The following is a 113,574-nucleotide window of genomic DNA, read 5'->3' as shown; positions in this document are numbered from 1 at the left end:
TTGACCGGCGGAATCGTATAGGGACCGATCGCCGCCGGCGTGAGATCGATGACCTGCTTTCCGTGTCGACGCAAAATCTGGTCGTGCTTGACATGTGCCTTAGCCGACGTTGCGTCGAATACGATCGAGATGTCCGGGAAGTTCGGCATCTTCACCAAACCGTCGATGCCCTCGCTGGTCGTGGCAACGCCCATACGGCGCGCACGCGCCAAACCGTCGGACTTCGGATCTATCCCGACCATCGCAACCAGCTCGAGCCTTTTCGACAACCGCATGATCTTGATCATGAGATCGGTGCCGATGTTGCCGGAGCCGATGATGGCGCACTTGACCTTACCCACGGATCAGATCTCCTCTGCGAAGTCCGCGATGACCGAGCCAAGTCCTTCGATCGTCGCCTCGAAGCGGTCACCGGGCGCAACGGCCACCATGGGACCCAAGGCGCCGGACAGGACGACGTCACCCTTTCCCAGTGGACGGCCGCTCTTGGCCATGATCTTGGCGAGCCAGAGGGTGGACGTGAGAGGGCTGCCAAGACAGGCAGACCCCTGTCCGATCGACGCGATCTCCCTGCGGCCGTCTGCCGACTGCCTGACCATCGACATGCGGCAGCCGCGCAGGTCCAGCTGACCGAGCGTCCTCGGGCAGTCACCCAGGACAAACAAGCCGCTTGAGGCGTTGTCCGCCACCGTATCGACGATCCGGATATCCCAGTCCTTGATCCGGCTTCCAACGATCTCCAATGACGCGACGGCATAGTCGATCGCACTGAGCACATCCGCGCTGGTCAAGCGCGCGTCATCGAGAGCGTCCTTCATGATGAAGGCGATCTCCGCCTCAATACGCGGCTGCATGACGCATGACACCGGAATGGGAAGCCCCTGAGGCGCATCCATATCCGCGAACAGCATCCCGTAGTCGGGCTGATCGACGCCGAGCTGCGTCTGAACCGCCGCAGAGGTGAGGCCGATCTTTCGGCCAACAAGGCGCCGGCCCTGGCGCAAGCTCTCCTCCGTCAGCCGCTCCTGGACCCGATAGGCGGCCTCCAGATCATCCGCTTGAAGAATATCGCGAACGGGCGCACAGGGAACCCCGGTCTGCTGTGCTTCTGCCAATTGCCGAGCTACCTCGACAATCTCGCTATCATCGTTCGCCACCGGCTTCTCCCTAAAATGTCAGTCGGTTATCGGACTGATCGTTGGCAACACCTCGTCACCGAACTCTTCTTTCACGAGTGCAGTGCGAGTGTTGCTATAATTTATTTATTCGATTAAATAAATTGTGTCTAGCCCATTAACACGATGATCGGGCGAGGAGAGGTGCTGCCTTCACAGCGCATAAAAGCGCCCCCGGTTCAGGCTCATCCGCGAATTATGAAAAATATGCGATTGACTAGAAAGGTTAATATTATTTATTTAATCGAATAATTTCTATGACGATGCCCCTCTGCTCCTCGAGTCTCGTGGCATCCGAAAGCCGAGCCCACGCAAGATCGGTCGGCAAGAAGACAATCAATGGGAAAGGGAGACAAGCCCGTGAACAGCACAGGAAACCCGGTCGAAACGGATGTTCTCATTGTTGGTGCCGGACCGTCCGGGGCCGCGACCTCGGCGCTTCTAGCGACCTATGGCATCGACAACATCATGATCAATAAGTACGGCGGGACCGCGCCAACGCCCCGTGCGCACATCACCAACCAGCGTACAATGGAGGTTCTGCGCGACCTGGGGCTCGAACGGCGCGCTCTGGAGTTCGCCACGCCTCAAAGACAGATGGCCGAGCATGTCTATGCGAACACGCTTGTCAGCGAAGAGCTGGGGCGTCTGCTCACTTGGTACAATCATCCGAAGTGGAAGGCCGAGCACGATCTCGCCAGCCCCTGCTCCGTCTGCGACATCCCGCAAACTGAGATGGAGCCCCTGCTCGTCCATGAGGCGGCCAACCGGGGCGCCAAAGTGCTGCTCAACACGGAATACCTCAGTCAGGAGCAGGACGAGACCGGCGTCACCGTCACACTGCGCGATCATATCAAGGGACAGGACTTCAGTGTCCGCTGCAGATACCTGGTCGCCGCGGACGGTGGGAAGTCTCAGATCGTCAAGGACATAGATCTTCCGCTCGTTGGCCGAGGCGGGCTCGGCGGCTCGATCGGCGTGTACTTCAAGGGCGACCTGTCGCGCTATGTCGAGCATCGCCAAGGCGACATGTACTGGCTGGTTCAGCCAGGCGTCGGCATGGGTGGTTACTCCATCGGCGTGTTGCGCATGGTGAAACCCTGGGACTACTGGGTCGCCACATCGGGATTCGACATCAAGGCGGGGCCGCCGGATCTTACCGACGATCTCGCACGCGACATCGCCTACCGCCTGATCGGCGACAGAGACGTGGAGATCGAGATTCTGGAAATCTCGACCTGGACCGTCAACGACATCTGTGCCACCGAGAGCATCCGGGGCCGGATTGTAGCAATGGGCGATGCCGTTCATCGGCATCCGCCAATGAACGGTCTGGGGTCGAATACCTGCATTCAGGATGCCTACAACCTCGCCTGGAAATTGGCGATGATCCTCCGCGGTCAGGCCGGTCGCGGCTTGCTGCAGTCCTATGAGGACGAGCGGGTCCCGGTGGGAGAGTACATTGTCAAGCGCGCGAACAAGAGCATGGCCGTGGTGCCGAATCTGTTGCAGTCTCTCGGCCTCGGCGGTGCGGCGGACGTCGCCGGGCTGGAGGACTGCCTCGCGTCTCTCAAGGCCCCGACGCAAGAGGCTGCGAAGAAGCGCGCCAAGGTGCGCGACGCCATCGACACCTCCATCGTGGGCTTCAATACGCTGGGAGCCGAACTCAACCAGCGCTACGATTCAACCGCAATCGTAGCGGATGGCACACCGGACCCGGGCTACACCGAAGATCCCGATTTTCACTACGAGGCGAGCACGCGGCCGGGCTGTCACCTTCCGCATGTCTGGCTTCTGCAGGGCCGCAAGAAGGTGTCCAGCTTCGATCTCTGCGGCAAAGGGAGCTTCACGCTGCTCACGGGACTTAGCGGCCAGGCTTGGGGCCCGGCGGCCGAAGAGGTTTCGAACCGGCTCGGTATCCCCATCGCAGTTCACATTATCGGCCCTGGCAAAACCTACGACGATATCTATGGCGACTTCGCACGCATGCGAGAGGTGGAGGAAGACGGTGTGCTGCTCGTACGGCCCGATCTCTTCATCGGTTGGCGGGCCCAAACCGCGAGTCAGATAGATGAGTTGCTCGAGGTCATGGGCCAGATCTTGGACAGGCCTGGCGTTGCGACTCAGGCGTCTACGGATCGGTTATCACGATCTGGCTCTCTACGATTCGCAACGTAGGACGGCAACCACCATGCGGAATGGCTATAGATCTTTCGAGTGTCGCATACTCTGTCTGCGCGTGTTCAGAACCTAGAAAATCACCTGATGTATGGCTTCAGCAAAAATTTGGACTCGGCCGACTTCGGCTGATGCCCTCAGAGCATGCAGGAATTGCCGAACCCCAAAGGCGGTCTCGATTGGCTCCTGAACAACGGCGCCCGCCGCGGAGATCCGCGGCGGGCGTTTGTGTTTGATCTGGTTGCGAGGGCGCGCAGCCGACGTGAGCAGCAGGCGCTTTTCCAAGCTGCGGCATGAGCAGACAAGCCGGTCCAGGAGATCGCCGAAGCGGTCATTGGTGACAGGCGCTCCAAGGACCGCTTCGAGCCCTCATCTGCCACTTTCTGCGGTGTCGCGAACGGCTGCGTTGCCGCACAGCTCGACCCGATTATGACTGGAAAGCGCTTCCTTGCTTTCATTCATGTCAATACGACTGGCTGGGGCAAAAGCGAAGCGCTCATGCGGATCGAAGCCCTGCCTGAAGTGGAAGAAATTCACTCCGTCACCGGGGATACCTGTATGATCCTGAAGGTCCGGATGGAAAGCACGCAAGCGATGGAAGCTTTGCTGGCGCGGCTCTACGCACTGCCCGAAGTCGTTTCGACGAAGAGCTATGTGGCCCTCTCGACCTACCTCGAACGCCCCGTGCAGGCTGGGGTCTCGGAATCTTTCAATTGAAGACTAGCGGACATTGGGCGAACGGCAGGTTTGCAGCGAATGACCGGTATGAGCCCAAGATGTCAAATGCTGCAGAACTTAGCCTTCAACGCGCCGACACTGACAAAGGAACGCCGCCGCCGCCGCCCGCACTCTGAGGTTCGGTTGCCAGGATCGAACCAGCGACGGCCTCGATATCTTTTATCGGTGGCAGCCCGAACTGCCTGCGATATTCGCGGCTGAACTGCGACGGGCTCTCATAGCCGACGGAAAATGCCGCCTGGGCGGCCGATCGTTCCTCAAAGAGCATTAGACGTCGCGCTTCCTGAAGACGAAGTCGCTTGTGATACTGCAAGGGCGACATCAGGGTCACGGACTTAAAGTGATGATGTAGAGCAGACGGCTGCAAGCGCGTCTCGTCCGTCAGTCGCGACATTTCGAATGGCTCTCGGTAGCTTTTTTTGATCATCGCGATGGCGCGCGCGATTTGCCGTCCTTGCCCTGGACCGTACACACTTCGCAGGACAGCCTCTCCGCCCGGCGCTCTGATGACTCTATACAAAAGTTCGCGCTCGTAGAGCTTTGCCAATGCAGGAATGTCGTCGGGTTTATCCAACAGTTGCACAAGGCGCGTCGCAGCATCCACAATGTCCGGTGTCGTCTCTCCCAGAAAGAGCCCCGGACCCTTCGCTGGTGTCTCTTGGTTCCATGGCATATCGACAGCGAGATCTGACAAAACCGCAGCGTCAATGCCGAAGCGGATGCAAAGATATGGTTTCGCCGGATCGGCTTTCGTGATCTGCCCAATGATTGGAAGATCGAATGATACGACGAGGTATTTAGCCGCGTCATAATCATAGATGTGATCTGCGACCATGACCCGTTTCGCGCCCTGCACCACGATACAAAGCGCCGGTTCATGAACCGCATGTAAGTCCTGGGTTTGCTGCGTACTGCGGATAAGGTTCAGCCGGGGCACAGCCGTTGCGTGGATGCCGTCCTTTTCGGCAAATCGGGCAACTAGTTTCGCGAGGCTGTCAACTGAGCCTGTCATGTTGTGGCCTTCTACTCTTACGCATATCAGATCGCTTCGTTGAAGCATCATCTAGGAACAGGTCAACGATTTTCCCAGTTCCGTGGAGAATCAGGCAATGATCTCGTTGGATCGTTCTACCGCCCTAACGTCAACGTCCACATATCAGCTGCAGAAGGCGCCCCCGGGTTGGGGCCCTGCCAGATGTCAGGAGGTTGATCATGACGAACGATCGTAAAGTGTGGTTCATAACCGGCGCGTCACGCGGCCTTGGACTGGAGATCGCAAAGGCGGCGCTGGCTGGCGGCGACCGTGTCGTGGCCACGGGGCGCAATGCCGGAGCAATCAAAAGCGCCTTGCCGGACACGAGCGACGCTCTTGCTCTGCAATTGGATGTGACCGATCCCAAGCAAGCCAAGACAGCGGTTGCAAAGGCGGTCGAACAGCTCGGGCGTATCGATATCCTGGTAAACAATGCCGGGTATGGCCAGCTCGGGGTGTTCGAGGAGATTGAGCACGACGCAATTGTTCGACAGTTCGACACCAATGTGCACGGTACTTTTCACGTCACTCGCGCTGTGCTGCCAGTCATGCGCGCGCAGAAATCCGGTCATATCTTCAACCTCTCGTCAATCGGCGGTGCGCTTGGTTTCGACATCGCATCAGTCTATTGCGCGACCAAGTTCGCGGTCGAAGGCTTTTCGGAATGCCTCGCACTCGAAGTGAAACCGTTCAGTATCGGTGTCACGATCGTGGAGCCGGGCTTCTTCCGCACAGATTTTCTCGATGAAAGCTCAATCCGGTTCTCGGACATGCCGATTGCGGATTACGCCGACTACGCCAAGACGACACAGGGCTTCTATACCTCGCAGAACCACGCTCAGGCCGGAGACCCGGCAAAGCTTGGTGCCGCGCTTGTACGTCTCTCCCGCGAAGACAAGCCACCCCTGCGCTACGCCGCCGGGTCGGACGCCTTCGAGTACCTGGGCGGAGCTTATGACGCGCGAAAGGCTGAGCTGTCGCAATGGCAGCAGCTGTCCACGTCGACGGACGGGACGGCTGCGTCTGCCGCCTGATCGCGAAAATCACCACGCAGAGAATGCGCTGTAAACCCGGCGCATTTTCTCTGACCGAACTCAATAAGGACCGACCATGACCATTCAGAAAATCACGTTCTTGGCTGTCGCTCTCACGATCGGCATGACGATGTCCAACGCGACCGCGCAGACTGTCGAAGAAAGTACCATGGCTGGAACCACCGAAGAGCGCCTTCAGCAGGGTGCCGATGTCATCCTGAAGCTCAACAACGGCGTTCCTCAGACGACGCTGGAAAACATGCGTGAGGAGTTCCCCTTCCTGGCTGATGCAACCCAAGCCTACGCGCTTGGCGATGTCTGGACCCGGCCAGGGCTTGATGACCGCACAAGGCAGATCGCTGCTGTCGCCGCCTTCGCGGCGATGGGTGAACGGGGCCTCATGAAGATCCACGCCGGCTACGCCCTGAACGTCGGCGTGACCGAGGATGAGCTGAAAGAAGTGGTTTACATGATCACTGTGCCGGCCGGCTTTCCGAAAGCAATTCTAGCCTCCCAAACCATGGCAGAGCTGTTTGTGGAGCGCCGCACGGCCGATGGCGGGTCAGACCAGTGAGAAGGCTTGGACAAGGACTATACGCAAGAGGGCTTGCCGTTGCATTAGGCGTCGTGATGAGTAGCACAACCGCACAGGGACAACTCGTCACCACCGATTTTCCACGCTCTCCGCGTCCGGAAGCCCCGACCGAACCTCAAACCCATGAGTTTGTCGGTATGTGGGTGACCGAAGACGGGCATATTCGCCACGACCTTCTCCCGAATGGGCACTACGACGAAGCACGGGGCAACCGAGAAAGCGCCTATCAGGGTCGTTATCACGTCACTGGCGATATCATCCAGTACTGGGATGATACCGGGTTCTATGCCGACGGGCAGTTCCGCGACGGGATCCTCTACCACGGTGGATACATCTTCTACCGGGAGGAGTGATGGTTTGACCGAATTCACCACAACGTCATAGAAGCAATTTAAGGAGTGGAACATGCCCCCAAACGTGATCCGCGGTGTCACACTGAGCCTGGGCATCGCTGTTTGCCTGACAGCCGCGCCTGTTCGCCCAGCCAACGCCGCAGACCAAGCTTTGATCGAGGAGACAAACCGCCAGGTCGTCCGTGACGCCTTCGAAGGCTGGGAGGCGGGTACGTTCAACGTGTTCGACTTACTTGATGAGGACGTCGTATGGACCATCACCGGCTTTGATTCGGTCGTCTCGGGAACATATCGCGGGAAAAAAGAGCTTCTCTCCCGCACTGTCGAGCCTTTCAGCGAACGCATGAGTGAAAGACTAAGTCCCACTCTGCGCGAACTCTGGGCAGATGGAGACGAAGTCCTTATACACTTCGATGGCGAAGGGCGAACGGCAGCTGGCGATGTTTATAGAAACAGCTATCTGTGGATCTTCACAATGGAGGGGGACGCGGTCACCGAAGTAACTGCGTTTCTCGACACTGCCGCCTTTGCTGCGCTCCTCGCACGTGATCCGGTAAACGCGCCAGATGAAAGGACCGACTGATAGCGGACATCACGTCGGCTAGGATCGAGGATGCCGTGGCTAGGGTCGTTTACGGCTGAGGGCAGAATGACCCCCTTCCGCGAGCTGTGCGACGGTGATCCCGCCCAGCGATTGCTCGAATTGCCGTCGCGCCGCCGCCAACGCTTCGTTAGTGGCGGCATAGGCTGACTTCGCCAGTAGACAGCTTGGATCATTATCGTCGTTACCAATTGCGAATAGCTGCGGCGAGCCGAGTGCCTCATAGATGACCAGGAGGGTGATCTGGTCCAGCGGCTTCGCCAAAGACCAGCCTCCCCCGTGACCCTTAGTCGATGTGACTATCCCGGTTTCCCGCAAACCTGACATCGTGCGCCTCACTACGGCAGCATTCGTCTGAAGCATCTGGGCGATTTGCTGGGAGGTGGCAGGCCCGTCCATCTCATCGAGATGCAAGAGCGTGTGGAGCACGCGGGAGAGCCGATTGTCCTGTCTCATTTGGGGCCTTTTTTCTTTTCACGTAACATTTGAACGCACGAAAGATTGACATCCGCCGATTCATGATACATATGATGTTACATGACTATCGTATCAAAAGCCAGTCACGGGCCCGTCACCGCCGCCAACAACCGATGGGCAGCGCTGTCCGTTCTGTTCCTCGCCAGCTTCATGAACCTGATGGATGTCAGCATCGTGAACGTGGCTCTCCCGCAAATTCAGGCAGACACTGGGGCGACCTCGACGCAGCTTGAATGGGTTGCAGCAATCTACGTGCTGGCGCTTGCGGTCGGCCTTCTGCCGTGCGGACGCTTCGGTGATGTCTTCGGGCGGCGGCGGATGTTCATCTGGGGGCTGATCGGGTTCACCCTGTCTTCCGCCGTCTGTGGTTTCGCGCCGGATGTCGTCAGCCTGATTGTGGCCCGCGCGGTGAAAGGCATCGCAGCGGCCATGATGGTACCCCAGGTCCTCGCCATCGCGCATGTGATCTTCCTGCCGGAGGAAAAGTCCCGTGTCTTCGGTCTTTTCGGCACCGTGTCCAGTCTGGCCGTTGTGGCCGGTCCAATCATCGGTGGGGCGCTGATCTCTGCAGATATTGGCGATCTCGGCTGGCGCTTGGCGTTCCTGGTCAATGTTCCGTTTGGTATCGCGGCACTGGTCGGTGCGCAGGTATTTGTTCCGGCATTGGATGCCGACATCGAGACCCAGCCCGACTGGATCGGCACGGGCCTGTTCACCATCGCCGCGGTCCTGCTTGTCTTGCCGATGATTGAAGGCCGCGCCCTTGGGTGGCCGTGGTGGTGTTTTGCCGCGATTGCCGCATCGGTTCCCGTGGCGCTTGGCTTCTTGGCTTATGAAAGAAAGTGCGGCGCGGCGGGCCTGTCGGCTCTGATGCCGCCCGGTCTTCTTGCGAACGCGCCCTACCTGCAGCGGCTCGGTCTGGTGACGCTGTTCTTCAGCGGCGTACCGGGTCTTTTCCTCGTCCTGGCTGTTTTCCTGCAATCGGGATTCGGTCTGACGGCACTGCAGAGCGGCCTCGTGACCGCGCCCTTCCCGGTCGGCGTCATGCTCGCCTCGATGACGACAGAACGGTTCGGAAACCGCTATCTGTCTCTGCGCATCGCAACAGGCGCGGCGCTGCTGGTTTTCGGCATGATCGGCCTGCAACTTGCCATCAAGTCCACGGGCGTTGAGCTGAACCCCTACGCATTCATATCGCCCCTTCTGATCTGTGGCTTTGGCATGGGGACTGCGATCATGTCGCTGTTCCAGGTCACCATGTCGAGCGTCGCGTCGCAGGATGCCGGTGCAGGCTCAGGGGCCGTGCAAGCCTTCCAGCAGATCGGTGCGGCCCTTGGCATCGCCATTGCGGGGTCGATCTTCTTCGGGCTGCTCGGTGAAGGTGGGATGGACGCCGGAACCGACATTGCGCCGCGCTTCGTGGACGCCGCCGCAACAGCCACAACCTACTCCATCGCTGTCTTTACGATTTTGACCCTGCTCGTGGGCGTATCGGCATGGAAAGCAAGAAAGGCCACGACATGACAGTCCCCCGACAGCACGATGATCCGACCACCTTCTGGGAAAGTCACTACGCGAAGATGACTAAACCCTCAGGCGGTCGTCCTTCGGCCATCCTTGTCCGCTTTGCAAAGGGCCGCACGCCCGGACGCGCTTTGGAGCTTGGCTGTGCCCGGGGTGATGATGCGATCTGGCTCGCCAAACAGGGCTGGATCGTCACCGGCGTCGATGTGGCAGAGTCCGCCCTCGTTGCGGCAAGGCGAGCGGCACAAAAGGCCGACGTCGCCAAACGCACAGCCTTTGAGCGGCATGATCTGGCCGTGTCTATTCCGGATGGGAAATTCGACCTGGCGACGGCCATGTTCCTGCACTCGCCGGGGAAGTTTGATCGGGTGTCGGCACTGCGTCGCGCTGCAAACACTGTTGCACCGGGCGGCTTGCTTTTGATCGGAGCGCACGGCTCCCGCGCGCCCTGGTCATGGTCTGACCCGGATACGGCCTACCCCACCGCCGAAGACGAAATGGCCGCTCTCGATCTCAGCCCCTTGGAATGGCGCAACCTGTTCGTTGGCCCGGTCGAACGGGTCGCGAATGGACCGGACGGTCAGACCGCCACCGTCATCGACACTGTGATTGCCGTCGAGCGGCGGTAGGACTGCCCGGTTAACGCGCTGCGCACTTACCACGTTGATGTCGTAGAGTTCGGCAAACTGCTCGGGCGAGAACGCCTCGACCGGACCGAATGCCATGTGGCCAGCATTGTGCATAACGACGTCAATGCGACCTGCCTCTGCAATGACCTTGGCGATCGCTGTGTCGACGGACCCCTGCGACTGTACGTCCAAATCGACGGCGCGCAGATCGACACCGTTCGCCTTCGAGAAGGCTTTGATCTTGTCGACCTCGGCGGCGTTGCGGCTAGCGGTGTTGCGCATCGAGGCGTAGACGGTATGGCCGGCCCTGGCGAGGGCTTCGGCGGCAAGTCGACCGAAGCCGCGCGATGCGCCGGTAATCAGAACGATCTTGCTCATGATGGACTCTCTTTCAGATATGAATGTTGGACGGCCAGGCTCAGATGACCCCGCCATTGGCACGCAGCGTCTGACCGTTGATCCAGCCGCCGTCCGAACCGGCAAGGAAAGCGACCGTTGCCGCGATATCTGCGGGTTGGCCCAGACGTTCGAGCGGTGCCAATTTAGCGAGGCGGTCGACGACTTCTTCTGGTTTGCCGTTGAGGAACAGATCAGTCGCCGTCGGTCCGGGCGCGACCGTGTTTCACGGTCGTCTCCGGCTTCGCGCCAGGCGCCGATACGGCCGCGCATCGCGCCGCCATTGCACAGGGCGGCCGAACCATCGCTGCGATCGGGACGCACATCGGGCGAGCCTACCGCAGCGGGAACGCGAGGTTGCAGGACGAGATCGCCACCAAACACCTGGTCATTCCGCAAGTTCCGGTTCTGCGCTACAAGCGGGCAGGCGCAGGGCTGGTCGGAGATCATCGATCCAAAGGAGGTCGCCGCCGTTCTGCCGACGCTCGAGCGCATCCGCAAGCATCTCGACGCGGCGCGGGACAGATGAACTCAGATGTCGACCGTCCGATGATCAGAGGGTCGTAGAGCTACACCCTGTCGGAACCCTGTGGAGCCGTCCCATCTCGAGCGGTCTGGCGGTTCGATCCCCCAATCCGGAACGACCTGCGATCGTCTGGGATCGCCAAGCAAGTCCGCCGCTCGACCGTCTCAATCCCGTTGGCTTTACCATGTCGGCAATCGTCCAGGCCGTGCAAGACCACCCGCAGCCTTACTTCGACGAGGCTGGTGGAGTTCTGCCGATTGACCATGTCTTGCGGGCGCTCGCCCGGATATCGGGCTCGGCCGGCCGCACCGTGAAAGGCGGAGGCCCCGACCGGGTTCAAGCCGTTGCGGCCGAACGGGCCGGCCCGGCCGAGTAGCTGGTCGCGAAGATTACGCCCGGGACGCCGTCGCCGGAACGGCCCGCCCAACCCGAGGGTCTTGCGCAGCTCGACGTGAGCACTTTTACTGAGCCGGCACAGGATGCGCGATATCTCGACCGCCTGCACCCCGTCGACGACCGTCACCTCGCGCTCGGCGGTTTCGCGACGGCCCGCTTCGTCGTGGCATAGCACTGAACGCCTTGCCCCGATCGCCGGCGCTATTCAAGCTCTCGGTTTCGAGCCGTCGGGGAGATGGCCGCGACGGGAGACGCCTTCGACCTTGCTCCGCTCCGACTGACGCTTTCCAGGAGTCGAAAGACCCATGCATATGAAGGTCCTCATCATCGGCGCCGGCGGCATGATCGGGCGCAAACTGAGTGAGCGCCTGGTCCGGGAGGGAAGAGTCGCGGGGCGCAGCATCGATGAGATGACTCTGGTCGACGTCACGGAACCGACCGGCATGAAACCGACTCGGGTGGAACCGACCGGACGGGGCGGCCCAACTGTAAAGCTCGTCACCCGAGCGCTCGATTTTACCGCCAAGGGGGCCGCCGTCCGTCTGATCGACGATCGCCCCGACATCATCTTCCATCTCGCGGCGATCGTCTCCGGAGAAGCGGAAAGCGATTTCGAGAAGGGCTACCGGATCAATGTCGACGGCACGCGCGATCTCTTCGAGGCGATCCGCAAGGCACAGGCGGCCGATGGCTATCGCCCGCGCGTGATTTTCGCCTCCTCCATCGCAGTCTTCGGCGCGCCCTTTCCGAGCGTCATCCCCGACAGCTTCCATTCAACGCCCTTGACGAGCTACGGCACGCAGAAGGCCATCGGCGAGCTTTTGCTGACCGACTATACCCGGCGAGGCTTCATGGATGGCATCGGCATTCGGCTGCCGACCATCGTGATCAGGCCCGGCCGTCCCAACAAGGCGGCCTCCGGCTTCTTCTCCAACATTCTGCGCGAACCGATCAACGGACAGGAGGCCGTGTTGCCGGTCTCGGAAGACGTGCGGCACTGGTTCGCCAGTCCGCGGGCCGCTGTGGAGTTCTTCGTGCATGCGGCCGGCCTGGATCCGGATGCCGTCGGTCCCCATCGCAACCTGAACATGCCGGGTCTGTCGACAACGGTGGGCGAAGAGATCGAGGCCCTGGGGCGTGTCATGGGCGCCGACGTCCCCAAACTGATCCGTCGCGAACCCGATGAGGCGATCCGGCGGATCGTGCAAAACTGGGCCACGGGCTTCGAGCCGAGCCGGGCACGCACCCTCGGCTTTCGGGCCGAGACGTCGTTCGACGAGATCATCCGCGTCTATCTCGAGGACGAGTTGGGAACCGGCGCGTAACACGAGAGCGATCCCGCTCTCTCAAACCGACGTCAAGCCGCGGTCCACGTCGCGCTCACGCTCGTTGGAGCTCCGGCCCTGCGCGCTGCCGGTTCGGCCGCCCCACGGTTTTTCAAACAAACCTGTCGATAATTCGCTGCGTGACCTTCCCGGGGCAATCTGGTAGCCCCGGAAAAACAGCAACGGACAGACTCGAGATGCCCGCAAAACAGATCAAGAAGAAACCCGCCAAGCACGGGCGCAAGCGCGAGGATATTCTGCAAGGCGCCCTGGAGCATATCTCGCGCCACGGGCTTGAGGGAACCGGCCTGAAAGAGATCGCCGCCCATCTGGGCATTACCCATCCCGCCCTCTACTACTATTTCAAATCCAAGGACCAAATCGTGTTCGAGGCGGTCCGCAAGGCCATGAAGGGGCTGATCGCCGAGCTTGAAGAGAGCCAGGCCGGTCTGCCTGAAAATCCCGAATTGCGGCTTATGGCTCTGTGCCAGGCGCATGTTCAGCACGAACTCGCGCGGGGACAGGAGGTGTCTTTTGTCAACGCGTTCATCTACGGCCCGCTGCGGAACGCCTCCTCCCTTAGCGAGGAGGACCGCGCGGAGATCACCGATCTGCAGCGCCATGTGCTCGCGCTTTACCGCGAACGCATCCAGCAGGGTCAGCAGACTGGCGATTTCATCGACGGCGATCCCACTATCCTGGCCTTTGGCGTCCTCGGTCTGGTCTCCTATTCGGTCTCCTGGTACCGCCCCGGCGGCAAGCTGACCATCGGCGCCGCCGCACGCAGCATGGCAGTGCAGGCGGTGCGCTCGGTGAAAGCACGCTTCGGTCCTGAAATAATTTGACAAGAAAGTAAAATTTCTAAAAGCTGACGGCAGCCCGACCTGAGCCGGGTCCTTTGTCAATTTTGAAAGAGCCGCACCCGTGTCCGCATCCAGCCTTGCCGTCGATTTCTCGGATCTTGCCGCACTTGAGATCGTTATCGGCCAGCCCCTTGGCATATCGCGCTGGTTCGAGATACAGCAGGACGATATCGACGCCTTCGGCATCCTGACGGAGGACCGCGACGCGATGCACATGGATCCCGAGTGGGCCGCCGAGAACAGCCCCTTCGGCGGTACGATCGCTTACGGTTTTCAGACGCTGTCGATGATGACCGCGATGGTGAACGACATCCTGCCGCGCGGCTCGCGCGAGGCCTACAAGATCAACTACGGCTTCGACCGGATCCGTCTGATGGCACCGGTGCGGGCCGGCAAACGCATTCGCGGGGCAGCGCAACTGAAGTCCCTGCGCGCCCGCGAAGACGACAGCCACATCGTCACCATTACCCTCACGGTCGAAATCGAAGGAGAGACGCGCCCGGCCGCCATCTGCGACTGGCTTTTCATCGTGGCCAATTCCGATGCGCGAGCGCGTCGCCCCGACATGCCGGTGAAGGCCGTCTGAGCCGCGCGGTATGGCCAGTGGGCTGATCGGATACGCCAGCTCCTTCTCGGTGCGCGCGGGTGGGCAGATCGGGCTCAAACTGTCGTCCGCCAGCGCGCAAAGTTGCGAACTGACGCTGCAACGGGTCCGGGGCGCGGACTGGACGAAGGCCGGCGCGGTTCCTCGGCTGGAGACCTGCGCCCATCCCGCCAGCGGCCCCTATCCCTGCCGGCACCGGCCCATTCCCGCCGGGTCGTACGGCCTGGCACCCGCGCCGCCGGGCCTTGCGAACTGCCGGGTGTTGAGCCTGGGCGCCTGGGTCTATCCCACCGCGAAACCGCCCCGGCACGCGGCGATCCTGTCCTTGGAAGGCACGGGGGAAGGCACGGGGGAAGGCACGGCGGAAAGCCGGGGAGCACCGCTCGTTCTCGGGCTGGATGACCGCGGCCACCCGGCCCTCAGATTCGGCGAGCGGCTCTGCGCCGTGTTGGAATCGCCTCTGCCCAGGGCCGCCTGGTCGATCCTGGTCTGCACGCTTGAGGGCGGAACGGTCACCTTATCGGCCCTGCTGCCCGGCGCGCGCGAGGTGACGGCCAGCGGCAGGCTGGACGCCGTTCCGGAGATCGAGCAGGTGCGCATGGCCGCGGTTTCCCGTGCGGGCCGGATCACGGATTTCTTCGACGGCAGACTGGAGTCGCCCGCGCTGGCGCAGATCGGCGGCACCCACCTGAGCAGAGCCCTGCAGGCCGGTCGCGCCGGTCTGCTCCGGCTCGGTCCGGACCGGCTGGCGGACTGGAACTTCGCCAAGGGAATCGATAGCCAGCGAATTCACGACGACGGTCCGGCACGCTGCGACGGCCGGTTGGTCAACCGGCCCGCACGCGCCGTCACCGGCGCGTTCTGGGACGGGCGGCACTTCGATTGGCCGAGCGCGCCGGACCACTACGCCGCCGTTCATTTCCATTCCGACGACCTGGACGACTGCGACTGGCCGGACGATATCACGCTGCAAATCCCGCCCGATTGGCCGCCGGGCCTCTATGCCGCGCGGGTCGAAAACACCGACGGCGCCGATCTGATTCCCTTTGCCGTACGCGCCGCCGCCGTCGGCGTCCCGCCCCGACTGGCCGTGCTGCTGCCGACCTTCACCTATCTCAGCTACGGCAACGCCCGGAACGCGATGCGCGGGCCGGACTTCGGTGTGCGGAGCTACCCGGATGAAGAGACGCTGGCCGCCCATCCGGCCCTGGGTCGCTCGCAGTACGATCTGCATGACGACCGGTCACCGAGCCTGTTCTCCTCGCCCCGCCGCCCGCTTCTGACGATGCGGTTCGGCATCCGGCCCTGGGGCCTGCCCGTCGATGCCGCGCTGCTGGGCTTTCTGGAACATCTCGATACGCCATACGATATTCTGACCGACGGCGACCTGCACGGAGAAGGCATTGCGGCCCTGCAGAACTACGCCTGCGTCCTGACCGGCAATCACCCCGAATACTACAGCGCAGAGATGCTGGACGCGCTGGAGGCCTTTACCCATCGCGGCGGTCGGCTGATGTATCTGGGGGGCAATGGATTCTACTGGCGTATCAGCGCGTGCCCGGAGACGGGGACGATCGAGGTTCGCCGAGCCGAGGACGGAACCCGCGCCTGGATCGCGGCACCCGGCGAAGGATATCACGCAATGGACGGCCGGTATGGCGGGCTGTGGCGGAGGCTGGGCCGCCCACCGAACCGGCTGGTGGATGTCGGCTTTGCGGCGCAGGGCGATTTCGACGTCTCCGGCCACTACCTGCTGCGGGACGGTGTGCGCGAGAGCGCCGCCGCCTTTGTGCTGGACGGCGTTGAGGGTCCGGCCTTCGGTACACACGGCTGGCTTGGAGGCGGTGCGGCGGGACAGGAGATCGACCGCGCCGACCCGGCGCTCGGCACGTCGTCCGACACGATCGTCCTAGCCTCCTCGACCGGGCACACGCCCGCGATGATGCGCACGATCGAAGAGATGCTCTCGACCGTCCCGCCTTTCGCCGACCCCAAGGTGCGCGCCGACGTGACCTTGCGCGCGCTGCCCGCGGGCGGCGCGGTCTTCTCGGTGGGATCGATGACCTGGATCGCCGCGTTGGATCACGACGAATGGGACAACGATATCGCGCGGATCACCGACAACGTCCTCCGCCGGTTTCTCGACCCCGCTCCCCTGACGCTGAAGGGTGCGGATGACTGAGCTCCGGACGATGGACGACTATCTGGCACACCACGCCGCCCGGACCCCCGATGCGGAGGCCGCGGTGGAGGGCGCGGCGCGGTGCAGCTACGCCGCGCTCGACGAAAAGGCGACCGCCTTGGCGCGATGGCTACGCAGCGAAGGCGTGACGAAAGGCGAGAGGGTGGCCGTGGCAGCCGCCCCGGGGCTGATTTACTACACGGCTCTGATGGCGACATCGCGGCTGGGGGCCATCTACGTGGGCGTGAACCCGCGCTACACCGAAGCGGAGATTGCCCACGTTCTGCGCCTGACCGACCCGGTCCTCGCGCTTGTCGATACCCGCAGCGATGCCGGACTGGCCGCACGGGTTGAAGCGGTGGCACCCGCTCTGCCCTGCCATGGCATTGCCTCGCTATCAGCCCTGCCGGGCGCCGATGGCGGCGCGCTGCCGTCGGAAGGCTCCGCCGACGACGTGGCGGTGATCGTTTTCACCTCAGGCTCCACCGGCAAGCCAAAAGGGGCCGCGCTGCATCATGGCGGACTGATCGACGCCGCGATCGGACAGCATCGCCTGTCCGATCTCTGGCCGGACGGAGCGCAAGCGCGCTATCTGTCGAACCTGCCCGTGAATCACGTGGGCGGCATCATGAACCTGACCCTCGCCGGTCTGGTGAGTGGGGGCGCGCTGATGTTTCAGCCGAAGTTCGACCCCGCCGCCGTACTGGAGATCTTGGCGCGCGAGAAGATCACGACCTGGCTGCAAGTCCCCGCGATGTTCACCCTCTGCGTCCGACAGGCCGAGTTCGCGGGACTGGCCCTGCCCCACCTGCGCAGTATCGGGATCGGCGGCGGCCCGGTCTCCGCCAAGACGCTTGCGGCGCTGCGCGGCCTTCATGCGGATATCTTTGTCGAATACGGGCAGACCGAAACCATGAGCACGCTCACCTGGTCGGACAAAACCGATCCGGACGAGGTGCTTCTCAACACCGTGGGTCGGTTCGATCCGCGCTTCGAGACACGCATCGCGGATGGGTCGGGCCAGCCGGTAGCGCCCGGCGCGGTGGGCGAGGTGCAGGCGCGCGGAAGCTGTACGCTGCGCTGCTATTGGAACGACGCAAAGGCCACCGGCGAAGTCTTCACCCAAGACGGCTGGCTGCACACCGGCGATCTTGCGATGCAACGCCCCGATGGCCGCGTCGTCCTGATGGGGCGGGCGCGCGAGATGATCAAGAGCGGCGGCTACAACGTCTACCCGCGCGAGGTCGAAAAGGTCCTCGAACGACATCCCGCCGTGGCCGAAGTGGTTGTCTTCGGTGCACCGGACGAGGTCTATGGCGAAAGGGTCGAAGCGGCGATCGAGCTGCGCCAGACCAACGCCAGGCCCGATCCCGCCGAGTTGGAGACGCATTGCCGCGCCGTGCTGGCCGGCTACAAGCTGCCGCGTCGGTTCCATTTGCGCGATGGGCTGCCCCGCCTGCCCAATGGCAAGATCGACCGCAACGCCGTACGCAGGGCGCCGCGGTGAGTCGCCGTGTCCCGCCCGGCAGTGTCTTTCGCGACAAGCTTGCCTTTTCCCGCGCAATGCGCGTGGGCGACCTGGTGCAGGTCTCGGCCACGGGGCCAACCGATTCCGAGGGTGCGTTGGTGGCGTCCGGCGCCTACGCGCAGACACGGGACGTGTTCCGCCAGATCGAGGAGGCGTTGCAGGCGCTGGGCCTCGCGCTGAAGGATGTCACGCGCCTGCGTATCTATCTGCGCGACTACGGGCAACTGGACGAAATTCTGCGCGCGCAGCATCCGCTCTTCGATGCCCACCCTCCGGCTTGTTCGGTGATCTGCGTCGCCGGGTTTCACATCGAGGGGATGCATGTCTATATCGAGGCGGAAGCCGCTACCGCGAGGCGCGGCTCAGATGATCCAGCAGCAGAGCGGTGACCGCCTCGGCGGCCTCGACATTGGGTTGATGGCCCACGTTCCTCAGAATATGCAGTTCGGCGCCCGGAACGCCCTGGGCGATCACCTTGGCTTTCTCCGGCCCGTTCGCGCCATCCTCCTCGCCGACGAACACAGTGGTGGGGCAGCGCACATGTGCCAGCATATGCCGGATATCGACGCGCCTTAGGATCGGGGCGGCAGCGCGTTGCACCGCAGGACCGTCGTTCTCCACGATCAAGGACCGCTCACGCGCATAGGCTTCCGCGTGTTCGGGCGCCTCGCGAAACCGGCACCCGTAGAGTATCGGCGCAACCCGGTCCAGAACGCTGGCCGGATCGCGGGCGTAGTCGGCCAGCAGCGTTTCATAACGCCGCAGCTTTTCGAGCGGTTCGGCCTCCGCCGAGGCACCGCCCACCGCCAGCGACAAGATGCGATTGGGATTTTGCGCGGCGTTGCGCAACCCCGTCACCCCGCCCACCGACATGCCGACCCAGTGAAAACGGTCCAGATGCAGCGCGTCGGCCAGCGCCATCACATCGCGGGCCAGATTGTCCACATCGTAACCCCCGAGCGGTTTGGCGCTGCGTCCCATGCCGCGCCAATCCACCGTGATGCAGCGATAGCCGCCCTTCAATCCGGCAACCTGCGCAGCGTACATCCGGCCGGAGAAGAACAGCGCGTGCGTGAAAACAACGGGCGGGCCGTCGCCGCCACTGTCTTCGACAAAAAGCCGCGTCCCGTTGATCTCCATCAGACTCATCGCTGTCTTCCCCTGGCTCAGGCTTTAAACGCGCGAGAGACCAGACGCTTTTTGACATTACTGTTCATCTTTTCGCGCCGACCGCTGCGCACTCAGCGCGGCATGAGAACGGCTCCGGACATCCCCGGCATCGCTCCGCATTTTCTGGAAACAAGAATTTGACAAACTATTAAAATTATGTCCAGCTTTTCGACAGGAAACGCCAAACGTAATGGGGAGGGGGAAGATATGAGATCCGCTGGAATAGCCGCCGCACTCTGCGTCGCCGCCACAGCCGCCACCACAACCACTGTCGCCGCCGAAGTGCCCGAGATGACCTTCAATGTCGTCGGCACCTGGTCGACCGGCGCGATGTTCAAGGAACATGAGGAGCCGATGTTCGAGACGCTGCTGCCCGAAATGACGGGCGGCAAGCTGAATGGCGAAGTGACCGCCATGACGGAACTGGGGCTGAAGGGCTTTGAAACGGTCAAGCTGCTGCAAAGCAACGTCTATGACGCCGGGTTCATGGCGCTGGCCTATATCGCCTCGGGCGATCCCGTGTTCGAGGGCATCGACCTTGCCCTTGCCCCGGCCAACACGGACGAGGCACGCGCGCTGGTCACCGCCTACGAGCCGGTGGTCAGCCGGGCGATGGAGGACATCCACGGTGTCAAATACCTGATCAGCTACCCCTTCCCCGCGCAGGTTTTGGTCTGCACCGAGCCTTTCGAGACCCTGGCCGACCTCCAGGGACGCAAGATCCGCGTCTACTCGACCACACTGGGCGACCTGGCCGAGGGGTTGGGGGGCGTTTCGGTCTCGATCCCGCTCTCCGAAGTGCCCACCGCCCTTCAGCGCGGCGTCATCGACTGCGGCATCTCCAGCGGCGTGAGCATGTATGCGGCCAAGTGGCAGGATGTGGTGGGCTACCTTTACGAAACACCGGTCTCGGCCGGGATCGCCGCAGTCGGTATGAACATGGCCAAATGGGACGCCCTCGGCGAAGCGGGCCAAGCCGCGATGATGGAAACGGCAACGGCTTTCGCCGAAAAGGCCTGGGCGGCGCTTAAGGAAACCGAACAACAGGGGATCGCCTGTCTGACCGGCACCGTGATCGATGGCGGTCAACCCTGCCGCTATGGCGAGCCTGCGGATATGACGCTGGTGCGCGACAGCGCCGTTAACACCGAAATCCGCGAGGCGGTGCTGCGGGACTTCGTGCTCAAACGCTACGCCGAGCGCTGCGGGCCCGACTGCACGGCGCTGTGGAACGAGACGGCCGGTACCGTAATCGGGATCGAGGCGCAGCCGTGATTCTTGGCAGGTTTGCCGACCTGATCGAGTTGGGGTCGAGAAGTCTCGTCTGGCTGTCCGGCATCGCTCTGATCGCCATGGCCTTCTTGATCACGCTCGAAGCGCTGTTACGCAAATTCGCCGGAGTCTCTTTAGGCTCAGTCGACGAAATCGTCACCTATGTCTTTGCCGCCTCGGCCACCTGTTCGTTCGGCTATACGCTCTTTCAGCGCGCCCATATCCGGATCGAGATCATCCGCAATCTTCTGCCCGCACCGCTACGCACAGCCATGGATCTGCTGGCTTGGGCCGCCTTTACCGCAGTGTTCAGCGTCATCGCCTGGTACGCGGTCAATCTCGCCATCGCCTCCTATGCCAGCGGCGCTCGATCGGTCACCGTTCTGCGCGTGCCCATGGTCTGGCCGCAAGGCATCTGGGCGATCGGATTGACCTTCACGGCGGTCGCCGGACTGGCGGTGGGTCTGCGTGCCTATGCGCGCCGATCGATGCAGCCGCTGACTCCGGCCAACGATGTCGAGATCGAGCTGTCTTCCGTTGAAAAGCATCCATCATGATCGCCAGCACGATTCTTCTGCTGCTCGGCATTCTGGCGCTGTCGGTCTCGGTCACCGCTGGTTTGGCGCTTCTCGCCGCGCTGCTGACGACCTTTTATACCCCGGTCCCGCTGGAGCGCATGATCGGGGAAATCGCCTGGCAATCTATGGCCTCGGAATCGCTGGTGGCGATCCCCTTTTTCATTCTTCTGGGCGAGATCCTGTTGCGGTCCGGCATCGCGGAGCGAATGTACGCCGCCTTGGTCGAGTGGCTGTCCTGGCTGCCGGGCGGCACGATGCACGCCAACATCGGCTCTTGCTCGCTCTTTGCGGCCTCGTCCGGTTCCTCGGTGGCCACGGCGGCCACCATCGGCACCGTGGCGGTCCCCGAGATCGAGAGACGCGGCTACAGCGAGCGGCTGTTTCTGGGGACGCTGGCCGCCGGCGGGACGCTCGGCATTCTGATCCCGCCATCGGTGGCGTTGATCATCTATGGCGTACTGACCGAAACCTCGATCCCGCGGCTTTACCTGGCCGGCATGATCCCCGGCATCGTTCTGGCATTGCTTTTCATGGGCTTCATCGCCGCCTACACCCTGCTCGTCCCCGCCGCGGGCGGGCATAAGGTCAGCACCTCCTGGCAGCGGCGCTGGCGGGTGCTGCCCGACCTGGCGCCGCCACTCTTCATCTTCGCGGTCGTGGTGCTGACCATCTACGCGGGCATCGCCACACCGACCGAGGCGGCCGCTTTCGGCGTGGTAGCCGCGTTGGGACTGGCGCTGCTGCGCCGCAAACTGTCGATCACCATGCTCCGCGAAGCGATCGAAGGCACCATGCGCACCACCGCGATGGTGGTGGCGATCATCCTGACGGCCTTGCTCCTGAATTTCGTGCTGACCTTCCTGGGCATCTCCAAGGCGATCACCGACAGCGTGATCGACCTCGACATGGGGCCCGTCGCCTTCATGCTGATGATCGTGGCCTTCTATCTGGTACTGGGCTGTTTCATGGAGGGCTTCTCCATCGTGCTGATCACGGTGCCGATCATCGTGCCGCTGGTGGTGGCGATGGGCTACGACCCGATCTGGTTCGGCATCGTTCTGACGCTGCTGCTGGAGGCAGCCCTGATCACGCCGCCCATCGGCGTGAACCTCTATGTCGTTCAGGGAGTGCGCAAGGGTGGCAGCATCATGGACGTCATCGTCGGTGCCACACCGTTCGTCGCGATCATCTTCCTCATGATCCTGCTCCTGATGGCCTTCCCGCAGGTGGCACTGTGGCTGCCCGAAACCGTTTTCGCCAAATAGGGACCGCCATGAAACCCTTTGGATTTCTCGCTTATCCCGGCGTCGAAGAGCTGGACCTGGTCGGTCCCTGGGAAATGGCCACGATGTGGCGCGATTACGCGGACGGCCCCGATTGCGTCGTCGTGGCCGCCCAGCCGGGCGCGGTGCCCTGTGCCAAGGGGCTCAGCCTGGTCGCCCAGCATGGCTTCGACGATGCGCCCGCGCTCTCGGCGCTGTTGATCCCCGGTGGCTTTGCCGCCTTCGACGTAATGAAAGACGCCGCCACGCTCGACTATGTGCGACGGGTATCGGAACAGGCCGACCACATGCTCTCGGTCTGTTCGGGAGCCTTCATCCTGGCGGCGGCAGGTCTGCTGGAGGGCAAACGCGCCACCACCCATTGGAAAGCGATCGTCCCGCTGCGCGAGGCCGGCATCGATGTGGTCGAAGAGCGCTTCGTGCGGGACGGCTCGGTCTGGACCTCGGCCGGCGTCAGCGCCGGGATCGACCTGATTCTGCATTTCATCGCCGAAACCCAAGGGGCCGAAGCGGCCGATATCGTACAGCACAACGCCGAGTATTATCCCGTTACACCGCCCTACGGCGATCTGCACAAGGGCGAGGGGAAACCGGCCTATATGCAACGCTTGTGATGGCTGCCTTGGCGGAGAGAGTCCGGGCCGAGGCCGATCGGTTTCAAGCCGCCGGCTCCGCCTTTCCTCAGATCTCGGTCGCCGACTTCGCGGCCGCCCAATGTGCCCGCTTTTCCGAGCGCACCGCGATCGAGGTGATCGAAACAGGCGAGATGCTCAGCTATGCCGCGCTGTGGCAGCTGGTATCGGCAGCGGCGGGTGCGCTGGCGGCGCACGGTGTCGCGCCGGGCGACCGCGTGGCGATCCAGATGCCGAATGGCTGGGAGTACCCCGTCCTGTGGCTGGCGCTGGCGCAGATCGGCGCGGTGCATGTGCCAATCAACACCCGCTATACGGCCGAAGAGACGGCCTACGTACTGACCGACAGCGGCGCGCGCCTGATGATCGCCGCCGCATCTTTTGTCGCAACCGCGCGGGAAGCCGTACGGGCAGCACCCCAGGCGCCGACACTGCAGGAAGCCGAAGCCTTCTTCGCCGGGCTGCGGGATGCGCCGCCGCCGCCGAACCATCGCGCTGCGCCCGACGACTTGCTGAACATCCAATATACCTCGGGCACCACCGGGATGCCCAAGGGCTGCATGCTCAGTCACGACTACTGGCTGGTGTTGGCCCGCAGTGCCGCGCTTTGGGACGCGGTTCCGGCGCGGCGCCTTCTCAGCGCGCAGCCGTACTTTTATATGGATCCTCAATGGATCACGCTGAAGACTCTGCTCAATGGAGCAACCTTGGTGATCGGGCCGGGCCTTTCGGCGAGCCGCTTTCTGGGCTGGCTGCTGGATCACCGCATCGACTGGTGCATGTTCCCGATCCTGATGGCCCGCCAGCCCCGCAGCGGACGTGAAAGAGACACGCAGCTCAAGCAGGTGGCGACCTTCGGATGGGATGCCGAAACCTGCGCCCGCTTTCATGCCGATTACGGCGCGCTCGCCCGCGAAGGCTTTGGCATGACCGAGATCGGGCTTGGCACCGCCATGCCCGCCAGCCTCGAGGACATGCGCGAAAGCGCGAGCACCGCGAGCACCGGGATCGCCGGGCCATGCCGGGAAACCTCCGTCCGGGGGCCGGACGGCGAGATTCTGGCACCGGGACGCGAAGGCGAACTCTGGGTGCGCGGCCGCTCGATCTTCAAGGGGTACTGGAACCGCCCCGAAGCCACGGCCGAAGCCTGTCCGGGTGATGGCTGGTTTCGCACCGGAGACATCTTCGTCAAGAATGCGCAGGGCTTTCATTGGATCACCGGCCGGATCAAGGACATGATCCGCCGCTCCTCCGAAAACATCGCCGCCCGCGAAGTGGAGGCGGCTCTCTGTACCCTGCCCGGTTTGGTCGAGGCTGCGGCCCTCGCCGAACCGGACGATCTGCGCGGCGAGGAAGTTCTCGCGGTGCTACAACACAGCGACGGAGTGCCATCGCAAGATACGGCCGAAGGCTTGATCGCGACTCTGCGCTCCGGTCTCGAGCCTCACCTCGCGGTCTTCAAGCGTCCGCGCTACTGGGCCTTCGTCGCCGACTACCCCCGCACGCCCTCCAACAAGGTCAAGAAGGCCGAGTTGCGTGCGCAGATCGCCGGCCGGCCGGCTTACGACTCGGCCAGCGAAAGCTGGACTACGCTGCCCTGACAGGTCTCCGGCGGGGAGAGCTGCCTCATACCCCCGACCCGCTTTCCAGACCGGTCGTCAGGCGACCTTTCGGCCCGAGCCGGGTCGCAAGCCGCTCCGGCGTCAAGTTGCCGAGGCTTGTCTGCGGCGCAGCAGATAGATATCCATGATCCAGCCATGCCGCGCGCGCGCCGCCGCCCGGGCGGCCACGATTTTCGGGCCGGCGTCGGCCAAGGACCCGCTGAACAGCAGTTCCTCGGCCATGCCCAGGTAGGCACCCCACCAGATCGTCGCACCGTCGCTCGGCAGAGTTTGGAAAGCGCAGTCGCCGTCCAGCATCACGACCAGAGTGTCGCTCCCCTCCGGCCAGCCGCCGTCGCGCAGCCGGCGCCCAGTTGTCACCAGGACCGGCGCGCCGATCTCGTTGAGCGGGATCGCATGGGCGGCGGTCAGCGCCTGGATCGCGGTGATGCCGGGCACGACGCGCAGGCGCGGCGGAGGGTCGAACCGCCGCGCGATGCGAAGGGAGCTGTCGTAAAGCGCGGGGTCGCCCCAGACCAGGAGCGCCACCCGCTCCGGCGCCGCTGTTTGGGCGGCGATGGCCTCGGTCCAGGCCATGGCGATGGCCTCGTGCCAGTCGCGAACGCCCGCGCCGTAGTCGGGGTTGTCTCGATCCCGCCGGGGCAGGTCGAACTCGAAAACCCGGGCCGCGCGGTTGGTGAGCACCCGCGCGCAAATGAGCTTGCGCAGATCGGCGAGATCCGCCTTGTCTCCGCCCTTGCGCGGAATCAGGATCAGGTCGGCCGCGTTGATGGCCGCGGCGCCCTGATACGTCAGGTGATCGGGGTTGCCGGTTCCGATCCCAATCAGCGCGAGCTCACGCAAAGTCGTCTCCCGAATCGGTTTCGGCCAGCGGGCCGTAGAGGATCAAGGCCGGCGCGGTGCCTTGCTCCCCCGCCAGTCTCGCTGCCAGCTCCGCCACCGTGCCGCGATAGAGGCTTTGCTCCGGCCGGCCGACAGCCTCGGCGAGCAGCGCCGGCGTTTCGGGCGCGAGCCCCGCGTCGAGCAACGCCTCGGCCAACGCGGGAAAGGTGCGCCGGCCCATGAAGACCACGGTCGTCGCTCCCGGATCGGCCAAGGGACCCAGGTCGATATCCCGGGGCAGAGCGCCGCTGGCATCGTGTCCGGTCACGAACTGGACCCGCCGCGCCGTCAGTCTCCGGGTCAGGGGGATGCCGGCCGCCGCCGCCGCCGCACAGGCCGAGGGCACGCCGGGAACGATCTCGTGTTCGATCCCCGCCGTCCGGAGGGCGACCAGTTCCTCCTCCAACCGCCCGAAGATGCCGGCATCGCCGGATTTGAGCCGCACAACGCGGGCGCCGGTGGCGGCATAGTCGACCAGCAACCGGCTGACATGAGTCTGTTTCGGCGAGACGCGCCCGGCTCGTTTGCCGACCCCCACCAGGTCCGCGCCGCTGCGCGCATAGGCCAGGATCGGCCCGGCCGAGAGGTCGTCGAAGAGAACGGCGTCCGCCGCCTTCAGGCGCTTCACCGCCTTGAGCGTCAGCAGGTCGGGATCGCCTGGGCCGGAGCCGACGAAGCTGACGAAGCCGGTCATCGGCCCGCCTCGGCGATCACGTGAAAGAAGCTGCCGGTGACGCCGCCGCGCGTGGATCCCGTTTCGGCGACCGGATTGCCGTCGGCATCGCTCACGCGGGCCAGCGGCGCGTCGGGCTGCTCCAGAATCGTGGAGTAGTGAAACTCGTGTCCACGCAGCCGCGCACCCGCCTGGAAACCCGGCATGGGGGCCGTGAGGGCGGCCGCGCGATAGCCCAGATGGAAGCTGCGCTTTTCGTAGCTGGTGACCAATCCGAGAAGGTCGGTCATGCGATGACGCTCACCGTCCTTGTCGATCAGCGCCCGGCCCAAAACCATGTAGCCGCCACATTCGCCATGCACCGGCCGCGTCCGCGCATGCTGCCGCAGTCCGCTGCGAAAGCGCGTCGCCGCAGCCAGCGCTCCGGCGTGCAGTTCAGGATAACCGCCGGGAAGCCAGACGAGATCGCTCGCCGGATCGGGAGCTTCGTCGGCCAGCGGCGAAAAAGGCTGGATCTCCGCACCGGCGGCGCGCCAGCCTTCCAGGATATGCGGATAGGTGAAGGAGAAGGCCGCATCCTGCGCCAGGGCGATGCGCTGGGCCGGCGGCCGGGGCAGCCGGCCGGACTTGCCGTCGGCGACGGCTCTGCGGCCCGCGGCCGCGCGGATCGCGGGCAGGTCGGCATGGGCGCGCAGAAAGGCCGCGTAGGCGGCGATGGCCTCGTCCAGATCGGGATGCTCCACGGCTTGAACGAGCCCGAGGTGACGTTCCGGCAAGGTCAGGTCGCCTCGGCGGGGCAGGACGCCGAGAACCGGCAGCCCCACGCCCTCCATGCCCAGGCGGATCAGGCGCTCGTGCCGGGGACTGGCGACGCGGTTGACGATGACGCCGGCAAAGGGAAGGTCTTCCCGGTAGCGCGCGAAGCCCAGCGCGGTGGCGGCCGCCGACTGCGCCTGTCCTCCGGCATCGAGCACCAGCAACACCGGCCAGCCCATCCGGTCGGCGGTCTCGGCGCTGGAGCCCCACCCGGTCGCGCCGCGAGTGGCGACCCCGTCGTAAAGGCCCATCGACCCCTCGGCCACGACCAGATCCGCGCCCTCCGCCTTGGCCGCGATGGCCGCCAGCAGATCGGCGTCCATCGCCCAACTGTCGAGGTTGAAGGAGCGGCGCCCCGCGGCCGCCCGATGAAAGGCCGGGTCGATGTAGTCCGGCCCGCTCTTGAAGGGTTGCACGCTCAGCCCGTCCTCGGTGAAGGCGCGCAACAGGCCCAGCATCACCGTGGTTTTCCCGCTGCCCGAACTGGGCGCGGAGATCATCAGGCCCGGGGGATCAATCATCGCGGCCGGTTCCGTTTCCTCCGGCCGAAGACGGCCGAAAGCGGCGGTCGTAGTCGGCGGCGTAGAGGCGGCTGTCCTCGAAGCGCTCCGCCGCCAGCGCCGGCCCGACGAGAATCAGCGCCGTGCGCTCGAGTCCCTCGCCGACAGCCGCTTCGAGCGTGGCCAGGGTGGCGCGGATGACCCGCTCCTCCGGCCAGCTTGCCCGATAGACCACGGCGGCCGGACAGGCGGCGCCATAGGCCGGAGCCAGCTCCGCCACGATCTCCCCGAGCCTGTGAATCGACAGGTGGATCGCCAGCGTGGCGCCCGTCGCCGCGAAGTTGGTCAAGCTCTCGCGCGGCGGCATGGCGGAGGCGCGGCCCGGCGTGCGCGTCAGCACCAGAGATTGGGCCAGTCCGGGCAAGGTAAGCTCGACGCCCAGAGCCGCCGCCGCCGCAGCGAACGACGGCACCCCGGGCGTGACGCTGACCGGAATGCCTTCCTCGCGCAGGCGGCGCAACTGCTCGCCCATGGCCGACCAGATCGAGAGATCGCCGGACTGCAGCCGCGCCACGTCATGACCCTGCAAGTGGGCGGCGCGGCACTCCGCGACGATAGCCTCCAGGTCCAGCGGGGCCGTGTCGACCAGGCGCGCGGCGGGCGGACAATGGGCCAGCACCTCCCGCGGTACCAGGGAGCCGGCGTAGAGGCATACCGGGCAGGCGGCGATCAGGTCACGGCCGCGCAGAGTGAGGAGTTCGGGCGCGCCAGGGCCGGCACCGATGAAATGAACGGTCATTTCGCGGTCCCTTCGGCGATCGCGCAGGTCGCCTGGCGATCCGCCGAGATGCAGCGTTTCGACAGCAAGCGTGAACCGTGACCCGCGCCGGCGAGAGCGGTCGCCTCCGCAACGCTGCCCGTCCCGCGCCTCTTCAGGACTTCAGGGCTTTGGGTCGCGGTCGCCGTTTCCGTCACGGCAGCTGCGGCGACCGGCCGGACGGGAAGGCTCAGCGCCTGGGCCAAGGTCAGCAGACATTCTGACTCAACCTTGTCGTCCGGCGCGCAGAGGGCCGCTACGGCAAGTTCGCCGGCGGCTTGGTCCAAGGCATCGCGCAGACTTTCCGGCGTGGCCGAACCGCGAAAGCCGAATCCCGCCACGATCATAGCGTCACGCTCCACTGCACCAGGGGATAGGCGGCGCGCCAGCCGCGTCTGGCGCCGAGCGGCGCCGCCTCCGACAGGCAGACGCGCAGAAGGCCGCCGCCCTTGCAGGCCTGCCAGGCCATGAGCAGCGCCTCGGACTCCAGGGTGACGGCATTGGCCACCAGCCGGGTTCCTTCGGGCAGGCGTCGAAAAAGATCGGACAGCAGCGCCTCCGACAGGCCACCGCCGATGAAGACGGCATCCGGGTCGGGCAGGTTTTCCAGAGCCGAGGGGGCCTCGCCGACGATCAGGTTCAACCGGTCCACGCCCAGTCTGTAGGCGTTGGCGCGGATGCGCGCGGCGCGATCGGGTTGCGACTCGATGGCCGTCGCTCCGTTCGCGGGATGAGACAGCAACCACTCGATCCCGATAGAGCCGGCACCGGCCCCGATGTCCCATAGGTATTCGCCGGCGGCAGGGGCAAGCGCCGAGAGCGAGAGCGCGCGCAAGGGGCGCTTGGTGATCTGCCCGTCATGCTCGAACAACGCGTCGGGTCGGCCGGATGCCCCGGGAACCGCCGGTCCGGCGCCCGCCGCGTCCAGGGCGACGCAGACCGGATGGGCGATATCGGTCAGATCCATCGCCTCGGCCGTCGTGCGGCGCAGGCGCTCGCGCGGTCCGCCCAGGGCCTCCATCACCGTCATGAGCGTCGGACCGAAGCCGACCTCGGTCAGCCACGCGGCGAGTTGCCCCACGGCCGCGCCGTCGCGCAGCAGGACCAGCAGCTTGGCCCCTGGGCTCAGATGCGGACGCAGGCGGGCAAGGGGGGCGGCGTGCAGGCCCAGGCAAGCCGTCGTCTCCAGCGGCCAGCCGAGCCGAGCCGCAGCCAGCGACAGCGTCGAGGGAGCCGGCAGGGCCGTCCACTCGGCAGCCTCCAGGTGGCGCGCCAGAACGCTGCCGGCGCCATGCCAGAAGGGATCGCCGGACGCCAGCACGGCAACGGGTCGGCCGCGCCATTCCAACAGTCTCGGGATACCTTCGGCGAAGGGCGCGGGCCAGGCGACTCTGCGGCCAGCGATGTCCGGCAGAAGATCGAGGTGACGCGGTGCACCGAAGATCGCCTCGGCCGCCTCCAGCGCCTTGCGGCTTGCGGGAGACAAGCCTTCGGCGCCATCTTCGCCCAGGCCCACGATGGTCAGCCACGGAACCTCAACCATGACACCCAACCTGCTCGTTCTCGGCGGAACCAGCGAAGCAAGCGAACTGGCGCGGGAGCTGGCGGCGCGCGGTCTGACGGCCACGCTGTCCTACGCCGGCCGCGTGGCCCGGCCGCGCCGTCAGCCCCTGCCCTGCCGCGTCGGCGGCTTTGGCGGCGCCGACGGCTTGGCGGCCTACCTGCGCGACAGGCGCGTGACTCATGTGATCGACGCCACCCACCCCTTCGCGGCCCAGATCAGCCGTAATGCGGTGATCGCAAGCGCGGAGGCCGGAGTCCCGCTGCTCGGGCTCACCCGGCCGCCCTGGAGGCCGCAGGAGGGCGACGACTGGCTGGAGGTGCCGGATATCCCGGCCGCCGTGGCGGCTCTGGCAGGACCGGCGCGACGCGTCATGCTGGCGGTCGGCCGTCAACCGCTGGCCGCCTTCGCGGAACAGCCCCAGCACCACTATCTCCTGCGTCTCGTGGATGAACCGGAGCGCCCCCCGCCCCTGCCGGACCACAGCCTCGTCATCTCCCGCGGCCCCTTCTCCGTGCCGGAAGACACGGACCTGCTGCGGCGGCATCGCATTTCCCTGCTGGTGGCGAAAAACGCCGGCGGCAGTGGCGCCGTGGCCAAGCTGACGGCGGCACGGGCGCTGGCTCTGCGCGTGATCCTGGTGGCGCGGCCGCCGCTGCCGGCGCGTCGGGAGGTCGAGAGCGTCGCGGCGGTCTGCGCGTGGCTGGATCATGAAGCCTCCGCCGGGACCGCAGCCGAACGCGGTGTATAGACCAACGGCCCCGCCGGCCGGTCGATCACGCGGGTCTGGCTGGAGCCGACGATCACCAGGGTGCGCATGTCGGCCAACTCCGGTGTCGCATCGGGCAGGCGGAGGACGCGGAGACTTTCGGCCCCGGTCGAGACGGCCCGCGCGAAGATCACCGGGCGGGCGTCTCGGCAGATGGCCTGCAGCAGCGCAAGAGCACGGGCGAAACCTTCCGGCCGCGCCTGGGAGCGGGGATTGTAGAGCGCGATCGCGAAGTCGGCTTCCACCGCCAGGCGCAAGCGCGTCTCTATCAGGGACCAGGGCTTCAGGTTGTCGGAAAGGTTGAGGGTGCAGAAGTCGTGACCCAGGGGAGCGCCGGCCCGCGCGGCTGCGGCCAGCATCGCCGTCACGCCGGGCAGCACGCGGATGTCCAGGCCGCGCCAGGCCGCGGGCCCGGCCTCGAGCGCCTCGAAAACCGCCGCGGCCATCGCGAAGACACCCGGATCGCCGGAGGAGACCAGGACGACGCGCCGTCCGGCGGCGGCAAGTTCGAGAGCGAGTCGCGCGCGCTCCAACTCCACGCGGTTGTCGGAGGCGTGACGCAGCAAGTCGCTGCGCGGGGCGACGCGGTCGACATAAGGCGCATAACCCACGAGGTCACTGGCCCTGGCCAAGGCCTCCGTCACCTCCGGCGTGACCAGCGCCTCGGCACCGGGTCCGAGCCCCGCGACGGCCAGCCATCCGGTCACGGGCGCCGCCCCTGGCCGTGAACCAGAACGATGGAGAAATACGGGGCGCTGAGCTGCTCGGCCTCGCTGAGCTTCACGACCCGCTGGTTGGCCATGCTCGCGTTCTCGACCAACCAAGCCGACTCCAGACGGCCGGTCCTGGCCAGAGCGTCCCTTACGCGCGGCAGGTTGCGGCCCACCTTCATGACGACCAGGGCGTCGCTTTCGGCCATACGCCGTACCAGCTCCGTTTCGGGCAGCGTCCCGGTCAGAACGGTCAGCATGTCGTCGCCCCAGGTCATCGGCAGGCCGGTGGCCGTCCAAGCCGCCGACATCCCGGTGATCGCCGGCACCACCTGGATCGGCAGGCTGTCCCTCAGGCGCGTGTAGAGATGCATGAAGGAGCCGTAGAAGAAGGGATCGCCTTCGCAGAGCACGACGACGTCTTCACCGGTCCGCGCCAGAGCCTTTAGACGGTCGCAGCACTCCGCGTAGAACGCCGCCAGGATGCCTTTATAGCTTGGGCTGTCGAAGGGAATTTCGGTGGTGACGGGGTATTCCAGCGGGTACTCGCGGACACCCTCGGGCAAAAGTCCCTCGACGATCTGACGGGCCTGACCGGGCCGCCCGGCCTTGCGGAAGAAGGCGAGATGTCGGGCGCCACGCAGCAAGCGGTCCGCACGCACAGTCATGAGATCGGGGGCGCCGGGGCCCAGACCCAAGCCGTAGAGGGTGCCGCAATCCGCCGGCTTCCTGTTCATTCGCTGCGGCTCGCGATGGCATTGACTGCGGCCACGGTCATGGCGCTGCCGCCCAGCCTGCCCTCGACCAGGCAGCAGGGAACCGGTTGGTCCGCCCAAAGCGCCGCCTTGGACTCGGCGGCGCCGACGAAGCCGACCGGGCAGCCGACGATCGCGGCCGGGCGCGGACAGACCGGGTCCTCCAGCATGTTCAACAGATGAAAGAGAGCCGTCGGCGCGTTGCCGATGGCCACCAGAGCGCCGGCGAGGTGCGGGCGCCACAGCTCCAGGGCGGCGGCCGAGCGGGTCGTGTTCAGCGTCTGGGCGAGATCGGGCACCCGGGGATCCTGCAGGGTGCAGATCACCCTGTTGCCGGCCGGCAGGCGGGTGCGGGTCACGCCCTCGCCGACCATGCGGACGTCGCACAGGATCGGCGCCCCGCCCTCCAGCGCCGCACGCGCGGCAGCCACGAAGCCCTGGGAAAAGCGAATGTGCGGCGCGAGCTCCACCATCCCGGCGGCATGGATCATGCGGACCGCCAGCGGTTCCTCCTCGGATGCGAAGTCGGCCAGCGCAGCTTCGGCCCGGATGGTGGCGAAGGACTGCCTGTAGATCGCCGCGCCGTCGGTCTCGTAGAGATGCGGCATCAGAGAACTCCGTGACGCTCAAGCAGGCTGCCGGGCGTCAAGCCCCGCTCCTCCGGCGCATCCCAGGCGCAACCGTCCCGCACCAGATCGAAGGCGCCGTCCCGCCCGACCAGAGTCACGGCTGCAGATCGCGGCCGCGCGCAGCCCTTGGCACAGCCCGAGACGTGCAGGCGCCGGCCGGCTCGAGAGGAACCCCACTCTGCGGCCAGGGACTGCGCCAGAGCGCGCGTGTCGACCGTGGCGCTTGCGCAGGCCGGCGCGCCGGGACAGGCATCGACGGTCATCAGGGGATCGCCGGACCTCTCGATGAAGGGAGCGACCTGCACCGGTCGGGCCGCCTCAAGCAGAAGTACCCGCCAGGGCGTCACCCGCAGCGCCGCGGCGCCGCTGCGCTGAAGCAGCTTGTCGAGCGCGGCCGCCGGAATCTGGCCGAAAGGCACGCCGTAGGCAAAGCCGAGCCCGCCTGCCGCAAGCTGAAGGGATCCCGGTTCCAGAGGCGGGGCCGGAGGCGCCGCAGACCGTTGCGCCAGGCCGTCGGGCAGTCGCCGATGGCGCAGGTGGCGCGCCATGCGGCCGGCCTCCGCTCCTCCGCTGTCGGCAAACCAACGAGCCAGGGCGATGATGGCCGGCACCGCCCGTTCAAGACCGACCAGCTGACCTTGCGGTGCCCCGTCGGCCCGGACGACGAGACCCGCGTCCGGGCCGCCCGCTGCGCGCTCGACGCGAATGTCCGCGGACACTCCGCTCAGGAGCGGCCGAAGACCGGCATCCACCGCAAAGCCGAACTTGGGCGGCAAGTCCGGCAACTCCGGCAGGCGCGCGGTCAGGGCTTCGGCGATGCGCAGGGTCTCGTCGCCGTCGCGCCAAAGCGGCGTCACCACCAGATTGCGCCGAGACTCCAGCATCGGATGGGCGTCAAGCAGTCCCAAACCATCGAGATCACGCAGCAAAGCCGGGTGGCTGGCGGCGCGCACCCCCCGGATCTGGAGGTTGGCACGGCTGGTCAAGTCGATCACGCCGTTGCCGTGGCGCCGGGCCGCTTCCGCGAGGCCGAACGCCTGCTTCGCCTCCAGGTGGCCGAGATGCGGCCGCACGCGCACCAGCAGTCCGTCCCCCGAGTCCATCGGGTTGTAGGCGCCGGGACAGTGGCCCTTTCCTACCGGCCGGATCATGCCGTCCGCTCCAGCGAAGCGACAATGGAGTTGCGCCGGGTTTGCCAGAGTCCGGCCGCGTGCAGTGCGGCGAAACGGCCTTCCATCGCCGCAAGGGCACCCGGGTTTTCCCGCGCCAGGAAATCGCGGACCACCGGGTCACCCAGCGTGGCGTCGTGGTAGAGGTCGAAAAGCTGAGGTGCGACGACGCCGGCCAGGTGGGCGAAGGCCGCCAGGTGATCCAGCGTCGCGGCGATCTCGGCGGCACCGCGAAAACCGTGACGGCGCATGCCGGCCAGCCACTCCGGGTTGGCGGCGCGTGCCCGGACCACCCGTGCCACCTCTTCGCGCAGGTGACGCGCGCGTGGTCTGTCAGGATCGCTAGTGTCCAGATGGTACAGCCTGGCCCGGCCGCCGGTCAGGGCCTGGGCGGCGGCGAAACCGGCCTGGTGGGCGGCATAGTCGGCGGCCAGCAGCAGGTCGGTTTCCGGAAGGTCCTGCGGGTGCACGAAGGCTTCGGCGCCGGCCACGCGCGCGGCAAGGCCCTCCGGGTCGCGGGTCGCGCGCTCGCCCTCCAGAGCCCAGGCGCTGGCCGCGAGCCAGGCCTCGCCCGCCGCCAGCCGTCCTTCGGGCGTATAGTCCTCGGCGGCCGCGCCCAGGCCGAGACCGTAGCTGCCCGGTGCCGGGCCGTAGACACGCGGCTCCGGCTGCCGGCCGGCATAGGGGTTCCAGTCCGGAGCCTCGTCGCGGGCGCAGACTGCGCGCACCGCTTGGGCGAAGAGTGCGGAGAGCGTCGGGAAGACATCGCGAAACAGACCGGAGACCCTGAGCGTCACGTCGATGCGCGGCCGGTCCAGCAGCATCAGGGGCAAGATCTCGACGCCGCTCACCCGCTCCGATCCTTCGTCCCAAATCGGCTTCGCCCCGAGCAGATGCAGCGCCATCGCAAATTCCTCGCCCGCCGTGCGCATGGTGGCGGAGCCCCATAGGTCGATCACCAGATCGCGCGGCCAGTCGCCTTCCTCCTGCAGATGACGGCGCAGCAGCTCCTCCGCGAGGCGCAGGCCCTGCGCATGGGCGGAGCGGGTCGGGACCGCCCGCGGGTCGGTGGTGAAGAGGTTGCGGCCCGTGGGCAACACGTCGCTGCGGCCACGGTACGGGGATCCCGAGGGGCCGGCCGCAATCCGGCGACCGGCCAGTGCATCGGTCAGGGCGGCGCGTTCGCCGGCGACGGAGTCCGCCGTGGCGAAACCGGCTTCGGCCTCGGGTGCGCGACCGTAGACATGCAGACCGTCGCCGAACTGGCTGTCCTTGATATCGCAGACGAAGCGGTCGATCCGGCCGATCGCCTCGGCGGGACAGGCGGCGGCGTCCAACCCAAGGTCGGCTTCGACGCCCAGCGACCGCGCTTCTTCGCGAATGTCGTTCTGAAGGCGGTCGCGTCGCCTGGGGTCCAGGCCGTCCGCGTTGGAAAACTCGTCCAACAACGTTTCCAGCCGCGCCAGGCGTTCCGGCGTCGCGCTCCGACGCAAGGGCGGAGGGACGTGGCCCAGGGTGACGGCAGCGATTCGGCGCTTGGCCTGAGCGGCCTCGCCGGGATCGTTGACGATGAAGGGATAGATGACGGGCAGATCCCCGATCAGAGCCTCGGGCCAGCAGCCCTCCGAAAGCGCGACGGCCTTGCCGGGCAGCCATTCCAGCGTGCCATGAGCGCCGATGTGGATCAGCGCGTCGCAGTCAAAGGCTTGGCGGAGGAAGAGGTAGAAGGCGACGTAGGCGTGGCGCGGCACGCGCGAGAGGTCGTGATAGTCGTCATCACGTCGTCCCGGGGTGCCGCGCTCGGGCTGCAGGGCGACCAGCGCGGCCCCGCGCCGGGTCGCGGCGAAGTGAAAGGCCCCGTCGTGACAGTCAGGATCGGCTTCGGGAGCGCCCCAGGCCTTATGCAGCGCCTGCCGAAGAGACTCCGGCAGAGTCGGCAGAGCCTCGCGGTAGGACTCCAACGGCCAGGACAGGCGGTCTTCGCGCAGCGTTTGGGAAAGAGGTCCCCCGCCCGCCACCGCATAGCCTTGCGCCGCGAGATCTTCCAGCATGGCCTCCGCCGAGCCGAGCGCGTCGAGCCCCACGGCATGGGCCATCTGCCAGTCCTTGCCGGGATAGGTCGAGAGAACCAGCGCCAGGTGTTTTGCCGCCACCGGCTTTTCCCGCAAGCGGGCCCAGGCGGCGACCCTGGCGGCGATCGCCTCGATCCGGTCGGGCTGCGCGCGATGGCTGTAGCGGGCGAACTCCAACTGCGGATCGCGCCTGCCGGGTTCCTTGAAGGAGGCGACGCCGGCGAAGATCCGTCCGTCGACCTCGGGCAGCACCACGTGCATGGCCAGATCGGCGGGGGACAGACCGCGTTCGGCCGCAGCCCAAGCCGCCTCGCTGGAGGTGGCCAGCGCGATCTGAAACACCGGTACGCCGGCCGCGTCCAGGGGAGAGGCGCCGTCGTCCCCGCGTCCCGAGAAGGCCGTGACGTTGACGACCGCAACCGGACCGGCGCCCGCGACGTGGCGGGCCAGCCAGCCGGCGGCCTCCGGAGCCTTCAGGGAGGGCGCGAAGAGTCCGGCCACGTCGAAGCCGCGACGGCGCAGTGCGGCGAAGAGCGTCTCCAAAGGGTCCAGGTCGGCAGCCGCCAGGTAGGCACGGTAGAAGGTGACCAGCACGCGCGGCCGCCGCTTTGCGGGGTCGAAAAGGGCGAAGGGGCAGCAGTTGCCCAGCTCCGGCGTCCAGGCACCGACCGTCGGCAGGGTCTTGGCTCCGATGACCGGAGCGGCATAGAGACCGGCGGCGAGGGCCAACTGCGCGAGCGCCGCCTGGGCCGCGACGGCGCCGCCGCCGTCGCAGAGCTGCGTCAGGCGATGCAGCGTCGAGGCCGGCAGGGTCGAGGCGGCCTCGAGCTGCGGGTCGGGGCGCCCGTCGGCCGGCAGGACCGCCAGCGCGATGCCCCGTTTGCGGGCCAGACTCTCTATCTGCTGAAGGCCATAACTCCAGTAGGACGCGCCGCCGATCAAACGGATCAGAATGCCTCGGGCGCCGTGGAGCGTCCGCTCCGCGTAGGTGTCGAACGAGAGAGGATGCTTCAGGGCCGCCAGACTGCCGAGCCTCAGGCTCGGCAGCCTCTCGCCACCGGCCCGCCGCGCCAGATGCCATCCCGCCGCGAAGGCGCCCAGGTCGCTGTCGGAGAAGGAGAGCACCACCAGGTCGGCCGGGCTCTGGCCCAGATCGACAGGCGTCTCCGTTTCTTCCAGACCGTGGCTTTCGCGAAAGATGACATGCATCGTCCGGAGTCAGTCCGTCAGCGCCGTACGGACCGCCTTTTCATCGAGCGTATCGTGTTCGGCAATCACCACCAGGCGGCCCTGCCGGGCCTCGTCCGGCCGCCAGGGCCGGTCGTACTGGGTCCGCACGCGCGCGCCGACCGCCTGGACCAACAGGCGCAGAGGCTTTCCAGAGACGACGGCGTAGCCTTTGACCCGCAGGATGTCCTGCCGCTCGGCCAGCGCCTCGATCCGCGCCGCCAGGGCGAGCGGGTCCGACTGCTCCGGCAGATCGACGATCAGGCTCTCGAACTCTTCGTGGTCGTGATCGTCGCCATCGGGCGAGTCGTGATGCGACGGGCGCGCGTCCAGATCGTTCTCGGCGGCGGCGCCCAGGCCCAGAACGATGCGCGGGTCGACGCTGCCCTCCGCCACCTCGATCATCGGCAGACGACGCGGCGTCTCCGCCGCGATGGCGTCGCGCGCGCGGGCGATCCCGGCTTCTCCCGCCAAGTCCGGCTTGGTCAGAAGCACGATATCGGCGCAGGCGATTTGATCCTCGAAGACTTCGGACAAGGGTGTTTCGTGATCCAGGCTGTCGTCGGCCCGGCGCTGAGCCTCGACGGCCGCGGTATTGGGCGCGAAACGGCCGGCGGCCACCGCTTCGGCATCGGCCAGCGCGATCACGCCGTCGACCGTTATGCGTGACTTGATGTCGGGCCAGTCGAAGGCCTTGAGCAGCGGCTTAGGCAGAGCCAGGCCCGAGGTCTCGATCAGGATATGGTCGGGACGCGGATCCAGCGCCATCAAGGCTTCGATGGTCGGAATGAAGTCGTCCGCGACGGTGCAGCAGATGCAGCCGTTGGCCAGTTCCACGATGTTCTCGGCCGGGCAGTCCGGGACGGCGCAGGACTTCAGGATCTCGCCGTCGACGCCGACATCGCCGAACTCGTTGACCACCACGGCCAGACGTTTGCCGCCGGGGTTCTGCAGCAGGTGGCGGATCAGGGTTGTTTTCCCGGACCCGAGGAAACCGGTGACCACCGTGACGGGCAGTTTCGACAGATCAGTCATCTGCGATCTCCAAGGGCGGGATGCGGGCAATGCAGTTCTTGCGGAATTTCGCAGGGCGCTCGCGCCAAGGCACGATGCCATCGGGCGTCGCGAGATAGCGCGCGGCGCCATCGACGATCCCGTCGATATCGTGCGTTTCGTCGAGGTTGCCGTAGACGTAGGTCCAGCGGCCCCTGCCGCGCAGCACGATCGAACAGCCTTGCGAACAGTTCGACAGACACTCCACGGCGCGCAGGTCGATATCCTGCGGCAAAGTCCGGTCGGCCAGAGCGCTATGAAGGAGGGCGCCCGCGACGGGCCTGTCCGTCTCCAGCGGTTGACCACGCCGGCAGGTCGTGCAGACCAGGAGTTCGATAGGTCCGCTCATTGGCGCAGCGCCAAGCCGCAGACGCCGTGCCTTGACTGCCTGTCGATCATCTTTCGTCCCTTCCAAAAAGGGACGAGGGCGGATGGCGGGTAAAGCGAACGCCGGACCCGTCACCGGAACACCCCGTCCGGTTCACGTCGTATCGTGCTGGCAGGTCTCCCGGCTTGCGGATATCGGGGCCTTTCGGCCCCGGCGGTCACCCAGCCTTCCCAGCCATCTTCGGCCAGTGGCAGTGGGCGACCTCTCCGGTCACGGTCGCGGGGGCGGCTGCGCTTGAGTCACCCTGAGGTGGACTCTGTCGCATTCCCTTTTCACCTGTCGTTGACAGGCACCAGCACCTCCTGCAATGCGTGATAAGACACTGTCTTGTCAAGCACGGGAGAGGCCGCCATGGACGACGTGAACGCGCATCACCGGCAAAGAATGAAGAAGATCAAGGCCGCCCGTGACCGGATGATGGAAAGCAAGACCGAGGAAAAAGGGCTGATCATCGTCCATACCGGCGCCGGCAAGGGCAAGTCCTCCTCCGGCTTCGGCATGATCATGCGCTGTATCGCGCACGACATGCCCTGCGCGGTCGTACAGTTCATCAAGGGAACCTGGGCCACGGGCGAACGCGATTTTCTGCGCCAGAACTTCGCGGATCAGTGTCGCTTCATCGTCTCCGGCGAGGGCTTCACCTGGGAAACCCAGGATCGCGACCGGGACATCGCCGCCGCCCGGGCGGGTTGGGAGGCCGCGAAGACCTTGATCCGCGACCCCGCCGTTCGCATGGTCCTGCTGGACGAGATCAACATCGCCCTGCGCTACGACTACCTGGATACCGGCGAGGTCGTCGCATTCCTGACACGAGAGAGGCCGGAGATGACCCACGTCGTTCTGACCGGCCGCAACGCCAAGCCGCAGGTGATCGAGATTGCGGACCTGGTCACCGAGATGACCCTCGTGAAGCACCCCTTTCGCGCCGGCATCAAGGCCCAGCCCGGCGTGGAGTTCTGACGGTGCGGGACTCTCCTCGACCGTCCGCCGCGCATGCCGGCGCCCTCTCCCGCCGCGCCGAGTGAGTCCGGGCGTGGCGCGGGCCTTGATGATCCAGGGGACCGGCTCGAACGTCGGCAAGTCGCTGCTGGTCGCCGGGCTCTGCCGCGCCGCGCGGCGGCGCGGAGTGCGAGTCGCTCCCTTCAAGCCTCAGAACATGTCGAACAATGCCGCGGTGACGGTCGAGGGCGGCGAGATCGGGCGTGCCCAGGCCCTGCAGGCGCTCGCCAGCGGCCTGCAGCCTCGGGTCGACATGAATCCGGTCCTGCTCAAGCCGGAAACCGACGTGGGGGCCCAGGTCGTGGTCCTGGGACAACGGGTGACGAACGTGCTCGCGCGCGACTACGCGGCCCTCAAGCCCCGGCTGCTGGAGCAGGTGCTCGCGAGCTTTGCACGCATGAAGGACGAATACGATCTGGTCGTGGTCGAAGGCGCCGGCAGCCCGGCCGAGGTCAATCTGCGCCAAGGCGACATCGCCAACATGGGGTTTGCGCGCGCCGCCGGCGTGCCGGTGATCCTGGCCGGGGACATCGAGCGGGGCGGCGTGATCGCGCAACTGGTCGGCACGCAGGCGGTGATCGATCCGGCCGATGCCGCCACCGTCGCCGGGTTTCTGATCAATCGCTTTCGCGGCGATCCGCGCTTGTTCGACGAGGGCTACCGCGTCATCGAACGCTCCACCGGTTGGCCGGGATTCGGCGTTCTGCCTCACTTTCCCGAGGCCTGGCGCCTGCCGGCCGAGGATGCCCTCGACCTGCCGGAAAGCCCTGGCAGCGAGGGCCTGAAGGTGGTTTGCCTGGCGCTGTCGCGCATCGCCAACTTCGACGATCTGGATCCCTTGATCCAGGAACCGGGTGTTGCCTTGACCATGCTGAGGCCCGGCCGCGTGCTTCCCGGAGATACCGACCTCGTGATTCTCCCAGGCAGCAAGTCCACCCGTGGCGATCTGGAGTTCCTGCGCGCGCAGGGCTGGGACGTGGATCTGGCCGCCCATCGGCGGCGCGGCGGCCGGATCCTGGGCATCTGCGGCGGCTACCAGATGCTGGGTCGGATTCTGCGGGATCCCGAGGGCGTCGAGGGACCGCCGGGCGAGACGCAGGGGCTGGGCCTGTTGGAGATCGAGACCGAGATGACGCCGCGCAAGCGCCTGGGCGAGACGCAGGCCGTCCACTGCGCCACCGGCCAGGAGTTCCAGGGCTACGAGATCCATATGGGCCGCAGCCACGGACCCGATCGGACCCGGCCCTTCGCCGCCGTCGCGGGCCGGCCCGAGGGCGCGGTCAGTCCGGACGGACAGGTCAGCGGCAGTTACCTGCATGGGATGTTCCGCAACGATGCCTTCCGGGCGGCCTATCTGAACGCGCTGGGGACGGCAAGCGACGCGCGCTCCTACGACGCGGCGGTGGACCGCACGCTGGACGGCCTGGCCGACCATATGGAAACGCACTTGGATGTGACGGCGCTGCTCGCTCTGGCACGGTGATGCCTGTCTCGGGGTAGAAATCGGGCCCCGACGGCAATCTCTTTCTCAAATCGCCCCCTCCGGTCAAACCAGGACGGCAATCGCTAAGAGAAAGGCGAGAGCGCCGATGGCGCGCCGGAACAGCGCGAGACCCCGGGCCAGATCGCCTGGAGCGGGATCCGCCGCGCCACCGTTCAGCCAAGGCTCGCTCGAGAGCCGCGTCCCATAGCTGCGCGGGCCCGAGAGTCTGACCTCGAGGGCACCGGCCATGGCGGCCTCCGGCCAACCCGCGTTGGGCGAGCGATGCCGTCTCGCATCGCGCAGCATGCAGAGCAGTGCCGAACGCGGTCGTGTCGAGACGAGTGCGAACAGCAGTCCGGTGGCTCTTGCCGGGATCAGGTTTGCCAAATCGTCGAGCCGCGCCGCCGCCCAGCCGAAGGCGCCATGGCGCTCGGTGCGATGCCCGATCATCGAGTCCAGCGTGTTGATGGCCTTATAGGCCGCCACGCCGGGCAGCCCCAGCAATAGCCCCCAGAAAATCGGCGCGACGATCCCGTCGGAGCTGTTTTCGGCCAGACTTTCCAGGGTCGCCCGTGCGATCCCCTCCCGATCGAGCCGCTGCGGATCGCGGCCGACGATCATGGCGACGGCTTGGCGCGCCGCCGGCAGGTCGCCGGTCAGGAGAGGCCGCAGCACCGCCCCCACATGGCTGTGCAAGGAGCGCGTGGCGATCAACGGCCAGGCCAGCAGACCGGCCAAGGCGGTGCCGAGAGGACCCTCGGGCAACAAAGCCGTCAGCAGCCCGGCGACGGCGACCGTTGTTCCCACCGTGATCGAGACCGCGAGAAGGCCCGCCGCGCGCCGGACTGCGGCTGACCGGTTTTCCCGGTTGAGGCGCCTGTCCAGGGTTGCGATCAGCGCACCGATCCAGGTGACCGGATGGCCGATCCGCACATGCAACCGGGCAGGCCAGCCGATCAGCGCCTCCAGCACGAGGGCAATCAGCATGACGGCGGCGGCGCTCATGCCACCCCGCGCCGGCCAGGGCGGGGCGCGGTCCCAAGATCCATTCGCTGCGCCCTAACCTTGGCAAACCGGTGCCAGGCCACGGCGGCCCGGCAGGTTCGGTGCGGCTGCGTAGATGCGAGAGCGCCGGACAAACTTCACCTTTCCTTGACGCGATGTTTCTGCTTTCTCACGTGGCCATGGGAAAGTCGATACTCGTAACCGGCGGTGCACGGTCGGGGAAGAGCGCCATCGCGGAGCGGCTGGCGCTCGGCCTGGGACCGCACCCGATCTACATTGCCACTGCCGAGGCCCACGACCGGGAGATGGCGGAGCGGATCGCCGCGCATCGGGCCCGCCGCGGTCCGGAGTGGACCACCCGCAACGCCCCCCTCGACCTGGCCGCGGCACTTCGAGCCACCGACGGAGCCGGCCCGCGGCTGGTGGACTGCCTGACGCTCTGGCTGACCAACATCATGCTATCCGAACAGGACTGGCAGGCCGCCGCGCGCCTCCTGACCGACACCCTTGGCCGTCAGGAGGCGCCGGTGATTCTGGTAACCAACGAGGTCGGCGCCGGCATCGTGCCGGAGAACGCCTTGGGCCGCGCCTTCCGCGACGCAGCCGGGCTGTTGAACCAGTCGGTGGCCGAAGTCTCGCAGGAGGTGTACCTGGCCGTGGCCGGGATTCCCATGAAGGTGAAGTAGCCGGCTCCACCCCATCGCCCTGGTGGCGACGCTATCTGTCCAGATAGGCCTCAAGTCCCTCGAGACCGGCCTCGATGAAAGTCTTCATCGCGGTAACGGCGGCCTCGTCGTTTTGCGCTTCGCTGGGGTAGTTGCCGGTATCGGCCCGAAAGAAGTTGGCGCGCCAGGTGACGCGAGATCCGTCTCCGTTGGGCGCGACACTGATGGTGTTGCTGTAGAAACTCGCCGGGAAAACCTCGATATCCTCCCGCTTCAGGCGGTAGGCGTAGCTCATCTCGGTCTCGTTGATGTCGTCGATCCCCTCGACGACTTGGCCGCCGCCCTCGAAAACCAGCGTCCGTTGAGCGCCTCTCTCGCGATCGCCGTCGAGCGGAGACTCGGCGATCCGGGGATGCCAGATCGCCACGGAGGAGAAATCGCCAACGACGGCCCAGACCTCTTCCGGTGCAGCGGCGAGATCGGCCTGTAGCGTCAGCCGCTGCGGCGTCGGACCATGTGCCCAGGCCGAGGACATGAAGAAAGCGAGGGAGCAAAGCGTGGCGAGGCTGAGGACAAGTCTCATCGAGGTCTTCCTGTTGCTTCGGTCGGGGAGGACGGGCGCCGCCAACGGTGACGGCGAAGCGCCGAGAGCGCGTAGGAGAAGAGGGCGAGAGCGAGGGCCGCTGCGGCTGGCGCCCAGGCGACTCCCATAGGCGCCAAGATGCGGCGCGGTTCCGTGTGGCGCGAAAGCGCGGCCAGAAAAGCTTCGCCGCCCAGTTCCGCATCGAAGTAGGCAAGCCCGACCGACGCCGCGAGTGCCTGAAGGTAGGCGGCCTGGAGTGCGCTGAGATGTTCCCTTCGCGCCAGATCGGTCTCTCCGTCGAGATCGCTGCTCGGATGATATCCGGGACGGGTCGCGGCGTCGGCGGACGGCAAGCTGCCGCGCCGCGGATACTGCTGAACGTCGTCCTGCTCGAAGACTCCGGTTTCGCGGCCCGTGTCGTCGTATCTGGGGATCGGCACGGGCGTCGTCCCTCCGACACCGAGAATCAGTCCGCCGACGTCGTTCGGATCTCCGGCGTAGCCGGGAATCCCCGACCGGGGGAGCGGTGGCGCTTCATGCCCGTCGGTCAGAAAGACGAGATCGACGCCGAGGTTCACCGCACGCGCCAGGGCATGGTGCAGGGCCTGCACGACGAAGCTATCGCCCTCCCAGGCCATGCGCCAGGTGAGCGTGGAGATCGCCTCGGTCAGCGGCGCATAGTTCTCGCAGATCTCGATCGGCTCGATAAAGGTCAGGCTGCGCCGTTCGGCGAAGATCGCAAGGCCCGCGCGCGAACCGCAGGGCAGCGTCGAAAGCAGTTTCGGGAGGACGTCCTTGACGTGGTCGAGCCGGCTTGCGGGGCGGCCGCCCACGGTCATGTCGCGCGCGTTCATGCTCTGCGTCACATCGACGACGAAAAGTACGTCGCGCAAGGCACGTTCACGGGTCAGGCGCGGTTCGAAGGCGGCGAGCGTCGCCAGTAGGCAGGCGGCGGCAAGGACCAGAAAGACGGCGTCGGGCCGGCGGTAGGTCACGGTCCACCCCGCGGCAATCCCGGCAGATCGGTCCAGACCCTGCGGGGTCGGGCCTCTGGGTCGCCGGTCTCGTCCCCGTCGCCCCGCGGCAGATCGCGTACGAGCCGCATGGAGATGTCGAGATTGACTTTGGCGTCGTAGCGGCCCGGATCGGCGGCGAGCGCCGCACGATAGGCCACCTTGGCGAGGGCGACCTCGGGAATCGCCTCGTTGAGACGCGCCGTCTCGATCAGCGTGAAGGCGCGCCGCAGACGCGCATTGCCGAGAGTGAGGCGATAGCCGGCTTCGAGTTCCGGAACGCCGGCGCGGACGAGCCGGACACCGAGAACCTCTGCCTCCGTGATCCGGTCCCGCGAGAGCAGATGGAGAGTGCGGGCATGGAGCAACGCAGGCGCGGCGTCCGGCTCGACCGCGACATCCCGCCCGGTGGCGAGGGCGCGGATGTCGGCGTCGGCGAGTTTGGCCGCGATCAACGCGACGCCGTTGACCGCCAGGCCGACCAGCCCGGCGACGAGCAGACCGGACCAGAGGTAGAGTCCGAGCCGGCGGCGGCCGTTCCACAGCCATATGCCGAACCTGGAGGCCAGCCGGTCCACCCCCCTCACCGCTTGCCTCCAGGCTCGGCGATCAGCGGTCGCGACTGCCGCGCGGCCAAGGGGCGCTCGAGCAAGCGGGCAAGTGCCAACAGGGCAAGACAGGCGGCAGCCGCGCCATAGGCCAAGCCGGACAGGTCGCGACGCGGCACCCGTTCACGATAGATCAGCGGGCGGCGTTCGAGGCTGCTGATCTCCTCGATGGCCTCGGCCACGGCCTCCGGATTCTCCGCTTCGAAGGCACGGTAGGGAACGCCGAGACGCTGCAGGAAAAGGTGCAGGTGGCGCTCCGGACGGAGCTGAGGACTGTCGATCTCGTCCGCCGCCGGCGGCTCGAAGATCCCCTTGGAGCCTTCGCTGCGCAGATACAGCCAATAGAGGTTGGCCGCCTTCTGCGTAGCCTCGGCCTGCAAGAACCGCTGGACGTCGCGCGCGATCACGCCGGCGCCGTCCGAGACGAGCAGGAGCGCGCGCGAGGCACCGCCGGAGTCCTCGCCGAACAGCGAGAAGGCCATCGCCAGCCCGCGTCCGACATCGGTCTGAGAGAGTCCCGGCTCGTCGATGCCGGATACCGCGCCGCGAACCGCCTCGCGCCGGTTCGTCATCGGCAGGAACAACATCGGAGAGGTCGAGAAGGCGGCGACACCGATACGATCGTGCGGCCGGCTCTCCAGAAAATCGAGTAGCAGCCGACGCGCAGCGGCGGCCTTGGATTCCTGCGCGCTGTCGGGGCGGCGGTTCGCGAAGGTGTTGTCCATGCTCCCCGAGCGATCGATCAAGAGAACCAGATGTGCCCCCTGCCCCGTGCGCTCGGCCAGGCCGCCAGCGAGATGCAGGCCCGCTAGACCGAGCACCAGGGCGAAGATCGCCGTCGCGCCCGCCAGCCGCAAAGCCCCGTCGACGGCCAAGGACAGCGGGTCCGCAGGCGCGGCATCGAGCCGCGGATGGCCGGACCGGCGCAGCATCCGCACGACGAAGGGGAGCGCGGCACAGAGCGCGAGCGCGAGCAGCCAGGGACGGTCGAAAGCCAGCATCAGCCGCGCCCTCGCTCGATGGCCGCGAGCCGGTCCGCGAGACCGGCGATCTCGGGAAGGGCCGTCTCGGGGACCGCGATCGCGGGGTCGGCCTGGCGCCGGGCGTCCGTAGCGGCGAAGAAGAGAACCGCCGATAGCTGGAAGAACCGCTGAAGCTGCTCGCGCAAGGGCGCAAATTCCGGTCGCCCGGTGAGAAAGACGTCCAGATCGGCGCCGAGAAGCGGGCGCCTGAACGTGCCGTCGAGCCCGCGATGGACGGCGAGGCACATGGGGCGCAAAGGCACCTCTCCCGACACGCGCGCGAGGCGCCGGACCTGACGCTGCGCCACGGCCAAGGGGCGGGCGGAGCGGCGGTGGAAGGGTGGCCAGGCTTGATGCCAGGTCAAGCCGATGGCCCCGAAGAGAGCGAGCAGAGCCGAGACGGCCGTGGCAATCTCTTCGCGTTGGGCGACGATGCCCACATAGCCGTCGTCGGGCAGCAACTGATCGGGTGTGGTCGGCGCGAGGATGGGCCGGATCGGCGAGGTGAAGAAACTCCAGGCCGGCACCTCGAGGTCGCGCGCGCCCTCCGGACCATTCACGCGGAGCAGATAGGCCGGCACCTCCAACCGCTTCGGCTCGAGCGGGGCGTAGAAAGTCTGGTAGAGCGTCGTAATCTCCAGCGCCCGCCCGCCCGCCCTTTCGACCGACGCGACCGCGACCTCGCGCAGATCGAGCCAGTAGGTCACGGATCGCGGCCGTGGCAGAGTGGAGCGGTCGAGCGCGTGACCTTCCGGCAAAGTGAGAAAGATGCGATGGGTCAGCCGGTCGCCGATCCAGTAAGCGTGTTCGCGCGGAGGCGCGACGTCGAGTGTCGTTTCGGCGACCGCCTCCGCAGGCAGCGCAAGAGTCGCGAGAAGGAGCGTGGTTGCGAGCCTCATGCGGGCTCCGTCGCCAAGGCCGCAACGAAGGCCTCGGTATCGATCCGATCGACGACTTCGATCGGACGCCGGCCGAAGGCGGCGAAGACCTCGGCGGTTGCGGCGCGGCACTCGGCCCGCCTGCGGGCGTAGGCGCGCGCATAACCCGGGCGCATCAACAAGGTTCGTGCGGCGCCCGTCTCCGGATCGAGGATGTCGCAGAGACCGAAGCGCCCGCTCACGTCGTCGAGGCCGCTGTCGCGGAGCCAGATCGGCCAGAGCGCATGGCCGTCAAGCAGCGTGAGCAGTCGCGAGAGCATCTCCGGCGGCATCTCGAAATCGGAAATGAGGAAGGTCAGCGTCCGCCGGGCCGGGATTTCTGCGGCCAACTCGGTGAGCGTCTCGATGCCCTGACCCGAGGGCTCCAAGGTATCGAGCAACGCACGGGTTTCGACGCCCAGCCCGGAATAGCGCAGAGGCGGCCGGAGCAGCGGGGGCAGGTCGCCCCCCCGCGCGGCAGCCAGCGCGAAGCGGTCGCCCGTCCTTACCGCCCCTTGCGCGACCGCACCGCCGAGCAAAGCGGCGAGCGCCCAACGGTCGCCGGCCCCCGCGACGGCGAGCGATGCCGAGAAGTCCATCAAGGCATGGACCGTCACGGCCGCCGGCACCTCGAAGCGGCGCACGTGAATCGTGCCGAAGGGATCGCGGAGCGAGCGGCGAAGGTCGATTCGACGCGGATCGGGGTGGGTGAGCAGCGGCGCGGTATCCGCGAAACGCGCCCCGGCGCCGCGTTGACGTCCGCGATGCGCGCCCGGCCGCCCCCCCGCGAAGCGCGCCCGCAGTTGGTAGGCGATGGCGTCGAACAGCGCAAACTCGGCAGCGGTCGTCATCTCGGATCCGCGGTCGCAGGCGCCGGGACGCGTGCGAAGACGGCGTCGACCAGCGCGGGCATAATCTCCTCCCGACGGCTCTCGTAGACCGGAGAGAGGAAGGTCCGATGAACCATAACGGGGATGAAGACGGCGCGCACGTCCTCCGGAAGGACCATGTCCCGGCCTTCCAGCCAGGCAGTGCAGCGCGCGGCCCGCACGAGCGCCGAGATCCCGCGTGGACTCGCCCCGCCGCGGATCAGCCGGGCCATGTCGACCCCCTCGATCTCGATGCCCGCCGCCCCCGGCTCGCGCAGCGCCTCCCAAAGGGCGAAGACATAGGTCTCCAGCGCCTCTGTGGTGGCGACCGCCTCCTGGATCCGCCGGGCAATCGCGTCGAGTTCCCGATACGGCAGTGTCTTCGCCGGAACCTCGGCGACGAGCGCGTCCACATCGTGGTAGCGCGTGTCGAAGGCCAACGCCCGACGGTCGCGGGGGTCGGTCGGCACCGCAACCGCGATTTCCATGAAGAAGCGGTCGCGCGCGGCCGCCGGCAATTCGAAGGTCTCGTCGCGCTCGATCTGATTGCGGTCGGCGAAGACCTGAAGATGGGGAAAATGATGCTCGGCCTGGAAGGCATTGACCCTGCGCTCGGCCATCAGGCGGAGCAAAAGCGAATGGACCTGCGGACGCGCACGGTTGATTTCGTTGAAAAAGAAGACCGAGAGGTCCTCTCCATGCTCGAGCACCGGTCCAGGCTCGACGCGCGGCCGCCCATCCTCGCCGATGAAGGCGGAATAGAGAAAGTCGCTCGGCATCATGTCGACCGTGCCTTCGACCCGGGTGAAGGGTCCACCGACGGCCTGCGCCACCGCGCGGAGCAGCGTCGTCTTGCCGACGCCGACATTCCCCTCGAGCAGCACATGGCCGCGGCAGAAGACGGCGGTGAGGATCAGCCGAATCACGCTCTGCTGGCCGATGATCGCACGTCCGATGGCCGCCTCGGCCGCAAGCGCCGATGCGCGCCACACGTCGAGCCCTCGGACCCTATCAACCCCCGAACCGATGTAGGAGGGCTCTTCTGTCGGTTCGATCACGGCCAGCTCCCGAAGCCGGGTGGCCGCGCGCGAAGACGGCGACGCGCGCGGCGTTGAAGCACTGGCCTCAGTTGGCGCCCGGAATTTTGGAGACGTCGTAGACGAACTCGCCCGTCTCCTTGAAGTGTTTCACCCGCATGGCGTTGCGCTCGTCCATGGCAGCGAGCGACTCGGCCTGCTTGCTGAGCTCCGCAGGATCATGCTGCGGATCGTACTTCGTGCCCTCGACCGTCTCGGGGTAGCCCGGCTTCGGCTCCCAGCAGTTTCCGGGTGCCGAACAGTTCGTGCCGTCGTAAGCCAGGGCGCCGGCACCGAAGGCGAGGCCCGCCGCAAGGCCGGCGGCGATCGCGAGAGTCCGTTTCATGGCATTTCCTCCTGTTGGTCGGTTTTTCGTTTGTCCGTTTACCGTTTCGCTTGCGGGCGGTCCGCAGATCCCGACCGCGCCGCGGCATTGTCCTCCACAGGCGGGCTCAGGAGCCCTCGCCCTCCTTCTTCTCGGCCTCGGAATCGAAAGGCTCGAAAGCCTCGCGCTGCTCGTTCGTCAGCCAGGTCGCCGTCTCGGGCGGACCCGTGTAGAGATGCCGCATCCAGGCCATCGAGAGCAGCATCTCGTCGAGCGTGAGCGCACCCCACATCGGACCCATCTGACCGCGCGCGCCCCCGTAGATCGTCGAGAAGAGGCCGACGTCGTCCTCGTTCTGCGGATAGGTCCAGTAGTCGTCATTGAGACCCGGCCCGATCTTTCCCTCCGCGTAGCGGCCGTGGCAGGCGGAGCACATGGTGGCGAAAACCTCCTCGGCCGAGCCGAGAAACTGCTCGTTCTCATTATAGATATTCTGTCCGATGGCCAAGAAGGTCTGCACCGCCTCTGTATCCTGGCCCTCCTCCATCGCGTAGGAGAGGTCCAGCGGGTAGCCTTCGGTCACATGGAAGAACTGAGGCGACGCTATGGCAGCGCCGGCACAGGCAAGGGTCACCAGCGCAAGGACGCCGGCGTAACGGGCGACGCGGACGGATCCGCTCGTCGAAGTGGCTCTCAATGGAACTCCACGCACATCAACTCTCCAGTGGCAGAAGGGGAACGCCTTCTTCTTCCAAGACGGCGCGGATCTCCGCAGCGCTCTCTTGAAGAGCCGCGTTGATCTCCTCGACGAGGTCCGGCACCCGCTTCGCCACGCCGATCGACTGGGCATAGGTCAGGGGAATGATCTTGCCGTCGAGGCGTTCGATGTCGTTTGTGATTATCTGCATCCGCAGTGGCGTGGAGGCCTTCGTCACATAGCGGGCGACGGCGGAGGCAAAGGCGATGGCCACGTCGGCATGGCCGTCGACCACTTCGGCGACGACCCGTTCGGCCGGCACGTTGATGTATTGGTTCCGCCGGGACTTGAAGTTGATCAACGAGCGGCTGTAGGCGAGATTGTTCTCGTACTTTCCGGAGTACTTCAGGATCGTTTCCGCCGGTGAGTGAAACCGATAGCTGAAGCGTTCGATACCGGCGGTATCGGCGTCCTGCCACTTCTCGCCGTCGAACCCGCGATCCTCGCGGCTGACGAAGACGTAGGACGTACGGTAATAGGGGATCGAAGTCAGCAGCCTGGGATCGTTCTGATCCACGCCCATCACGACGTCGCATTTGCCGTCATCGATACCGTCGCGCACGAGATAGATCGCCGCCTTGTCGATCCAGACGTGCTCGAGCTCGCGCCCCATCGCTTCCGCGACGATGCCGGCGATGCGGTTCTCGAACCCCGTCGCGTCGGCATCCGAAAAAGGAGCGTCCTGCGTCGACGAACAGACCCGCAGGGAGCCTTCAGCCTCCATATCCGTCGCCGGATCGGCTGCCGCTTCGAGCGTCGTGCCGGCTGCCGTCGCGGAAGCTGCGGCAACAAGCGCCGCGGCGGCCAGTCCCGCGCGCCTCATAACCTTGGAAATACCCATGGCATCATGTCTCTCGCTGCTGGGAGGAGCGGTTCCGTCGCGCCGCGACGCGACGGAACCGGCGGACCGGGGAAGGGGCACTTACCCTTCGTTCGGCTGGTACTCTCCAACGTTGGGATCGGAGTAGGGGCTCCGTCCGTCGAGCGAGAAGACCATGATACCGCCACCCATCTGGGTGTACTCCTGCAGCCGCTTGAAGGCACCGACCGACCCAAGTCCCGCCGTCGGATCCTGGAGATCGAAGACCAGACCGACGCCCGGCCAACCGCCCACGCCATAGTAGATGGCGATGTACTGCGTGCCGTCGTGCTCGTAGGTCATCGGGTGACCGATGGCCCCCGAGGGCAGGCGATACTTCCAGAGCAGATCGCCCGTGTCGCTGTCGCGCGCCTTGATGAAGCCGTCGAGCGTGCCGTAGAAGGTCAGCCCGCCGGCGGTCGCCATGGTGCCGCCCCAGACCGCGAAGCGCTCCATCACCTCCCATTTGAACTCGCCGGTGATGGCGTCGTAGGCCTTCACCTGACCGAGACCGAGATCGTTCTGCCGGTCGCCCTTGGGCCCGGGATACATCCAGAGCGTGGCACCGACGAAGAACTGACCCGCACGGTAGGGCAGCATGAAGGGCTCCCAATCCATGCAGATATGGTTCAGACCCATGAAGAAGAGCTGGCGCTCCGGGTCGTAGGAGTCATGGCCCTGGTTGTGATAGCCCATGGCCGAGGGGCAGATGTCGCGCGACTTGTGGTCCATGCGGGTGCCGAACTCGGGATCGCGCACCGGCAGGCCGGTGTCGAGCTGCACGGTCTTGGTCCAGTTCACCGTGTCGTCCACCTTGTCGGCGGACACGAGGTCCCCGGTGGTGCGGTCGAGGGTGTAGACGATCCCGTTGCGATCGGGATGCGTCAGCAGCTTGCGCATGTTGCCGTCCTTGTCCTCCTGCTCGGACAGCATCATCACGTTCACCCCGGCATAATCCCACTCGTCGTGAGGCGTCTTCTGGTAAGCGAACCTCGCCATGCCGTCGTCCGGGTCGCGCCCCCAGATCGAGTTGGTCCACTTGTTGTCGCCAGGGCGCATGGTCTCGTTCCAGGGCGCGGCGTTCCCCGAACCGTAGTAAAAGGTGTCCTCGTCGGGGTCGTAGGCGTACCAGCCCCAGTTGGTGCCGCCACCGATCTTCCAGGCGTCGCCTTCCCACGTGTCGAGGCCCAGTCCCCATTGGCCGTAGTGCGGGTTGGGCGCATTGAAGTCGGCGCTGAGACGCATGTCCTCGTCCGGGCCCGTCGCGAAGGCGCGCCACACCTGCTCGCCGGTCTTGACGTTGTAGGCGGTGACGTAGCCGCGCACGCCGAGCTCGGCGCCCGAGGAACCGACGATCACGTTGTCCTTGATCACATAGGGCGCGATGGTGAGCGTCGAGCCGACCTTGATGTCGGAATTCTCCATCACCCACCGGGTCTCGCCGGTCTCGGCACTCATCGCCATGATGTGGCCGTCGAGCTGGGTGCGGAAGATCAGCGGCTCGACCTCGTCGTCGCCGGGCCAGTAGGCGAGACCGCGGTTGACCACATCGCAGCAGGCGACCGAACGTGCGGTCGGGTTCTGCTTCGGCTTGTTTTGCCAGATGATTTTACCCGGCTCGTTCAGGTCGAGCGCGAAAGTCGTGTTCGGAAAGGGCGAGTGAACGTACATCACGTCGCCTATCACCAGCGGCGTGCCTTCGTGCCCGTGCAGAACGCCGGTGGAGAACGACCAGGCCGAGCGCAGCTCGGTGACGTTCTCGCTATTGATCTGGTCCATCTCGGAGTAGTTGTTCGCGCTGTAATCCCGGCCCGTCATCACCCAGTTGCTTGGGTCCTTCGCCAGTTCGACGAGCGCGTCGTTGGCAAAGGCAGGACTCGCGGTCAGTGCGGGCGCTGCAATGAAGGCAGCCAGCGTGAGTGCCGGCATCGGTGACGTCTTTCTCATGCTCATGGGCGTCGTTCCCTATCGCCTATGACTGCCGACTTCTCACCACCAGGAGGGCGCCGGGTCGGTTTGGAGCCAACCCGCGAACGCTCCCCCCGCTGTCGGGCCGGAGCCTGTTGCCGGCGCCCGAAAGGCCATTCACGCGTTGCGCCGGTCCGGGTATCTAAGCGCACCTGTCCGGCTGCTGTCTTTGGGATGTCGACCCGATGTATGCGGGGAAAATTGCCCGGTCCGCTGAAGAAAACTGCCCGGATTTCCGAAAAGTCACGCGGTCTCGTAATGACAGAGTAGAAAATTTGGTGTTATACTTAAGATAGTTAAGCCCAAAAGGCCCGGCGAACCAAAAAAAACGGGTAAGTGGCTCGGGGGAAGACGTCATGCGACGCGATCCGTCAGCGGTTGTCGCTGAGATCACGGTCGATTCTGTCGTCTCCGCGTGCGACGACAGCACGGTCGTGAACGATTGTACCGGTACCGAAGTCTCAAGCCCCTCGGCAAGAGCAGCTGCCGCGGAGAAGAGCTATCGGCTGCGCATCTCACGGCCAGGATGTCGACCGACTCATCCTTGCGCTCCGGTGCGCGAGCAAGCTGCGGCCTGCCGGCAGACGGTAGGCCGAGGACTTTCCAAACACAGCTTCTCCGGCATACCTCCGACAGGCTCCGCAGGTCTCAGGCGTGCGCGCGCCGGTCACGCGCGCCTGAATGACGTAGATCGGGGCCAAGAGAACCTCGGCGTCGGTGCCACGAGTCCCAGAATCTCGGCCTCAGGGTACCGGTCATGACGGACCAGGGCTTGCCGCTGACACATCTGCCGGCGACAAGAGGCGCGGCTGCCGGCGATCGGCAGCGTCACATCTCTCTCCGGGCTTTGGCCATAGTCCTTGTCGCCGGGGTCAGCCTTCTGCTTTGCATCGTCGTTTCCTCCATCCTGGTTCTGAACGCACGCATCGCAACCAACAAGGAGATAACCGGCGCCTTTCGCCTCGCGCAGACCTATGTCGGCGCCCGCATGGAGTTGCTCTCGAGCGCCAACGATCCGATGGGCGAAGCGTCGAAACTCGCCGGCGAGGTCGACCGGGTCAATCATGTCGCCGCCATGCTGCTGCTGTACCCCGGCAGCGAACGCGCCGACCCGCCATCGCAGTCGGAGCCGGACCGGACTGACGCGCCGGAGGCGCCCGATTGGTTTGTCGGACTGATCGAGGCCGACAGGTTTTCGGTCGACTTCCCGGTGGTCAAGGATGCGGCCACTCCCGATGCGATCCGCCTCGGTGCGATCCGCTTGACCAGTGATGCCAGGGACGAGATCGCCGAAGTCTGGGTCGATTTCCGCATCATCCTGCCGGCCATCCTCGCGGCCGGCGCGATTTCGCTTACGATATCCCTCCTGCTGGTCTTCGGCATCCTGCGCCGTATCGGGGCCTGCACCGAAGCCTTGAAGGCTATTCGCCGAGGCGATCTCAGTGCGCGCGTCCCGTCCCAGGAGTTGCCGGAATTCGCCGCCCTCGCCAGCGGGATCAACGACCTCGCCGCCCACCTCGGCGCCGAGCGAGCGGAGAACCGGCACCTGCTCGGCCGCCTCGTCACCCTGAGCGAGAGCGAGCGTCGCCGGGTGGCGAGCGATCTGCATGACGGTATGGGCCCCTGCTTCTTCGCCCTCAACGCTGCCCTGCACGAGGCCCGAAACCTTGCAGCGCTGTTACCGAATGCGGTGACGCCGAAGCAAAATCTGGAGGCGGCGCTGTCGGCGCTGGCCCGCCACGCCACCTCGCTACAGCACCAGAGTCGCGCGGTGATGTCCGATCTTCGCCCGATGCTCACGAACGACATGACGCTTGCCGACGCGCTCGCGGACCTCGCGGTAAACTTCCTCGACATCGCTCCGGCCGCACGCGTCTCGCTCACGGTCAGCGAGGGCTGCCCCGACAGTTTCGACGAGCTTGTCGATCTCTCGATCTACCGGTTCGCGCAGGAGAGCGTTCTGAACGCGATCAAGCACGGCGCGGCAAACCGGATCGCGATCGATATGATCTGGTCGCCCGCAGATATGCCGCCGGGCACGCCACTGGATACGCCATCGGGCCTGACCGTGACCGTGACCGACAACGGGTCGGGCCCGCACTATCCAGACGTCTCACCGAGCTACGGTCAGATCGGCATCACCGACCGGACCAAGGCGCTCGGCGGTACCTACAAACGCCCGGTCCGGATGCAAGAAGGCGTCGTCACCGAGATCTGGATCCCATGCCGGTCCCTGGGAGGACAAGAATGCCGAGGGTCTTAATCGTCGATGATCACCCTGTCGTGGCCGAGGGATGGGGACGCATCGTCCGTGCCGCCGGTGCATGCGAGGTCTTCGCCGCACACTCTCCACTGATGGGCCTGCGTGCCTATCGCGAGGAAAGGCCCGACCTTCTCATCGTCGACCTCTCCTTCGGGTTCAACAAGTTCGCGGGCGTCAAGCTCATCCGGCGGCTGCGCCGGCACGATCCGGAAATTCCGGTGCTCGTGTTTTCGATGCACCGCAGCGCCATTATCGCCCGCCGGGCGCTCGAAGCGGGCTCGAACGGCTTCGTAAACAAGGACGCGCCGCCCGAGGAAATCGACCTCGCCTTCCGGTCCTTGAGTCAGGGCGAGTGCTACGTATCGGCCGATATCGCAACCAAGATCGCGCTGCTCAACCGACCGGGCGGAAACGGCAACGGCTCCGCTCTGACGCCGCGCGAACTCGAGATCCTGGGGTTTGTCGCCGAGGGGAAATCCTATAACGAAATCGCGGAGGAGGTCTGCATCAGCTACAAGACGGTCACGAACACCTGCTACACGCTGCGCGGCAAGCTCAATGCGACGAACATGCCGGATCTCGTCGTGAAGGCCATCGAGTACTTCGACTGCTGACGCGGCGGCGATGAGCCGGGTCTCCGAGACAGCCTCCGTCACGCGCGGTCCGGGTGGCTAAAGGACGTCAGGCAAACAGCGGCCAGAGCAGCGCAGCGGCGCCCAGAACGAAGATCGCGGCCCGCAGGGCAAGCGGCAAGGCCCCGCGGAAGTGGCCGACCAGCGCCAGGGTGACGGCCAGAATTCCGAAGACAGCGAGCGACAGAGAGAGCGCGACAGCCTGCCAGCTTCCGTTCAGGATCAAGGCTGGATTCAGGGCGAAGGCGAAAGGCAGCACGAAGGCCGGCCAGCCGAACTTCATGGCGGCCAGGGCCGTGCGCATCGGCCCCCCACCGCTGAGACTGGCGGCGGCGAAGGCGGCGATCGCGACGGGCGGCGTGATCATGCTCATCATGCCGAAATAGAGGACGAACATGTGCGCCGCGGTCGGATGGATTCCCAGGCGGATCAGGGCCGGCGCAACCAGCGCGGCCAGCAGCACGTAGACCGCGACGGTCGGCATCCCCATGCCGAGCACGATCGAAACCAGGGCGGCCAAGACCAGCAGCAAGACCACATCCTCTCGCGCGAAACCGACGAGATAGGCCGTCAAGCCGAAGCTCAGGCCGGTTTCGTTCAAGACTCCGATGACGATACCGGCCGCGCCGGTGATCACCAGGATCCCCGACAGACTGGCGCCGCCTTGGACGAGCGCGGCGAGGAGGCGGCGCGGCGGTAGCAGCGCGCGCGCTTTCGGCATCAGGGGCGCGACCAGAAACAGCGCCAGCGTCGCGATCAGCCCCGCCGTCGCCGGCTGGTAGTTCCCTGCGAAGAGTGCCCAAATCAGCGCCGCGAAGGGCAGCAGGAACAGCCAGCCCGCCTTCAGCGTCGAAGCGATGCGAGGCCGCTCCTCCGGGCTGACGCCGACGATGCCGTCGCGAGCCGCCGTCAGGTCGGCCTGCATGAAGATGGCGGTGTAATAGAGCAGCGCCGGCATCAAGGCCGCCACCACCACATCGGCGTAGGGAATCTCCAAAAACTCCGCCATCAGGAAGGCGGCCGCGCCCATCACCGGCGGGGTCAGCTGTCCGCCGGTGGAGGCGACGGCTTCGATCCCGCCGGCCGCCTCCCGAGGAAAGCCCGCGCGGCGCATCAGCGGAATGGTGACGACGCCGGTGGTGGCGACGTTCGATACCGCGCTGCCCGAAATCGATCCGAACAGCGAGGAGCCCAAGATGGCGATCTTGGCCGAACCGCCGCGAAAGCCGCCCATCGTGGCCGTTGCCAGATCGGTGAAGAAGGCGGCCCCGCCGAAATGGTCCAGCAAGCGGCCGAAAGCGACGAAAACCACGACGACGGTCGCCGCAATGGCGAGCGGCGTGCCGAGAACGCCGCCCGTATCGAGAGCAAGCTGGGCGGCCAGCCGATCCGGCGAAACCGGAAGAGCCTGAAGCTGACCGGGAAGGTAACCGCCCCAAATTCCATAGGCGCCGAAGCCCAGAACGATCGCGGTGAGCGGCCAGCCCGCCACCCGTACCAGGGCCAGAAGCAGCGTCGCCAGGATCGCGACGGCGACGATGCGCGCCGAAGCCGGATCGATCGCCGCGGCCAAGGACAGGTCGGGATAGGTCAGCGCCAGCCAGATCCCGCCGCAGAGGGACACACCGGCCAGCAGACCATCGAGCGTTCGGGCCAGGCGGACCGGCAAGCGGGTCCTGCGTTTGACAAGGAAGCTATGGGCCACCGCGAGAGCCAGCGCGAGCGCCAGAAACTGTTCGGTATAGACGGCCAGACGCAAGAGCCGCGGCACCCCTGCCGCCCAGAGCGTGGCCAAGGCCACCAGGGCCAGAGCGAGCGCTCCCGCCGCGACCGCCGACGCCCGCTCGACCCGGCCCTCGCCGTCGAGACTCACTCGCTCCAGAACCCCGCCTCGCGATAGAAGCGAATCGCGCCGGGATGGAAAGTCGAACCCTCGACCCGAACGGCCATCTTCGCAGGATCGAACCGGCGGAACGATCCATGGCTTCCGATCAGAGCGTCCTTGTTTTCCGCCAGAGCCTTGACGACCGCATAGACCGTGTCGGGGTCGGCATCCGCGTGGGTCAGGAGGGCATACTGATAACCGATCAGGTCCACCGGCTCGGCGATTTCCGGCAGACGCTCGACCGGTTCGACCCGACCCACGTAACTGCCGGGCAAGGCCTCTGCCACCCGCGCCGCCGCCGCATCATCGGCGATCACCGTGATGAAGCGCACCGGGCGCTGCGCATTGGTCTGACGGACCACACCCGACCCCGGCGCCAGCATCACCCCCGCGACGCTGCCTTGCGCCAACAGCTTCGCGCCTTCGACGAAATTCGGCACGGGCACCCCGTCGAGTTCGCCCACGTCGATCCCGGCCGCATCGAACACGGCCTGCTGCATGACCCCGACCAGCCTCTGCCTCGCATAGCCGACCGGGAAGGCTTGCCCCTTGAGATCCTCCAGGCTTCGGATGTCGCTGTCGGCAGCGACCATGATGCCCACCTCGAAGGGTTGAAGCAGCGCGGCGACGCGAATGTTCGGATTGGCCTGGCCGTCGAAATTGCCGCTGCCGAGGGTGGCGAACACCGCCTCGAAGGCGTTTGAGGTGGCGAAGTCGATATCGCCCCGGTTCAGGGCCGGAATGAAGACGGACGACCCACCCTGGCCGACCGCGCGCAGGGTCACCTGGCTGTTGTCGCTGGCGACCTGGGCGACGCCGGCGGCGATCGCGTAGCCGAGCGAACCTTGCGGCAGAGTCCCGATGGCCAGGGGCCGGTCCTGAGCGGCCGCCGGGACGGCGAGACCCAGAGCCAAAACCAGTGCCAAGAGATACTTCAAGTGTCTTCTCCCCGTTGTTTTCGAGCGCGGCTGTCATCCGCCGCCATAGCTTGCGCGGCCCGGCAGACCGGCGAGGCCGGATCCGCGAAGGCGTCATACATGTCGAAGTGATTCTTCCCGGCGCGGACCTCGCTCCGGACTGGCGCGCCGGCCTTTTCTAGCGCAGCGGCGAAAGCCGCGCCCTGGCGGCGGAACTCCGGCAAATCGTCCTCACCCCAGAAGATCCGAATCGCCGGGAGATCTGCGGGCAGATGGTGAAGCGCCGTCAAGTCCCATGCCTCGTCTCGCGATAGGCCGAGATATCCGTTTCGGGCGCTCAGCCGCACGGGTTCCAGATCGTAGGCACCGCTCACCAGGACCAATCCGGCGAAGGTATCCGCCGTCAGGCCCTCGCCGGCCCACCAGCGCGCATCGAGCAGGCAGCTCGCCAGGTGCGCCCCGGAGGAGTGCCCCGAAACGGTGATGCGGTCCGGCCGAACGCCGAGGCAGGCCGCATTCCTGGACAGCCACAGCAGGGCCACGCGCACCTGACCGACCATGTCCTTGAGCGATATCTGCGGCGCCTGTCCGAAGTCGACCACCGCCACGCTCGTCCCGTCCGATCTCAGGCCCCTGACGACGAAGCCGGCATCCTCCTTCGAAAGTGCGCGCCAGGCCCCGCCATGCAGATGCATATGAAGGGGACCGCCCGCCCTGCCCTTGAAGAGGTGCAGGGTGGTTTCCGAGGTTTCGGCATAGGCCAGGTTCAGCGGCTGGCAGGCGGCCCGCAGATCGGCGCTCCAGGCCGCCCAGCGTGTCATGTAATCCTGCGCATGAGGAACGGCGGAGCGCTGGTCGTACTGCGCATCCAGCTCTGACTGCGTCAGCCCGCGATAGACGGCCGCTTCGGCTTCGACTGACAAGACCTTCCCCCGATGTTGGCGACTGCCTTTATAGCGGGGGCCCCTGCCAGCCCCCCCCGGCGAGCCTTCGTCGCTCTCCCAACCGGCTGACCGGCCCGCCGCTGACCCTGGGCCACCAACTACACTGGGCTGGCGACGCTGGGACCGGCGATCTTTTCGTTCGGGAAAAATTGCATACTATTTCAAATGTTTCAAATTTAAAGCATCTCCGCGGAAAACCGTCGCAGCCTACGCCCGCTGCTATCCCGCTCTCGCTACGGCAAGGACTCCACGGTCTTCAGCGCGCCCTCCAGGTCGGTGCCCTCTTCGTCTTTCAGGGCCACGTCGCGCAGGCGCCGCAGCCAATCGCCGCCATCGCTGCGATCGAGCAAGGCCGGGAGACTGGAAAGCACCCTGTCGTACTTGGACAGACCGCGCGCATGGGTATCGCTATAGCCCTTGATCAGCCGGCGGCAGCGCAGGATCTCCACGGCAAGCGCATAGTTGCGCGGTGCCGTCGCCTTGACGCGCTCCAGCCAGTCCTCGATATGCCGCGTCTCATGGGCGTGACGCAGCAGCCGGCGGCGCCAGAGGCGGAGGCCGCCGAGCGTATAGAGCACCAAAAACCAGAAGAGCGTGTCGGTACGCACCCGCCGCCCCCGGTTCACCAGCCAGTCGAGCCGAGCCATCCAGGTCGGCCGCGCCTCGAGGAAAGCACCCAGAGATCTCGGCAAGAGGCCGCAAACCTCCTCGGCCCTCGGGTGCATGTATTCGGTCACCTTGAGAACCTGGTTTCCGCCGACGCCGGCTTCCGTGCGAACGCGCAGAGAGCGGCTGCCGCGGGTCTTCAAGTCGGCGACGCGGATCACGTCGTCATAGACCATGGCATTGGCGACGTACTTGGCTGCCTCGATCGTCAGCGCGGACCCCAGATCGGCTTGGTCCAGCGCGGCGATCTCAGCGACCCGGTCGAGATACTGGCGGCCATAGTCGAGGTCCTGGAAGTCGACCACCTTCTCCAGACCGGCGAAGAGCATGTCGTGCCCGGCCTCGGGAAAGGCCGCCTCGATCCGGCGGGTCAAACCTTCGTAGGCGGCGCACAGCCGGGCGGAGCCGCCAGGTCCGGGACGCGGCCCGACACTGCGCGGCGGCGGGTCGGCCGCCACCGGATCCTGTGGTTCGCGCACCGCCTGCCAACCGGAAGCGAAGGCGGCCAAGCTGGCCGTCACGCCCTTGCCGCTGTCGCGAATGGTCTGCTCGTAGGACTCGCGCGGGAAGGGCAGTGCGCCGACGGCCGCGAGGGCGCCGAACAGGCTGGCCGAGATGACGCTGCCCTTGTCGCGCGCCAGCGTCTCCATATCGGCCAGAATCAATCGTTTCGCCGAACGTCGGAGAATCTCCGTCACCGCGGCGGCATCGCCGATCCCGTCACCGGGCGCGGCCTTCTCCAAAATACCGTAGGCGCGGTGGGTGGAGGCGATCAGCGTCGTGGTTTCGGGCGTGACGAAGCCGCGCTGAACCGCCCGCCCCGCCTCCATCAGCTCGGCGGCGACGACGATATCGACATCGCCCGGCGCCGGCGCCAGAGACATGACGGGAGCCGGTCCGCCCCCGGGCGCCATCTCGACATAGTAGATGGTCGCGCCGGTCCGCTGCGCCACGCCCGGTACGCTGGTCGACTGCGCCAGCCAGCCGTTGCGCTCGGCCGTCGCGACGATCCAGTCGGTGATGACCCCGCCGCCCTGGCCGCCGATCGCCAGGATCGCCAGCTTGATCATGCCGGCCTCCTGGGTCGCTCCAGCCTCACGCACGCCGGAGGCGCCGGACGCGCTGACCGTCACGCGACTTCAGCGCCGAAACTGAGACGCCTGCGCGCGCGCCGCTCCTGCAGCCAGCCGATCACGCGCAAGCGCAGGCGGGCGGCAAACCGCTCCCACCGGCTCGGGTTATGGACGATGTCGGCGCGCCAGAAAGATGGGCAAAGGACGGCGGCATCGGCGACTTCGCCGCAGTTGCCGCAGCCAACGCAAGAGTTGTCGATGCTGGCCACCGGATCGTCGCGCAAGGGATCGTCGAGCTGCTTCACCGAGAGCGACGGACAGCCGGACAAGCGGATGCAGGCATGGTCTCCGGTGCAGATATCCTCGTCGACGCCGAAGCGCTGCTTGACGACGCGCTGCCCCTCGTTCAGCGCCGCGGCGACCAGGGGCTTTTCCCTGCGCTGGCGATTGAGCATGCATTCCGACGAGGCGACGATGACTTTCGGCCCCGGCTCGTCGGTCGTCAGAGCCTCGGCCAGAACCGCCTTCATCCTGTTCACGTCGTAGGTCCGGTCGACGGTCCGCACCCAGGTAACGCCCACGCCCCGCACGGCGTTCTCGATCGGATGCCGGGTCGAACGCGACTGGTTGGTCGCCCGGCTCGAGAGAATGTCCTGACCGCCGGTGGCGGCGGAATAGTAGTTGTCGACGATCATGATCACGCCGTCGTTCTTGTTGAAGACGGCGTTGCCGATCCCGCTGGCCAAGCCGTTGTGCCAGAAGCCGCCGTCGCCGATCACGGAGATCGAGCGTTTCTTGGCCGGTCCGTTGAAGGCGGCGGAGGAGGCCGGCCCCAGGCCGTAGCCCATGGTCGTCGCGCCGATGTCGAAGGGCGGCAAAATCGAAAAGAGATGGCAGCCGATATCGGCGGCGACATGGTGCGGACCGAGATCCTTCTCGACAAGCTTCATCGCCGCGAAGATCGGCCGCTCCGGACAGCCGATGCAGAAGCCGGCGGGACGCACGGGAACGTTTTGCGACAACACCGCGTCGTCGACCGGCGCCACTGCCCGGTTCGGCGAACGGTCCCGGTCGCTGAGCAGGTCCGGCGCCTGCGCGGCCAGAAAGGCGCGCAGGCCGTCCAGCATCACCTGGCCGGTGTACTCGCCGGCCATCGGAAAGGGGTCCTTGCCGGCCAGCCTGGTCTCGGCAGCCTGCTTATGAAGCATCGCGCCGAAGGCCTGCTCGATGTAGTTCGGCTGCCCTTCCTCCACCACCAGAACCGCGCGCTTGCCGGCGCAGAAGGCCAGGAACTCGTCCTCGATCAGCGGGTAGGCGACGTTCAGGACATAGAGCGGGATCCGGCTGTCGCCGGCAGCGTCGGCAAGACCGAGACGCTGCAGCGCACGGATCACCCCATTGTAGAGACCGCCTTGCAGAACGATTCCGACGGCACTCTCCTCCGGGCCGAAAAGTTCGTTCAACTCGTGGCGCTTGACGTAGTCGATCGCCGCGGGCCAGCGGATATCGATCTTCTCATGCTCATGCACGAAGGAAGCCGGCGGCAGAACGATGCGCGCGGTATCGCGACGCGGCGACTCCAAAGCATCGACAACGGTGGTCGGCGGCCGTCTGTTGTCCTTGGCGACGAAGCGGCCATGGACGTGACAGGCGCGGATGCGCATCTGCAGCATGACCGGCGTATTGCTGGCCTCCGACAAGGCGAAGCCGTGCTCCACGGCCTCGACGATCGAGGGCAGGTTCGGGCGCGGGTCGAGCAGCCAGATCTGCGACTTCATCGCGAAGGCGTGGCTGCGCTCCTGCATGATGGAGGAGCCCTCGCCGTAGTCCTCGCCGACGATCACCAGGGCTCCGCCGGTGACGCCGCCCGAAGCGAGATTGGCCAGGGCGTCGGAGGCCACGTTGGTGCCGACAGGCGCCTTGAAGGTCACCGCTCCCCGGATCGGGTAATGGACCGAGGCCGCCAGGGTGGCCGCCGCCGTCGCCTCGCTCGCGCTGGCCTCGAAGCGGATGCCGAGTTCCTCCAGAATGTCTCTGGCGTCAGCCAGCACATCCATCAGGTGAGAGATCGGCGCCCCCTGATAGCCGGCGACATAGCCGACGCCGGACTGCAGAAGCGCCTTGGTCACCGCCAGGATGCCCTCGCCAGCGAACTCTTCTCCCGCAGTCAGGCGAAGCTTTTCGACCTCCTTGGCAAAAGAGCGTTCCGCCATAACCTCCCCATCCTCCGCAAGGACATTACTTGCAAATGCATATAATATCGCGGGGCGATTGTCAATTGCGGCAGCCGCTCGCACAGCGCCCCGGGCCGTCGCTCCGCGGAGCCGTTCCGCGTCAGATCGGGTGCTGCCGGATGTTCCGCAACATCTTGTGCAGCAACGCCATCAACTGGTCGCGCTCGCGCTCGCTGAAGCCGTCGATCAGCCTCTGGTATTCCGCGTGCATCGTCGGCCAGAAATCGTCCAGGGCCTTTCGGCCGGCGGGCGTCACGTGGATCTCGCGGACCCGCAGATCGTCGGCACGCGGCACCCTGAGGATCAGGCCGGCGGCTTCCATGGAATCCAGATTGCGGCTCATGGTCGACTGCTCGATGACGGCCAGTACCGAAAGCTCATTGATCGTGGCTCCCGGCCGTGCCGACAGCACGGCAAGCGTCCGCATGCGCACGGTCGTCAAGTCGGTCCCGCGCAAGGCCTCTTGGATGCTGGCGTTCCAACGGGCGGATATGCGGTTAATCAGATAGGGAGCGAAACGATCGAGGCCGATCTCGGCCATGGTGGGACTCTCCCATCTGGTCTCCTGCTTCGGGTTGGAGCCCGATTTAGCCATGGGCGCTCCGGCGCTGGCCGTTCCCTGTCAGTTGATCGTTGCGCAAGTTAGCTCATTGCCTCGCGTCCACAGAAGACAATCCGTCTCGGGTCGAACCGCGAGACCGGGAACCGCCGCGGTCGGCTCCGCGGCGGTTCCCGGTCATCTCGGCGGAAATCCCGGCTAATTCAAGCTTTCGACCTGCTCTCGGAAGTAGGCAAGCGCCGCCTCTCCATCGACTCCCTGCTCCGCTGCCGCTTCGATCCAGCGTTGTTCGAAGACAGCCAACTCTCCGGCCAGGCTCTCCATCAACGCGCCTTCGGCGACCGTGAAGGCGGTCCCGCCCGCGTCCATCTCCGACTCGCCCAGGACGTCCTGCTGATCCCACATCTCCGCGGCGAAGGCCGCCAGATACTCGCCGCCCAGACGCCGCAAGATCGCCTGATCCTCCTCCGACAGACGGTCCCATACGCGTGGATTCATGAAGAGATACTGGCTCGAAAAGTAGAGCCCGTTGGGAATCTTCAAACCGTATCCTAGGGCAGGGCCGAGCCTGAAGTTGTAGGCGGACTCGGTGGGAAAGAAGATCCCGTCGGCAACCCCGCGTGAGATCATCTCGTAGGCCTCGGTCGCCGGCGCGAAAACCGGCACCATCTCCAAACGCTCGGCAATGTCCTTGGCGATGCCGCCCGCGACCCGGACTTTGAGGCCCTGCATGTCCTCGAGCGACGAAATCTCGGTCTCGTTGGTGAAGACGTTGGCCGGACCCGTGGTCCAGAGGCTGACCAGCTCGACACCGCGATACTCGTTGGCGTCGGCGAAGAAGGCTTCGTAGGTACGCCACGCCGCTATCGAGGCGGAGCGAGAGTCGGGCGCCAGAAACGGCAGCTCTACCCCCATGATCAACGGAAAGCGGTCGGCGTTGTAGGCGTGTACGCTGAAGGCCATGTCGGCGACGCCGTTGCGCACCAGATCGAAATGCGACTGAGGACTGCCGAGGCCCGACACGAATTCGACCCTCACCCGGCCCTCGGTCTCCTCCGCCAGCTTTTCGGCCCAGGGCACGAAGACGTCGGTGGTGAGCGGATAGGTCGGCGGCAACCAGTTGGAGAAGCGGATCACGGTTTCCTCCGCCGAAGCGGATGTGGCCGCGGCCATGGCCGCCAGGCCAGCCGCCGCGAGGAAGCTTTTCGTTGAGAACATCGTTGTTACCCCTGTGATTGTCTCGAGATTCGGTCGGGCGCTTGTCTCGCCTTCTTGTCGGACTCCACTTCCATCGGGCCCCTATCCCATCAGGTTCGGGGCGAAGAGGACCAGTGCGGGAACCAGAAGCAGAAGCGCCAGGCGCAGAATGTCCGCGAGGATGAAGACGCCGACGCCCCGGAAGATCGTCGTCGTCGGAACGTCGGGAAGCGCGACCTTCATAACGAAGACATTGAGACCGATCGGCGGCGTGATCAGGCTGATCTCGATCACCACCACGACGATGATGCCGAACCAGATCGGGTCGAAGCCGAGCGACTGGACGATGGGAAAGAAGATCGGCACGGTCAGCAACATCATGCTCAGGCTCTCGAGCAGACAGCCGAGCACCAGATAGATCGCCAGGATGCAGAGCATCACCAGCATCGGCGAGGCCTCGAACGACAGCACCCAGTTGGACAGCTCCCGCGGCAGGCCGGCAACGTTGATGAAGTTGGAGAAGACGATGGCGCCGATCAGCAGGATGAACATCATCGAAGTGGTGCGCGCGGTCTGAACCAGCGTGTCCAGCAGCATGGACCAGGTCATGGCGCGGCGGGCCAGAACGAACAGAAAGGCGCCGCCCGCGCCGATCCCAGCGGCCTCGGTCGGCGTGAAAACCCCCAGATACATGCCGCCCATGATGACCAGAAACAGCACCAGGATGCCCCAGATGCGCGACAACGCGCGCAGGCGTTGACGCCAGTCGGCGCGTGGGCCCGGCGGCCCCATCTCGGGGTTGATCCAGGTGATCGTCCGGACCGCGGCCAGATAGAAAAGCAGCCCGATCACGCCCGGAACGATGCCGGCGATAAAGAGAGCACCGATATCGGTCCCGGTGACGATGCCGTAGAGCACCAGGATGACCGAGGGCGGAATTAGAATGCCGAGCGTGCCGCCGGCCGCGATGGAACCCGCGGCCAGGCTGTCCGCGTAGCCGTGCTTGCGCATCTCCGGCACCGAGACCTGGGCCATGGTCGCCGAGGTCGCCATGCTGGACCCGCTGACCGCGGCGAAACCGCCGCAGGCCAGGACCGTGGCCATCGCCAAACCGCCGCGTCGATGCCCGATGAAGGCGTTGGCGCAGTCGTACAGCTCCCGGCTGAGGCCGGCGCGCGAGACGAAGTTGCCCATCAGAATGAAGAGCGGCAGAACCGACAGGCTGGCGCTCAGGCTGGTTTCATAGGCGATCTGCCCAAGCATCGCCAAGCCCGGGAACCAGCCGACGACCCAGGCGAAACCCAGCACCCCGACGATGATCATGCCGAAGGCCACGGGCGTTCCGAAAAACAGCAGAACGAAGACGAGCAGAAAGCCGATGACCGCCTCGATCATTCGGCGGACTCCGGTTCGCCCTGAAGCGGTCTCTCAAAGAAATGCGCAACGGCCGCCAAAGCCGCGACAAGCGCCATGGCCGCCATGAAGTAGGCCATCGGTGCCAAGGGGATCCGCAAGAAGGAGGAGCTATCGCCGTAGCTGGCCAAGTCGACGCCGGTCAGGTAAAGGCGCCATCCCATCACCGCCAGAGCGATGACGGAGGTCACCGTCATGACCAGACGCTGCAGAAGCTGAACCGCGCGACCCGCCACCAGTTCCAGCAGGCCGACGACGATGTGAGACCCGCTGGCGCCGACCAGCGGCAGCGCACCGAACACCACGAGCCCCATGCCGAACTGGATCAACTCCGATGCCCCCTGCACCGGTGCGTTGAAGAGGTAACGTCCGATGACGTCGACGCAGGTCAGGAGCATCAGCCCGAAGAGAATCACGGCGACGAAAACGCTCAAGACCCTGCCCGACAGACGCACGGCGGGCCGCTGCAGGAGGTTACTAGGCTTCGGCACACGTCACCTCCCCGCATCCGCGCGGTTTCGGCGGATCCTGGATCGTCACCGCGGTCACAAGGAGATGCCGCCGAGGCTGGCGCCGCCGCAGACGAACAGCACCTGCCCCGTGACGAAACCGGCCTCGGGTTCTGCAAAGAACAGCACGGCGCGGCTGATGTCCTCGACAGACCCCAGGCGCCGCACGGGCAAGGCGGCGGCCAGTTCGGTTTCGCGATCGGAGTCCTTGGGAATGATCCCCCAGAAGTTGTCGGTGCGGACCGGGCCCGGCGCGACGACATTGACGGTGATCCCGTCCTGCCCCAACTCCAGCGCCCACGTGCGGGCCATGCCATGCACGGCGGCCTTGGTCGCGCTGTAAGCCGTGCGGGTCGGAACACCCATGGCCGCCCGGCTGGTGACGAACACGATGCGGCCGAAGCCGCGTTGGCGCATGCCGGGCAGGACGGCCTGGGTCAGAACCAGAGGCGCTGTCACATGGATCTGAGTGAGCCCGGCCACCTCCTCCGGCGTCACCTCGCCCAGCAGATTCGGCCAGACCAGGCCGGCGTTGTGGACGACATGGGTGATCTCGAAACGCCGCGCGATCTCCGCGGCGGCCTCGGCGGTCGCCGCCTGATCCAGCAGGTCGGCCTCGACGCCGATCAGATTCTCATGCTCGATCGCCGGCGGACGGCGGGCCAGCGAGACCACCTGCCAGCCCTTCGCGAGCATCCTGCGGCAGACGTCCTCGCCGATCCCGGCGCTGCCTCCGGTGACCAGGGCGGTGAAAATCTGGCTCACGGCCCCTCCCCTCGCTTGGGCACCAGGGCGAGAACTCGCAAGGGGCTTCCGGATCCCTGCCTGATCTTCAGCGGAGCTGCGATGACCAGCGCCCCAGTCGCGGGCAGCCGGTCCAGGTTGGCCAGGCACTGCAGACCGTACTTGCCGGCCCCGTGCAGAATGGAGTGGGCCGGATAAGGCGGCGAGAAGTGATGTCCCTGCCCGGCATCGGTGCCCACCGTCTCGGTGCCGAAACCGACGATATCGCGCCCCTCCACCAGAAGCTCGATGGCACTGGCGTCCGGACCGGGCGAGTGCGCCCCGTCGTCCTTCATGTTGACGTAGTCCAGCGTGCCGACCTTGTGCGACCAGTCGGTTCGCAGCAGAACCCAACACCCGCTGGGAATAGGTCCGTGAAGGGCTTCCCAGGCCTCGATGTGTTCCGCCTTCAAGACGAAATCGGCGTCCCGTGCGGATTCTTCGGAGAAGTCCATGACCACCGCGGGCGCAACCAGCCGGCCCGGCGGGATCTCATCGGTGGTGCCGAAGGGAACGTTGCGGCCCGTCACCCAGTGCGCCGGCGCATCGAAATGGGTGCCGGCATGCTCGCTGCAGGTAAAGGTGTTCCAATACCAGGCCGGTCCCCGCGCGTCGTAGCGCGACACCTCCTCGATCCGGAACGGCTGACACTGGCCGAACTCCGGCGGCAGCACGATCACGGGAAAGTCGGGGCAAAGCGTATGCGTGAGATCGACGACCTCGACCCCCCCACCCGCCAGCAGGGTGGCGAGGGCAGCGAGCGTTTCGACTGCGGTGTCAGGCGTGGCGTCGGGCGTGGTGGAGGTCATTGACCCAGCTCCCGCTCCAGGACCTTCGGATTCTCGGCGAAGCGGGCGAGCACATCCTTGGCGATATCGCCGACCGCCACGTCCTCGGTGCCCTGCCGCAAGGCCTTGACCAGGGCGTCGGCGATTGCCGCGGGCGCCACCTTGGGCGGCGGCAGGGTCTGATACCAGGGTTCCTCGACAGGCCCCGTGAAGAGGCTGATCACCCGTATTCCGCCCGGCCGCAGCTCGGCGCGCAGGCACTGCACGGCCGAGAGGGCGGCGGCCTGGGAAATGCTGTGCCCGCCGTAGGCAGGCCAGTTGGAGAGCGCGTAGCAGGACAGGATATTGACGAAGGCCGTGGCGCTGTTGTCCTGATCGGCCCCCCGAAAGGCCATGGTCGGTCCGAAGGCCTGAGCCAGCCGCATGAGACCGAGCACGTTGATGTCCAGCTCGTCGCGCGCGATGGTGACGCCGGTACGGGACATAACGCCGCCGGCGCGAACGTGATCGGCCGTATTGATCAGGATATCGGTCTTGCCGCCGATCTCGCCGGCCAGCGCCTCGACCGATGTCGTGTCGGTGACGTCCAGGTCCATGATCTCGACCTTGGGAATGGCAAGCAGCTCGTCCCGCTCCGCGAAGCCCTTCCAGGCCTCGGCGATCCCGACGAAGACGATTGAGGCCCCCGCATCGGACAGGGCCTGCGCGACCGCCCGGCCGACCGGATTGCGCCCATCGGTCACCAAGACCCGGCGATATTTGGGATCCGCCGTCAGTTCACGGAGTTGTCGGTCCTCGTTCATTGCCGGGCTCCCTTCCACGGGCAAGGCCATCAGAACGGCATTGCCGCTGCGATCGAGATAGGGAAACACCTGCACCGCCGCCGGTGCGTCACCGACTTCGCCATGCAGGTAGGCGAGCACGGTCGGCCCGGCGTCGAGGCTGACCGTGCCGACGCGCCAGGGCGTGCGTTCGCGAAAGTAGGGTTCCGTCGAGGTCCGCACCGTGGTCTCCGCGATCAGCTCACCGCCGGACGACACCGGCATCCAGGCCAAGTCGACCGAGAGGCAGGAGGCGCAGGCGTCGCGCGCGGGGTATTGGACGCGGCCGCAGTCGCGGCATGTCTGCAGTGTCAGAACCGAGCGCGCGGCACTGGCCGACATCGCCAGCGCGGCCCGGCTGCGGCCAGGCGGCGGAACCAGCGCCTCCTGGGTTTTCCGGCGCGGGTCCTTCTTGGGCGGCATGGCCAGCGGCTCGGTCGGCGGCGTGGTCCGGGTCATGCGGCGTAGTCCTCCTCCGCTTCCAACACCACTGCACCGGAGCAGAGACCGCGGTCGTAGTTGATCATGCCGAAACCGCTGACCAGCGCCGTCCGGGCCTTCGGCACCTGAGCACCGAGCGCCCGGTGGGTGATCTGGCGCAGCGCCTCGACCAGACCGATGTAGCCGCCCGCCGCACCGGCCTGGCCGGCGGACAACTGGCCGCCGGAGGTGTTGTGCGCGACGGATCCCGTCACGGTGAAGTCGTTGGCGCGCACGAAAGCCGGCGCCTCTCCCTTGGCGCAGAGGCCGAGGTCCTCGAACTGCATCATGACGATGACCGGATAGTCGTCATAGGTCTCCAGGACGTCGACGGCGTCCGGCGTCAGCCCCGCCATCGCCCAGAGTTCGTCCCGGTCGACGGCCCAACCGCCGCGCAACTGAATGGGATCTTCGGGGAAGGCATTGTGCCGCTCGATGGCTCCCAGAACGCGGGCGCCGCGAAGGCCGAGGTCCGCCGCGACCTCGGGGCGCGTCACCAGAAATGCCTCGGCGCCCGCGCAAGGCATCACGCAGTCGAACAGGTGAATGGGATCGGAGATCGGGCGCGCGGCCAGATACTGCTCCAGGCTCAGCGGCTTCTTCATGATCGCATGCGGATAGGACAGCGCATTCTGCCGCTGGGCGACGCAGAGCTTGCCGAAGTCCTCGCGCGTGGCGCCGTAGAGCTGCATGTAGCGCGCCGTCAGCAGGGCGAAGCTCGTGTTCGGTCCCCCGAAGCCGTAGGGATAGGAAGCGTCCTGCGCGAAGCGGCTGAAGGACGACAGCATCTTGCGGAAGCTGTCCACGTGATTGGTGTCTCCGGCCACACAGGCGACGATGTCCGCGTCGCCCGCCTGCACCGCCCGGGCCGCCCGCCGCAATCCCACGACACCGCTGGCTCCACCCATCGGAATATGGTCGAGCCAACGCGGCGAGAGGCCGAGATGCTGCGTCAGTCCCACCGCCGTATCGGGTGCGAGTGTAAAGCTGGAGACGCAAAGCCCATCGATATCGCCGGGCTTGATCCCGGCATCTTCCGTGACCCGTCGCAGCGCCCTGGCGATCCACCAGTGTGCCGTCTCGGTCGAATAGCGCACATAGGGCACCGAGACCGGAACGGCCACGGTGACACCCTCGTAGCCGGTCCGGCGGAGCGTCATGCCGCGCGCCTCTTGCCATGGCGCAGATCGTGGCAGTCGCCCCCGGCCTCCAGCCGCTGCGCCAGGACCTTAAGCTCGCCCCGCTGCACCTTGTTCGTGGAGGTCAAAGGCAGGGCTTCGACGAAGGCGACGTAGCCCGGCGCCTTGTAGTAGGCCAGCCGCCGCAGACACCAGGCCTGCAGCGCCAAGGCGATCGCCGCACGGGCAGCAGCATCGGCCTTCGTCTTGAGCGTCACGCAGGCGAAGACCTCCTCGCCGCGGATCGGATCGTAGACCGGGGCGACGGCCGCCGCGTCGACCTCGGCGTGCTGTTTGAGAACCTCCTCGACCTCCAGCGCCGCAATGTTCTCGCCTGAGCGGCGGATCACGTTCTTCTTGCGGTCGACGAAGTGCAGATCACCGTCCGCATCCGCGCGCACCACGTCGCCGGTGTGGAACCATCCGTCGCGCCAGATGTCAGCCGTGGCCGCCTCGTCCTTCAGATAATCGCGGAAGAAGCCGTAGGCGGGATCCGGCCCCGCGCGGCGAACCAGCAGTTCGCCGGGTTGATCGACTCCCGCGGGTTCGCCGTCGTCGGCGACGATCCGCACCTCGACCTCCGGGCCGGGCTTGCCGAAGCAACTGCTGCCGATCTTGCGCGGCTCGCGGTTGGCGGTGATGCAGCCACCGACGCCGACTTCGGTCATGGCCCAGGATTCGATCAGCGGAAAGCCGAAGCGCTCCTCGAAGGCGGCATGGAGCTGGACGCCGACGCCGGCACCGAAGCCGAAGCGCAGGTTATGATCGCGATCGGAGGCTGCGGGGTCGGCCTTCATCAGGATCGCGGGCATGACGCCCAGATAGTGCAAACAGGTCGCGCCCGAGGCCCGCACGGACTCCCACCAGCTGCGCGGATGGAAGCGGTCGAGCATGACCAGACACCCGCCGGCGCTGATCATCCCCATCACGGAACAGGCCAGGGCGTTCATGTGCGCCAGCGGCAAGGGTGTGAGCATCACGGCCTCGCCCTCGCCCAGGTCGCAGAGCCCTCCGAGCCCGACATACCAATCGCCGGCATGCAGGAAGTAGCCGTTGGTCAGCACGCACCCCTTGGGCTTACCGGTGGTTCCCGAGGTGTAGAGGACAGCCGCTTCAGTCTCAGACCCCAGCGCCGGTGGCTCCCTCTCGGAACCGAGCGGAGGAGGCGCCTCGTCCGGTCCGGCCACCGCGAGGGCCGTTCCAACCGCCGCTCCGGCCGCCCGCAGATCGGCGATCCGCTCCGACACCGCCACCGCGGCCGCCATCTCGCTATGACCGATCAGGTATTCCAGTTCGGCGGCGCGCAGGTCCGGGTTGATCGGAACGATGGACACTCCGACCGCGTTCAGCGCCAGGAAGTTCAAAACGAAATCGGGCCTGTTGAGCAGCAGAAGACCGACCCGGACCCCGGGGCCGTAGCCGGCGGCGCGGTAGCCGGCAGCGCGCGCATGGATCAACTGCTTGACGGCGGCATAGCCGAGATCGCCCTCGGCGATCCCATAGAGTCCGGCGGTTTCCGGCAGCACCCGCAGGAACGGCTTAGCGCCGTAGCGGAGCGCGGCGGCGTCGAAGCGCGAGGCGATGGTTTCGGTCGAGACGGGCATGGCCAGAGTTACATGAACAGTTGAATGTTGCCGTGCGGAGCGTCGAAGTTCAGCAGATCGACCCGCTTCAGCTTGATCTTCAAAGTGCCCTCCAGCAGCACCAGGTCGTGAGTCGCCCAGCCGGCATAGAGCGTTTGCACGTCGTTGCGCGTCTCGACGTAGTGAAAGGAGGTCCAGGTGCGGAAGGCGCCCGCGTCCGGCTCGAAGAGGTCGATCTGCGGTGCCTGCAGAAGATGCTGGGCGCGGCTCTTCGGCTTCTGCGAGAAGGTTCGCGCGCCGGACAGACGCTCGACCCTGACGCGGAGCAACAGCCTGTCCTCGTACATCAGGGAGGACTGCAGCAGAGGATCCGTCTGGCGCCACTCGGCGGGCATCCAATAGCGGCCGTCCTCCGTGAAGAGGTTCAGCCACGCCTCGTAATCGAGTTCGTCCAGAAGCCGTGCCTCGCGATAGACGAAGTCGATGAGATCCTGCGGAGCGATGCTGCTCATGCCCTGTCTCACGCGCCGGCCGGCTGGCGTTCCATCGAGGATCCGATGAAGCTGACCCAGGCATGGAACTGGTTGCGCATCTGCCGTTCCGAGGTACCGTTGATCACCTCCGTGACGTCATGGCGTTCTCCCGGCTGATAGAGACGCTGCAGATTCACCCAAGGATTGGCGTCGGCGCGCAATCCTTCCTGGGCGCGCTCGTACATCTCTAGATCGTCGTGTCCGACGATAGAGGTCGGCGCGTTGATCAGGCGATTGTACATCAAGGTGCGCTCGAACAGCATGTCCGGCGCACCGACCAGCCGAAAGGTCCAGCTTTCCACCAGTGTCTTGTCGGCGGCCAGAGGAATGAACACGCGCAGCGTCTGGACCGGCCCCTTCACCATGATGTTGGGGAAATAGACCGTGTTGTGGCGGTTTTCGTCGAGGATCCGGCGGGCCCGCTCTTCGCCGTAACTGGCGGTCATCTGCTCCATGTAGCCGGGCACTGCCGAGTAGTCGGCATGGATCGAGGTCGCAACGCCGGTGTGGCCGTGGCCGTTCGGCCAGACGCGGATGCCCATGCCTTCGAAAAACTCGTAGGAGCTCATGAAGGGGGAATAGACCTCGACCGCCATCGGCCGTTTCGCGCCTTCGACCTGCTCACGTTCCCAAACGGAGACCGCGGTCCCGGCCGAACTCTCGTGCGCGACCATGGGATGGCAGGTGTCGGTCTGGTTCTCGACCAGCATCTTCCAGTTACAGCCGTGCAGGTAGCGTAGCGGCGCGCCCTCGATCACCAGCCGTCCCTCGGGCGAGCGGTCGATCATGTTGTCGATCGACGACAGGCTCTCGCCGAAGAATGCTTCGAAACTCTGCCCGCCTTCGTTCAGCTTGACGAAGACGAAGTCGCGGTAGACGTGAACGTTGGCGACCGGCCTCAACCCTTCGACCGCCTCGGCCTCCTCCAGCCCGGTATGCTCGTAGCCTTTCTTGAGCGGGATCGACAGCAGCTTGCCGTTGGTTCGAAACGACCAGGCGTGATAAGGGCAGCGGAAGAACTTTCCGGTATTGCCGCAGGGCTCCGTGGTGATGCGCGTGCCCTTGTGCGGGCAACGATTGTAGAGAACGTGGATCGATCCGTCGCTATGGCGCACCACCAGAAGCGGCTGGTAGCCGACCGTCGCCGCGAGGTAGTCGCCCGGTTCCGGAAGTTGGCTGGCGTGACCGACGTAGACCCAGGTCTCCGCAAAGAGGTGGCGCATTTCCAGGTCGAAGACCTCGGGGTCGATATAGACGTCCCGATGCACCTCGGTCTCGCGCACCAGCGCGCGCAGGGCGGCGGGATTGTCGCGATAGCGGTCCATTCCTGATCCTCCCGGCCCTTGGTTCGAAGGCTGCTCTCGGTTCACAGATCCAGCACGAGTTTGGGCGACTTGGCGCGCGAGACGCAAATCTGCATGAGTTTGTTCGAAGCCCGCTCGGCGTCGCTCAGCACGGCGTCGCGATGATCGGGCAGACCCTCCAGAACGACCGTTTGGCAGACTCCGCAGTCGCCGCGCTGACAGTCGTAGAGCAAGTCGACACCGCCGCTTTCCAGGACATCGATGATCGACTTCCCCGGCGGAACGTCGAAGACCTGGCCGGTCGACTTCAGCTCCACCTGAAACGCGGCGTCGCCCTGCGGATCGGCGACGGGCGCGGTGAACAGCTCGTAGCGCAGCTTCTCCGGATCGCGGCCCCGCGCGGCGGCCTCCGCCTTGACCCGATCGATCATCGGCGCCGGGCCGCAGACATAGATCGGTGTCTCACTCTGCAAGGAGGCGATCAGAGCGGAGATGTCCAGCGCGAGATCGGGGTCGTCGTCGGGATGAAGAGACAAACGGTCGCCGCAGATCGTCCGCAATTCCTCAAGGAAGGCGAAGTGATCGCGGGAGCGCGCGGCGTAGTGCAGCGCGAAGGACTTGCCGTGCCGCGCCAGCTTCGCCGCCATGCTGACGAGTGGCGTGACGCCGATGCCGCCGGCGATCAGGACCGGAGACGCCGGACCGATGGAGAGCGGAAAGTTGTTGATCGGCGCCGAGGTGCGAATGCGGTCGCCTTGGGCCAAAGCGTGCATGTAGCGCGAGCCGCCCTGGCCAGGATCCTCCAGCCGCACGCCGAGCGCCCATTTGCCGGCCGCCTCCAGCTCCGGCAGAGCGACCAGCGAGTAGGGGCGGTCGCGACCGTCGGGCAAGACCACGCGCAAGTGCGCGCCGGGGTCGATCTCGGGCAGAGGCTCGCCGTCGGCGGCGGACAGCACGAACGAACGGATCAGCGGCGTGTCCCTGCGTACGGACTCGACAACGAGGTCAAAATGCGACACTGCAAAACTCTCGTCCGTCACTGCCATCGGGGAGACAGTGTATCCCAAACAATATGCAAGATCATATTTTACACTCTGCCGCGCCCTGTCAACAGTCTCGTCTTCGACGGCGGCTTGCCTTCGGCGGCCGGCTTCGGATCCGGAACGGCCGGACAGGCCGTGAAGCCGGCGCCTAGCCCATGACCTGCGGCAAAAACAGCACGATCTGGGGAAACAGAGTCAGCAGCAGCATCACCAGTAGGGTACAGGCGATGTAGGGTGCGGCCGCCAGGGCGACTTCCCCGAGCGTGGTGCCGGGCGGCCCTACCCCCATCATCACGAACAGCAGCATGCCGAAGGGCGGCGTCGAGAGGCTCAGCTCCAGGGCCAAGAGCATCAGGATGCCGAACCAGACCGGATCGAAGCCCAGACTCGTGACCAGCGGGATGAAGATCGGAAGCGTCAGCATCATCATCGAGAGCTGGTCCATGAACATCCCGAGCAGAATCAGGATCAGGAGCATGCCCAGCAGCATCACGTAGCGGCTCACCTCGAAGTCCGTCGCCCAGGCCAGCAGCCCGGAGGTGGCGCCGGAAAAGGCGAGCACCTGCGAGAAGGTGGAGGAACCCAGGATGATGAGGAACATCATGGCGGTGACGGCGAGCGCGCCCTTCAGGGCCTTGACGACCGCCGACCAGGTGAGACAGCGGTAGAGCAGGGCCAGCAGGATCACCGACAGAACCCCGAAAGCCGCGCTTTCGGTCGGCGTCGCCCAGCCGAGCAGGATCAGACCGATCACGGAAAAGACCACGAGCCCCATCGGCAGGACGTTGATCAAAAGCGCTCCGGCGATCTCGCCGGCCGAGGGGCGCTCGGTCGCGTAGCCAGGCGCCGCTTCGGGATCCCGCGCGATCTGAACGCGGATGACGATCACGTAGAGCAGCGCGAGCAGCACGCCCGGCAGGAGCCCCGCGATCAGCAGCGCGCCGACGTCCAGCCGGGCGAGCGATCCGAGCAGCACGGCCAGGGTCGAGGGCGGTATGATCATCGCCAGGCCGCCGGTGGCCAGGATAGGTCCCATGATCATGTGCTTCTTGTAGCCGCGCCGGGTCATCTCCGGGACCATGAGCGACCCCAGCATGGCGGTGTTGGCCATGGAGGAGCCGGAGAGCGTGGCGAAGACCGTGCCGCCGCCGACAGTCATGTAGGACAGCCGGCCGGGCAGGCCGCCCAGGCACTTGTCGAGCGCGTCGAAGACCCGCGCCGCCAGACCGGTGTGGAAGAAGAGTTCCCCCATGATCATGAAGAGCGGCACCGGCACCAGGGTGAAGGTGGTCAGCGCGCCGCTCGCGTTGGCCACCAGTTGATCGACGCCGGCCATGCCGCCCATGAAGATCAGCACGCCCAGGATGTTGACCGCGAGGAAGGCGATCGCGACCGGCACGCCGACGGCCATCAGGGCGACAAGGCCCCCGACGAGAAGAAGAGCCGCCTCCCACCAGAACATCGTCAGGCGCCCGCGACGTCCTGCGTCTTCTGATCGCCGCCACCGACGATCAGGAGGCGCAGGAACTCCGTGGCACAGAGCCCGAGCCCGACGGCAAGTAGGGCATAGGCCACCCAGCCGGGGACGTCGATGGAGCGGATGTCGACATCGTTGCGGACGACGGCCTCGAGCGTCAGAACCGCCGCACGCCAGGCCAGGAAGGCGGAAACGCCGAACGAGAAGGTCAGGCCGCCACGCAGAACCCATCGGTAGGCACGCGGCGGAAGTGCCGCCACGAAGCTGTCCACGGCGACGTGCCCGCCGCGGCGAACGAGCCAGGGTGCACCGCCCACCGTGGCGGCCAGCATGGCATACTCGATCAGCGCGCTCGCGGCCTGGATCGGCGGCAGGCCGAGGTTGCGCAACATCACGTCGACGACGATCAGAAGCGCGCTCAAGCCCAGCGCCGCGGCGCCCGCGACGGCCAGGGCAAGAACGAGTCCGTCATAGACGCGGATCAGCGCAGGCATCGCCGGACCGCGGCCGAGTACGGATCGTCGGAGGCCACAACGTCAGCGGTCATAGTAGGCGTCGCGAAGCGCGTCGTAGTGCCGGCTCCCGCTCTCCTTGAGACGGTCCCAGGCCGTCTCGAAGGCCCGGTCGAGATAGGCCTCGGCGGCGGGGCCGCTGATCTCGACCACTTCCATGCCGCCCTCCCGCACCGCCCGGTCGGTATCGGCGATGTTCTGCTGGTAGTAGTCGTAGGACTCCTGCTCGTACTCCACCGCCGCGGCCGTCAGAATCTCCTTCGCCTCGTCGGACAGGCTTCCCCACTTCTCCTCGTTCATGACCACGACGAGGTCGGTCTGGAAGAAAGGCGGATCGATCCGGTGAGTCAGGAACTCGTCCCAGGAGAGATCCTGGACCGCAACCAACGGCCAGCCGATCCCGTCCACCACACCGCGCTCCAGGGCGGTGTAGACCTCCGGCACGGGCACGGAAACACTGGTGGCGCCGAGCGCGTCGAAGAACTCCCGATAGATCGGCTGACTGCGCAGTTTCACGCCCGAGAGGTCGACGTTTCCATCCTCGCCGCGCGCCGGCTCCTCGGTCAGGTAGATGTGGAAGGTAATGCCCGTGTCGATATGGGCGAGCAGATAGGCGCCGAGCTTTTCCTGATAGACCTCGCGCATGACCTCCAGGCCGCCGTTCTCACGCGCTTCCATCGCCGTGATGGTGGAGCCGACCCAGGCGTCCACTTCGGGCACCTGACCGAGATAGTAGGTGCCCGGACCGTACTGCATGTCGATCACGCCGCGGCGGATCGCCTGCGCCTGCTGCGGCGGCGGAACGACCTCCGGCCCGCCCATGTAGTCGATGCGGACGACACCTTCACCGAGGTCGTTGACCTTGTCGACGAAGCGCAGAAAGCTTTTCGAGAACTCGACGGGCGCCGGAAAGGCGGTCACCGCGCGCAGGACCTCTTCGGCGCCGGCCGGCCCTGCCAACCCTCCGCCCACCAGCCCCGCGGCGAGCGCCAGAGCAGCCGATCTCTTCCCCATCCGGACGACACGAGCGAACATCTTCTTCTCCCTGTCTGTCGGAGCATTCCCCACTCCGGTTTGCTTGGAACCCCACATCCCGTCGGGTAACACCCTGGATAGACCCGACCGTCAGGCCGGCGGCCGCGCGAGGCCGGCGAGGCGCAACTGGTCGAGAAACCCCGCCAGCCGCGACTTGCGGTAGGCCTCGAGATCCCGTTCCCGATAGTCGAAGAAACCGACGCCATCCTTCAGACCGTTGCGGCCGGCGTGCATGTTGCGGTCGACGATCGAAGGAGCGGCGAAGCGGCTCTCTCCGGTGGCGTCGGTCATGTAGCGGCTGGCGTAGTAGAGAATGTCGTTGCCGCCCCAATCGATGAACTCCAGCAAGCCGAGCACGGCAAAGCGGAAGCCCAAGCCGTAGAGCAGCGCCTTGTCCACGTCCTCCGCGCTCGCCACTCCCTCCTCGACCAGCCGCGCGGCCTCGTTCATGGCCAGCATCTGAACCCGCGGCACGATATAGCCCGGCGACGCCTTGAGCCGAACCGGCACCTTGCCGACGTCCGTGAGCAGTTTTTCGAGGGCTTGGATCACCGCCTCGTCGGTCCGCCCGGACGGACTCACTTCGACCAGCGGCACGAGGTAGGCGGGGTTCAGCCAGTGCGCATTCAGAAAGCGCGCAGGCCGGGAGACGAACCCGATGAGTTCGTCCACCAGAAAAGTCGAGGTGGTCGAGGCGACGATCGCCTCGGGCGCCAGGTATGGATCGATCAGGGCGAAGGCCCCGGCCTTGGCTTCCTTGATCTCCGGTACGCCCTCGAAGACCACGGCGGCACCGTCGACGGCGGTCGCGGCGTCCGAGCGCGGAAGCACGCGAATGCGCGCGACGATGCGATCGATGGCCGCCGTCTCGAACAGGCCAAGCTCCGCGAGCGTGGCCAGGCTGCCCTCGATCTCCGCCAGGGCCTCGCCCCGAAACCGCGCGAACTCCTCCGACGTGCGAGGCTTGGCGTCGAGCAGAGCCACCTCGAAGCCGGCGTAGGCAAAGACATGAGCGATACCGCGGCCCATGCGGCCCGCGCCCACGGCGCAAATCCTGGCTTGTGCCACGCTCTAAAGACCCTCCTGGAGAAGTGCGGCCATTTCCGCGCGCGTCAGCTCCGCGAGACCGAGCGTCTCCAGGGTCCGGCCGGTGGCGGCGAAGTCTTCCTCGGCAACGGCGGAGGCGACCGCCAGTAGACCCGCCGCGACGCGGCAATCGATGCCGGCCCAGCGGGCGACCGATGCGAGGAACGCCAACCCCAGTGCGATGTCCTCGCGCATATAGCGATGGGTGCGAAGATCGAGGTCCTCGCGCCAATCGCCGCTGTCCGTCAGCTTATCGTGGGCGAGATTGCCGTACATCCACTCGTCGCCGTCGGCGCTGTAGTGGTCGGCGAGCGGGAAGTGCGGAGCCGCATAGCCCAGCGCCTCGCGGACGGCCATGCGCTCGCCGTCCAGAGCCGTCGTTACACGCCGGATCGACGGCTGAGTTCCCTCGTTGTGGATGTCCCAGTGGTCGAAATGCTCGATCGGACCCGCATTCATCAGGATGAGCGGCGGATGGATGATCGGCCCGGCGTTCATGAGCGCGGCGGAGAGCGCGTCTTCGATCGGCTCGATCGAGCCAGGGAAGGCCCCGGCGATACGGGCGATCGCATGATCGTGCAGGCGGGCGGGAAACACGCCGGTCGGCAGCCGCGTGGCCCGTGTCGTGATCGCAACCTCGTGGGGTCCATGCTTGCGACAGAGCCAGGGAAGCGTTCCGGTCTCCCCGATCGCGATATCCGCCTTGCAGCCCGTGTCGCGCAGCGCCTTCATCATCAGGTAGCTACCGAAGGTGCCCGGCGGCAGGAAGAGCACCTGACCGTCGCTGAGATTCGGTGCCAACGCGTTGGCGAGATCGACTTGAGCGAAGGCCGGCGTCGGCGCGACGATCAGGTCCGCATCGGCCACCGCCGCCGCGATGTCGTCGGTGATCGCGTCGATGGCGACCAGACGGCGGCCCTCGAAGTCCTTCAGATAGATACCGCCGGCATCGCGCGCTGGCTTCAGGGCCTCCGCATCGCGGCGCCAAAACCGGACGGATCCGCCGCGCAGCGTGATGTCGGCCGCCGCAGCGTAAGAGCCGTTACCTCCCCCGAGAACAGCGACATTCATAAAGAGATGGTCCCCCCGCCGTTCGCTGACGGCGTCGTTATCGTCCGAGGCTACTTTCAAACTTTATGCAAATACATAGAAATTCACAAGAGCGTCGGCTGCCCTCGTGTCCGATAGCTCCTTCGATCCCGTTAGAGACTGTCGTCCAGCGCGGAGGTTCGCCTCCGCACGAAGGGTCCGTCCCACAGCGCGTCGGCGGAGAGCTGAGACGGATCGGTATGCCCGGTCAAACCCAAGACCCGGCCGACCTCGTCCGCGAGTAGAGACAGGGCGTGATCCGCACCCGAACGACCGCGCGCTGCTACCGCAAGCAGAAAGGGACGCGCCGCAAAGGTGAAACTTGCACCCAACGCGAGCGCCCGCACCACATCGCTGCCGCTGCGCAGCCCGCTGTCCATCATAACCGTCAGACGGTCGCCGGCGCGTTCGGCCACGGCCGGCAGCGCCTCGATCGCCGCCGGCGTGGCATCGAGCTGGCGGCCGCCGTGATTGGAGACGATAACGCCGTCGGCGCCGACGGCGACGGCCATGTCGACATCTTCCGGCGAAAGCACGCCCTTCAGCACCATCGGCCCCGGCCAGGCCTCGCGAATGCGCCGGAGCAACGCCGGCTCGAGCCGGCCTGTAATCTGCCTGGCCATGAAGGCAGCAAGCGACTGCGCGCCACTGCCGGCCGCAGCATAGGGCGCCAGCGTCGCGAAGGTCGGCGTCCCGGCACGCAGTGTCGCCAAGGCCCAGGCCGGATGCGCCAGAATGCCGGCGGCGCGCCCCGCGGTCGGCCGGAAAGGAAGACGAAAGCCGTTGCGCAGATCGCGGAGCCGCTTACCGGGTACCGGGATGTCGATGGTGACCACCAGCACCCTCACTCCGACTCTCTTCGCCCGCTCGATCAGATCGAAGGTCACCGCGTCGTCGGTGGAGACGTAGAGCTGGAACCACAGGCTCCGCGGCGCAATCTCGGCAGCCCGCTCGATCGTCGTCGAGGCGGCGGTGCTGAGGATATAGGGGACATCCGCCGCCTCGGCCGCCGCAGCCAAGGTCGCATCCATCTCCGGCCAGATCAGATCGGCCAACCCCACCGGCGCGATGCCGACCGGCAGGGCATAGGACCGGCCGAAGATTTCCGCCGCCGTCGTGCGGTCGGCGACATCGCGGCCATAGCGCGGGAGGAGCCGGATCGTCTCCAGCGCGTTCCGGTTCCGCCTGAGACCGCTTTCGTCTCCGGCGCCACCTTCCAGGTAGTCGCGCACCAGCCTCGGCAAGCGGCGGCGGCCGAGCTCCATCAGATCGTCGAGCGCCGGCAGGTAGCTTAGATCGCCGGGCATGGAGCGACGCGGGCGAACCGGGAACGGGGAGAGATCATGGAACGTCCAACGACCAGAGACAGCGGCCAAGTCATTGCAAATGCATATATTATCCCTGTCCTCTCCGCAAGCAGTCGCTTGACGGTCGGGACGGCGCGGCGTCGCGTCAGGCAAGCAACGCGCGCCGGCCACCGGGGAAGTCGGAAATATGCACTTGCATTTATCCCAATGTCACCGAACGATAGCCGCCCATGCCGGTTCGTACGCAGCCCCGCCGATGTGACGAGACCATGCCGCCCGAAGCGCAGGGTGCCGTCATGAGACTGCGGCGATGACGCGGCTACTCGCCATCGTCCTGCGCGCACCGCTTCTCATCGCCGGCGTCGGCGCCTGTCTTTCGCTTGCAGCGATTATGACGATCATGGTCACGGATGTGATCGGCCGGCATCTGCTCAACGCTCCGGTGCCGGGAGCAGCCGAACTGATCGAACTCCTGATGGCCCTGCTGGTGTTCTCCGCGCTGCCGCTGACGACCCTGAGGCGCGAGCATATTCAGGTGGACCTCTTCACCTCCCTGGTCCCCATCAGGGCCCGCCGCATCACCGAAGCGCTGGCGAACGCCGTGGCAGCCGTGATCGTGACCTTCATTACCTGGCGTCTCTACGACAAGACCGTCGAGATCGTCGGGTACGGCGACACCACGGCGTTTCTGCGCCTCCCGCTTGCACCGGTCGCGGGCGTCATGACGGCGATGGCCGGTCTCACCGCCATCGCCTTCTTCGTCAACAGCGCGCGCGACCTGCGCCCCAAAGCGACCGGCCCGAAGGCGCCCCCTCCGCCTGGGGAGCCGCGGCCTTGAGCGCGGCCGTCATCGGACTTGCCTGCATCCTCGGCCTGGCGATGCTGGGCGTGCCGATCGCCTTCGCGATGATGCTGGTCGGGTTCGTCGGCTTCGCCGTCATCACCGACTGGTATCCGGCGATGGCCATGGTGGGGCAGCTCGCCTACGACACCTCCCTGACCTACAGCCTGGCGGTCTTGCCGCTGTTCATCCTGATGGGCAACTTCATCACCCGCGCCGGCCTCTCGGACGACCTCTATCGGGCGGCCTATGCCTTCGTCGGCCATCTGCGCGGCGGGCTGGCCCTCTCGACCCTGATCTCCTGCGGCGGCTTCTCCGCCGTCAGCGGCTCGAGCCTGGCGACCGCCGCGACCATCTCCAAGGTCGCCATGCCCTCGATGCGACGCTTCGGCTATGCCGACACACTCGCGACCGGATCGATCGCCGCCGGCGGCACGCTCGGCATTCTGATCCCGCCGTCCGTCGTCCTAGTGCTCTACGGGATCATGACCAACAACGACATCGGTCAGCTGTTCATCGCCGGCATCCTGCCGGGGCTCGTCGGTCTGCTCCTCTACTGCCTGACCGTTCAGGCCATCACGCTGGCCAACCCCGAGGCCGGACCTCCGGGAGAGTGCACGGGCTGGCGTGAGAGATTGGCAGTTCTACGCCGGACCTGGGGCATTCTCGCCCTCTTCGCGCTGGTGATCGGCGGCATCTACGGCGGCCTCTTCACCCCGACCGAGGCGGCCGGCGTCGGCGCGGCCTCGGCACTCCTGCTCGCCCTTGCGAGAGGCGGACTGAGCCTACGCGCCGTCGTCGGCATCCTGCTTGAAAGCGCGCGCACGACGGCGATGATCTTCGCCGTCCTGATCGGCGCCTTCATGTTCGCCAACTTCATCAACGTCGCCGGACTGATGCGCGATCTGCAAGCGGTGATCGCCGCGCTGGACATCGGCCCCTTCGCCGTTCTGGCCGGGATCCTGGTCTGCTACCTCCTGCTCGGCATGGTCCTGGAAAGCATGTCCATGCTGCTGCTCACCATTCCGATCTTCTATCCGCTTGCGATCGCTGCCGGCTTCGATCCGATCTGGTTCGGCATCGTCGTCGTCGTGGTGATCGAGATCAGCCTGATCACGCCGCCGATCGGCATGAACGTCTTCATCTTGCGCGCGACGCTTTCCGACGTGGCGACGACGACCGTCTTTCGCGGCGTCCTGCCCTTCGTCGGCGCCGACATCCTGCGGCTTCTGCTTCTGCTGACCGCGCCCTGGCTGGTGCTCACCTGACACCCCGAACCATCGCCGGGGGAACCGAAACACCGAACCCGAAACTCCGAGAAACGAAGGACTCCGCAATGCCTGAACTGCTCAAGAAGACCGCGGCGGCGACCGCGTTCGCCGCCGCGCTCTGCGCCGCTGCCGCTGGTGCCGCCGCTTCCGAAGACCAGACGGTTCTACGGCTGTCGAATTGGCTGCCGACGACCCATCCGATCTACAGCGATATTCTGGTGCCCTGGGCCGAGTCCGTGGCGGCGGAAACCGAGGACCGGGTAACGGTCGAGTTCCTGCCCGCGCTCGGGCGCCCCGCGGCTCACTTCGATCTGGTACGAGATGGCGTCGCCGATATCGCGATGAGCGTGCATGCCTACACGGCCGACCGTTTTCCGACGGCCTACGGCGTCACACTGCCCGGCTACGCCGACGACTCACTCTCCGCGTCCGTCGCCTATTGGCGAACCTTCGAGACCCACTTCGCGCAGGCCGGCGAATTTGGCGACGTCAAACTACTCGGGCTTTGGGTCCACGGCCCCGCCTACATCTGGACCAAGGACAGAGCCATCGAGGGGCTGGAAGATCTCGACGGGCTTCGTCTCCGCGCCACCGGCGGCATCGTTCAGGACATCGCCGAAGGGCTCGACATCGTGCCCCAATTCGCACCGGCCAGCGAGACCTACGAACTGGTTGCCCGAGGCGTCGTCGATGGCGTGCTCTTCCCGATGGAATCGGTGGTCAGCTTCAGGCTCGATCCGATCCTGACCGACGCGCTGACGATTCCCGGCGGTCTCTATCGCGACAGTCACTACGTCATCATGAACAGCTCGACCTTCGCGGCTCTCAGCGCCGAGGATCGGGCGGCGATCGAAGCGGTCTCGGGCGAGGCGATGGCGCGCCTTGCGGGCGCGGCGTGGGACGAGGCGGACGCAGCCGCCCGCGAGACGCTGGAAGCGGCCGGCTACAGCTTCACCCCGGCATCGCCGGAGATCCTGGCCGAGGTCGAGCGCCAAGGCGAAGAGCTCAAGGATGCCTGGACGGCCCGGGTCGAGGCGCTCGGCATCGATGGCGAGGCCGCGCTGGCGACCTATGTCGAGGAGATCGCGAAGGTGGCCGCGGAGTAAGGCCGTCTCCCCGTCCAGAGCATCTTGTGATCGTATGGACTCGCGTCGTAGTTCCGCCGATCCCAGGAAACAGACTCTCACACTCTGAATCGAGACCGGATTTAACGTCATCGTCGGACCCAATACCTGGGTCCGACCGATCGCTATCTGGTCTGGAGCGCGGCCGCCATCGTCCGGTTTTTCACGCCGAGCGTCCGCAGAATGGCCGAGACGTGCAGCTTCACGGTGCCCTCGCCGATCCCGAGTCTGTCGGCGATGTCGCGGTTGGACGACCCTTGCCGCAGCAGGCTCAGGACGTCGCGTTGCCGCCCGGTCAAGCGGGCCTCGGCTTGAGGATCGGGTAGCGGCCGACCGGGTTCGGACTGGTCCAGAGACGGACTGCCGGTTGCCGGACCGGAGGTTTTCTCCTTGCCGGCCGTCAGCAGTCCACGGGCCGCGTCGAAGGTCTTCGCGAAGTCGTCGAAGGCAGCGATAAGATTCCCGACGGCCCGGTTTTGCACGCTTGCCGCAGCCTGCCGGCCCTGGGTCGGTCGGCCGTGGTTCTGCCGGAGTTCCTCCACCGCGCTCTGCAAACGGTCGAAAGGGCGCAGAACGTCGCGGGCCGCGATGGCGGCGAAGCGGCCGTCCGAAACCTCGTCGCGCTTGGCCTGGGACATCGCCCGCTCCAGCGCCTCGAGAGCTTCGCGCCGGTCGGTCACGTCGAGCGCCACGCCGTCCCAGATCACCGTCCCGTCGGCGAGGCGGCGGGGATGCCCGATGGAGCGGACCCACATGAAATGACCGTCCGCGCGCATGACCCGTACTTCCTCATCGAGAACGCTCAAGGACGCGGCCGAGCGTTCCAGCGCGGCGATGAAACCTTCGCGGTCGTCGGCATGAACCCATTCATGCTGGACAAAGTCCCGCTGCATCAGGTCGTCGGGATCGAGACCGAAGGCTTCATGGATGTCCGGGCTGACGTAGCTGTAGCGATAGCGGCCCTCCGGCGTCCGCAGGCGCTGCATCGTGTGGCCCGGGAAGTGACCTTCGAAGAGGTCGGCGAATCCCTCCAGACGTTGCCGAGGCGCGGAGGCTGCGGAGGCGTTTTTCTGTGCTGACATATAACTTTAGATATAGAAAATTCCCGGATTGTCAAGAGATGATGTCGAATCGGGACTGGATTACGTCTCTGAAGTCTGATTTCATACGTCAAAAGATATATTGCCTCGAAGAGGCTGCTTGGGAGGACTGAGCTTGGACAAGATCATCATCGAGGCGCGGGTCAACGAACTCGCGCCGCGCGACGAAAACCCGAACGTTCCCTTCCTGCCGGCGGAGATCATCCGCGACGCCAAGGCCTGCTATGACGAAGGCGCGGCCGTCGTCCACTATCACGGCCGGACCGCGCAGGGCGCGCCGGACCACTCGCCCGGCTTCTATCTGGAAACCAACGCGGGCATCCGCGATCTCTGCCCGATCCTGATCCACCCGACGCTCGGCTATGTCGCCAACGACACCGACGCCCTGGGCCGTTTCGCCGCGGTCGAGGAGATGATGAAGGATGCCAAGACGGCGCCGGACTTCGCGCCGATGGACGTCGGCAGCGTGAACGTCGACTGGTGGAATCCGAAGGAGGTGAAGTTCGACACCACCGAGCTGGTCTACAAGAACTCGACCGGCACGCTGATGCACTTCGCCGGACGCATCAAACACCACGGCCTCACCCAGTATCTGGTGTCCTGGAACGTCAGTTCGACACGCCAGATCGACGCCTTTATGAAAATGGGCGTGGTGCCCGAGCCGGCCTACGTCTGCTTCTGCCTGACCGACGGCATCATGCTGGCCGGCCACCCCGGCACGCCGCAGGGCCTAGACGCCCATACCGCCTTCCTGCCCAAGGACCGCAAGTTCGTTTGGACGGTGGTGAACTACAAGGGCAATCTGCTGCTGCTGACCGAGAAGATCATCCGCGAGGGCGGCCATATCTCCATCGGCCTCGGCGACTATCCCTTCAGCGAATACGGCCAGCCGACGAACGCGGAGATCATCGCCAAGGTCGTCGCGCAAGCCCGCGCCCTGGGCCGCGAGCCGGCCACGGTGGAGGAGACACGCGAGATCCTGGCCATGCAGAAGGTGCGTGTCGCGGCCTGAGCCGGTCGACACGGAAAAACGACGCCGAACAATAACGAAACCAAAGAACAGTCTGGGGGAAATCCTGATGTCGCTCAAAACCAAACTCGGCAGCACCGCCGTCGCCGCGGCGACGCTTTGCCTGGCCGCCGCCGCTCAAGCCGAGACCTTCAAGATGCAGACCTTCCTCGGCGCCAACGCGGCAACGACGAAGGCCTTCGAGCAGATGGCGATCGACCTGAAGGCCGCGACCGACGGCGAGGTCGACATCCAGGTCTTTCCGGCCGGCGCCGTGGTCGGTCCGCGCGAGACGATGGATGCCATCGAGAGCGGACTGCTGGACGGACAGTACACCGGCCCGACCTTCTTCGCCGGCAAGAACCCGGCCATGGCCGTGCTGGGCGACACGCTCTCCGCCTACCCCGACACCGCGACCCGCGACGCCTGGTTCACGACGGGCGGCGGACTGGAGTTGGGCCGCCAGTTGTATGCCAAACACGGGCTGCACATGATTTGCCAGGTCTATTGGCCGCAGGAGCAGATTCCCTCCACCGTGCCCATCGAGTCGGTCGCCGACTTCCAGGGCATCAAGATCCGGGCACCCGGAGGCCTGCCGTCTGACCTGCTGACACGCGCAGGCGCGTCGCTGGTGAACCTGGCCCCCGGCGATGCGATCAACGCCCTCGAAACCGGCGTGCTCGACGCCAGCGATCTCGCCAGCGTCGGTTTGAACGTAGCCTTCGGCATGCACAATAAGGCGAAGTACTCAATCCTGGCGCGTCATTCCATGCCGGTGACCGAAATGTCGGTCTCGCAAGACAAATGGGACGGTCTCTCGGAAGACGCCCGGATGAAATTCGACAGTGCCTGCAACGATCTCTCCGATACCTTGAAGGAGACGCTCAGCCAGCAGGATGCGGAAGCGATCGAGAAGGCCAAGGGCGAGCTTGGCGTGACCTTCATCGAGTTCGGCAAGGAAGATGCAACCCTGTTCCGCGAGATGCTGTTGGAGGTCTGGGCCGACTGGAGCGCCAAGGGTCCGGACGCCAAGGCCATCGTGGAGAGCCACAAGGCCTACATGACGTCTCTCGGCATCCTCTAGTCCGATTATCGGGATGGCCGCGGCGCCCCCGCAACCCGCCCAAAGGCCGCCAAGGCCGCCCGTGCCCCCTGTTGTCGAGCGCTTCGTTCTGGCCTTGGGCCGCGTCCTGGCCTGGGGCTTCCTGGCGATCGTGGCGCTCATGGTCTACGAGGTCGTCGCCCGCTACGCCTTCAACGCGCCGACCTTCTGGGCCCACGAGATCTCCGGCATCCTGGCGGCCGTCGCCTTCGTCTTCGGCGGCGCCTACTGCATGGCGGAGGGCAGCCACCTGCGCATCGGCATCGCGGTGGACGGCGCGGGGCGCCGCTTCCGGCTGATCGCCAAGACGTTGGGACTGTTCTGCGGGCTGCTTTATCTCGGCGGCCTCACCCTGGCGATGTGGCCCATCGTCCAGAAGTCGCTGTTCCGCTTCACGCCGGACGGCCTTTGGATGCCCGAGCGCTCCGGCACCTCCTGGAACACTCCGGCCCCCTCCTTCGTGAAGTTCGCGCTGCTGCTCGGCGCGGCGCTGTTCGCGCTCGTCGTGATCGTGCATCTGGTGCGGGTCCTGCGCGGACGGAGCGACGCGACGGTGCCCGACGGCGGCGGCGAAAGCTGATGGACATCGGCACGATTTCCCTCGTGATCGTCGCCGCGATGATCGGGCTTCTGATGCTGGGCGTTCCGCTGGCCTTCGTCTCGGGCGCCATCGCGGTCGTGCTGGCCTATACGCACTTCGGCCTGGGCGGGCTCTTCCTCGTCGGCAGCCGTACGGCCGAGTTCGTCGGGTCCTTCGCGCTGGTCGCGGTCCCGATGTTCGTGCTGATGGCCTCCATCATGGAGCGGTCGGGCGTCGCCCGCGACCTCTACCGGGCCTTCCACATCTGGGCCGGCCGGATGCCCGGCGGCATCGCCGTGATCACCATCTTCGTCGCCGTCATTCTGGGTGCGACCACCGGCATCATCGGCGGCGAGATCGTGCTGCTGGGGCTGATCGCCCTGCCGCAGATGCTGAAGCTCGGCTACGACAAGAAGCTCGCGATCGGGACGATCACGGCGGGCGGCTCGCTCGGCACCATGATTCCGCCCAGCATCATCCTGATCTTCTACGGAATCACGGCGCAGGTCTCGATCTCCCATCTCTTTCTCGCGACCGTGGTGCCGGGCCTGCTGCTGGCGGGGCTCTACATCGGCTACATCCTGGTGCGCTGCGGCCTGAACCCGGCGCTCGGGCCGCCGCTCGGCGAGGCCGAGCGCGACATTCCGCTGGCCGAGAAACTGGCCCTGCTGAAGAACGTCGCCCTGCCGCTGGCCGTCGCCGCCGCCGTGCTGATCTCCATCTACGCCGGCTTCGCCTCCATCACCGAGTCCGCCGCCGTCGGCGTGGCCGGGACGATCTTCGCCGCCTGGGTGCGCGGCGAGCTGACCCTCGAGATGATCAGCGGCGCGCTGATCCAGGCCTTGAAGACCTGCGGCATGGTCTTCTGGCTGGTATTCGGCACCAACGCGCTGATCGGCGTCTACAACCTGCTCGGCGGCATCGCCTTCGCCAAGGGCCTTCTGTCCGGGATCTCCTCGGAACCGGCCGTGGTGCTCGCCATCATGATCGCAGTCTTCATTCTGCTGGGCTTCTTCATCGACTGGATCGGTATCCTGTTCCTGACCATGCCGATCTTTCTGCCGACCCTGCAGCTGCTGGGCTACGACCCGATCTGGTTCGGCATCGTCTTCAATCTCTCCATGCAGATCGCCTATCTGACGCCGCCCTTCGGCCCGGCCTGCTTCTATCTGAAGGGCGCCGCGCCGCCCGAGGTCAGTCTGCAGGACATCTTCGCGGCCCAGTGGCCCTTCATCGCCCTGCAGTGCCTCGGCCTTCTGCTCGTCGTTCTCTTCCCCGGTCTGTCGCTCTGGCTGCCGAACCTGGTCTACGGATAAACCCATGGCTCACGTCACTGTCCTGAAATCGCTCGCGAGAGGCGGGTCGACCAATCGCCTGGGTCCGGACGACCTGAAAGCCATACTCGAGACGATGCTGCGGATCCGCAGGTTCGAGGTGCGGGCGAAAGAGCTGTTTCTCGCCGGAGTCATCAAGGGAACGGCGCACTCGTCGGTCGGTCAGGAGGCCATCGCCGCCGGGGCCTGCCGCGCGCTTGAGCCCATCGACTTTCTGCTGACCCATCACCGCGGGCACGGTCATACCATCGCGAAGGGCGCGGACATCAGGCGCATGTTCGCCGAGCTGATGGGCAGAGCGCCGGGCTACTGCTTCGGCCTCGGCGGCTCCATGCACATCGCCGACTTCGACCTGAACATCCTGGGCGCCAACGGCATCGTCGGCGCCGGCATGGGTCTGGGAACCGGCGCGGCCCTGGCCGAGAAGCTGAAGAAGACCGGCGCGATCGGCATCGCGCTCTTCGGCGACGGCGCCGCCAACGAAGGCATTTTCCACGAGGCCATGAACCTCGCGGCCGTCTGGTCTCTGCCGCTGATCTTTCTCTGCGAAAACAACCACTACGGCCTCTCGACACCCAGCGACATGGTCACCGCCGGCCCCTCCATCGCGGCGCGCGGCGCGGCCTACGGGGTGCCGAACGAACGCATCGACGGCAACGACCCGATCGCCGTCTTCGATGCCGTGGAACGGGCGGCCCTGCGCGCCAGAAGCGGCGACGGGCCGACCCTGATCGAGGCCCTCACCTACCGCTGGGACGACCACTCGATGCGGGCGAACCTGCCGGCCTACCGGACCGACCGCGAAGAGGAGGAGTGGCGCCAGGCCGATCCCATCCTGCGTCTGCGCGACCGGGTCATCGCCGCGCGGGCCATCGACGCGGCGGAGCTCGACGCGCTCGGTCAGGCCATCGACCTGGAGATCGAAGCGGCGATCGACTGGGCGAAAGACCAGCCGGAGCCGACGCTGGAGGCCGCGCTGCAGCTCGTCATGCCGCCGAAACCGGCCGACGGGTCCCCGGAGCCCGCGCCGGGACCGCGCGCCCTCTCCTACAAGCAGGCGATCAACGAAGCCTTCCACCAGGAGATGGCAGCCGACGAAAGCGTGATCATGATCGGCGAGGACGTTTCCCGGATCGGCGGCATCTTCGGCCTGACCGTCGGCCTGCGCGATGCCTTCGGGGAGGAGCGCGTGCGCGACACACCGATTTCGGAGGGCGCCATTTCCGCCTGTGGCGTCGGCGCCGCGATGTGCGGCCTGCGGCCAATCGTCGAAATTCAGCTGTTCGACTTCGTCTCCCTGATGATGGACGCCATCGTCAATCAGGCGGCGAAGGCCCGCTTCATGCTGGGCGGCAAGGCCAAGGTGCCGGTCGTCTTTCGCGGGCCCCAGGGCGCCGGCATCCGGCTTGCCGCGCAGCACTGCCAGTCGCTGGAATCGCTCTTCGCCAACATACCGGGGCTAGAGGTCTACGCGCCCTCAAACGCCTACGACGCCAAGGGCCTGATGATTTCGGCGATCCGCGCCGACAATCCGGTCGTGTTCCTGGAACACAAACTCTTCTACCTCGGCGCCGAGCAGCCGGTGCCGCGGGAAAGCTATGCCATCGCACCCGGCAAGGCGCGGATCGTACGTCCCGGAACCGACGTCACCGTGATCGCGACGCTGGCCATGGTGGAGCGCGCGGTACAGGCGGCGGACCGGCTGGCCAAACAAGGCCTGTCGGTGGAGGTCATCGATCCGCGCACCATCAAGCCGCTGGACAGCGAGACCATCGTCGAGAGCGTCAAGAAGACCAACCGGGCTGTGGTGGTGCATGAGGCGGTTCGCTTCGGCGGCTTCGGCGGCGAGATCGCGGCGACGATCATGGAACAGGCCTTCGACTATCTGGACGCACCGGTCGCCCGCATCGGCGCTCCGGACATGCCGGTGCCCTACAACGACCGGCTCGAGCGCGACTACATGCCGGACGCCGGAGAGATCGCCGCCGCTATCAAGGAGGTCTGTTATGTCCGTTGATCGCGAGACACCCGTTGATCGCAAAGTCATCGTGCCGCCGGGAATGGAGGCGGTCTACGACAGCTTCCACTACGCACCCGGCATTCTGATCGGAAATACGCTCTATATCTCAGGTCAGGTTGGGCGGGACCGCGATCTGAAGGTCGTCGAGGGCACCGAGGCCCAATATGTCCAGGCCTTCGAGAACGTGAAGGCCGTCCTGGATGCCGCCGGCGCCTCCTTCGAGGAGGTGGTGGAGCTGGAAACCTGGTTCCTCGACGGCATGGCGGACCTGAAGCTCTTCATGGCGATCAAGGACCGTTACTTCACCAAGGCCTATCCGACCTGGACCGGCTTCGCGGTCCGCGGCTTCTCGATGCCGGGGATCCTGGTGGAGATCAAATGCACCGCTGTTCTGGAGGCCTAGTCCCATCGCACCGACCCTGAAAGAGATTCTCGCGAGCGACCGCACCAACCTCGGTACCTGGTCGCAGATCGCCGCGCCGGAAATGATCGATCTGGTCGGCCTGAACGGCTTCGACTTCACCATCATCGACTGCGAGCACGGATTCTTCGGCATGGAGACGGCGGAGAATCTCTCGCGCGCCGCCGACGCCGTCGGGATCGCCGCGGCAGTGCGCGTCGCCGCCAACGAGCCGACGATGATCATGAAGGCGCTGGACGCCGGCATTCGCCACGTCGTCGTGCCCAACCTCGCGACGGCCGAGGAGGCCGCGCGTGCAGTCGCGGCCACCCGTTTCGGACCGCAGGGCCTGCGCGGAGCCTGTCCCTGCTGCCGCTCCGGCGGTCACTTCATCCGCAACTGGAAGGATTACGTGACCGAGGAGGAAGCGCGGGTCGGCGCCATCGGTCTGGTCGAAACCAGGGAAGGCTACGAGAACTTCGCCGAGATCTGCCGCAACAGGGAGATGACGGCCTTCATGTTCGGGCCCTTCGACCTGTCCGTCTCCCTGGGGCTGGAAGGGAACTGGCGTCACGATCGGGTACAGTCCGCCGTCCGCGAGATGGTCGAGCGCGCCCTGGAGAGCGGTCACCGGGTGATGATGCCGGTCTTCTCGCCGGATCGCCAGGAGTGCCGGCAGATGGTCGACGACTGGGTGTCTCGCGGAGTCCGCACCTTCGTCATCGGTTCCGACAAGATCCTGGTCGCCAGCTCCTTCTCCGCCTGGACCGAGGCCCTGGACGATAGCCGGACATCGTAAGCTCGGAAGGCCGTGAGGTCACTCCAGCGCGACGACGACCTTTCCGAAGTGGCTGCCGCTTTCCAGGTAGGCGAGCGCGGCCGGCGCGTCCTCGAAGCCGAAGATCTTGTCGACCACCGGCCGCAGGCGGTGGAGCGCGATGGCCGCGTTCATCTCGCGGAAGTGGGCGACGCTGCCAACGTAGGTACCCTGGATCTTGATGTTCTTGCTGAGGATCAGGCCGGTCGCGACCTGGTCCGCCATGCCCGTCAGCACGCCCATCAGGGAAATCGAGCCGCCGTGACGGACGGCTTCCAGAGTCTTAGTGAGCGTTCCGGGGCCTCCGACCTCGACCGCATGGTCGGCGCCCAGGCCGCCAGTCAGCTCCAGGACTCGCGTCTGCCAGTCCTCGGTCTTGCGATAGTTGACGACCTCGTCGGCCCCCAACTCCTTGGCGCGGGACAGCTTCGCGTCGTCGGAGCTGGTGATGACGACGCGCGCACCCGCCAGCTTGGCGAACTGCAGGGCGAAGATGGAGACGCCGCCGGTTCCGAGCAGAAGCACGGTCTGGCCGGGCCGCAGGTTCGCGCCGACGAACTGGGCGTACCAGGCGGTCACACCGGCGCAGGGCAAGGTGGCGGCTTCCGCGAAGGAGAGATGCTCCGGGATCTCGACGACGCCATGGGCGGGCAGGACGACCTGCTCCGCCAGCATCCCGTCGACGGCGCCGCCCAGGGAACCGGCCTGCAAGTCCGGGGTCAGGACGCCGGCGGTGAAGTCGGGCATGAAGGCACCGGCCACCCTGTCGCCGACGGCGAGGCCCCGAACCCCGGCGCCAACCGCGGAGATCACCCCGGCGCCGTCGGACAGAGGCACGACGCCGCCCGTTCGAGCCGCGTGGTTTCCCTTGACGATCAGGAGGTCGCGGTAGTTCAGCGAACAGGCCTTGACGTCGATCACCACCTGACCCGCTTCGGCTTGCGGAACCGGCCGATCCTTGATCGCGAGGGCGGTCACGTCGTTTCCGTCGATCAGCTCATAGGCACGCATCTGACTCTCCTTAACGTCGCGTAGGCGACTCGCATCAGGTCTGTGGCTCAGGGTCTCCATGACGTCGAAATGCGCCTTTTATGATTTTTTGACAAGTACCTACATTTTTGTAAGTATAGACGAAATGGCGACGGGAGACCGGCTGTGGCACGCAGTTACGATTGGAAGACCGGTTGCGATGTGGAGGCGACGCTCTGCGTGATCGGCGGCCGCTGGAAGCCGGTTCTGGTCTGCCACCTGCTCGACGGCAGCAAGCGCTTCGGCGCACTCTGCCGCCTGACGCCCAACGCGACGGAGCGCATGATCACCCTGCAGCTTCGCGAGCTGGAGGCGGACGGCGTGATCTCCCGCCATGTCTACGCGGAGGTGCCGCCCCGGGTCGAGTACTGCCTGACGCCCTTCGGGCGCACGCTGGAGCCGATCCTGCGCCAGATGCAGGACTGGGGACATAGCTTCAAGACGCGCCGCGTGGCCCAGGAGGCCCAAACGGCAACGTCCTGACCGGACCGGGTGCCCGCCGCCGGTTCCTCCGGCGCTCCCGGTCCAGGGCAACCGCAGCACGGCCGTCCCGCGACATCAATCGCAGGCGGCCGTCACAATGATCTCGACCCGCAGCTCCGGCCGTGCGAGGCGAGCCTCGCCGCAGGCGCGGGCCGGCGTGTTCCCTTCGGGAACCCAGGCATCCCAGACCTCGTTCATCTCCGCGAAATCAGCCATGTCGGCGAGCCAGATGATCGTCTGCAGGATCCGGTCCTTGGACGATCCGGCGCGCGCGAGCAGCGCATCCACGCGCTCCAGACAATCCCGGGTCTGCGCGGCGACGGAGGCGCCGTCTCCGACCTGACCGCAGAGATAGACCGTGCCGTTATGCTTGACGATCTTGCTCATCCGCTCACCGATCTCGATACGCTCGATCACTCGTTCCCTCCTGAATTCGGTTAAGTTCGCCGCGCGCGTGCCAGGACGGCGAAGCGCGGAACCGTTCAAAGGCCAATGACTAGACTGGATCGTCCTCCATTGGAATCGCTTTGCGATTCCAGAGGATTGCAATTGCCTCTAGTCTGCGGCGCCATGTCGAGCGCCCCCAAAGCGAAAACCGTCTCCCCGGCAGCGCCCGCACCGCGCGCCTGGCAGCGCATGCTGTCGGGCCGGCGGCTGGATCTGCTCGATCCCTCGCCGCTGGACGTGGAGATCGAGGACATCGCCCAGGGCCTCTCGCGGGTGGCGCGCTGGAACGGCCAGACCTCCGGCGACTGGGCCTACAGCGTGGCGCAGCACAGCCTGCTGGTGGACCGGATCGTCCGGCGCCTGGATCCGCGGTTGGGGCAGGCCTGGCAGCTCGCGGCGCTGCTGCACGACGCGCCGGAGTACGTGGTCGGGGACCTGATCACCCCCTTCAAGGCGGCGGTCGGCCCTGGTTACAAGCAGCTCGAGCATCGCCTGATGCAGGCGATCCACCTGCGCTTCGGCCTGCCGGCGCTGCTGCCCGAGCGCATCGCCGCCCTGATCAAGCGCGCCGACGGCATCGCCGCCTACATGGAGGCGACCCAGCTCGCCGGCTTCGAGCGTCCGGCGGCCGATAAGATCTTCGCCCGCCCGCGCGGCAAGGCGGCGGTCGAGATTCTGGCCTGGCCGCTGGAGCCCGTCGCCCCGCCGCAGGCCAAGGCGGACTTCCTCGGCCGCTTCGCTCAGTTGGTCTAGCAGCTCGAGCCGCCGCGCCGCTCAGGGTTTCTCGTCGTCCTCATCGAAGAGGATCCGCTCGGCCGCGCCGTCCAGGTCTTCGTACTGGCCCTTCTTCAGGGACCAGAGGAAGGCGCCGAGGCCGAGCAGGCCGAGGAAGAGGGCAGCGGGGATCAGGTAGATGAGGACGTCCATGCCGTCATCATATCGGACCGGATCGGGACGACCTCAAGCCATTCCTGGCGCCCGGCGACGGCCGCACAGCTTTGTCCCCAATGCCGGCGCCCGGGGCGTCTTACTTGCGACCGGCCAGACGCAAGGCGTTGCAGATGACGATGATGGAGGAGCCGCTCATGGCGGCGGCGGCGATCAGCGGCGTTACGAAACCGGCGACCGCGAGCGGAATGGCGCAGAGGTTGTAGGCCAGCGCCAGCCCGAAGTTCTGCTTGACCAGGCGGTCGGACCGCTTGGCCACCTCCAGCAAGTCCAGCACCGGGGTCAGGGCGTCGCCCTGAAAGACCGCGTCCGCCGCCGTCTGGCTGATGTCCACCGCACTTGAGGGCGAGAGAGAGACCGAGGCGGCGGCCAGGGCCGGCGCGTCGTTCAGACCGTCGCCGACCATCAGGACCTTGCGACCCTCCGCGACCAGGGCCTCCAGGCGCGCCACCTTGTCGCCGGGCGCCAGCTCGGCCCGCCAGACCGGAACATCCAGCTCCGCCGCCACGGCGGCCACGGTGGGCGTACGGTCGCCCGAGAGCAGCTCGACCTGAAGCCCCTGCCGCTTCAGCTCCGCCACCACCTTGGCGGCGTCGGGTCGGGCCCGGTCGGTGAAGGCAAAGCGCCGGGGCGGCTTGCCCGGGCGGGTCAGCCAGAGTTCCGGCCCTTCCTCGAGCTCCGCACCGGCCGCATCGCCGGGAACGGCCGTCCAACGGCGGCTGCCGAGGCGCAGCTCTCCGGCGGGCGTGTCGAGCAGCAGGCCGCAACCGGGTATCTCCTTCACGCCTTCCGCAGCCGGCACGTCGGGCGCGGCGCGGGCCACCGCGCGCGCCAGGGGATGGCGGCTGGTGGCGGCCAGGGAGGCCGCCAGCTCCAGCGCCTCCGGCTCGATCACGAGATCGACCAGTTCCGGCCGGCCCAGGGTCAGCGTGCCGGTCTTGTCGAAGACCACGCTGTCGACCACGGCCAGACGCTCCAGGGCGGTGCCCGATTTCAGCAGCAGGCCCTTGCGCAGCAGCCGGCCGCTGGCGATCACCTGGACCGCCGGGACGGCCAGGCCGAGCGCGCAGGGGCAGGTGATGATCAGCACGGCGATGGCGATCATCAGCGCCGGCTGCCACTCCAACCCGCCGAACTGCCACCAGCCGAGGAAGGTGAAGAGTGCCAGCAAATGCACCACCGGCGCGTAGACCCGGGCCATGCGGTCGGCCAGGCTGACGAAGCGCGCGCGGCGCTGCTCGGCCACCTCCATCAGGCGCACGATCTCGGCCAGCAGGGTCTTCTCGCCGGTGGCCGTCACCTCCAGTGTCAGGGGCGCGGCCATGTTCAGCGTGCCAGCGAAGACCCGGTCGCCCATGACGGCGCGGCGTGGCAGGCTCTCGCCGGTAATCAGGCTGCTGTCCAGTTCGCTTTCGCCGGAGAGGACGCGGCCGTCGACGGCGATGCGCTCGCCGGCCGCCGCGAGAACCTGCATGCCGGGCTCGACCTGCTCGGGCTTGAGCAGCAAGCGCTTGCCGCCCTCGCCGATCACCGTAACCGCCTGAGCGCCCAGGGACAGCAAGCGCTCGGCGGCCGAACGGGCCTTGCCCCGCGCGCGCCGGTCCAGGTAGCGGCCGATCAGCAGGAAGAAGAGCAGCATGACGGCGGAATCGAAGTAGGCGTGCTTGCCCAGGTTCATGGTCTCGACCAGCGACATGCCGGAGGCGAGCAGCACGGCCAGCGAGATCGGCACGTCCATGTTGGTGGTGCGCGCCTTCAGCGCGGTCAGGGCCGAGCGGAAAAAGGGCCGTCCGGCGTAGACGATGGCCGGCATGGCGATCAAGGCCGAGAACCAATGCATGAGGGTGCGGGTCGCCGGCCCCATCCCGTCGACATGACCGGCCCAGACGGCGACCGACAGCAGCATGACGTTGGCGGCGGCGAAGCCGGCGACGGCCATGCAGCGCAGCAGCTCGCGCTCCTGCCGGGCATCGTCGGCGGTCAGGCGCGCCGGCTCGTAGGGCATGACCTTGAAGCCGAGATTCTCGACCTTGCGGGTCAGTTCGCCACCCTGGGCCGCCGGTCCGTCCCAGGCCAGCACCATGCGGCGGGTGGTAAGGTTCACCCGCGCTTCACGCACGCTTTCCAGCGGCTGCAAGGCGGATTCGATCTTGCGCACGCAGCCGCCGCAATGCAGCCCCTCGACCATCAGATGCAGGCGGCGGGTTCCGGCCTCGTCCCGCTGGACGTAGGACGTCACATCGGCGCGGCCCTCTTCCGCCTCAGCCTCGGCGGCGGCATCTGCGGCGGGATGGACGAGCGCCATTTCGGCCCTAGCGCTCGACGAAGAGCCGTTGGCCGCTCTGGTGGCGCCGGCCGTGTTCCTCCACCGTCACCCGTGCGTCCCAGACTCCGTCCAGCGGCAGATCGACGAAGGTGCCGTAGCTGCCGTCGGCGCGCAGCTGCAATTCGTGGCGGGAATCGAAACCCTCGCTGGTCGGACGAACGAAGGCCACCGCAACCCGGTCCGGGTAGAGCGGCTGACCCTCCGGGCCGGTCACGGCGACCGCGAAGTCGAGCACCCCGTTCTCCAGCGTTTCCGACCGGACGGTCACGTCCCAGCCGAGCGCTTCCTGCCGCTGCACCGCGGCGAGACGCCGGTTGTACTCGATGCCGTCGCGGTAGTGGGTCTCCGTGGTCAGGCCGGTCCAGGTCGAGAGCGCGACCGTCACCATGATCCCGTTGGCCGCGAAGACCACCAGGAAGAAGGCGACGAAGAGCCAGGGAATCCAGCGCCCTTCGCGGGTCAGATTGTGCAGCAGAGCCCTCATTTATCCGGTCCTCTGAAGACGCTCTCGTAGGTTACCAGATCTCCCCGCGAGGGGTCACTGATCTGGAACAGGATCGGCACGGACTCACCGGTCAGGGCCTCCGCCGGGGTGCGGATATAGACCTGATAGGTGGCGACCGAGTCGGACGCCGCCGTCAGGGTGGCGGTCTCGCCCGTGCTTTCCAGGTTGACCACGTCCAGGCTGGAGCCGGCGATGCCGTCGCCCAGCTCGTAGGTCAGGCGGAAGCTGCGCGGCTCGCGGGTCATGTTGAGGATCTTGATGCTGTAGCCGTTGCGGATGTCGCCGTTCGACAGCGTCACGAAAAGCGGCGAGCGGTCGTGCAGCACATTGACGTCGACGGTGGCACGGGTGACGTAGGTCACCAGCATCGCGGCGGCGACGCCGAGGAACAGCATGGCGTAGAAGAGCGTACGCAGGCGCAGGATCTTCCACTTGGGCTTCGGCTCACCGGCCTCCAGGGCGATCTGGTTCGCCTCGGTGTCGAAGGTGATCAGCTCCTTGGGCCGGCCGATCTTCTCCATCACCTCGTTGCAGGCATCGATGCAGAGGCCGCAGCCGATGCACTCGAGCTGCTGGCCGTCGCGGATATCGATGCCGGTCGGACAGACGGCGACACAGGCGGTGCAGTCGATACAGTCGCCGCGGCCGTCCCAGGTCTCGCCCTTCTTGTGCTTGCCGCGCGGCTCGCCGCGCCAGCGCTGGTAGGTGACGACCAGCGTGTCCTCGTCGAACATCGCGGCCTGAAAGCGCGGCCAGGGGCACATGTAGGTGCAGACCTGCTCTCGCGACCAGCCGGCCAGGAGGTAGGTCGTGGCGGTGAAGAGACCGACGAAGAAATAGGTGCCGGTCGAGGACTGGCCGGTGAAGAACTCCGCCACCAGCGTGGGCGCATTCTGGAAGTACATGATCCAGGCCCCGCCGGTAACGAGCGCGATCAGCAGCCAGGCCGCATGCTTGGCGACCCGCTTGCGCAGCTTGCCGCCCGACAGCGGCTGCTTGTCCAGACGCAGGCGCGCATTGCGGTCGCCCTCGATCTTGCGCTCAACCCACATGAAAAGGTCGGTCCAGACCGTCTGCGGACAGGTGTAGCCGCACCAGACGCGGCCGAACAGGGAGGTGACGAAGAACAGGCCGACGGCGCCGAGCACCAGCAGGCCGGTCAGGTAGTAGACCTCTTGCGGCCAGATCTCGATGAAGAAGAAGTAGGCACGCGCGCCGGCGATATCGATCAGCACCGCCTGGTCGGGCGAGTCCGGGCCCCGGTCCCAGCGGATCCAGGGCGTGATGTAGTAGATCGCCAGCAGCAGCCCCAGCACGGCCCACTTGATGCGCCGGATCGGGCCGCGCACGTCACGCGGCTGAACCTTGATGCGGTCGGCGTAGAGCGGCGAGTCCGGGTTCTCGGCTTCCTTCCAGGAAACCGCCGCCTCGTCCTCCACGTTGGACGCGGCGAGATCGACCAGCCGCTCGGGCGGCTCCGGCAGGACCCCGTCGGTTTTGCGTAGCGCTTCGGCCATTCTGCTTTCGCTCCCAGCGCCTGTTGGGTGAGGGCCCCGGCCGGGCCGGGGCGTCTAGAGCGCCCGTCTCTCCGCGCGCCCGTCCATTCGGGGCGCCCGGTGAACTCTGGTCCGGATCGTCGCCTGCCGGCTAGCGGCCGCCGTTACTGGCCACCGCCCAGCGAATGCACGTAGATGGCCAGCATCTTGACGGTCTCGCTCTCGAGCCGGCCCGCGAAGGACGGCATCACGCCATGCTGCGGATTGACGATCTGCGCGACGACCTCGTCACGCTCGCCGCCGTAGAGCCAGATGGCATCGCTGAGGTTCGGGCCGCCCAGATCGGTCAGGCCCTCGCCCTGCTCGCCGTGACAGGCTGAACACTGGATGGCGTAGATCTCGGCACCCGGCGCCAGATCCGCGCCCTCGGGCGCGCCGCCCGAAAGCGAGAGCACATAGTCGGCAACCTGCTCGATCTCCTCATCGGCGAGCAGGCCGTCGCCGTAGGCCGGCATCATGTTGAAGCGGGTATCGAGGTCGTCTTCCCAGCGCACGCCGTGGGCGATGGTCTGGTGAATGGCGTCGAGCGAGCCGCCCCAGATCCAGGCGTCGTCGGCCAGAACCGGGAAACCGCCCTCGTTGCCCTGCCCGCCGGCGCCGTGGCAGGCCGAACAGTTGTCGGCGAAGGCGATCGCGCCACCGCGCTGGGCGAAGGTGAAGAGCGTGCTGTCGGCGCGGATTTCCTCCAGCGAGGCCTCCTGCACGCCGACCAGGAACTCGCCCTGGCGCTCGCGGGCATCGGCGATCTGATCGCGCACCTGATCGCGGCTCGACCAGCCGAGCAGGCCCTTGGTGTAGGTGGTGCCGAGCGGGATCGCTGGATAGAGCACCATATAGCCGATCGACCAGACGATGCAGGCGTAGAACACGTAGAGCCACCACTTCGGCAGCGGCGTGTTGAGCTCCTTGATGCCGTCCCACTCGTGGCCGGTCGTGTCCTTGCCGGTCAGCCGGTCTTTTTCGATTTTCGTCGGCATCGCGCTATCCGTCCTTCTTATCGTCCCGCCCGGCGCTCTTCTCCAGCTTCGGCGCCTCGCGGAATGGAATATCGGCGTAGTTCTGCATCTGTGTCTTCCGCTGCCGGGTGGGCCAGAGGACCCAAACGACGATGCCGCTGAAGATCACGACGAGCAAGACGAGCCAGAGGCTCGTGACGAACCCGTAAAGCTGCTCGATCACTGGACCAGTTGCTCCGGTTCAACCTGCGTGAAGTCGACCATCTGCCCGAGGATCTGCAGGTAGGCCACCAGGGCATCCATCTCGGTCAGGCGCCCGGGATCGCCGTCGAGGTCGCCGACGACGGCTTTGGGATAGCGCGCCAGCAAACCGGAATGGTCGCCGTTCGGATCGGCCTGGGCCCGCATGTCGGCGGCGGCCTCCGCGACCATCTCCTCGCTGTAGGGCACGCCGACGATCTGCTTCGCCTCCAGGTGCGCGGCCTTTTCGCCCGGCTCCAGAGTGCGATCCAGCAGGAAGGCGTAGGGCGGCATGATCGACTCCGGCACCACCGCGCGGGGATCGATCAGGTGCGCGACGTGCCATTCGTTCGAGTACTTGCCGCCGACCCGGGCCAGGTCGGGCCCGGTGCGTTTCGAGCCCCATTGGAAGGGGTGGTCGTACATCGACTCCGCCGCCAGCGAGTAGTGCCCGTAGCGCTCCACCTCGTCGCGGAAGGGGCGCACCTGCTGCGAGTGGCAGGTATAGCAGCCCTCCCGGATGTAGATGTTGCGTCCGGCCAACTCGAGCGGGGTGTAGGGACGCACGCCCTCGACCCGCTCGATGGTGCTCTCGATGGTGAAGAGCGGCGTGATCTCGACGAGCCCGCCGATGGAGACGGTGATCAGCACGAGCACCGTCATCAGGGACAGGTTCTTCTCGATGATATGGTGGTGTTTGAACATCGTGGCGCCCCCTTTACTCGGCTGCCTGGCCGGCCGTGGCAGATGTCACGGGACGGGTCAGGATCGGCCGCTCGTCACGGATTTCGCCACGCGCCGTGCGGATCAGGTTGTAGACCATGATCAGGGCGCCCACGAGGAACAGCACCCCGCCCATGGCCCGGATCACATAGAAGGGATGCATCGCCTCGACGGTCTCGACGAAGGAGTAGACCAGGAAGCCGAGCTCGTCGTAGGAGCGCCACATCAGGCCCTGCATGATGCCGCTGATCCACATCGCGGTGATGTAGAGCACGATGCCGATGGTCGAGATCCAGAAGTGATAACCGACCAGCCGGATCGAGTAGAGCCGCCGGGCGCCCCACATCTTCGGCACCAGATAGTAGAGCGCGCCGAAGGTGATGAAGGCGACCCAGCCGAGCGCGCCCGAATGCACGTGACCGACCGTCCAGTCGGTGTAGTGGCTGAGCGCGTTGACCGGCTTCACCGACATCAGCGGCCCCTCGAAGGTGCTCATGCCGTAGAAGGCGACCGAGGTGACCAGGAAGCGCAGCACCGGGTCGGTCCGCAGCTTGTCCCAGGCGCCCGACAGGGTCATGAGGCCGTTGATCATGCCGCCCCAAGAGGGCATCCAGAGCATCACCGAGAAGGTCATGCCCAGCGTCTGCGCCCAGTCCGGCAGGCTGGTGTAATGGAGGTGGTGCGGACCCGCCCAGATATAGAGGAAGATCAGCGCCCAGAAGTGGATGATCGAGAGGCGGTAGGAATAGACCGGCCGTTCCGCCTGCTTGGGCACGAAGTAGTACATCATGCCCAGGAAGCCGGCGGTCAGGAAGAAACCGACCGCGTTGTGGCCGTACCACCACTGCAGCAGCGCATCCTGCACGCCGGAAAAAAGCGAGTAGCTCTTGGTCCCCATGAAGGACACCGGCACCGCCAGATTGTTGACGATGTGCAGCATCGCGATGGTGACGATGAAGGCCAGGTAGAACCAGTTGGCGACGTAGATGTGCGGCTCGCGGCGCTTGAAGATCGTGCCGGCGAAGACGACCAGGTAGACGACCCAGACGATCGTCAGCCAGAGATCGACGTACCACTCGGGCTCGGCGTATTCGCGGCCCTGGGTGATACCGTTGATGTAGCCCCAAGCGGCCATCACCAGGAAGAGCTGGTAGCCGAAGAAGATGAAGGCCGCGCCTTCTTCGCCGCCGAACAGCCGCGCCCGGCAGGTGCGCTGCACGACATAAAGCGACGTGGCGATCAGGGCGTTACCGCCGAAGCCGAAGATCACACCCGAGGTGTGAACCGGCCGCAACCGACCGAAGGTCGTCCAGGACTCGTTGAAGTTCAGCTCCGGAAAGGCGAGCTGAAAGGCGATGATGACGCCCATCAGGAAGCCGACCACGCCCCAGAAGACCGTCGCGATGATGAAGAGGCGGATCACATCGTCGGCATAATCGAGCGCCGTCGTGCGTTCGGACCCTGCCCCGGCCGTCGCGGTTGCCGCAATGTCGCTCATGAAGCGCGACCTTTCTTGCTGTTCTTAGTTATCCAAACCTGTCGCGCGGGAAACTTCCCCGGTCCAACCGCGCTTAAGCAGACGCACCTGTCCCCGCCAACAGATGCCAGACAACTCCAGAGGGCGGTGCCGGCACATTGACGTGCGTCAATGCTCAAGCAGGTCTTTACGCGCTCCACTGCAGGGTATGATCAGGCAAATTGCCGCAGCAGGTATGTCGACAGGCTGTCAATACTGCTCGCCGACAGCTAGACTGCAAATGAATGCGACAAATCGACCGCGAACGTGCTTTTAAGAGTTAGTCGCAACTTGGCGTGGCCGATCGGACATCCGGCCGAGGCCCAGCCGGAAAAGCGACCGGCTCGTAAGATCAGTGAGAGGACCCCGTCGGGATGACGACACAGGACAACACGCAAGACGATCTGGACCCGCAGACCGACGAGATCGTTCCCGTTTTCGGCCAGCCCTTGCCGAAGATCCGCAAGATCAGCGTCGACCGTCCCTGGGCCTGGCTGGCCGCCGGCTGGCAGGATCTGCGCGCGGCGCCGGCAGTCGGGCTGGGCTACGGCGCGGCCTTCACCCTGCTCGGTTTCCTCCTGCTCGGCGCCTCCTACCAACTGGGGCTGTTCTGGCAGGTGCTGCTGCCGCTGGCCGGCGGCTTCCTGCTGGTCGCCCCGGTCCTGGCGGTCGGTCTCTACGAGACATCGCGCCGTATTCAGGCCGGCGAGCCGACGTCGATGGGCCTAGCGCTGAGCGGCTGGAACCGAAACCTCGGCCAGATCGGGCTGATCGGCATGGCAGGTCTGGTGCTTTGGATCGCCTGGATGCGCCTGGCCTTTCTGATCTTCATGCTGTTCTTCGCCTACGAGCCGCCGCGCCCTGACAACTTCCTGGCCGACGTCTTCCTGTCGGACATCACGATTCCCTTCCTGCTGACGGGAACCGCGGTGGGTGCGGTGCTGGCCGTGATCGCCTTCGCGATCTCGGCGGTGTCCGTCCCGATGCTGATGGATCGCGACATCAACGTCATGGCGGCCATCGTGACCAGCGTGGAGGCGGTGCGGCAGAACTTCTTCCCGATGATGGTCTGGGCATCGCTGATCGTGCTCTTCACGGCGGCGGGTCTGCTGACCTTCTACTTCGGGCTGATCATCACCCTGCCCCTGATCGGCCATGCCACTTGGCATGCCTACAAGGATCTCGTCTCCGAGGCGTAACCGGGCCGGACGGCGAAACGGAGCGGCAGGCCGCGCTCAGTCCATCCGCAGGAGGGCTTGGGCGCGCTTCCGTACGGCATCCGGCCCGCCATCCGCCGGAACGCGCGTCCAATCAAGGTCGCCGAGATCGTAGCCGAGCTGCCGGTCGACCACGGCGGCATCGGCATCCGAGGCATCCCCCTGTCGCGCCGCGACGCGCGCCTTCAGCGTCCCGGCCGGCGCCTCCAGCCAGAGGCCGTCGAACCGCAGTCCGGCGGACTCGGCAAGCGCCCGGAAGGAGTGCCGTTCCTCGGGCCTGGCCGAGACGGCGTCGACCACGACCGCATGGCCGCTGGCCAGAATAGCGCCGGCAAGCCGGCCGATCTCCGCATAGACCGCAGCCGAGCTGTCGGCGCCATAAGCCTCGGCCGGCAGGCGCTCGGTCTCGCGGAGACCGGCCAGACGCTTGCGGATCTGGTCGCTGCGCAACACCACCGCCCCCGGCGACGCTCCCAGGTCCGGCGCCAGTGCCCGCGCCAGGGTCGACTTGCCGCTGCCCGACAGCCCGCCGACCGCGAGCAGGCGCGGCGCCGGCGGCGCGAGATAGCGCTCGGCGGCGGAGAGATAGTCCAGTGCCTCGCGCCGCAACGCCGCGGCCAGCCCCGCATCTTGCTGGGCGCCGACGGCCGGCGCCGCCACCTTGGCGCGCACCGCCGCCCGTAAACTGAGGAAAAGCGGCAGCGCCGCCAGCCAGTCGGGCCCTCCGAGCCCGGCTGGCAGCGCCGCCTCCAGATAGCGGTTCAGCGCGACGTTGGCGAGCGGACGCAGGCCGCGCCGGTCCAGATCCATCAGCAGAAAGGCCAGGTCGTAGCCGAGGTCGATGGTGGCGATGGCGGCGTTGAACTCGATGCAGTCGAACAGCGTCGGCCGGCCGTCGAGCAGCACGATATTGCGCAGATGCAGATCGCCGTGGCAGCGGCGCACGAAACCGCCGTCGCGCCGCGCGTCGAGCAGCGCGGCCACCTGCTCCAGACGCGCGTGACAGGCCGCGATCAAGCGCGCGGCGCGCTCGGCCGGAAGGATCTCCGGATAGGCCGCGAAGTCCTCCGCGTTCTCGGCGATCAAACGATCCAGGCCGTCCGCCCCGCCGAAGACGGCGGCGGCGGGTTCGGCCTGGGCATGCAGCGCGACCACCTGCCGCACAAGCGCCTCGATCAGGTCCGCGTCCAGACGGCCGCTGTCCGCCAGCCGGTCGAACAGGCTGCTCTGGTCGAAGCGCCGCATCACCACCGCGAGCTCTTCGATTTCCTGCGGCAGAGCAGCCTCGTCGTCCGGATCGGGCAGGAGGTCGCCGAAGGCGAAACCGCCCGGGCGGCGGAGAATCGGGACGACGCCCAGATAGAGATCCGGCGCCGAGCGGCGGTTGAGACGCACTTCCTGCCGGCAGGCCGCCGCCCGCTTGTCCCGGGTGGAGAAGTCCATGAAGGAAAAGCGCACGGCGCGCTTGATCTTGAAGGCGCGCGCGCCGGCGAGGAAGACCAGCGCCGCGTGGGTATCGATCCGCTCGACCTCCGCCGCCGGCGGGTCGTAGCTGCCGCCGCTTCCGAGAAAGGCCGAGACGCCGGCTTGATCGGTCATGGTGCTGCCCGGCGGCTTCCCGGCCCCGGCCGCCGGCTAGCCCGCGGCGTGGCGCAACACCCGTTTCGGGGCCGAACTGGGAGCGGAGAGAGCAAACTCCAGTTCCTCGCCGTGGGAGATATCGTAGATCCGACCGTCAAAGCCGATACGGATCGGCTTGGCAACGTGGTTGGACGCGACGATGCGCAAGCGATCGCGCCCCACATCGATCTGGAGAAAGTGTCCGCGATAGCGCAGCTCCATCTCCAGATGGGACAGCTCGTCCGGCAGGCGCGGATCGAACCAGAGCACATCGTCGGCCAGTTCCAAACCCGTATAACCGCGCTGCACGAGATCGACCGTGCCGGCCATGGCGCCCAGGTGAATACCCTCGGCCGTCGTCCCGCCCTGGATATCGGAGACATCGCTCTTCAAGGCCTGGCAGAAGAGCTGCCAGGAGCGGCGCCGGTCGATCCGCGCCATCACCCAGGACTCGACCACCCGGCTGAGGGTCGAGCCATGGGAGGTGCGCGCCGAGTAGTAGGCGATGGTCCGCTCGATCAGGCGATCGTCCCAAGTGTAGCCCATGCCCTCGATCAGCTCGCGCAATTCGCGCGCGGAGAAGAGGTAGAAGAGCATCAGCACGTCGGCCTGCTTCGACAGCTTGTAGCGGTTCGGCGTATCGCCCTCGGCCTCCAGGATGCGGTCGAGCCGCTGAATGTCGCCGTACTTGGCGGCATAGCCGACCCAATCGAACTCCAACAGATCGCCGTAGCCCTCGAACTGGCTGATCACCGGCTGGCCGTCCTCGTCCTCGTGGAAGCAGAGGGTCAGGCCGTTGGCGATCTCCTCCCAGCGGGCCAGTTCGTCGTCGCCGAGGCGCAGCCGCTCGCAAAGCTCGTCCCGGTCATGAAAGGGAACGCGGTCGATAACCTCACGCGCCCGGCGCAGCAGCCAGGACACCATGACGTTGGTGTAGGCGTTGTTGCGCAGCCCGCCGTCTTCCTGACCGGGATAGGCATCGTGATACTCGTCCGGCCCCATCACCCCGTCGATGACCCAGCGTTCTCCGCCGCCGTCGCGTTCGCAGATGGAGGCCCAGAAGCGGGCGATCTCCAGCAGCATTTCGGCGCCGTAGGCGCTGAGGAACTCCATATCGTCGGTCGCCTGGACGTATTGCCAGACGTTGTAGGCAATGGCGGCGTTGACGTGCCGCTGGCGCTGGCTGTTGTCCGGCAGCCAACGGCCGGACTTGGGGTTGAGGTGGACCTGCTGGGTTTCCTCCCGCCCGTCGCTGCCCGACTGCCATGGGTACATGGCACCGGCGTGACCCGCCTCGCGCGCCAGGTGCCGCGCCGCGTCCAGCCGGCGATAGCGGTAGAGCAGCAGTTCGCGCGTGATTTCGGGCAGGCGCTGATTGAGCAGCGGGAAGATGTAAAGCTCGTCCCAGAAGATATGACCCCGATAGGCCTCGCCGTGCAGGCCGCGCGCCGGCACGCCGACATCCAGGTCGCAGATGTGCGGGCTGCAGACCTGCAGCAGATGGAACACATGCAGCCGCAGAATGCGGTTCATCTCCTCGGTAACCGCCGCGGTGGTATTGGCGATCCGCATGTCGAAGCGGCGCCAGAGCTGCGACCAGGCCAACGCCTGGCGTTGCGCCAGCCGCGCGAAATCCTCCACCCGGCGTGCCAGCTCCAGGGCAGCGAACCGCGGTTCGCTGACCGCGCGGTCCCGGCCGGTGAAGAGCGCGACGATCTTCTCCAGCTCGATCGCCTCGCCTTCCTGCGCGACCAAGCGAAAGCGGGCGCCCGCGTAGCCTTCGGCCAAATCCGGTTCCGGCGCCAGGTTCAGCGGGCTGCCGTCTCTGGAAAGACGCAGGCGCGCGGCCTGAACCATGCGCAGACGCGACTGGCTGGTCTCGACCTCCAGGTGCAGGATGCCGTCGGATTCCAGCCCGACGGCGCCCGGCACCAGATGCCGGCTGCGCAGGCTTCCATAGCGGGCGACGCCGCCGTTGATGACGCAACCGTCGAGCGCGGCGCGCAGCTCGATCGGTCCGCCCCAGTTCTCCGGCGTCAGCGACCAGGCCTGGGCAGCCAGGTTCGGCTGGTCCATCGAGACCAGCCGGCTGCTTTCGATGCGGCTCACGCGCCCCGCCGAATCCTTCACCCGCAGACGGCGATGCAGCAGCCCGCCCGCCATGTCCAGCTCCTGCCGAAAGGCCAGGATCTCGACCGCGTGCAGGTCGAACCAGGGCTCGGGCTCGCCACCGGGTTCGGAGCAGTGGCGGAAGCTCACCGACAGCCAGTTGGGGAAGTTGACGAAGTCCTCGTTTTCGATCGGCCGGCCGCTGACGTCGCTCACCAGCCGGTTGTAGCCACCGGCCAGATAGGTGCCCGGATAGTGCGGGCCGCCCGCATCCACCTCGTCGGCGGCGCCGCGCACGGCGAAGTGGCCGTTGCCCAGCGTGCAGAGCGCCTCGCGCAGCCCCTCGGCCTGCGGGTCGAAGGTGTCGTAGACCAGCGACCAGCCGCTCACGCGTCGCGCTCCAGCAGCAAGGTGAAGAAACGGCCGACGTCTTCGGGCGACTCCAAACCGTAGCGCGCCGCGGTCTGCACCGCCGCGCCGTCGCGCACCAGAATACCGAGGCCGTCATCGGCCAGCGCGCGGAAGGCGTCCTCGTCGGTGACGTCATCGCCGATATAGATGGGCAGCACCTCGCGCAGATCGAGCTTGAGCGCATCGATCACCCAGCGCACCGCATGGCCCTTGTCCCACTCGATGTCCGGCTGAAGCTCGTAGACCTTCTTGCCGAGCCCCTTGCGGAACTCGGGGTGTTCGCCCAGCACCGCATCGACAACCGCATCGAAACGCGGCTGATCGTCCAGGGCGACCAGGCGATAGTGGACCGCCACGGAGAAGCGCTTGCGCTCGACCAGGGCGCCCGGGACCGCCTCCAGACCCGCGCGCAACGCCGTTTCCATCGCGTCGAGCGCGGGCAGGAACTCCGTCCCGTGCTCCGCCTGCACCGAGAGGCCGGCCGGACCCTCGATCTCGAAGCCGTGGCTGCCGGCGTAGATCAGGCCGGGAACGCCGACCAGTTTACGCACGTCGTCCAGTCCCCGGCCGCTGACGACGGCCACGGTGAAGCTGCGGGCCAACTCGGCCAGGGCCGCACGCATCTCCACCGAGAGGACAGCCAGATCCGGCCGCTCGACGATCCCCGTCAAGGTGCCGTCGTAATCCAGGAAGAAGGCGAAGCTCCGCCCGTCGGCCGTGCGGCGCAGCCCCTCGATGTCCTCGAGCGCCGAGGGCAGCTCGGCCGCCGGCCTGAGCGGCACATCGCCATGGATGGCCACTTCGCTGAGATCTTCGACCACCAGATCCGCCCCCCGCTGCGCCAAGCCCGTCCGGACTGTCGCCGGTCCACCGCGCCCAGCCAAGCCGATCACCAGCCCGAAGCCGCCGGCGCGGGCCGCCTCGACCCCGGCCTCGGCATCTTCTACGACCAGAGAGCGCAGCGGCTCAATGCCCAGACGCGCGGCGGCGGCCAGAAAAGTGTCGGGCGCCGGCTTGCCGGCCAGGCCTTCCTCGGCCGCCGTGACCCCGCTGATCAGGGTATCGATGCCGTCCATCAGTCCGGCGGCTTCCAGTATCGCGGGGGCGTTTCGGCTGGCCGAGACGACGGCCGTGCGGAATCCCGCCGCCTTGACCTGGCGCAGAAATCCGATATTGGCCGGCAGCAAGGGCACGCCCTCGACCTCCAGCAAATGCCGGAAGGCGGCGTTCTTCTCGGCGGCGAGGCGGGTCAGGGTGTCGGGTTCGACCGAAATCTCGCGCGCCGCCAGGAAGCAGCGAATGCCGTCCAGGCGCGGCCGGCCGTCCACGTAACGGCGGTAGTCGGACTCCGGGTCGAAGGGCGGACCGAGACCGCGATCTTTCAGAAAGCCGTCGAACAGGGCCTTCCAGGCGCGCGCGTGCAGCGCGGCCGTATCGGTCAGGACCCCGTCAAGGTCGAAGATGACAAGATCATAGTGGCGGCGCGACAGCGCACGCGGAAAAGCCCCGGAGTCCATCGATGTGCGCCAGCCGTTCAGCCCTAGAGCAAGATCGATCCTACTCTATCATAGAGTTAGAGCGCGATTCACGTCCTGACTGGAAGCGAAACCACTTCCAGTCAGGACAATCACGCTCCAGAGATGGGCCGCAGACTAGACGTGCGAGGAACGTGAGGGCTTTGCGCTAGATCAGACGCACTTGGCGGAACCGTTTACGCCGCCTTCAGGCGCTGCAGGAAGGCATCGACCTCGCTACGCAGACCGTCGGTCTGCCGGCTCAGCTCGCCCACCGCCGAGAGCACCTGACCGGCCGCACGGCTGGTCTCGTCGGCACCGTCGTTCACGCCGCCGAGCGTCTGGGTGACCTCGCTGGTGCCCGTCGCCGCCTCCTGGACGTTGCGCGCGATCTCGCCCGTCGCCGAGGTCTGCTCGTCCACCGCAACCGCGATCGTCCCGGCGATGGTCGAGATCTCCTCCACCGTCTTGGCGATCACCTCGATCGCCTCCACGGCACCGCCCGTGGCGCTCTGAACCTCGGCGATCTGCTGGCCGATCTCCTCGGTCGCCTTGGCCGTCTGGGTCGCCAGGTTCTTCACCTCGCTCGCCACCACCGCGAAGCCCTCGCCGGCCCGCGCCGCCTCGATGGTCGCATTGAGCGCCAACAGGTTGGTCTGCTCGGCGATGTCCGAGATCAGGCTGACAACCTCGCCGATCCGCTCCGCCGCCGAGGCCAGCTGGCGCACCGTGCCCTGGGTCTCGTTGGCCTGCTCGACCGCCTTCTTCGAGATGCTCTCCGACTGCTCCACCTGGCGGGCGATCTCGCGGATCGAGCCGCTCAGCTCCTCCGAGGCCGAAGCCACCGTCTGCACGTTGGCCGAAGCCTCGTTCGACGCAGAGGAGGCCGAGGTCGCCTGCACCTTGGTCTCCTCCGCGATCGAGGACATCGACTGCGCCGTCGCGTTCATCTCCTCAGCCGCGCCGGACACACCCTGAAGAACCTGGGTCACAGTCGCATCCAGGTCCGAAGCAAACTCCTGCATCAGGTTCTTTCGGTCCGCCAGCGCCTTCCGTTCCAGCTCGGCGGCGGCCTGCTCGGCCTCGATCATGGAGTTCCTGAAGGATTCCAGCGCCTCGGCAATCTGGCCCACTTCATCCTTCTGACCGACCGCCGGGATCCCCACGGTCTTGTCGCCGTCCGCCAACTGCCGCATCGCCCCCGTGATGGCGACGACCGGACGGGCGATCCCGGTCCCGATCAACCAAGCGGCCGCGGCACCGAGCAGCAAAGCCACCACCACGGCGCCGAGCACCGTCACCACGGCGTTCTGCACCGCCGCCGTCGCCTGCGGCCCGAGTTCGTCCTGTAGCGTCTGGGAGGCTTTCATCAGGTCGTGCGCAGCCGCCAAGATCTGCGGCCCGACGGCATCCAGCTGCCCGTCGATGATTCCGTTGCGCTCCTGAATGGCGGCATAAACCTCTTCGAAGGTCTCACGGTAAACCGCCGCACCTTCCCGGAACTCCGCTGTCAGGCCCCGGCGGGTCGGGTTCTGCAGTTCCGACAGCATGGTCTGCGCCGCCTGCGCCATCTGGTCGAACTCCTGAAGCGCACGCTCGTAGGTGGCTTCCTCATTCTCGATCAGGAACTTCTGAACATAGAGACGGGCCAGCAGCAGATGCCCCTTGGTCACGCCTGCCCGGTAGGCCGCTTCGGCATCGCCGTCGCGATAGGCGCTGTCCATGATCTCACTGAGCTTCTTGCGGAGATCCGGTCCCAAAGCATCCAGGACGCCGTGAACCAGTTCGTCGCGACGCGCGCGCAGAACCACAACCTCTTCGAAGGCCGCCTCGTAGGCTTCCAGCTTCGCCTCGATCTGCGAAAGCGTCTCAATCTTCTGGGCATCGTCCGAGACTGCCCTGGCGGCCTCGGCCGCAGCTATGGCCGCCTTTTCCGACGTGCGGACACGTTCGACACTTTCCTGGTCACCACGGATCAGGAAATCCTTTACGCCGATGCGCGTCTCCATCATGCCGGCCACCACCTCGGCCAGGGCGTTCGACTGTCGCGCGAGCTGGCGGTACTGTTGAAAGGTCTCGCTGCCGGCATTCAAGGCAAGGGTCGCACCGCTGCCGATCAGCATGAGCAGAAGGAGCACTGCGCCGAAGCCACCGAAGGTTTTCGTCTTCATCGGAGATCGT

108 protein-coding genes, 1 pseudogene and 1 riboswitch (1 of these 110 only partly in view) are annotated in these 113,574 nt (G+C 66.3%); of the genes and pseudogenes, 40 read left to right on the top strand and 69 right to left on the bottom strand.

What is annotated here, in order from left to right:
- A protein-coding gene (locus DBZ32_RS17315; RefSeq protein WP_119168504.1) for an acetaldehyde dehydrogenase (acetylating) crosses the window boundary here: on the bottom strand, nt 1-341 show its 5' portion. The gene continues 601 nt to the left of window position 1, outside the view; only the first 341 of its 942 coding nucleotides appear in the window; the start codon lies at nt 339-341; its stop codon lies beyond the left edge, outside the window.
- A 3-nt stretch (nt 342-344) separates the two neighbouring features.
- Nucleotides 345-1,157, bottom strand: a complete 813-nt coding sequence (locus tag DBZ32_RS17310) for a 2-keto-4-pentenoate hydratase (RefSeq protein WP_119168503.1) — start codon at nt 1,155-1,157, stop codon at nt 345-347.
- A gap of 378 nt (nt 1,158-1,535) precedes the next feature.
- On the opposite strand from DBZ32_RS17310, the gene DBZ32_RS17305 reads away from it, so the two are divergent.
- Both DBZ32_RS17305 and DBZ32_RS17300 read left to right on the top strand, forming a co-directional pair.
- Nucleotides 1,536-3,353, top strand: coding sequence for an FAD-dependent oxidoreductase (locus tag DBZ32_RS17305; protein WP_208539286.1), 1,818 nt, complete (start codon nt 1,536-1,538; stop codon nt 3,351-3,353).
- Between the two features lie 429 nt (nt 3,354-3,782).
- Nucleotides 3,783-4,070 carry an Lrp/AsnC ligand binding domain-containing protein gene (locus DBZ32_RS17300; RefSeq protein ID WP_119168501.1) on the top strand — a complete coding sequence of 96 codons (288 nt, stop codon included), beginning with the start codon at nt 3,783-3,785 and terminating at the stop codon, nt 4,068-4,070.
- Nucleotides 4,071-4,155: 85 nt separating this feature from the next.
- Here DBZ32_RS17300 and DBZ32_RS17295 read toward each other — a convergent pair whose 3' ends face one another.
- The gene (locus tag DBZ32_RS17295) at nt 4,156-5,103 is read right to left on the bottom strand and encodes an AraC family transcriptional regulator (protein WP_119168500.1); all 948 of its coding nucleotides are present in this window, start codon (nt 5,101-5,103) and stop codon (nt 4,156-4,158) included.
- A gap of 200 nt (nt 5,104-5,303) precedes the next feature.
- Between DBZ32_RS17295 and DBZ32_RS17290 the strand changes: the two genes are divergently transcribed.
- The 4 genes from DBZ32_RS17290 to DBZ32_RS17275 all read left to right on the top strand — a co-directional run bounded on the left by DBZ32_RS17290 (nt 5,304) and on the right by DBZ32_RS17275 (nt 7,689).
- Nucleotides 5,304-6,158, top strand: coding sequence for an oxidoreductase (locus tag DBZ32_RS17290; RefSeq protein WP_119168499.1), 855 nt, complete (start codon nt 5,304-5,306; stop codon nt 6,156-6,158).
- Nucleotides 6,159-6,234: 76 nt separating this feature from the next.
- A complete protein-coding gene (locus tag DBZ32_RS17285; RefSeq protein WP_119168498.1) occupies nt 6,235-6,732 on the top strand; it encodes a carboxymuconolactone decarboxylase family protein in 498 nt (165 codons plus the stop codon).
- 56 nt (nt 6,733-6,788) lie between these two features.
- Nucleotides 6,789-7,106 carry an Atu4866 domain-containing protein gene (locus DBZ32_RS17280; RefSeq protein WP_119168497.1) on the top strand — a complete coding sequence of 106 codons (318 nt, stop codon included), beginning with the start codon at nt 6,789-6,791 and terminating at the stop codon, nt 7,104-7,106.
- A 52-nt stretch (nt 7,107-7,158) separates the two neighbouring features.
- Nucleotides 7,159-7,689: a nuclear transport factor 2 family protein gene (locus tag DBZ32_RS17275; RefSeq protein WP_119168496.1), complete on the top strand. Its 531-nt coding sequence runs from the start codon at nt 7,159-7,161 to the stop codon at nt 7,687-7,689.
- A 39-nt stretch (nt 7,690-7,728) separates the two neighbouring features.
- On the opposite strand, the gene DBZ32_RS17270 is transcribed toward DBZ32_RS17275, so the two are convergent.
- On the bottom strand, nt 7,729-8,163 hold the full coding sequence (locus DBZ32_RS17270) for an Rrf2 family transcriptional regulator (protein WP_119168495.1): 435 nt from the start codon (nt 8,161-8,163) through the stop codon (nt 7,729-7,731).
- 81 nt (nt 8,164-8,244) lie between these two features.
- On the opposite strand from DBZ32_RS17270, the gene DBZ32_RS17265 reads away from it, so the two are divergent.
- Together DBZ32_RS17265 and DBZ32_RS22885 are read left to right on the top strand one after the other, a co-directional pair.
- The gene (locus DBZ32_RS17265) at nt 8,245-9,708 is read left to right on the top strand and encodes an MFS transporter (RefSeq protein ID WP_119168494.1); all 1,464 of its coding nucleotides are present in this window, start codon (nt 8,245-8,247) and stop codon (nt 9,706-9,708) included.
- A pseudogene (locus DBZ32_RS22885) lies at nt 9,681-10,133 on the top strand (class I SAM-dependent methyltransferase); the annotation flags it as partial. The gene DBZ32_RS17265 and the pseudogene DBZ32_RS22885, both read left to right, overlap by 28 nt.
- 27 nt (nt 10,134-10,160) lie before the next feature.
- Here DBZ32_RS22885 and DBZ32_RS17255 read toward each other — a convergent pair.
- On the bottom strand, nt 10,161-10,715 hold the full coding sequence (locus DBZ32_RS17255) for an SDR family NAD(P)-dependent oxidoreductase (RefSeq protein WP_208539311.1): 555 nt from the start codon (nt 10,713-10,715) through the stop codon (nt 10,161-10,163).
- Nucleotides 10,716-11,015: 300 nt separating this feature from the next.
- Here DBZ32_RS17255 and DBZ32_RS22880 point away from each other — a divergent pair, with 300 nt between their 5' ends.
- The 8 genes from DBZ32_RS22880 to DBZ32_RS17210 all read left to right on the top strand — a co-directional run bounded on the left by DBZ32_RS22880 (nt 11,016) and on the right by DBZ32_RS17210 (nt 18,546).
- The gene (locus DBZ32_RS22880) at nt 11,016-11,300 is read left to right on the top strand and encodes a hypothetical protein (protein WP_407923507.1); all 285 of its coding nucleotides are present in this window, start codon (nt 11,016-11,018) and stop codon (nt 11,298-11,300) included.
- 143 nt (nt 11,301-11,443) lie between these two features.
- A complete protein-coding gene (locus tag DBZ32_RS22175; RefSeq protein ID WP_162906815.1) occupies nt 11,444-11,635 on the top strand; it encodes a hypothetical protein in 192 nt (63 codons plus the stop codon).
- A 325-nt stretch (nt 11,636-11,960) separates the two neighbouring features.
- On the top strand, nt 11,961-12,980 hold the full coding sequence (gene denD, locus DBZ32_RS17235; protein ID WP_235830250.1) for a D-erythronate dehydrogenase: 1,020 nt from the start codon (nt 11,961-11,963) through the stop codon (nt 12,978-12,980).
- Between the two features lie 197 nt (nt 12,981-13,177).
- Complete coding sequence (locus DBZ32_RS17230) at nt 13,178-13,825, top strand: TetR/AcrR family transcriptional regulator (RefSeq protein ID WP_119168491.1); 648 nt, start codon at nt 13,178-13,180, stop codon at nt 13,823-13,825.
- 79 nt (nt 13,826-13,904) lie between these two features.
- Nucleotides 13,905-14,429, top strand: coding sequence for a MaoC family dehydratase (locus DBZ32_RS17225; protein ID WP_119168490.1), 525 nt, complete (start codon nt 13,905-13,907; stop codon nt 14,427-14,429).
- A 10-nt stretch (nt 14,430-14,439) separates the two neighbouring features.
- Nucleotides 14,440-16,629 carry a N,N-dimethylformamidase beta subunit family domain-containing protein gene (locus DBZ32_RS17220; RefSeq protein WP_119168489.1) on the top strand — a complete coding sequence of 730 codons (2,190 nt, stop codon included), beginning with the start codon at nt 14,440-14,442 and terminating at the stop codon, nt 16,627-16,629.
- Entirely contained in the window at nt 16,622-18,136 is a 1,515-nt protein-coding gene (locus tag DBZ32_RS17215) for a class I adenylate-forming enzyme family protein (RefSeq protein ID WP_119168488.1), read from the top strand. Before DBZ32_RS17220 ends, DBZ32_RS17215 begins: the two co-directional genes overlap by 8 nt.
- A complete protein-coding gene (locus tag DBZ32_RS17210) occupies nt 18,133-18,546 on the top strand; it encodes a Rid family hydrolase (protein ID WP_119168487.1) in 414 nt (137 codons plus the stop codon). Before DBZ32_RS17215 ends, DBZ32_RS17210 begins: the two co-directional genes overlap by 4 nt.
- Here DBZ32_RS17210 and DBZ32_RS17205 read toward each other — a convergent pair.
- On the bottom strand, nt 18,503-19,297 hold the full coding sequence (locus DBZ32_RS17205) for an alpha/beta fold hydrolase (RefSeq protein ID WP_162906814.1): 795 nt from the start codon (nt 19,295-19,297) through the stop codon (nt 18,503-18,505). The genes DBZ32_RS17210 and DBZ32_RS17205 overlap by 44 nt on opposite strands.
- A 237-nt stretch (nt 19,298-19,534) precedes the next feature.
- Between DBZ32_RS17205 and DBZ32_RS17200 the strand changes: the two genes are divergently transcribed.
- Genes DBZ32_RS17200 through DBZ32_RS17180 form a run of 5 tightly spaced genes read left to right on the top strand, consistent with a single transcriptional unit; the run spans nt 19,535 to nt 24,693 of the window.
- On the top strand, nt 19,535-20,602 hold the full coding sequence (locus DBZ32_RS17200; RefSeq protein ID WP_162906813.1) for a TRAP transporter substrate-binding protein: 1,068 nt from the start codon (nt 19,535-19,537) through the stop codon (nt 20,600-20,602).
- A complete protein-coding gene (locus DBZ32_RS17195; RefSeq protein WP_119168484.1) occupies nt 20,599-21,156 on the top strand; it encodes a TRAP transporter small permease subunit in 558 nt (185 codons plus the stop codon). Before DBZ32_RS17200 ends, DBZ32_RS17195 begins: the two co-directional genes overlap by 4 nt.
- A complete protein-coding gene (locus tag DBZ32_RS17190; RefSeq protein WP_119168483.1) occupies nt 21,153-22,442 on the top strand; it encodes a TRAP transporter large permease in 1,290 nt (429 codons plus the stop codon). The genes DBZ32_RS17195 and DBZ32_RS17190 overlap by 4 nt, the downstream gene beginning before the upstream one ends.
- Nucleotides 22,443-22,450: 8 nt before the next feature.
- Nucleotides 22,451-23,074, top strand: coding sequence for a DJ-1/PfpI family protein (locus DBZ32_RS17185; RefSeq protein WP_119168482.1), 624 nt, complete (start codon nt 22,451-22,453; stop codon nt 23,072-23,074).
- An 8-nt stretch (nt 23,075-23,082) separates the two neighbouring features.
- The gene (locus DBZ32_RS17180) at nt 23,083-24,693 is read left to right on the top strand and encodes a class I adenylate-forming enzyme family protein (RefSeq protein ID WP_208539285.1); all 1,611 of its coding nucleotides are present in this window, start codon (nt 23,083-23,085) and stop codon (nt 24,691-24,693) included.
- Nucleotides 24,694-24,795: 102 nt separating this feature from the next.
- Here the strand turns inward: DBZ32_RS17180 and cobF are convergent, their stop codons facing one another.
- From cobF to cbiE, 6 genes are read right to left on the bottom strand one after another with little or no spacing between them, the layout of a single operon-like run.
- A complete protein-coding gene (cobF, locus tag DBZ32_RS17175) occupies nt 24,796-25,557 on the bottom strand; it encodes a precorrin-6A synthase (deacetylating) (RefSeq protein ID WP_119168480.1) in 762 nt (253 codons plus the stop codon).
- Complete coding sequence (cobA, locus tag DBZ32_RS17170) at nt 25,550-26,290, bottom strand: uroporphyrinogen-III C-methyltransferase (RefSeq protein ID WP_119168479.1); 741 nt, start codon at nt 26,288-26,290, stop codon at nt 25,550-25,552. The genes cobF and cobA overlap by 8 nt, the downstream gene beginning before the upstream one ends.
- Entirely contained in the window at nt 26,287-27,606 is a 1,320-nt protein-coding gene (locus DBZ32_RS17165) for a cobyrinate a,c-diamide synthase (protein WP_119168478.1), read from the bottom strand. Before DBZ32_RS17165 ends, cobA begins: the two co-directional genes overlap by 4 nt.
- A complete protein-coding gene (gene cobM, locus DBZ32_RS17160; RefSeq protein WP_119168477.1) occupies nt 27,599-28,384 on the bottom strand; it encodes a precorrin-4 C(11)-methyltransferase in 786 nt (261 codons plus the stop codon). The genes DBZ32_RS17165 and cobM overlap by 8 nt, the downstream gene beginning before the upstream one ends.
- Entirely contained in the window at nt 28,381-28,749 is a 369-nt protein-coding gene (locus DBZ32_RS17155) for a cobalamin biosynthesis protein (RefSeq protein ID WP_119168476.1), read from the bottom strand. The genes cobM and DBZ32_RS17155 overlap by 4 nt, the downstream gene beginning before the upstream one ends.
- A complete protein-coding gene (gene cbiE / locus DBZ32_RS17150; RefSeq protein WP_119168475.1) occupies nt 28,746-29,945 on the bottom strand; it encodes a precorrin-6y C5,15-methyltransferase (decarboxylating) subunit CbiE in 1,200 nt (399 codons plus the stop codon). Before cbiE ends, DBZ32_RS17155 begins: the two co-directional genes overlap by 4 nt.
- On the opposite strand from cbiE, the gene DBZ32_RS17145 reads away from it, so the two are divergent.
- On the top strand, nt 29,944-30,714 hold the full coding sequence (locus DBZ32_RS17145) for a cobalt-precorrin-6A reductase (protein WP_119168474.1): 771 nt from the start codon (nt 29,944-29,946) through the stop codon (nt 30,712-30,714). The two genes, cbiE and DBZ32_RS17145, sit on opposite strands and share 2 nt — an antisense overlap.
- On the opposite strand, the gene cobJ is transcribed toward DBZ32_RS17145, so the two are convergent.
- Genes cobJ through DBZ32_RS17110 form a run of 7 tightly spaced genes read right to left on the bottom strand, consistent with a single transcriptional unit; the run spans nt 30,672 to nt 38,696 of the window.
- The gene (gene cobJ / locus DBZ32_RS17140; RefSeq protein ID WP_119168473.1) at nt 30,672-31,439 is read right to left on the bottom strand and encodes a precorrin-3B C(17)-methyltransferase; all 768 of its coding nucleotides are present in this window, start codon (nt 31,437-31,439) and stop codon (nt 30,672-30,674) included. The two genes, DBZ32_RS17145 and cobJ, sit on opposite strands and share 43 nt — an antisense overlap.
- On the bottom strand, nt 31,436-32,179 hold the full coding sequence (locus DBZ32_RS17135) for a precorrin-2 C(20)-methyltransferase (protein WP_119168472.1): 744 nt from the start codon (nt 32,177-32,179) through the stop codon (nt 31,436-31,438). The genes cobJ and DBZ32_RS17135 overlap by 4 nt, the downstream gene beginning before the upstream one ends.
- Nucleotides 32,176-32,805, bottom strand: a complete 630-nt coding sequence (locus tag DBZ32_RS17130) for a precorrin-8X methylmutase (protein ID WP_119168471.1) — start codon at nt 32,803-32,805, stop codon at nt 32,176-32,178. The genes DBZ32_RS17135 and DBZ32_RS17130 overlap by 4 nt, the downstream gene beginning before the upstream one ends.
- Complete coding sequence (gene cobG, locus DBZ32_RS17125; protein ID WP_119168470.1) at nt 32,805-33,977, bottom strand: precorrin-3B synthase; 1,173 nt, start codon at nt 33,975-33,977, stop codon at nt 32,805-32,807. The genes DBZ32_RS17130 and cobG overlap by 1 nt, the downstream gene beginning before the upstream one ends.
- The gene (cobN, locus tag DBZ32_RS17120; RefSeq protein ID WP_119168469.1) at nt 33,974-37,276 is read right to left on the bottom strand and encodes a cobaltochelatase subunit CobN; all 3,303 of its coding nucleotides are present in this window, start codon (nt 37,274-37,276) and stop codon (nt 33,974-33,976) included. Before cobN ends, cobG begins: the two co-directional genes overlap by 4 nt.
- A gap of 9 nt (nt 37,277-37,285) precedes the next feature.
- A complete protein-coding gene (cobW, locus tag DBZ32_RS17115) occupies nt 37,286-38,329 on the bottom strand; it encodes a cobalamin biosynthesis protein CobW (RefSeq protein ID WP_119168468.1) in 1,044 nt (347 codons plus the stop codon).
- The gene (locus DBZ32_RS17110; RefSeq protein ID WP_119168467.1) at nt 38,322-38,696 is read right to left on the bottom strand and encodes a DUF1636 family protein; all 375 of its coding nucleotides are present in this window, start codon (nt 38,694-38,696) and stop codon (nt 38,322-38,324) included. The genes cobW and DBZ32_RS17110 overlap by 8 nt, the downstream gene beginning before the upstream one ends.
- 132 nt (nt 38,697-38,828) lie before the next feature.
- Nucleotides 38,829-39,047, bottom strand: a riboswitch (cobalamin riboswitch).
- Nucleotides 39,048-39,086: 39 nt separating this feature from the next.
- Here DBZ32_RS17110 and cobO point away from each other — a divergent pair.
- Both cobO and DBZ32_RS17100 read left to right on the top strand, forming a co-directional pair.
- Nucleotides 39,087-39,695, top strand: coding sequence for a cob(I)yrinic acid a,c-diamide adenosyltransferase (gene cobO, locus DBZ32_RS17105; RefSeq protein WP_119168466.1), 609 nt, complete (start codon nt 39,087-39,089; stop codon nt 39,693-39,695).
- 88 nt (nt 39,696-39,783) lie between these two features.
- Nucleotides 39,784-41,217 (top strand): cobyric acid synthase, encoded by a 1,434-nt coding sequence (locus tag DBZ32_RS17100; protein WP_119168863.1) that lies wholly within the window; start codon nt 39,784-39,786, stop codon nt 41,215-41,217.
- A 63-nt stretch (nt 41,218-41,280) separates the two neighbouring features.
- Here the strand turns inward: DBZ32_RS17100 and cbiB are convergent, their stop codons facing one another.
- Nucleotides 41,281-42,222 carry an adenosylcobinamide-phosphate synthase CbiB gene (gene cbiB, locus DBZ32_RS17095; protein ID WP_119168465.1) on the bottom strand — a complete coding sequence of 314 codons (942 nt, stop codon included), beginning with the start codon at nt 42,220-42,222 and terminating at the stop codon, nt 41,281-41,283.
- Between the two features lie 155 nt (nt 42,223-42,377).
- On the opposite strand from cbiB, the gene cobU reads away from it, so the two are divergent.
- Nucleotides 42,378-42,908 carry a bifunctional adenosylcobinamide kinase/adenosylcobinamide-phosphate guanylyltransferase gene (gene cobU / locus DBZ32_RS17090; protein ID WP_235830248.1) on the top strand — a complete coding sequence of 177 codons (531 nt, stop codon included), beginning with the start codon at nt 42,378-42,380 and terminating at the stop codon, nt 42,906-42,908.
- Nucleotides 42,909-42,939: 31 nt separating this feature from the next.
- Here cobU and DBZ32_RS17085 read toward each other — a convergent pair whose 3' ends face one another.
- The 11 genes from DBZ32_RS17085 to DBZ32_RS17040 form a co-directional block, all read right to left on the bottom strand.
- Nucleotides 42,940-43,470, bottom strand: a complete 531-nt coding sequence (locus DBZ32_RS17085) for an SRPBCC family protein (RefSeq protein WP_208539284.1) — start codon at nt 43,468-43,470, stop codon at nt 42,940-42,942.
- Nucleotides 43,467-44,465, bottom strand: a complete 999-nt coding sequence (locus tag DBZ32_RS22170) for a vWA domain-containing protein (RefSeq protein WP_162906812.1) — start codon at nt 44,463-44,465, stop codon at nt 43,467-43,469. The genes DBZ32_RS17085 and DBZ32_RS22170 overlap by 4 nt, the downstream gene beginning before the upstream one ends.
- Complete coding sequence (locus DBZ32_RS22165; RefSeq protein ID WP_162906811.1) at nt 44,462-45,070, bottom strand: hypothetical protein; 609 nt, start codon at nt 45,068-45,070, stop codon at nt 44,462-44,464. Before DBZ32_RS22165 ends, DBZ32_RS22170 begins: the two co-directional genes overlap by 4 nt.
- Nucleotides 45,067-46,092, bottom strand: a complete 1,026-nt coding sequence (locus DBZ32_RS17075) for a vWA domain-containing protein (protein ID WP_119168463.1) — start codon at nt 46,090-46,092, stop codon at nt 45,067-45,069. The genes DBZ32_RS22165 and DBZ32_RS17075 overlap by 4 nt, the downstream gene beginning before the upstream one ends.
- Entirely contained in the window at nt 46,092-47,012 is a 921-nt protein-coding gene (locus DBZ32_RS17070) for a nonribosomal peptide synthetase MxaA (protein ID WP_119168462.1), read from the bottom strand. Before DBZ32_RS17070 ends, DBZ32_RS17075 begins: the two co-directional genes overlap by 1 nt.
- The gene (locus DBZ32_RS17065) at nt 47,009-47,881 is read right to left on the bottom strand and encodes a DUF58 domain-containing protein (RefSeq protein ID WP_119168461.1); all 873 of its coding nucleotides are present in this window, start codon (nt 47,879-47,881) and stop codon (nt 47,009-47,011) included. Before DBZ32_RS17065 ends, DBZ32_RS17070 begins: the two co-directional genes overlap by 4 nt.
- Nucleotides 47,878-48,957: an AAA family ATPase gene (locus DBZ32_RS17060; protein ID WP_235830247.1), complete on the bottom strand. Its 1,080-nt coding sequence runs from the start codon at nt 48,955-48,957 to the stop codon at nt 47,878-47,880. Before DBZ32_RS17060 ends, DBZ32_RS17065 begins: the two co-directional genes overlap by 4 nt.
- 67 nt (nt 48,958-49,024) lie before the next feature.
- Nucleotides 49,025-49,321: a methanol dehydrogenase gene (locus DBZ32_RS17055; protein WP_119168459.1), complete on the bottom strand. Its 297-nt coding sequence runs from the start codon at nt 49,319-49,321 to the stop codon at nt 49,025-49,027.
- 106 nt (nt 49,322-49,427) lie between these two features.
- Nucleotides 49,428-49,997, bottom strand: coding sequence for a cytochrome c(L), periplasmic (moxG, locus tag DBZ32_RS17050; protein WP_235830246.1), 570 nt, complete (start codon nt 49,995-49,997; stop codon nt 49,428-49,430).
- 16 nt (nt 49,998-50,013) lie between these two features.
- Complete coding sequence (gene moxJ, locus DBZ32_RS17045) at nt 50,014-50,898, bottom strand: methanol oxidation system protein MoxJ (RefSeq protein ID WP_119168458.1); 885 nt, start codon at nt 50,896-50,898, stop codon at nt 50,014-50,016.
- 81 nt (nt 50,899-50,979) lie between these two features.
- Complete coding sequence (locus tag DBZ32_RS17040) at nt 50,980-52,869, bottom strand: methanol/ethanol family PQQ-dependent dehydrogenase (protein WP_119168457.1); 1,890 nt, start codon at nt 52,867-52,869, stop codon at nt 50,980-50,982.
- A gap of 772 nt (nt 52,870-53,641) precedes the next feature.
- Between DBZ32_RS17040 and DBZ32_RS17035 the strand changes: the two genes are divergently transcribed.
- Nucleotides 53,642-55,147: a sensor histidine kinase gene (locus tag DBZ32_RS17035; protein WP_119168456.1), complete on the top strand. Its 1,506-nt coding sequence runs from the start codon at nt 53,642-53,644 to the stop codon at nt 55,145-55,147.
- Nucleotides 55,108-55,761 (top strand): response regulator transcription factor, encoded by a 654-nt coding sequence (locus DBZ32_RS17030; RefSeq protein WP_119168455.1) that lies wholly within the window; start codon nt 55,108-55,110, stop codon nt 55,759-55,761. Before DBZ32_RS17035 ends, DBZ32_RS17030 begins: the two co-directional genes overlap by 40 nt.
- Before the next feature lie 67 nt (nt 55,762-55,828).
- On the opposite strand, the gene DBZ32_RS17025 is transcribed toward DBZ32_RS17030, so the two are convergent.
- The 23 genes from DBZ32_RS17025 to DBZ32_RS16915 all read right to left on the bottom strand — a co-directional run bounded on the left by DBZ32_RS17025 (nt 55,829) and on the right by DBZ32_RS16915 (nt 82,195).
- A complete protein-coding gene (locus tag DBZ32_RS17025; protein WP_119168454.1) occupies nt 55,829-57,652 on the bottom strand; it encodes a TRAP transporter permease in 1,824 nt (607 codons plus the stop codon).
- Nucleotides 57,649-58,602, bottom strand: coding sequence for a TAXI family TRAP transporter solute-binding subunit (locus tag DBZ32_RS17020; protein ID WP_119168453.1), 954 nt, complete (start codon nt 58,600-58,602; stop codon nt 57,649-57,651). The genes DBZ32_RS17025 and DBZ32_RS17020 overlap by 4 nt, the downstream gene beginning before the upstream one ends.
- Nucleotides 58,599-59,504 (bottom strand): alpha/beta hydrolase, encoded by a 906-nt coding sequence (locus tag DBZ32_RS17015; RefSeq protein WP_119168452.1) that lies wholly within the window; start codon nt 59,502-59,504, stop codon nt 58,599-58,601. Before DBZ32_RS17015 ends, DBZ32_RS17020 begins: the two co-directional genes overlap by 4 nt.
- A gap of 254 nt (nt 59,505-59,758) precedes the next feature.
- Entirely contained in the window at nt 59,759-61,324 is a 1,566-nt protein-coding gene (locus DBZ32_RS17010) for an indolepyruvate oxidoreductase subunit beta family protein (RefSeq protein ID WP_208539282.1), read from the bottom strand.
- Nucleotides 61,321-63,477 (bottom strand): indolepyruvate ferredoxin oxidoreductase subunit alpha, encoded by a 2,157-nt coding sequence (locus DBZ32_RS17005; protein WP_119168450.1) that lies wholly within the window; start codon nt 63,475-63,477, stop codon nt 61,321-61,323. The genes DBZ32_RS17010 and DBZ32_RS17005 overlap by 4 nt, the downstream gene beginning before the upstream one ends.
- 121 nt (nt 63,478-63,598) lie before the next feature.
- Entirely contained in the window at nt 63,599-64,039 is a 441-nt protein-coding gene (locus DBZ32_RS17000; RefSeq protein WP_208539281.1) for a MarR family winged helix-turn-helix transcriptional regulator, read from the bottom strand.
- Nucleotides 64,040-64,255: 216 nt separating this feature from the next.
- On the bottom strand, nt 64,256-65,275 hold the full coding sequence (locus tag DBZ32_RS16995) for a TRAP transporter substrate-binding protein (RefSeq protein WP_119168448.1): 1,020 nt from the start codon (nt 65,273-65,275) through the stop codon (nt 64,256-64,258).
- Between the two features lie 81 nt (nt 65,276-65,356).
- Complete coding sequence (locus DBZ32_RS16990; RefSeq protein WP_119168447.1) at nt 65,357-66,649, bottom strand: TRAP transporter large permease; 1,293 nt, start codon at nt 66,647-66,649, stop codon at nt 65,357-65,359.
- Entirely contained in the window at nt 66,646-67,158 is a 513-nt protein-coding gene (locus DBZ32_RS16985) for a TRAP transporter small permease (RefSeq protein WP_162906810.1), read from the bottom strand. The genes DBZ32_RS16990 and DBZ32_RS16985 overlap by 4 nt, the downstream gene beginning before the upstream one ends.
- Nucleotides 67,159-67,212: 54 nt before the next feature.
- The gene (locus DBZ32_RS16980) at nt 67,213-67,941 is read right to left on the bottom strand and encodes an SDR family NAD(P)-dependent oxidoreductase (RefSeq protein WP_119168445.1); all 729 of its coding nucleotides are present in this window, start codon (nt 67,939-67,941) and stop codon (nt 67,213-67,215) included.
- Nucleotides 67,938-68,768, bottom strand: a complete 831-nt coding sequence (locus DBZ32_RS16975) for a cyclase family protein (protein ID WP_119168444.1) — start codon at nt 68,766-68,768, stop codon at nt 67,938-67,940. Before DBZ32_RS16975 ends, DBZ32_RS16980 begins: the two co-directional genes overlap by 4 nt.
- Nucleotides 68,765-70,027: an SDR family oxidoreductase gene (locus DBZ32_RS16970; protein ID WP_119168443.1), complete on the bottom strand. Its 1,263-nt coding sequence runs from the start codon at nt 70,025-70,027 to the stop codon at nt 68,765-68,767. Before DBZ32_RS16970 ends, DBZ32_RS16975 begins: the two co-directional genes overlap by 4 nt.
- Nucleotides 70,024-71,208 (bottom strand): thiolase family protein, encoded by a 1,185-nt coding sequence (locus tag DBZ32_RS16965; RefSeq protein WP_119168442.1) that lies wholly within the window; start codon nt 71,206-71,208, stop codon nt 70,024-70,026. The genes DBZ32_RS16970 and DBZ32_RS16965 overlap by 4 nt, the downstream gene beginning before the upstream one ends.
- Nucleotides 71,205-72,830, bottom strand: a complete 1,626-nt coding sequence (locus DBZ32_RS16960) for an AMP-binding protein (RefSeq protein WP_119168441.1) — start codon at nt 72,828-72,830, stop codon at nt 71,205-71,207. Before DBZ32_RS16960 ends, DBZ32_RS16965 begins: the two co-directional genes overlap by 4 nt.
- Before the next feature lie 8 nt (nt 72,831-72,838).
- Entirely contained in the window at nt 72,839-73,321 is a 483-nt protein-coding gene (locus DBZ32_RS16955; protein ID WP_119168440.1) for an aromatic-ring-hydroxylating dioxygenase subunit beta, read from the bottom strand.
- 8 nt (nt 73,322-73,329) lie between these two features.
- Entirely contained in the window at nt 73,330-74,667 is a 1,338-nt protein-coding gene (locus DBZ32_RS16950) for an aromatic ring-hydroxylating dioxygenase subunit alpha (protein ID WP_119168439.1), read from the bottom strand.
- A gap of 41 nt (nt 74,668-74,708) precedes the next feature.
- Entirely contained in the window at nt 74,709-75,665 is a 957-nt protein-coding gene (locus tag DBZ32_RS16945; protein ID WP_208539280.1) for a PDR/VanB family oxidoreductase, read from the bottom strand.
- Nucleotides 75,666-75,837: 172 nt separating this feature from the next.
- A complete protein-coding gene (locus DBZ32_RS16940) occupies nt 75,838-77,151 on the bottom strand; it encodes a TRAP transporter large permease (RefSeq protein WP_119168437.1) in 1,314 nt (437 codons plus the stop codon).
- Between the two features lie 2 nt (nt 77,152-77,153).
- Complete coding sequence (locus DBZ32_RS16935; RefSeq protein WP_119168436.1) at nt 77,154-77,660, bottom strand: TRAP transporter small permease; 507 nt, start codon at nt 77,658-77,660, stop codon at nt 77,154-77,156.
- A gap of 42 nt (nt 77,661-77,702) precedes the next feature.
- Entirely contained in the window at nt 77,703-78,713 is a 1,011-nt protein-coding gene (gene dctP / locus DBZ32_RS16930; RefSeq protein WP_208539279.1) for a TRAP transporter substrate-binding protein DctP, read from the bottom strand.
- Between the two features lie 90 nt (nt 78,714-78,803).
- On the bottom strand, nt 78,804-79,781 hold the full coding sequence (locus tag DBZ32_RS16925; RefSeq protein ID WP_208539278.1) for a 3-hydroxybutyryl-CoA dehydrogenase: 978 nt from the start codon (nt 79,779-79,781) through the stop codon (nt 78,804-78,806).
- 3 nt (nt 79,782-79,784) lie between these two features.
- Nucleotides 79,785-80,870, bottom strand: coding sequence for an NAD/NADP octopine/nopaline dehydrogenase family protein (locus tag DBZ32_RS16920; protein WP_119168434.1), 1,086 nt, complete (start codon nt 80,868-80,870; stop codon nt 79,785-79,787).
- A gap of 131 nt (nt 80,871-81,001) precedes the next feature.
- Nucleotides 81,002-82,195: an alpha-hydroxy acid oxidase gene (locus DBZ32_RS16915; RefSeq protein WP_119168433.1), complete on the bottom strand. Its 1,194-nt coding sequence runs from the start codon at nt 82,193-82,195 to the stop codon at nt 81,002-81,004.
- Nucleotides 82,196-82,505: 310 nt separating this feature from the next.
- Here DBZ32_RS16915 and DBZ32_RS16910 point away from each other — a divergent pair, with 310 nt between their 5' ends.
- From DBZ32_RS16910 to DBZ32_RS16900, 3 genes are all read left to right on the top strand, one after another.
- Nucleotides 82,506-83,033 carry a TRAP transporter small permease gene (locus DBZ32_RS16910; RefSeq protein ID WP_119168432.1) on the top strand — a complete coding sequence of 176 codons (528 nt, stop codon included), beginning with the start codon at nt 82,506-82,508 and terminating at the stop codon, nt 83,031-83,033.
- A complete protein-coding gene (locus DBZ32_RS16905) occupies nt 83,030-84,304 on the top strand; it encodes a TRAP transporter large permease (RefSeq protein ID WP_119168431.1) in 1,275 nt (424 codons plus the stop codon). Before DBZ32_RS16910 ends, DBZ32_RS16905 begins: the two co-directional genes overlap by 4 nt.
- Before the next feature lie 68 nt (nt 84,305-84,372).
- On the top strand, nt 84,373-85,413 hold the full coding sequence (locus tag DBZ32_RS16900; RefSeq protein ID WP_119168430.1) for a TRAP transporter substrate-binding protein: 1,041 nt from the start codon (nt 84,373-84,375) through the stop codon (nt 85,411-85,413).
- Nucleotides 85,414-85,556: 143 nt separating this feature from the next.
- Here DBZ32_RS16900 and DBZ32_RS22745 read toward each other — a convergent pair whose 3' ends face one another.
- Complete coding sequence (locus DBZ32_RS22745) at nt 85,557-86,513, bottom strand: LuxR C-terminal-related transcriptional regulator (protein WP_119168429.1); 957 nt, start codon at nt 86,511-86,513, stop codon at nt 85,557-85,559.
- A 133-nt stretch (nt 86,514-86,646) separates the two neighbouring features.
- Here DBZ32_RS22745 and DBZ32_RS16890 point away from each other — a divergent pair, with 133 nt between their 5' ends.
- The 7 genes from DBZ32_RS16890 (at nt 86,647) to DBZ32_RS16860 (ending at nt 93,775) form a co-directional block, all read left to right on the top strand.
- Nucleotides 86,647-87,543, top strand: a complete 897-nt coding sequence (locus tag DBZ32_RS16890) for a BKACE family enzyme (protein WP_162906809.1) — start codon at nt 86,647-86,649, stop codon at nt 87,541-87,543.
- Between the two features lie 67 nt (nt 87,544-87,610).
- The gene (gene dctP, locus DBZ32_RS16885) at nt 87,611-88,624 is read left to right on the top strand and encodes a TRAP transporter substrate-binding protein DctP (protein WP_119168427.1); all 1,014 of its coding nucleotides are present in this window, start codon (nt 87,611-87,613) and stop codon (nt 88,622-88,624) included.
- 61 nt (nt 88,625-88,685) lie between these two features.
- Nucleotides 88,686-89,222, top strand: coding sequence for a TRAP transporter small permease subunit (locus DBZ32_RS16880; protein ID WP_162906808.1), 537 nt, complete (start codon nt 88,686-88,688; stop codon nt 89,220-89,222).
- Nucleotides 89,222-90,538, top strand: a complete 1,317-nt coding sequence (locus DBZ32_RS16875; protein WP_119168425.1) for a TRAP transporter large permease — start codon at nt 89,222-89,224, stop codon at nt 90,536-90,538. The genes DBZ32_RS16880 and DBZ32_RS16875 overlap by 1 nt, the downstream gene beginning before the upstream one ends.
- A gap of 4 nt (nt 90,539-90,542) precedes the next feature.
- Nucleotides 90,543-92,573 carry an alpha-ketoacid dehydrogenase subunit alpha/beta gene (locus DBZ32_RS16870; RefSeq protein ID WP_119168424.1) on the top strand — a complete coding sequence of 677 codons (2,031 nt, stop codon included), beginning with the start codon at nt 90,543-90,545 and terminating at the stop codon, nt 92,571-92,573.
- Entirely contained in the window at nt 92,563-92,979 is a 417-nt protein-coding gene (locus DBZ32_RS16865) for a RidA family protein (protein WP_208539277.1), read from the top strand. The genes DBZ32_RS16870 and DBZ32_RS16865 overlap by 11 nt, the downstream gene beginning before the upstream one ends.
- Entirely contained in the window at nt 92,891-93,775 is an 885-nt protein-coding gene (locus DBZ32_RS16860) for an HpcH/HpaI aldolase family protein (RefSeq protein ID WP_328587495.1), read from the top strand. Before DBZ32_RS16865 ends, DBZ32_RS16860 begins: the two co-directional genes overlap by 89 nt.
- An 18-nt stretch (nt 93,776-93,793) precedes the next feature.
- Here the strand turns inward: DBZ32_RS16860 and DBZ32_RS16855 are convergent, their stop codons facing one another.
- Nucleotides 93,794-94,804, bottom strand: coding sequence for a zinc-dependent alcohol dehydrogenase family protein (locus DBZ32_RS16855; protein ID WP_119168422.1), 1,011 nt, complete (start codon nt 94,802-94,804; stop codon nt 93,794-93,796).
- A 144-nt stretch (nt 94,805-94,948) separates the two neighbouring features.
- Between DBZ32_RS16855 and DBZ32_RS16850 the strand changes: the two genes are divergently transcribed.
- The gene (locus DBZ32_RS16850) at nt 94,949-95,305 is read left to right on the top strand and encodes a winged helix-turn-helix transcriptional regulator (RefSeq protein ID WP_119168421.1); all 357 of its coding nucleotides are present in this window, start codon (nt 94,949-94,951) and stop codon (nt 95,303-95,305) included.
- 75 nt (nt 95,306-95,380) lie between these two features.
- On the opposite strand, the gene DBZ32_RS16845 is transcribed toward DBZ32_RS16850, so the two are convergent.
- Nucleotides 95,381-95,692, bottom strand: coding sequence for a RidA family protein (locus tag DBZ32_RS16845; protein WP_119168857.1), 312 nt, complete (start codon nt 95,690-95,692; stop codon nt 95,381-95,383).
- Between the two features lie 162 nt (nt 95,693-95,854).
- Between DBZ32_RS16845 and DBZ32_RS16840 the strand changes: the two genes are divergently transcribed.
- Entirely contained in the window at nt 95,855-96,505 is a 651-nt protein-coding gene (locus DBZ32_RS16840) for an HD family hydrolase (RefSeq protein ID WP_235830245.1), read from the top strand.
- A 21-nt stretch (nt 96,506-96,526) separates the two neighbouring features.
- Here DBZ32_RS16840 and ccoS read toward each other — a convergent pair whose 3' ends face one another.
- From ccoS to ccoN, 8 genes are all read right to left on the bottom strand, one after another.
- Entirely contained in the window at nt 96,527-96,679 is a 153-nt protein-coding gene (ccoS, locus tag DBZ32_RS16835) for a cbb3-type cytochrome oxidase assembly protein CcoS (protein WP_119168419.1), read from the bottom strand.
- A gap of 100 nt (nt 96,680-96,779) precedes the next feature.
- Entirely contained in the window at nt 96,780-99,005 is a 2,226-nt protein-coding gene (locus tag DBZ32_RS16830; RefSeq protein ID WP_119168418.1) for a heavy metal translocating P-type ATPase, read from the bottom strand.
- Nucleotides 99,006-99,012: 7 nt separating this feature from the next.
- Nucleotides 99,013-99,510, bottom strand: coding sequence for a FixH family protein (locus tag DBZ32_RS16825; protein ID WP_119168417.1), 498 nt, complete (start codon nt 99,508-99,510; stop codon nt 99,013-99,015).
- Nucleotides 99,507-101,048, bottom strand: coding sequence for a cytochrome c oxidase accessory protein CcoG (gene ccoG, locus DBZ32_RS16820; protein WP_119168416.1), 1,542 nt, complete (start codon nt 101,046-101,048; stop codon nt 99,507-99,509). Before ccoG ends, DBZ32_RS16825 begins: the two co-directional genes overlap by 4 nt.
- A 143-nt stretch (nt 101,049-101,191) precedes the next feature.
- Nucleotides 101,192-102,064, bottom strand: a complete 873-nt coding sequence (gene ccoP, locus DBZ32_RS16815) for a cytochrome-c oxidase, cbb3-type subunit III (protein ID WP_119168415.1) — start codon at nt 102,062-102,064, stop codon at nt 101,192-101,194.
- Nucleotides 102,065-102,068: 4 nt separating this feature from the next.
- A complete protein-coding gene (locus tag DBZ32_RS16810) occupies nt 102,069-102,266 on the bottom strand; it encodes a cbb3-type cytochrome oxidase subunit 3 (protein ID WP_119168414.1) in 198 nt (65 codons plus the stop codon).
- A complete protein-coding gene (ccoO, locus tag DBZ32_RS16805) occupies nt 102,263-102,988 on the bottom strand; it encodes a cytochrome-c oxidase, cbb3-type subunit II (protein ID WP_119168413.1) in 726 nt (241 codons plus the stop codon). The genes DBZ32_RS16810 and ccoO overlap by 4 nt, the downstream gene beginning before the upstream one ends.
- Before the next feature lie 13 nt (nt 102,989-103,001).
- Complete coding sequence (ccoN, locus tag DBZ32_RS16800) at nt 103,002-104,504, bottom strand: cytochrome-c oxidase, cbb3-type subunit I (RefSeq protein WP_119168412.1); 1,503 nt, start codon at nt 104,502-104,504, stop codon at nt 103,002-103,004.
- A 392-nt stretch (nt 104,505-104,896) separates the two neighbouring features.
- On the opposite strand from ccoN, the gene DBZ32_RS16795 reads away from it, so the two are divergent.
- Nucleotides 104,897-105,721 (top strand): DUF2189 domain-containing protein, encoded by an 825-nt coding sequence (locus tag DBZ32_RS16795; RefSeq protein WP_119168411.1) that lies wholly within the window; start codon nt 104,897-104,899, stop codon nt 105,719-105,721.
- A 36-nt stretch (nt 105,722-105,757) separates the two neighbouring features.
- Here DBZ32_RS16795 and DBZ32_RS16790 read toward each other — a convergent pair whose 3' ends face one another.
- From DBZ32_RS16790 to DBZ32_RS16775, 4 genes are all read right to left on the bottom strand, one after another.
- Nucleotides 105,758-107,338 (bottom strand): bifunctional aminoglycoside phosphotransferase/ATP-binding protein, encoded by a 1,581-nt coding sequence (locus DBZ32_RS16790; RefSeq protein WP_119168410.1) that lies wholly within the window; start codon nt 107,336-107,338, stop codon nt 105,758-105,760.
- 36 nt (nt 107,339-107,374) lie between these two features.
- Nucleotides 107,375-109,858 carry a glycoside hydrolase family 65 protein gene (locus tag DBZ32_RS16785; protein WP_119168409.1) on the bottom strand — a complete coding sequence of 828 codons (2,484 nt, stop codon included), beginning with the start codon at nt 109,856-109,858 and terminating at the stop codon, nt 107,375-107,377.
- Nucleotides 109,855-111,396, bottom strand: a complete 1,542-nt coding sequence (otsB, locus tag DBZ32_RS16780; protein ID WP_119168408.1) for a trehalose-phosphatase — start codon at nt 111,394-111,396, stop codon at nt 109,855-109,857. Before otsB ends, DBZ32_RS16785 begins: the two co-directional genes overlap by 4 nt.
- Nucleotides 111,397-111,590: 194 nt before the next feature.
- Nucleotides 111,591-113,574: methyl-accepting chemotaxis protein (locus tag DBZ32_RS16775; protein ID WP_208539276.1), on the bottom strand; the 1,984-nt coding region annotated here is incomplete at its 5' end.

The sequence above is a fragment of the Algihabitans albus genome, from assembly GCF_003572205.1.
GTDB classification, from domain to species: Bacteria; Pseudomonadota; Alphaproteobacteria; order Kiloniellales; family DSM-21159; genus Algihabitans; species Algihabitans albus.
Note: the sequence above shows the minus strand (reverse complement) of the source record. Positions and strands in the feature narration are given on the sequence as shown.

Excerpts from the sequence above, each read along its gene's own strand:
- DBZ32_RS17300 (WP_119168501.1), top strand. The coding sequence starts at position 3,783 with ATGACTGGAAAGCGCTTCCTTGCTTTCATTCATGTCAATACGACTGGC.
- DBZ32_RS16975 (WP_119168444.1), bottom strand. The coding sequence starts at position 68,768 with ATGACCTCCACCACGCCCGACGCCACGCCTGACACCGCAGTCGAAACG.
- DBZ32_RS17275 (WP_119168496.1), top strand. The coding sequence starts at position 7,159 with ATGCCCCCAAACGTGATCCGCGGTGTCACACTGAGCCTGGGCATCGCT.
- DBZ32_RS17005 (WP_119168450.1), bottom strand. The coding sequence starts at position 63,477 with ATGGCGGAACGCTCTTTTGCCAAGGAGGTCGAAAAGCTTCGCCTGACT.
- ccoS (WP_119168419.1), bottom strand. The coding sequence starts at position 96,679 with ATGGACGTCCTCATCTACCTGATCCCCGCTGCCCTCTTCCTCGGCCTG.
- DBZ32_RS17130 (WP_119168471.1), bottom strand. The coding sequence starts at position 32,805 with ATGCCGCATCTCTACGAGACCGACGGCGCGGCGATCTACAGGCAGTCC.
- DBZ32_RS16875 (WP_119168425.1), top strand. The coding sequence starts at position 89,222 with ATGGACATCGGCACGATTTCCCTCGTGATCGTCGCCGCGATGATCGGG.
- DBZ32_RS16990 (WP_119168447.1), bottom strand. The coding sequence starts at position 66,649 with ATGATCGAGGCGGTCATCGGCTTTCTGCTCGTCTTCGTTCTGCTGTTT.
- dctP (WP_208539279.1), bottom strand. The coding sequence starts at position 78,713 with ATGTTCGCTCGTGTCGTCCGGATGGGGAAGAGATCGGCTGCTCTGGCG.
- DBZ32_RS17280 (WP_119168497.1), top strand. The coding sequence starts at position 6,789 with ATGAGTAGCACAACCGCACAGGGACAACTCGTCACCACCGATTTTCCA.
- cobG (WP_119168470.1), bottom strand. The coding sequence starts at position 33,977 with ATGATCCGGCCGGTAGGAAAGGGCCACTGTCCCGGCGCCTACAACCCG.
- DBZ32_RS16965 (WP_119168442.1), bottom strand. The coding sequence starts at position 71,208 with ATGACGCTCCGCCGGACCGGCTACGAGGGTGTCACCGTGGCCGTTCCG.
- DBZ32_RS17040 (WP_119168457.1), bottom strand. The coding sequence starts at position 52,869 with ATGAGCATGAGAAAGACGTCACCGATGCCGGCACTCACGCTGGCTGCC.
- DBZ32_RS16960 (WP_119168441.1), bottom strand. The coding sequence starts at position 72,830 with ATGCCCGTCTCGACCGAAACCATCGCCTCGCGCTTCGACGCCGCCGCG.
- cbiE (WP_119168475.1), bottom strand. The coding sequence starts at position 29,945 with ATGGTTGAGGTTCCGTGGCTGACCATCGTGGGCCTGGGCGAAGATGGC.
- DBZ32_RS17065 (WP_119168461.1), bottom strand. The coding sequence starts at position 47,881 with ATGACGACCGCTGCCGAGTTTGCGCTGTTCGACGCCATCGCCTACCAA.
- DBZ32_RS16790 (WP_119168410.1), bottom strand. The coding sequence starts at position 107,338 with ATGACCGATCAAGCCGGCGTCTCGGCCTTTCTCGGAAGCGGCGGCAGC.
- DBZ32_RS16900 (WP_119168430.1), top strand. The coding sequence starts at position 84,373 with ATGCCTGAACTGCTCAAGAAGACCGCGGCGGCGACCGCGTTCGCCGCC.
- DBZ32_RS17030 (WP_119168455.1), top strand. The coding sequence starts at position 55,108 with ATGCCGGTCCCTGGGAGGACAAGAATGCCGAGGGTCTTAATCGTCGAT.
- DBZ32_RS17290 (WP_119168499.1), top strand. The coding sequence starts at position 5,304 with ATGACGAACGATCGTAAAGTGTGGTTCATAACCGGCGCGTCACGCGGC.
- DBZ32_RS17110 (WP_119168467.1), bottom strand. The coding sequence starts at position 38,696 with ATGAGCGGACCTATCGAACTCCTGGTCTGCACGACCTGCCGGCGTGGT.
- DBZ32_RS17295 (WP_119168500.1), bottom strand. The coding sequence starts at position 5,103 with ATGACAGGCTCAGTTGACAGCCTCGCGAAACTAGTTGCCCGATTTGCC.
- DBZ32_RS17220 (WP_119168489.1), top strand. The coding sequence starts at position 14,440 with ATGGCCAGTGGGCTGATCGGATACGCCAGCTCCTTCTCGGTGCGCGCG.
- DBZ32_RS17145 (WP_119168474.1), top strand. The coding sequence starts at position 29,944 with ATGACACCCAACCTGCTCGTTCTCGGCGGAACCAGCGAAGCAAGCGAA.
- DBZ32_RS16910 (WP_119168432.1), top strand. The coding sequence starts at position 82,506 with ATGACGCGGCTACTCGCCATCGTCCTGCGCGCACCGCTTCTCATCGCC.
- ccoP (WP_119168415.1), bottom strand. The coding sequence starts at position 102,064 with ATGCCGACGAAAATCGAAAAAGACCGGCTGACCGGCAAGGACACGACC.
- DBZ32_RS17200 (WP_162906813.1), top strand. The coding sequence starts at position 19,535 with ATGAGATCCGCTGGAATAGCCGCCGCACTCTGCGTCGCCGCCACAGCC.
- DBZ32_RS17135 (WP_119168472.1), bottom strand. The coding sequence starts at position 32,179 with ATGAACAGGAAGCCGGCGGATTGCGGCACCCTCTACGGCTTGGGTCTG.
- DBZ32_RS17265 (WP_119168494.1), top strand. The coding sequence starts at position 8,245 with ATGACTATCGTATCAAAAGCCAGTCACGGGCCCGTCACCGCCGCCAAC.
- denD (WP_235830250.1), top strand. The coding sequence starts at position 11,961 with ATGCATATGAAGGTCCTCATCATCGGCGCCGGCGGCATGATCGGGCGC.
- DBZ32_RS22175 (WP_162906815.1), top strand. The coding sequence starts at position 11,444 with ATGTCGGCAATCGTCCAGGCCGTGCAAGACCACCCGCAGCCTTACTTC.
- cobM (WP_119168477.1), bottom strand. The coding sequence starts at position 28,384 with ATGACCGTTCATTTCATCGGTGCCGGCCCTGGCGCGCCCGAACTCCTC.
- ccoN (WP_119168412.1), bottom strand. The coding sequence starts at position 104,504 with ATGAGCGACATTGCGGCAACCGCGACGGCCGGGGCAGGGTCCGAACGC.
- DBZ32_RS16830 (WP_119168418.1), bottom strand. The coding sequence starts at position 99,005 with ATGGCGCTCGTCCATCCCGCCGCAGATGCCGCCGCCGAGGCTGAGGCG.
- DBZ32_RS16950 (WP_119168439.1), bottom strand. The coding sequence starts at position 74,667 with ATGGACCGCTATCGCGACAATCCCGCCGCCCTGCGCGCGCTGGTGCGC.
- moxJ (WP_119168458.1), bottom strand. The coding sequence starts at position 50,898 with ATGGGTATTTCCAAGGTTATGAGGCGCGCGGGACTGGCCGCCGCGGCG.
- DBZ32_RS17270 (WP_119168495.1), bottom strand. The coding sequence starts at position 8,163 with ATGAGACAGGACAATCGGCTCTCCCGCGTGCTCCACACGCTCTTGCAT.
- DBZ32_RS17205 (WP_162906814.1), bottom strand. The coding sequence starts at position 19,297 with ATGGAGATCAACGGGACGCGGCTTTTTGTCGAAGACAGTGGCGGCGAC.
- DBZ32_RS17285 (WP_119168498.1), top strand. The coding sequence starts at position 6,235 with ATGACCATTCAGAAAATCACGTTCTTGGCTGTCGCTCTCACGATCGGC.
- DBZ32_RS17215 (WP_119168488.1), top strand. The coding sequence starts at position 16,622 with ATGACTGAGCTCCGGACGATGGACGACTATCTGGCACACCACGCCGCC.
- DBZ32_RS17185 (WP_119168482.1), top strand. The coding sequence starts at position 22,451 with ATGAAACCCTTTGGATTTCTCGCTTATCCCGGCGTCGAAGAGCTGGAC.
- DBZ32_RS16995 (WP_119168448.1), bottom strand. The coding sequence starts at position 65,275 with ATGTTCTCAACGAAAAGCTTCCTCGCGGCGGCTGGCCTGGCGGCCATG.
- DBZ32_RS16795 (WP_119168411.1), top strand. The coding sequence starts at position 104,897 with ATGACGACACAGGACAACACGCAAGACGATCTGGACCCGCAGACCGAC.
- DBZ32_RS17035 (WP_119168456.1), top strand. The coding sequence starts at position 53,642 with ATGACGGACCAGGGCTTGCCGCTGACACATCTGCCGGCGACAAGAGGC.
- DBZ32_RS16940 (WP_119168437.1), bottom strand. The coding sequence starts at position 77,151 with ATGTTCTGGTGGGAGGCGGCTCTTCTTCTCGTCGGGGGCCTTGTCGCC.
- DBZ32_RS17155 (WP_119168476.1), bottom strand. The coding sequence starts at position 28,749 with ATGATCGTGGCGGGATTCGGCTTTCGCGGTTCGGCCACGCCGGAAAGT.
- DBZ32_RS17055 (WP_119168459.1), bottom strand. The coding sequence starts at position 49,321 with ATGAAACGGACTCTCGCGATCGCCGCCGGCCTTGCGGCGGGCCTCGCC.
- DBZ32_RS16915 (WP_119168433.1), bottom strand. The coding sequence starts at position 82,195 with ATGCCCGGCGATCTAAGCTACCTGCCGGCGCTCGACGATCTGATGGAG.
- cobU (WP_235830248.1), top strand. The coding sequence starts at position 42,378 with ATGTTTCTGCTTTCTCACGTGGCCATGGGAAAGTCGATACTCGTAACC.
- DBZ32_RS22745 (WP_119168429.1), bottom strand. The coding sequence starts at position 86,513 with ATGTCAGCACAGAAAAACGCCTCCGCAGCCTCCGCGCCTCGGCAACGT.
- DBZ32_RS17190 (WP_119168483.1), top strand. The coding sequence starts at position 21,153 with ATGATCGCCAGCACGATTCTTCTGCTGCTCGGCATTCTGGCGCTGTCG.
- DBZ32_RS16845 (WP_119168857.1), bottom strand. The coding sequence starts at position 95,692 with ATGAGCAAGATCGTCAAGCATAACGGCACGGTCTATCTCTGCGGTCAG.
- DBZ32_RS17000 (WP_208539281.1), bottom strand. The coding sequence starts at position 64,039 with ATGGCCGAGATCGGCCTCGATCGTTTCGCTCCCTATCTGATTAACCGC.
- DBZ32_RS16855 (WP_119168422.1), bottom strand. The coding sequence starts at position 94,804 with ATGCGTGCCTATGAGCTGATCGACGGAAACGACGTGACCGCCCTCGCG.
- DBZ32_RS17085 (WP_208539284.1), bottom strand. The coding sequence starts at position 43,470 with ATGAGACTTGTCCTCAGCCTCGCCACGCTTTGCTCCCTCGCTTTCTTC.
- DBZ32_RS16955 (WP_119168440.1), bottom strand. The coding sequence starts at position 73,321 with ATGAGCAGCATCGCTCCGCAGGATCTCATCGACTTCGTCTATCGCGAG.
- DBZ32_RS17075 (WP_119168463.1), bottom strand. The coding sequence starts at position 46,092 with ATGCTGGCTTTCGACCGTCCCTGGCTGCTCGCGCTCGCGCTCTGTGCC.
- ccoG (WP_119168416.1), bottom strand. The coding sequence starts at position 101,048 with ATGGCCGAAGCGCTACGCAAAACCGACGGGGTCCTGCCGGAGCCGCCC.
- DBZ32_RS17255 (WP_208539311.1), bottom strand. The coding sequence starts at position 10,715 with ATGAGCAAGATCGTTCTGATTACCGGCGCATCGCGCGGCTTCGGTCGA.
- DBZ32_RS16865 (WP_208539277.1), top strand. The coding sequence starts at position 92,563 with ATGTCCGTTGATCGCGAGACACCCGTTGATCGCAAAGTCATCGTGCCG.
- DBZ32_RS16935 (WP_119168436.1), bottom strand. The coding sequence starts at position 77,660 with ATGCCTGCGCTGATCCGCGTCTATGACGGACTCGTTCTTGCCCTGGCC.
- ccoO (WP_119168413.1), bottom strand. The coding sequence starts at position 102,988 with ATGTTCAAACACCACCATATCATCGAGAAGAACCTGTCCCTGATGACG.
- DBZ32_RS16920 (WP_119168434.1), bottom strand. The coding sequence starts at position 80,870 with ATGAATGTCGCTGTTCTCGGGGGAGGTAACGGCTCTTACGCTGCGGCG.
- DBZ32_RS17165 (WP_119168478.1), bottom strand. The coding sequence starts at position 27,606 with ATGATTGATCCCCCGGGCCTGATGATCTCCGCGCCCAGTTCGGGCAGC.
- DBZ32_RS16970 (WP_119168443.1), bottom strand. The coding sequence starts at position 70,027 with ATGACCCGGACCACGCCGCCGACCGAGCCGCTGGCCATGCCGCCCAAG.
- dctP (WP_119168427.1), top strand. The coding sequence starts at position 87,611 with ATGTCGCTCAAAACCAAACTCGGCAGCACCGCCGTCGCCGCGGCGACG.
- otsB (WP_119168408.1), bottom strand. The coding sequence starts at position 111,396 with ATGGACTCCGGGGCTTTTCCGCGTGCGCTGTCGCGCCGCCACTATGAT.
- DBZ32_RS17230 (WP_119168491.1), top strand. The coding sequence starts at position 13,178 with ATGCCCGCAAAACAGATCAAGAAGAAACCCGCCAAGCACGGGCGCAAG.
- cobN (WP_119168469.1), bottom strand. The coding sequence starts at position 37,276 with ATGCATGTCATCTTTCGCGAAAGCCACGGTCTGGAAGAAACGGAGACG.
- cobW (WP_119168468.1), bottom strand. The coding sequence starts at position 38,329 with ATGACTGATCTGTCGAAACTGCCCGTCACGGTGGTCACCGGTTTCCTC.
- cbiB (WP_119168465.1), bottom strand. The coding sequence starts at position 42,222 with ATGAGCGCCGCCGCCGTCATGCTGATTGCCCTCGTGCTGGAGGCGCTG.
- DBZ32_RS17100 (WP_119168863.1), top strand. The coding sequence starts at position 39,784 with ATGATCCAGGGGACCGGCTCGAACGTCGGCAAGTCGCTGCTGGTCGCC.
- cobA (WP_119168479.1), bottom strand. The coding sequence starts at position 26,290 with ATGACCGGCTTCGTCAGCTTCGTCGGCTCCGGCCCAGGCGATCCCGAC.
- DBZ32_RS16825 (WP_119168417.1), bottom strand. The coding sequence starts at position 99,510 with ATGAGGGCTCTGCTGCACAATCTGACCCGCGAAGGGCGCTGGATTCCC.
- cobO (WP_119168466.1), top strand. The coding sequence starts at position 39,087 with ATGGACGACGTGAACGCGCATCACCGGCAAAGAATGAAGAAGATCAAG.
- DBZ32_RS16870 (WP_119168424.1), top strand. The coding sequence starts at position 90,543 with ATGGCTCACGTCACTGTCCTGAAATCGCTCGCGAGAGGCGGGTCGACC.
- DBZ32_RS17070 (WP_119168462.1), bottom strand. The coding sequence starts at position 47,012 with ATGAGGCTCGCAACCACGCTCCTTCTCGCGACTCTTGCGCTGCCTGCG.